112 protein-coding genes and 3 tRNA genes (2 of these 115 running past the window's edge) are annotated in these 112523 nt (G+C 59.4%); 57 read left to right on the forward strand and 58 right to left on the reverse strand.

Annotation, left to right across the window (positions count from 1 at the left end; all coding sequences use genetic code 11):
• From MRBLRC7O_RS06965 to MRBLRC7O_RS07000, 8 genes are all read left to right on the forward strand, one after another.
• Positions 1–3296 carry the 3' portion of a vitamin B12-dependent ribonucleotide reductase gene (locus tag MRBLRC7O_RS06965; RefSeq protein WP_111820724.1) on the forward strand. 523 nt of this gene lie to the left of the window's left edge, so 3296 of the gene's 3819 nt are visible here — the last part of the coding sequence; the start codon falls outside the window, past its left edge; it ends in the stop codon at positions 3294–3296.
• A gap of 219 nt (positions 3297–3515) precedes the next feature.
• Complete coding sequence (locus tag MRBLRC7O_RS06970) at positions 3516–5042, forward strand: nucleotidyl cyclase domain-containing protein (RefSeq protein ID WP_080866192.1); 1527 nt, start codon at positions 3516–3518, stop codon at positions 5040–5042.
• 8 nt (positions 5043–5050) lie between these two features.
• Entirely contained in the window at positions 5051–5836 is a 786-nt protein-coding gene (locus tag MRBLRC7O_RS06975) for an E2 domain-associated cysteine-rich protein (protein ID WP_143242733.1), read from the forward strand.
• A gap of 10 nt (positions 5837–5846) precedes the next feature.
• The gene (locus MRBLRC7O_RS06980; RefSeq protein WP_080866194.1) at positions 5847–6413 is read left to right on the forward strand and encodes a Pycsar system effector family protein; all 567 of its coding nucleotides are present in this window, start codon (positions 5847–5849) and stop codon (positions 6411–6413) included.
• Positions 6414–6424: 11 nt separating this feature from the next.
• Complete coding sequence (locus tag MRBLRC7O_RS06985) at positions 6425–7123, forward strand: adenylate/guanylate cyclase domain-containing protein (protein ID WP_080866195.1); 699 nt, start codon at positions 6425–6427, stop codon at positions 7121–7123.
• A 5-nt stretch (positions 7124–7128) separates the two neighbouring features.
• Complete coding sequence (locus MRBLRC7O_RS06990) at positions 7129–8049, forward strand: TIR domain-containing protein (protein WP_080866196.1); 921 nt, start codon at positions 7129–7131, stop codon at positions 8047–8049.
• A gap of 240 nt (positions 8050–8289) precedes the next feature.
• Positions 8290–9807, forward strand: a complete 1518-nt coding sequence (locus MRBLRC7O_RS06995; protein WP_111820730.1) for a DUF4236 domain-containing protein — start codon at positions 8290–8292, stop codon at positions 9805–9807.
• Positions 9804–11216, forward strand: coding sequence for a hypothetical protein (locus MRBLRC7O_RS07000; protein ID WP_367727403.1), 1413 nt, complete (start codon positions 9804–9806; stop codon positions 11214–11216). Before MRBLRC7O_RS06995 ends, MRBLRC7O_RS07000 begins: the two co-directional genes overlap by 4 nt.
• Before the next feature lie 738 nt (positions 11217–11954).
• On the opposite strand, the gene tnpC is transcribed toward MRBLRC7O_RS07000, so the two are convergent.
• The 6 genes from tnpC to MRBLRC7O_RS07030 form a co-directional block, all read right to left on the reverse strand.
• Positions 11955–13532, reverse strand: coding sequence for an IS66 family transposase (gene tnpC / locus MRBLRC7O_RS07005; protein WP_111797203.1), 1578 nt, complete (start codon positions 13530–13532; stop codon positions 11955–11957).
• A gap of 69 nt (positions 13533–13601) precedes the next feature.
• Positions 13602–13955, reverse strand: a complete 354-nt coding sequence (gene tnpB / locus MRBLRC7O_RS07010) for an IS66 family insertion sequence element accessory protein TnpB (RefSeq protein WP_135522033.1) — start codon at positions 13953–13955, stop codon at positions 13602–13604.
• Positions 13952–14338, reverse strand: a complete 387-nt coding sequence (gene tnpA, locus MRBLRC7O_RS07015) for an IS66-like element accessory protein TnpA (RefSeq protein WP_112295772.1) — start codon at positions 14336–14338, stop codon at positions 13952–13954. The genes tnpB and tnpA overlap by 4 nt, the downstream gene beginning before the upstream one ends.
• Before the next feature lie 355 nt (positions 14339–14693).
• Complete coding sequence (arsK, locus tag MRBLRC7O_RS07020) at positions 14694–15929, reverse strand: arsenite efflux MFS transporter ArsK (protein ID WP_174035330.1); 1236 nt, start codon at positions 15927–15929, stop codon at positions 14694–14696.
• Entirely contained in the window at positions 15895–16263 is a 369-nt protein-coding gene (locus tag MRBLRC7O_RS07025) for an ArsR/SmtB family transcription factor (RefSeq protein ID WP_020809330.1), read from the reverse strand. The genes arsK and MRBLRC7O_RS07025 overlap by 35 nt, the downstream gene beginning before the upstream one ends.
• Positions 16264–16391: 128 nt before the next feature.
• On the reverse strand, positions 16392–17717 hold the full coding sequence (locus MRBLRC7O_RS07030) for an Nramp family divalent metal transporter (RefSeq protein WP_003508089.1): 1326 nt from the start codon (positions 17715–17717) through the stop codon (positions 16392–16394).
• Between the two features lie 466 nt (positions 17718–18183).
• On the opposite strand from MRBLRC7O_RS07030, the gene MRBLRC7O_RS07035 reads away from it, so the two are divergent.
• On the forward strand, positions 18184–18411 hold the full coding sequence (locus MRBLRC7O_RS07035; protein WP_003508088.1) for a hypothetical protein: 228 nt from the start codon (positions 18184–18186) through the stop codon (positions 18409–18411).
• 23 nt (positions 18412–18434) lie between these two features.
• Here the strand turns inward: MRBLRC7O_RS07035 and MRBLRC7O_RS07040 are convergent, their stop codons facing one another.
• Positions 18435–20168 carry an ABC transporter ATP-binding protein gene (locus MRBLRC7O_RS07040; RefSeq protein WP_060724321.1) on the reverse strand — a complete coding sequence of 578 codons (1734 nt, stop codon included), beginning with the start codon at positions 20166–20168 and terminating at the stop codon, positions 18435–18437.
• A gap of 231 nt (positions 20169–20399) precedes the next feature.
• On the opposite strand from MRBLRC7O_RS07040, the gene MRBLRC7O_RS07045 reads away from it, so the two are divergent.
• Complete coding sequence (locus MRBLRC7O_RS07045) at positions 20400–21638, forward strand: AI-2E family transporter (RefSeq protein ID WP_080866210.1); 1239 nt, start codon at positions 20400–20402, stop codon at positions 21636–21638.
• A gap of 249 nt (positions 21639–21887) precedes the next feature.
• Here the strand turns inward: MRBLRC7O_RS07045 and MRBLRC7O_RS07050 are convergent, their stop codons facing one another.
• A complete protein-coding gene (locus MRBLRC7O_RS07050) occupies positions 21888–22343 on the reverse strand; it encodes a GNAT family N-acetyltransferase (protein WP_080866211.1) in 456 nt (151 codons plus the stop codon).
• A gap of 106 nt (positions 22344–22449) precedes the next feature.
• On the opposite strand from MRBLRC7O_RS07050, the gene MRBLRC7O_RS07055 reads away from it, so the two are divergent.
• On the forward strand, positions 22450–22869 hold the full coding sequence (locus MRBLRC7O_RS07055) for a hypothetical protein (RefSeq protein ID WP_080866212.1): 420 nt from the start codon (positions 22450–22452) through the stop codon (positions 22867–22869).
• A 223-nt stretch (positions 22870–23092) separates the two neighbouring features.
• On the opposite strand, the gene MRBLRC7O_RS07060 is transcribed toward MRBLRC7O_RS07055, so the two are convergent.
• The 3 genes from MRBLRC7O_RS07060 to MRBLRC7O_RS07070 all read right to left on the reverse strand — a co-directional run bounded on the left by MRBLRC7O_RS07060 (position 23093) and on the right by MRBLRC7O_RS07070 (position 25551).
• The gene (locus tag MRBLRC7O_RS07060; protein WP_080866214.1) at positions 23093–24247 is read right to left on the reverse strand and encodes a DUF2336 domain-containing protein; all 1155 of its coding nucleotides are present in this window, start codon (positions 24245–24247) and stop codon (positions 23093–23095) included.
• A 111-nt stretch (positions 24248–24358) separates the two neighbouring features.
• Positions 24359–24970 (reverse strand): flavin reductase family protein, encoded by a 612-nt coding sequence (locus tag MRBLRC7O_RS07065; protein ID WP_080866215.1) that lies wholly within the window; start codon positions 24968–24970, stop codon positions 24359–24361.
• Positions 24970–25551 (reverse strand): nitroreductase family protein, encoded by a 582-nt coding sequence (locus MRBLRC7O_RS07070; RefSeq protein WP_060724317.1) that lies wholly within the window; start codon positions 25549–25551, stop codon positions 24970–24972. Before MRBLRC7O_RS07070 ends, MRBLRC7O_RS07065 begins: the two co-directional genes overlap by 1 nt.
• 109 nt (positions 25552–25660) lie before the next feature.
• On the opposite strand from MRBLRC7O_RS07070, the gene MRBLRC7O_RS07075 reads away from it, so the two are divergent.
• Entirely contained in the window at positions 25661–26641 is a 981-nt protein-coding gene (locus MRBLRC7O_RS07075) for an RgsD C-terminal domain-containing protein (protein ID WP_080864241.1), read from the forward strand.
• A gap of 259 nt (positions 26642–26900) precedes the next feature.
• On the opposite strand, the gene thrS is transcribed toward MRBLRC7O_RS07075, so the two are convergent.
• The 4 genes from thrS to MRBLRC7O_RS07095 all read right to left on the reverse strand — a co-directional run bounded on the left by thrS (position 26901) and on the right by MRBLRC7O_RS07095 (position 30361).
• The gene (thrS, locus tag MRBLRC7O_RS07080; protein ID WP_080866216.1) at positions 26901–28904 is read right to left on the reverse strand and encodes a threonine--tRNA ligase; all 2004 of its coding nucleotides are present in this window, start codon (positions 28902–28904) and stop codon (positions 26901–26903) included.
• Positions 28905–29030: 126 nt separating this feature from the next.
• Complete coding sequence (locus tag MRBLRC7O_RS07085; RefSeq protein WP_080866217.1) at positions 29031–29555, reverse strand: DUF1697 domain-containing protein; 525 nt, start codon at positions 29553–29555, stop codon at positions 29031–29033.
• On the reverse strand, positions 29552–29911 hold the full coding sequence (yidD, locus tag MRBLRC7O_RS07090; protein ID WP_080866218.1) for a membrane protein insertion efficiency factor YidD: 360 nt from the start codon (positions 29909–29911) through the stop codon (positions 29552–29554). The genes MRBLRC7O_RS07085 and yidD overlap by 4 nt, the downstream gene beginning before the upstream one ends.
• A gap of 3 nt (positions 29912–29914) precedes the next feature.
• Complete coding sequence (locus MRBLRC7O_RS07095) at positions 29915–30361, reverse strand: iron-sulfur cluster assembly scaffold protein (RefSeq protein WP_026364143.1); 447 nt, start codon at positions 30359–30361, stop codon at positions 29915–29917.
• A 283-nt stretch (positions 30362–30644) separates the two neighbouring features.
• On the opposite strand from MRBLRC7O_RS07095, the gene folE reads away from it, so the two are divergent.
• The 4 genes from folE to MRBLRC7O_RS07115 all read left to right on the forward strand — a co-directional run bounded on the left by folE (position 30645) and on the right by MRBLRC7O_RS07115 (position 33280).
• Positions 30645–31271: a GTP cyclohydrolase I FolE gene (gene folE / locus MRBLRC7O_RS07100; RefSeq protein ID WP_003495569.1), complete on the forward strand. Its 627-nt coding sequence runs from the start codon at positions 30645–30647 to the stop codon at positions 31269–31271.
• 124 nt (positions 31272–31395) lie between these two features.
• Positions 31396–31848 (forward strand): phosphoribosyl-AMP cyclohydrolase, encoded by a 453-nt coding sequence (gene hisI / locus MRBLRC7O_RS07105; protein ID WP_020811294.1) that lies wholly within the window; start codon positions 31396–31398, stop codon positions 31846–31848.
• A gap of 95 nt (positions 31849–31943) precedes the next feature.
• Entirely contained in the window at positions 31944–32882 is a 939-nt protein-coding gene (locus tag MRBLRC7O_RS07110) for a patatin-like phospholipase family protein (RefSeq protein WP_003508061.1), read from the forward strand.
• Positions 32883–32950: 68 nt separating this feature from the next.
• Positions 32951–33280 carry a hypothetical protein gene (locus tag MRBLRC7O_RS07115; RefSeq protein ID WP_003508060.1) on the forward strand — a complete coding sequence of 110 codons (330 nt, stop codon included), beginning with the start codon at positions 32951–32953 and terminating at the stop codon, positions 33278–33280.
• A gap of 52 nt (positions 33281–33332) precedes the next feature.
• Here the strand turns inward: MRBLRC7O_RS07115 and MRBLRC7O_RS07120 are convergent, their stop codons facing one another.
• Together MRBLRC7O_RS07120 and MRBLRC7O_RS07125 are read right to left on the reverse strand one after the other, a co-directional pair.
• On the reverse strand, positions 33333–33767 hold the full coding sequence (locus MRBLRC7O_RS07120) for a CBS domain-containing protein (protein ID WP_003508059.1): 435 nt from the start codon (positions 33765–33767) through the stop codon (positions 33333–33335).
• A 154-nt stretch (positions 33768–33921) separates the two neighbouring features.
• Complete coding sequence (locus tag MRBLRC7O_RS07125) at positions 33922–34659, reverse strand: rhomboid family intramembrane serine protease (protein WP_020811297.1); 738 nt, start codon at positions 34657–34659, stop codon at positions 33922–33924.
• 354 nt (positions 34660–35013) lie between these two features.
• Between MRBLRC7O_RS07125 and MRBLRC7O_RS07130 the strand changes: the two genes are divergently transcribed.
• Complete coding sequence (locus tag MRBLRC7O_RS07130; RefSeq protein WP_162687195.1) at positions 35014–35556, forward strand: PAS domain-containing protein; 543 nt, start codon at positions 35014–35016, stop codon at positions 35554–35556.
• A 184-nt stretch (positions 35557–35740) separates the two neighbouring features.
• Complete coding sequence (locus tag MRBLRC7O_RS07135) at positions 35741–36358, forward strand: PilZ domain-containing protein (RefSeq protein WP_003508056.1); 618 nt, start codon at positions 35741–35743, stop codon at positions 36356–36358.
• Between the two features lie 247 nt (positions 36359–36605).
• On the opposite strand, the gene MRBLRC7O_RS07140 is transcribed toward MRBLRC7O_RS07135, so the two are convergent.
• On the reverse strand, positions 36606–36866 hold the full coding sequence (locus tag MRBLRC7O_RS07140; RefSeq protein WP_003508055.1) for a hypothetical protein: 261 nt from the start codon (positions 36864–36866) through the stop codon (positions 36606–36608).
• A 257-nt stretch (positions 36867–37123) separates the two neighbouring features.
• On the opposite strand from MRBLRC7O_RS07140, the gene MRBLRC7O_RS07145 reads away from it, so the two are divergent.
• The gene (locus MRBLRC7O_RS07145) at positions 37124–37732 is read left to right on the forward strand and encodes a transglutaminase-like cysteine peptidase (RefSeq protein ID WP_003508054.1); all 609 of its coding nucleotides are present in this window, start codon (positions 37124–37126) and stop codon (positions 37730–37732) included.
• A gap of 84 nt (positions 37733–37816) precedes the next feature.
• On the opposite strand, the gene MRBLRC7O_RS07150 is transcribed toward MRBLRC7O_RS07145, so the two are convergent.
• Together MRBLRC7O_RS07150 and MRBLRC7O_RS07155 are read right to left on the reverse strand one after the other, a co-directional pair.
• Positions 37817–38251, reverse strand: coding sequence for a DUF1489 family protein (locus MRBLRC7O_RS07150; RefSeq protein WP_020012781.1), 435 nt, complete (start codon positions 38249–38251; stop codon positions 37817–37819).
• Between the two features lie 65 nt (positions 38252–38316).
• Positions 38317–39720 (reverse strand): L-serine ammonia-lyase, encoded by a 1404-nt coding sequence (locus tag MRBLRC7O_RS07155; RefSeq protein WP_003508052.1) that lies wholly within the window; start codon positions 39718–39720, stop codon positions 38317–38319.
• Between MRBLRC7O_RS07155 and MRBLRC7O_RS07160 the strand changes: the two genes are divergently transcribed.
• Together MRBLRC7O_RS07160 and MRBLRC7O_RS07165 are read left to right on the forward strand one after the other, a co-directional pair.
• Complete coding sequence (locus MRBLRC7O_RS07160) at positions 39719–40108, forward strand: hypothetical protein (RefSeq protein ID WP_161974088.1); 390 nt, start codon at positions 39719–39721, stop codon at positions 40106–40108. The two genes, MRBLRC7O_RS07155 and MRBLRC7O_RS07160, sit on opposite strands and share 2 nt — an antisense overlap.
• 270 nt (positions 40109–40378) lie before the next feature.
• A complete protein-coding gene (locus tag MRBLRC7O_RS07165; protein WP_026364145.1) occupies positions 40379–40729 on the forward strand; it encodes a hypothetical protein in 351 nt (116 codons plus the stop codon).
• A gap of 9 nt (positions 40730–40738) precedes the next feature.
• Here the strand turns inward: MRBLRC7O_RS07165 and MRBLRC7O_RS07170 are convergent, their stop codons facing one another.
• Positions 40739–41503 carry a phosphodiester glycosidase family protein gene (locus tag MRBLRC7O_RS07170; RefSeq protein ID WP_080866220.1) on the reverse strand — a complete coding sequence of 255 codons (765 nt, stop codon included), beginning with the start codon at positions 41501–41503 and terminating at the stop codon, positions 40739–40741.
• Between the two features lie 107 nt (positions 41504–41610).
• Entirely contained in the window at positions 41611–41772 is a 162-nt protein-coding gene (locus tag MRBLRC7O_RS07175; protein ID WP_003495552.1) for an entericidin domain-containing protein, read from the reverse strand.
• 192 nt (positions 41773–41964) lie between these two features.
• Here MRBLRC7O_RS07175 and MRBLRC7O_RS07180 point away from each other — a divergent pair, with 192 nt between their 5' ends.
• Together MRBLRC7O_RS07180 and MRBLRC7O_RS07185 are read left to right on the forward strand one after the other, a co-directional pair.
• Complete coding sequence (locus tag MRBLRC7O_RS07180) at positions 41965–42741, forward strand: formyl transferase (RefSeq protein WP_080866221.1); 777 nt, start codon at positions 41965–41967, stop codon at positions 42739–42741.
• 91 nt (positions 42742–42832) lie between these two features.
• Positions 42833–43753, forward strand: coding sequence for a methylenetetrahydrofolate reductase (locus MRBLRC7O_RS07185; RefSeq protein WP_060726322.1), 921 nt, complete (start codon positions 42833–42835; stop codon positions 43751–43753).
• Positions 43754–43807: 54 nt separating this feature from the next.
• Here the strand turns inward: MRBLRC7O_RS07185 and MRBLRC7O_RS07190 are convergent, their stop codons facing one another.
• Positions 43808–44746, reverse strand: coding sequence for a LysR family transcriptional regulator (locus MRBLRC7O_RS07190; RefSeq protein WP_003508046.1), 939 nt, complete (start codon positions 44744–44746; stop codon positions 43808–43810).
• A 239-nt stretch (positions 44747–44985) separates the two neighbouring features.
• Here MRBLRC7O_RS07190 and MRBLRC7O_RS07195 point away from each other — a divergent pair, with 239 nt between their 5' ends.
• Complete coding sequence (locus MRBLRC7O_RS07195; protein WP_003508045.1) at positions 44986–45204, forward strand: DUF1127 domain-containing protein; 219 nt, start codon at positions 44986–44988, stop codon at positions 45202–45204.
• Positions 45205–45475: 271 nt separating this feature from the next.
• Positions 45476–46513 (forward strand): GlxA family transcriptional regulator, encoded by a 1038-nt coding sequence (locus MRBLRC7O_RS07200; RefSeq protein WP_003508044.1) that lies wholly within the window; start codon positions 45476–45478, stop codon positions 46511–46513.
• A 130-nt stretch (positions 46514–46643) separates the two neighbouring features.
• On the opposite strand, the gene MRBLRC7O_RS07205 is transcribed toward MRBLRC7O_RS07200, so the two are convergent.
• Positions 46644–48119 carry an NAD(P)H-hydrate dehydratase gene (locus tag MRBLRC7O_RS07205; RefSeq protein WP_080866222.1) on the reverse strand — a complete coding sequence of 492 codons (1476 nt, stop codon included), beginning with the start codon at positions 48117–48119 and terminating at the stop codon, positions 46644–46646.
• A complete protein-coding gene (locus tag MRBLRC7O_RS07210) occupies positions 48116–48388 on the reverse strand; it encodes a hypothetical protein (RefSeq protein ID WP_077998371.1) in 273 nt (90 codons plus the stop codon). The genes MRBLRC7O_RS07205 and MRBLRC7O_RS07210 overlap by 4 nt, the downstream gene beginning before the upstream one ends.
• An 89-nt stretch (positions 48389–48477) precedes the next feature.
• Between MRBLRC7O_RS07210 and MRBLRC7O_RS07215 the strand changes: the two genes are divergently transcribed.
• From MRBLRC7O_RS07215 to hspQ, 4 genes are all read left to right on the forward strand, one after another.
• Positions 48478–48816 (forward strand): P-II family nitrogen regulator, encoded by a 339-nt coding sequence (locus MRBLRC7O_RS07215; protein WP_003508042.1) that lies wholly within the window; start codon positions 48478–48480, stop codon positions 48814–48816.
• A 71-nt stretch (positions 48817–48887) separates the two neighbouring features.
• The gene (gene glnA / locus MRBLRC7O_RS07220) at positions 48888–50297 is read left to right on the forward strand and encodes a type I glutamate--ammonia ligase (protein WP_003508040.1); all 1410 of its coding nucleotides are present in this window, start codon (positions 48888–48890) and stop codon (positions 50295–50297) included.
• Positions 50298–50396: 99 nt separating this feature from the next.
• Positions 50397–51317 (forward strand): DMT family transporter, encoded by a 921-nt coding sequence (locus tag MRBLRC7O_RS07225; RefSeq protein ID WP_080866223.1) that lies wholly within the window; start codon positions 50397–50399, stop codon positions 51315–51317.
• A gap of 91 nt (positions 51318–51408) precedes the next feature.
• Positions 51409–51738 (forward strand): heat shock protein HspQ, encoded by a 330-nt coding sequence (gene hspQ / locus MRBLRC7O_RS07230; RefSeq protein ID WP_003508038.1) that lies wholly within the window; start codon positions 51409–51411, stop codon positions 51736–51738.
• Positions 51739–51829: 91 nt separating this feature from the next.
• On the opposite strand, the gene MRBLRC7O_RS07235 is transcribed toward hspQ, so the two are convergent.
• Positions 51830–52486 carry an invasion associated locus B family protein gene (locus tag MRBLRC7O_RS07235; RefSeq protein WP_003508037.1) on the reverse strand — a complete coding sequence of 219 codons (657 nt, stop codon included), beginning with the start codon at positions 52484–52486 and terminating at the stop codon, positions 51830–51832.
• Positions 52487–52792: 306 nt separating this feature from the next.
• On the opposite strand from MRBLRC7O_RS07235, the gene MRBLRC7O_RS07240 reads away from it, so the two are divergent.
• From MRBLRC7O_RS07240 to MRBLRC7O_RS07250, 3 genes are read left to right on the forward strand one after another with little or no spacing between them, the layout of a single operon-like run.
• Positions 52793–54640, forward strand: coding sequence for an extracellular solute-binding protein (locus MRBLRC7O_RS07240; RefSeq protein WP_020809529.1), 1848 nt, complete (start codon positions 52793–52795; stop codon positions 54638–54640).
• Between the two features lie 39 nt (positions 54641–54679).
• Positions 54680–55348 (forward strand): DsbA family oxidoreductase, encoded by a 669-nt coding sequence (locus MRBLRC7O_RS07245; protein WP_080866224.1) that lies wholly within the window; start codon positions 54680–54682, stop codon positions 55346–55348.
• A gap of 51 nt (positions 55349–55399) precedes the next feature.
• Entirely contained in the window at positions 55400–56332 is a 933-nt protein-coding gene (locus MRBLRC7O_RS07250; protein WP_003508034.1) for a DMT family transporter, read from the forward strand.
• A gap of 55 nt (positions 56333–56387) precedes the next feature.
• Here MRBLRC7O_RS07250 and MRBLRC7O_RS07255 read toward each other — a convergent pair whose 3' ends face one another.
• The 3 genes from MRBLRC7O_RS07255 to MRBLRC7O_RS07265 all read right to left on the reverse strand — a co-directional run bounded on the left by MRBLRC7O_RS07255 (position 56388) and on the right by MRBLRC7O_RS07265 (position 60691).
• Positions 56388–56729 (reverse strand): hypothetical protein, encoded by a 342-nt coding sequence (locus tag MRBLRC7O_RS07255; protein ID WP_003508033.1) that lies wholly within the window; start codon positions 56727–56729, stop codon positions 56388–56390.
• 149 nt (positions 56730–56878) lie between these two features.
• On the reverse strand, positions 56879–60376 hold the full coding sequence (gene mfd / locus MRBLRC7O_RS07260) for a transcription-repair coupling factor (protein ID WP_080866226.1): 3498 nt from the start codon (positions 60374–60376) through the stop codon (positions 56879–56881).
• A gap of 3 nt (positions 60377–60379) precedes the next feature.
• The gene (locus tag MRBLRC7O_RS07265) at positions 60380–60691 is read right to left on the reverse strand and encodes an FAD assembly factor SdhE (protein ID WP_003508031.1); all 312 of its coding nucleotides are present in this window, start codon (positions 60689–60691) and stop codon (positions 60380–60382) included.
• A gap of 188 nt (positions 60692–60879) precedes the next feature.
• On the opposite strand from MRBLRC7O_RS07265, the gene recG reads away from it, so the two are divergent.
• Genes recG through MRBLRC7O_RS07285 form a run of 4 tightly spaced genes read left to right on the forward strand, consistent with a single transcriptional unit; the run spans position 60880 to position 63962 of the window.
• The gene (recG, locus tag MRBLRC7O_RS07270) at positions 60880–62985 is read left to right on the forward strand and encodes an ATP-dependent DNA helicase RecG (protein WP_080866227.1); all 2106 of its coding nucleotides are present in this window, start codon (positions 60880–60882) and stop codon (positions 62983–62985) included.
• Positions 62986–62997: 12 nt separating this feature from the next.
• Positions 62998–63270 (forward strand): hypothetical protein, encoded by a 273-nt coding sequence (locus tag MRBLRC7O_RS07275; RefSeq protein WP_003508029.1) that lies wholly within the window; start codon positions 62998–63000, stop codon positions 63268–63270.
• A 54-nt stretch (positions 63271–63324) separates the two neighbouring features.
• Positions 63325–63582: a type II toxin-antitoxin system Phd/YefM family antitoxin gene (locus MRBLRC7O_RS07280; protein WP_003508026.1), complete on the forward strand. Its 258-nt coding sequence runs from the start codon at positions 63325–63327 to the stop codon at positions 63580–63582.
• Positions 63579–63962, forward strand: a complete 384-nt coding sequence (locus tag MRBLRC7O_RS07285) for a type II toxin-antitoxin system VapC family toxin (RefSeq protein ID WP_003508024.1) — start codon at positions 63579–63581, stop codon at positions 63960–63962. Before MRBLRC7O_RS07280 ends, MRBLRC7O_RS07285 begins: the two co-directional genes overlap by 4 nt.
• A gap of 3 nt (positions 63963–63965) precedes the next feature.
• Here MRBLRC7O_RS07285 and MRBLRC7O_RS07290 read toward each other — a convergent pair whose 3' ends face one another.
• From MRBLRC7O_RS07290 to pcsA, 10 genes are all read right to left on the reverse strand, one after another.
• A complete protein-coding gene (locus tag MRBLRC7O_RS07290; protein WP_003508022.1) occupies positions 63966–64634 on the reverse strand; it encodes a DUF502 domain-containing protein in 669 nt (222 codons plus the stop codon).
• A gap of 13 nt (positions 64635–64647) precedes the next feature.
• Positions 64648–65151 carry a GNAT family N-acetyltransferase gene (locus MRBLRC7O_RS07295; RefSeq protein ID WP_080866228.1) on the reverse strand — a complete coding sequence of 168 codons (504 nt, stop codon included), beginning with the start codon at positions 65149–65151 and terminating at the stop codon, positions 64648–64650.
• Positions 65148–66974, reverse strand: coding sequence for a glutamine--fructose-6-phosphate transaminase (isomerizing) (gene glmS, locus MRBLRC7O_RS07300; RefSeq protein ID WP_003508019.1), 1827 nt, complete (start codon positions 66972–66974; stop codon positions 65148–65150). Before glmS ends, MRBLRC7O_RS07295 begins: the two co-directional genes overlap by 4 nt.
• A 102-nt stretch (positions 66975–67076) precedes the next feature.
• On the reverse strand, positions 67077–68438 hold the full coding sequence (gene glmU, locus MRBLRC7O_RS07305; RefSeq protein ID WP_107675644.1) for a bifunctional UDP-N-acetylglucosamine diphosphorylase/glucosamine-1-phosphate N-acetyltransferase GlmU: 1362 nt from the start codon (positions 68436–68438) through the stop codon (positions 67077–67079).
• Between the two features lie 221 nt (positions 68439–68659).
• On the reverse strand, positions 68660–69397 hold the full coding sequence (locus MRBLRC7O_RS07310; RefSeq protein WP_003508015.1) for a FadR/GntR family transcriptional regulator: 738 nt from the start codon (positions 69395–69397) through the stop codon (positions 68660–68662).
• A 212-nt stretch (positions 69398–69609) separates the two neighbouring features.
• The gene (locus tag MRBLRC7O_RS07315; protein ID WP_003508013.1) at positions 69610–70683 is read right to left on the reverse strand and encodes a BMP family ABC transporter substrate-binding protein; all 1074 of its coding nucleotides are present in this window, start codon (positions 70681–70683) and stop codon (positions 69610–69612) included.
• A gap of 35 nt (positions 70684–70718) precedes the next feature.
• Positions 70719–71639, reverse strand: a complete 921-nt coding sequence (locus tag MRBLRC7O_RS07320) for an ABC transporter permease (protein WP_003508011.1) — start codon at positions 71637–71639, stop codon at positions 70719–70721.
• Complete coding sequence (locus MRBLRC7O_RS07325) at positions 71639–72730, reverse strand: ABC transporter permease (RefSeq protein WP_020809232.1); 1092 nt, start codon at positions 72728–72730, stop codon at positions 71639–71641. Before MRBLRC7O_RS07325 ends, MRBLRC7O_RS07320 begins: the two co-directional genes overlap by 1 nt.
• Complete coding sequence (locus MRBLRC7O_RS07330; protein ID WP_153315009.1) at positions 72720–74279, reverse strand: ABC transporter ATP-binding protein; 1560 nt, start codon at positions 74277–74279, stop codon at positions 72720–72722. The genes MRBLRC7O_RS07325 and MRBLRC7O_RS07330 overlap by 11 nt, the downstream gene beginning before the upstream one ends.
• Positions 74280–74491: 212 nt before the next feature.
• Positions 74492–75217: a phosphatidylcholine synthase gene (gene pcsA / locus MRBLRC7O_RS07335; RefSeq protein ID WP_003508003.1), complete on the reverse strand. Its 726-nt coding sequence runs from the start codon at positions 75215–75217 to the stop codon at positions 74492–74494.
• Between the two features lie 209 nt (positions 75218–75426).
• Here pcsA and MRBLRC7O_RS07340 point away from each other — a divergent pair, with 209 nt between their 5' ends.
• A complete protein-coding gene (locus tag MRBLRC7O_RS07340; RefSeq protein ID WP_080866230.1) occupies positions 75427–76635 on the forward strand; it encodes a UbiH/UbiF family hydroxylase in 1209 nt (402 codons plus the stop codon).
• On the opposite strand, the gene MRBLRC7O_RS07345 is transcribed toward MRBLRC7O_RS07340, so the two are convergent.
• Both MRBLRC7O_RS07345 and MRBLRC7O_RS07350 read right to left on the reverse strand, forming a co-directional pair.
• Positions 76619–77557 (reverse strand): AEC family transporter, encoded by a 939-nt coding sequence (locus tag MRBLRC7O_RS07345; RefSeq protein WP_003507998.1) that lies wholly within the window; start codon positions 77555–77557, stop codon positions 76619–76621. The genes MRBLRC7O_RS07340 and MRBLRC7O_RS07345 overlap by 17 nt on opposite strands.
• A 34-nt stretch (positions 77558–77591) precedes the next feature.
• Complete coding sequence (locus MRBLRC7O_RS07350; RefSeq protein ID WP_003507996.1) at positions 77592–78338, reverse strand: cytochrome c biogenesis CcdA family protein; 747 nt, start codon at positions 78336–78338, stop codon at positions 77592–77594.
• A 282-nt stretch (positions 78339–78620) separates the two neighbouring features.
• Here MRBLRC7O_RS07350 and MRBLRC7O_RS07355 point away from each other — a divergent pair.
• A tRNA-Lys gene (locus MRBLRC7O_RS07355) sits at positions 78621–78696 on the forward strand.
• Positions 78697–78969: 273 nt separating this feature from the next.
• Here MRBLRC7O_RS07355 and MRBLRC7O_RS07360 read toward each other — a convergent pair.
• Together MRBLRC7O_RS07360 and MRBLRC7O_RS07365 are read right to left on the reverse strand one after the other, a co-directional pair.
• On the reverse strand, positions 78970–80232 hold the full coding sequence (locus MRBLRC7O_RS07360; RefSeq protein WP_162690807.1) for a YcbK family protein: 1263 nt from the start codon (positions 80230–80232) through the stop codon (positions 78970–78972).
• Between the two features lie 156 nt (positions 80233–80388).
• On the reverse strand, positions 80389–80829 hold the full coding sequence (locus MRBLRC7O_RS07365; RefSeq protein WP_003507992.1) for a VOC family protein: 441 nt from the start codon (positions 80827–80829) through the stop codon (positions 80389–80391).
• Between the two features lie 192 nt (positions 80830–81021).
• Between MRBLRC7O_RS07365 and MRBLRC7O_RS07370 the strand changes: the two genes are divergently transcribed.
• Both MRBLRC7O_RS07370 and MRBLRC7O_RS07375 read left to right on the forward strand, forming a co-directional pair.
• The gene (locus tag MRBLRC7O_RS07370; RefSeq protein ID WP_035213171.1) at positions 81022–81600 is read left to right on the forward strand and encodes a cold-shock protein; all 579 of its coding nucleotides are present in this window, start codon (positions 81022–81024) and stop codon (positions 81598–81600) included.
• Positions 81600–82082 (forward strand): DUF192 domain-containing protein, encoded by a 483-nt coding sequence (locus MRBLRC7O_RS07375; RefSeq protein WP_003507989.1) that lies wholly within the window; start codon positions 81600–81602, stop codon positions 82080–82082. The genes MRBLRC7O_RS07370 and MRBLRC7O_RS07375 overlap by 1 nt, the downstream gene beginning before the upstream one ends.
• Positions 82083–82142: 60 nt before the next feature.
• Here the strand turns inward: MRBLRC7O_RS07375 and MRBLRC7O_RS07380 are convergent, their stop codons facing one another.
• Positions 82143–82391: a BON domain-containing protein gene (locus MRBLRC7O_RS07380; protein ID WP_003507987.1), complete on the reverse strand. Its 249-nt coding sequence runs from the start codon at positions 82389–82391 to the stop codon at positions 82143–82145.
• A 213-nt stretch (positions 82392–82604) separates the two neighbouring features.
• On the opposite strand from MRBLRC7O_RS07380, the gene MRBLRC7O_RS07385 reads away from it, so the two are divergent.
• Positions 82605–82874, forward strand: coding sequence for a DUF982 domain-containing protein (locus MRBLRC7O_RS07385; RefSeq protein ID WP_035213169.1), 270 nt, complete (start codon positions 82605–82607; stop codon positions 82872–82874).
• A 214-nt stretch (positions 82875–83088) separates the two neighbouring features.
• Positions 83089–84231: a ceramide glucosyltransferase gene (locus MRBLRC7O_RS07390; RefSeq protein ID WP_035213191.1), complete on the forward strand. Its 1143-nt coding sequence runs from the start codon at positions 83089–83091 to the stop codon at positions 84229–84231.
• A 53-nt stretch (positions 84232–84284) separates the two neighbouring features.
• On the opposite strand, the gene MRBLRC7O_RS07395 is transcribed toward MRBLRC7O_RS07390, so the two are convergent.
• Positions 84285–84361, reverse strand: a tRNA-Pro gene (locus MRBLRC7O_RS07395).
• Positions 84362–84627: 266 nt separating this feature from the next.
• Between MRBLRC7O_RS07395 and MRBLRC7O_RS07400 the strand changes: the two genes are divergently transcribed.
• Together MRBLRC7O_RS07400 and MRBLRC7O_RS07405 are read left to right on the forward strand one after the other, a co-directional pair.
• A complete protein-coding gene (locus MRBLRC7O_RS07400) occupies positions 84628–84933 on the forward strand; it encodes an ETC complex I subunit (RefSeq protein ID WP_003507982.1) in 306 nt (101 codons plus the stop codon).
• Between the two features lie 43 nt (positions 84934–84976).
• Positions 84977–85053 (forward strand) — tRNA-Arg (locus tag MRBLRC7O_RS07405).
• Between the two features lie 131 nt (positions 85054–85184).
• On the opposite strand, the gene MRBLRC7O_RS07410 is transcribed toward MRBLRC7O_RS07405, so the two are convergent.
• Positions 85185–85811, reverse strand: coding sequence for a hypothetical protein (locus MRBLRC7O_RS07410; RefSeq protein WP_003507981.1), 627 nt, complete (start codon positions 85809–85811; stop codon positions 85185–85187).
• Positions 85812–86016: 205 nt separating this feature from the next.
• On the reverse strand, positions 86017–86172 hold the full coding sequence (locus tag MRBLRC7O_RS07415; protein ID WP_003507979.1) for a hypothetical protein: 156 nt from the start codon (positions 86170–86172) through the stop codon (positions 86017–86019).
• A gap of 237 nt (positions 86173–86409) precedes the next feature.
• On the opposite strand from MRBLRC7O_RS07415, the gene MRBLRC7O_RS07420 reads away from it, so the two are divergent.
• Genes MRBLRC7O_RS07420 through MRBLRC7O_RS07430 form a run of 3 tightly spaced genes read left to right on the forward strand, consistent with a single transcriptional unit; the run spans position 86410 to position 89640 of the window.
• The gene (locus tag MRBLRC7O_RS07420; protein ID WP_003507975.1) at positions 86410–87708 is read left to right on the forward strand and encodes an efflux RND transporter periplasmic adaptor subunit; all 1299 of its coding nucleotides are present in this window, start codon (positions 86410–86412) and stop codon (positions 87706–87708) included.
• Between the two features lie 14 nt (positions 87709–87722).
• Positions 87723–88442: an ABC transporter ATP-binding protein gene (locus MRBLRC7O_RS07425; protein ID WP_003507973.1), complete on the forward strand. Its 720-nt coding sequence runs from the start codon at positions 87723–87725 to the stop codon at positions 88440–88442.
• Positions 88432–89640, forward strand: coding sequence for an ABC transporter permease (locus tag MRBLRC7O_RS07430; protein ID WP_003507972.1), 1209 nt, complete (start codon positions 88432–88434; stop codon positions 89638–89640). Before MRBLRC7O_RS07425 ends, MRBLRC7O_RS07430 begins: the two co-directional genes overlap by 11 nt.
• Before the next feature lie 92 nt (positions 89641–89732).
• Here the strand turns inward: MRBLRC7O_RS07430 and MRBLRC7O_RS07435 are convergent, their stop codons facing one another.
• On the reverse strand, positions 89733–90242 hold the full coding sequence (locus tag MRBLRC7O_RS07435) for a DUF6714 family protein (RefSeq protein WP_003507971.1): 510 nt from the start codon (positions 90240–90242) through the stop codon (positions 89733–89735).
• Complete coding sequence (locus MRBLRC7O_RS07440) at positions 90220–90459, reverse strand: hypothetical protein (protein WP_003507969.1); 240 nt, start codon at positions 90457–90459, stop codon at positions 90220–90222. Before MRBLRC7O_RS07440 ends, MRBLRC7O_RS07435 begins: the two co-directional genes overlap by 23 nt.
• A gap of 167 nt (positions 90460–90626) precedes the next feature.
• On the opposite strand from MRBLRC7O_RS07440, the gene MRBLRC7O_RS07445 reads away from it, so the two are divergent.
• Positions 90627–90902 carry a hypothetical protein gene (locus MRBLRC7O_RS07445; protein ID WP_003507967.1) on the forward strand — a complete coding sequence of 92 codons (276 nt, stop codon included), beginning with the start codon at positions 90627–90629 and terminating at the stop codon, positions 90900–90902.
• Between the two features lie 195 nt (positions 90903–91097).
• On the opposite strand, the gene sufA is transcribed toward MRBLRC7O_RS07445, so the two are convergent.
• The 7 genes from sufA to MRBLRC7O_RS07480 all read right to left on the reverse strand — a co-directional run bounded on the left by sufA (position 91098) and on the right by MRBLRC7O_RS07480 (position 98219).
• On the reverse strand, positions 91098–91487 hold the full coding sequence (sufA, locus tag MRBLRC7O_RS07450) for a Fe-S cluster assembly scaffold SufA (RefSeq protein ID WP_003507965.1): 390 nt from the start codon (positions 91485–91487) through the stop codon (positions 91098–91100).
• A gap of 105 nt (positions 91488–91592) precedes the next feature.
• Positions 91593–91976: an SUF system Fe-S cluster assembly protein gene (locus MRBLRC7O_RS07455; protein ID WP_003507963.1), complete on the reverse strand. Its 384-nt coding sequence runs from the start codon at positions 91974–91976 to the stop codon at positions 91593–91595.
• Positions 91977–92012: 36 nt separating this feature from the next.
• Positions 92013–93263 (reverse strand): cysteine desulfurase, encoded by a 1251-nt coding sequence (locus MRBLRC7O_RS07460; RefSeq protein WP_003507962.1) that lies wholly within the window; start codon positions 93261–93263, stop codon positions 92013–92015.
• The gene (gene sufD, locus MRBLRC7O_RS07465; protein WP_003507960.1) at positions 93256–94527 is read right to left on the reverse strand and encodes a Fe-S cluster assembly protein SufD; all 1272 of its coding nucleotides are present in this window, start codon (positions 94525–94527) and stop codon (positions 93256–93258) included. The genes MRBLRC7O_RS07460 and sufD overlap by 8 nt, the downstream gene beginning before the upstream one ends.
• Positions 94528–94551: 24 nt before the next feature.
• The gene (sufC, locus tag MRBLRC7O_RS07470; RefSeq protein ID WP_003507958.1) at positions 94552–95307 is read right to left on the reverse strand and encodes a Fe-S cluster assembly ATPase SufC; all 756 of its coding nucleotides are present in this window, start codon (positions 95305–95307) and stop codon (positions 94552–94554) included.
• Between the two features lie 72 nt (positions 95308–95379).
• Positions 95380–96849, reverse strand: a complete 1470-nt coding sequence (gene sufB, locus MRBLRC7O_RS07475; RefSeq protein ID WP_080866245.1) for a Fe-S cluster assembly protein SufB — start codon at positions 96847–96849, stop codon at positions 95380–95382.
• A gap of 200 nt (positions 96850–97049) precedes the next feature.
• On the reverse strand, positions 97050–98219 hold the full coding sequence (locus tag MRBLRC7O_RS07480; RefSeq protein ID WP_003507953.1) for a cysteine desulfurase family protein: 1170 nt from the start codon (positions 98217–98219) through the stop codon (positions 97050–97052).
• Between the two features lie 211 nt (positions 98220–98430).
• Between MRBLRC7O_RS07480 and MRBLRC7O_RS07485 the strand changes: the two genes are divergently transcribed.
• Entirely contained in the window at positions 98431–99108 is a 678-nt protein-coding gene (locus MRBLRC7O_RS07485) for an alpha/beta hydrolase (RefSeq protein ID WP_003507952.1), read from the forward strand.
• A gap of 225 nt (positions 99109–99333) precedes the next feature.
• On the opposite strand, the gene MRBLRC7O_RS07490 is transcribed toward MRBLRC7O_RS07485, so the two are convergent.
• Positions 99334–100455: an anhydro-N-acetylmuramic acid kinase gene (locus MRBLRC7O_RS07490; RefSeq protein ID WP_003507950.1), complete on the reverse strand. Its 1122-nt coding sequence runs from the start codon at positions 100453–100455 to the stop codon at positions 99334–99336.
• Between the two features lie 200 nt (positions 100456–100655).
• Here MRBLRC7O_RS07490 and tyrS point away from each other — a divergent pair, with 200 nt between their 5' ends.
• Positions 100656–101909 carry a tyrosine--tRNA ligase gene (gene tyrS, locus MRBLRC7O_RS07495; RefSeq protein ID WP_003507941.1) on the forward strand — a complete coding sequence of 418 codons (1254 nt, stop codon included), beginning with the start codon at positions 100656–100658 and terminating at the stop codon, positions 101907–101909.
• 45 nt (positions 101910–101954) lie between these two features.
• Here the strand turns inward: tyrS and MRBLRC7O_RS07500 are convergent, their stop codons facing one another.
• Positions 101955–105338, reverse strand: a complete 3384-nt coding sequence (locus MRBLRC7O_RS07500) for a YhdP family protein (RefSeq protein WP_080866246.1) — start codon at positions 105336–105338, stop codon at positions 101955–101957.
• 234 nt (positions 105339–105572) lie between these two features.
• Between MRBLRC7O_RS07500 and bcp the strand changes: the two genes are divergently transcribed.
• The 7 genes from bcp to rpe all read left to right on the forward strand — a co-directional run.
• Positions 105573–106040, forward strand: a complete 468-nt coding sequence (gene bcp / locus MRBLRC7O_RS07505) for a thioredoxin-dependent thiol peroxidase (RefSeq protein WP_003507937.1) — start codon at positions 105573–105575, stop codon at positions 106038–106040.
• Between the two features lie 14 nt (positions 106041–106054).
• The gene (locus MRBLRC7O_RS07510; protein WP_080866247.1) at positions 106055–106882 is read left to right on the forward strand and encodes a ferritin-like domain-containing protein; all 828 of its coding nucleotides are present in this window, start codon (positions 106055–106057) and stop codon (positions 106880–106882) included.
• An 86-nt stretch (positions 106883–106968) separates the two neighbouring features.
• A complete protein-coding gene (locus MRBLRC7O_RS07515; RefSeq protein WP_003507935.1) occupies positions 106969–108267 on the forward strand; it encodes a M23 family metallopeptidase in 1299 nt (432 codons plus the stop codon).
• A 219-nt stretch (positions 108268–108486) separates the two neighbouring features.
• On the forward strand, positions 108487–109992 hold the full coding sequence (locus tag MRBLRC7O_RS07520) for a DEAD/DEAH box helicase (RefSeq protein WP_003507934.1): 1506 nt from the start codon (positions 108487–108489) through the stop codon (positions 109990–109992).
• An 8-nt stretch (positions 109993–110000) separates the two neighbouring features.
• A complete protein-coding gene (locus tag MRBLRC7O_RS07525) occupies positions 110001–110426 on the forward strand; it encodes an NUDIX domain-containing protein (protein WP_003507933.1) in 426 nt (141 codons plus the stop codon).
• A 773-nt stretch (positions 110427–111199) separates the two neighbouring features.
• Positions 111200–112381 carry an ABC transporter substrate-binding protein gene (locus MRBLRC7O_RS07530; protein WP_003507932.1) on the forward strand — a complete coding sequence of 394 codons (1182 nt, stop codon included), beginning with the start codon at positions 111200–111202 and terminating at the stop codon, positions 112379–112381.
• Between the two features lie 131 nt (positions 112382–112512).
• A protein-coding gene (gene rpe / locus MRBLRC7O_RS07535; protein WP_003507931.1) for a ribulose-phosphate 3-epimerase crosses the window boundary here: on the forward strand, positions 112513–112523 show its 5' portion. The gene runs 667 nt beyond the window's last position; 11 of the gene's 678 nt are visible here — the first part of the coding sequence; its start codon is at positions 112513–112515; its stop codon lies beyond the right edge, outside the window.

A 112523-nucleotide genomic window follows, 5' to 3' on the forward strand; every position in this document is an offset into this window, starting at 1 on the left:
TCTATGTCGATCCCTTCACCGGCAAGCTGACCAAGTCCAAATCCGCTTACGAACATCCGCAGCCGCATGCCTGCTTCATCCAGTCCGTCGAAGACGACCTCGTCAACGAAGGCGGCATCATGGACCTGTGGGTACGTGAAGCGCGCCTGTTCAAATATGGTTCCGGCACCGGCTCCAACTTCTCCTATCTGCGCGGCGAAGGCGAAAAGCTCTCCGGCGGCGGCCGCTCCTCCGGCCTGATGAGCTTCCTCAAGATCGGCGATCGCGCAGCCGGCGCCATCAAGTCCGGCGGCACCACCCGCCGCGCCGCCAAGATGGTGGTTGTTGATGCCGACCATCCCGATATCGAAGCCTATATCGACTGGAAGGTGAACGAGGAGCAGAAGGTTGCTGCTCTCGTGACCGGCTCCAAGATCGTCGCCAAGCACCTGAAGGCGATCATGAAGGCCTGCGTCAATTGCGAAGCTGACAATGGTGACTGCTTCGACCCGGCCAAGAACCCTGCCCTGAAGCGCGAAATCCGCGCCGCCAAAAAGGACATGGTGCCGGAAAACTACGTCAAGCGCGTCATCCAGTTCGCCGAACAGGGTTACAAGGACATTCAGTTCAAGACCTATGACACGGATTGGGATTCGGAAGCCTACCTCACGGTTTCAGGCCAGAACTCCAATAACTCCGTCTCGCTGAAGGACGACTTCCTGCGCGCTGTCGAAAATGACGGTGACTGGAACCTCACCGCCCGCAAGGACGGCAAGGTGATGAAGACGCTGAAGGCCCGCGACCTCTGGGAAAAGATTTCCCACGCCGCCTGGGCGTCGGCCGATCCGGGCCTGCACTTCAACACCACCATGAACGACTGGCACACCTCGCCGGCCGAAGGCCCGATCCGCGCTTCGAACCCGTGCTCGGAATACATGTTCCTCGACGACACGGCCTGCAACCTTGCCTCGCTGAACCTCTTGCAGTTCAAGGATCAGGCGACGAAGCGCATCGACATCGCCGACTATGAACATGCCGTCCGCCTGTGGACCGTTGTGCTCGAAGTTTCCGTGATGATGGCGCAGTTCCCGTCGCGCCAGATTGCCGAACGCTCCTATGAATACCGCACGCTTGGTCTCGGTTACGCCAATATCGGCGGCCTGCTGATGTCGTCGGGCATTCCCTATGACAGCGATGAGGGCCGCGCCATTGCCGGTGCACTGACCGCGATCATGACCGGTGTCTCCTACGCAACTTCGGCTGAAATGGCCGGCGAGCTTGGCCCCTTCCCGAGCTTTGCGCCGAACCGCGACAACATGCTGCGCGTCATTCGCAACCACCGCCGCGCCGCCCATGGCCTGTCGGATGGTTATGAGGGCCTTTCGGTCAACCCGGTTGCACTCATCCACGCCGATTGCACGGATCAGGACCTCATCGCCCATGCGACAGCCGCCTGGGACAAGGCGCTGGAACTTGGCGAAAAGAACGGCTACCGCAACGCCCAGACGACAGTTATCGCGCCGACCGGCACGATCGGCCTCGTGATGGATTGCGACACGACCGGCATCGAGCCCGACTTCGCGCTGGTGAAGTTCAAGAAGCTCGCCGGCGGCGGTTACTTCAAGATCATCAACCGCGCGGTTCCGGATGCCCTGCGTTCGCTCGGTTACTCCGAAAGCCAGATCGCCGAGATCGAGGCCTATGCCGTCGGCCATGGCAATCTCAACCAGGCGCCGGCAATCAACCCCTCGACGCTGAAGGCCAAGGGCTTCACCGATGAGAAGATCGAAGCCGTCAACGCTGCGCTGAAGAGCGCCTTCGACATCAAGTTCGTCTTCAACCAGTGGACGCTCGGCGCTGACTTCCTCAAGGAGACGCTCAAGGTTTCCGACGAGCAGCTCTCCGACATGAGCTTCAACCTGCTCGAGCATCTCGGCTTTGCCAAGAAGGACATCGAAGCGGCGAACGTTCACGTCTGCGGCGCGATGACGCTGGAAGGCGCACCGTTCCTGAAGAACGAGCACCTGCCGGTATTCGATTGCGCTAACCCCTGCGGCAAGATCGGCAAGCGTTACCTCTCGGTCGAATCGCACATCCGCATGATGGCGGCGGCACAGCCCTTCATCTCGGGTGCAATCTCCAAGACGATCAACATGCCGAATGACGCGACGGTGGAAGATTGCGGCGCAGCCTACATGCTGTCGTGGAAGCTGGCGCTGAAAGCCAACGCCCTTTACCGCGATGGTTCCAAGCTTTCCCAGCCGCTCAACGCCTCGCTGGTGGAAGACGAGGGCGACGAAGATTTCGTCGAGGAACTGGTCCAGCAGCCGCTCGCACAGCAGGCCGTGACGATCACCGAAAAGATCGTCGAACGCGTCATCGAGCGTGTCTCGCGCGAGCGTGAAAAGCTGCCGAACCGCCGTCAGGGTTACACCCAGAAGGCAACGGTCGGCGGTCACAAGGTGTATCTGCGCACCGGTGAATTCGGTGACGGCCGCATCGGCGAAATCTTCATCGACATGCACAAGGAAGGCGCCGCTTTCCGTGCGATGATGAACAACTTCGCCATCGCCATCTCGCTCGGCCTGCAATATGGCGTGCCGCTGGAGGAATATGTGGAGGCCTTCACCTTCACCAAGTTCGAACCGGCCGGCATGGTGCAGGGCAACGACGCGATCAAGAATGCCACGTCGATCCTCGACTACGTGTTCCGCGAACTCGCCGTCTCCTATCTCGGCCGCCACGATCTCGCCCATGTCGATACGTCTGACTTCTCCAATACCGCACTCGGCAAGGGTATCCAGGAAGGCAAGACCAATCTGCTCTCCACCGGCTGGACACGCGGTTACAAGCCGACGCTGGTTTCCAGCAACGAAGGCGAACGCGCCGGTTCCGAACCCAAGGGCTCGGCAACGGCAGCCCCTGCCCGCGCGTCGGCCAACGTGACCTCGTTTGCAGGCTCCGCCGCCCGCAAGCTGGAACCGACAGTCGCGATTTCCACCTCGGAAATCGTCTCCTTCAAGCGCGATTATGAAGAGCGCGCCAAGGAACTGGCGGAAGAGATTGCCGAAGAGGTAATCGACGACGTGGTCCAGGAAACCAAGCAGACCGCCACCGCCCTCTTCTCCGACAAGGCCGCCGCAGACGCTGCATCGGCCAAGGCGGAAGCCAAGAAGAAGGAAAACGAACGCCGCATGCGCTCGATTGCACAGGGCTATACCGGCAACATGTGCTCGGAATGCCAGAACTTCACGATGGTGCGGAATGGCACTTGCGAGAAGTGCGATACCTGCGGTGCGACGAGCGGCTGCAGCTAAGTAAGGGCAACAAGGTTTCTCAGAATTGAGAAACCAATCCTAGTACTGGCCAAATTGTCCTAGTACTGGCCATTTTGGAAACTGAAACTGGCCAACACCTCAAATGATTATTTCCGGGCACTTTCAGTGCCCGGAAAATGCCTAACAGAACAAACAGTGAAACAATCGCGTAAGTTGGACACCGTCCAAAGCACACGGAAATCCTGGAGTTGAGTAGCAATGGCAAATAGCTGGAAGCACGACCGCGCCAAAACTGCAATCGACGCGCGCATCAAGGATGTCGAAAACGTAACGGTGGTCGACTACACGCGAACCACCTCACTTCAGTCGATTCCAACGAACAAGGCCTATCGCCTGGACGGCGTTCATCTCTATATCGACATCGTCAACTTCGAAGAGATGCTCTGGTCGACGGATACCGAAGGAGAGACCTCCCACAAGCGCGCGCTCCGTTTCCTGAATCTCCATTACCGAGCAGTGCACCGCATCTTAGCCGACGCAGATGCTATCCGGGTGGACTTCCATAACCAGCGTCTGCACGCCGTCATCGCCAAGCCTTACGGAACGGATGCGGCGGGTGACCGCGTGGACCGCGCGGTGGCGATAGCCAAGCTGATCGTGGATGTTCTTGCCGAAACCGGCGACGATGACGAGAATATCCCTAATGCGAAAGCGCGCGTCGGCATCGACACTGGAAAGGCGCTGGCCGTAAACAACGGGCGCAATGGCTACCGCGAGCCGCTTTTTCTCGGTCGCCCGGCAAACATCGCCGCAAAGCTCGCGTCGAACAATAAGGCGATCGGAATCTATATGAGCAACGACGCCCGCGATGCGATCGATCTCGACACCGTAGATGTGCCTGCAAAGACGAAGCTCACGGACGATGAAATCGCACACTGCGAAGACAATGCCCAGCTCGGCCTGAGCAAGGAATCGATCGTAAGGGAGTGGAGAAAGGACAACGAGAACAACCCCATCGGAGCCTTCTCCTTCTCTCGAGCGACACCCCCCTTGAAGAACCTGGATATCACCGTTCTTACGCCGGGTAACTCTCGCCGTATGGACATGGTCTCGGTCTACGCCGATGTGGATAATTTCACCGCTTATGTCGACTCCCACATCGACGATGACGCGGAAGATGTCGTCCGCTGCCTTCATGTGATCCGCGCAGAACTTGATCGTGTTCTCACCTCGGATTTCTCCGGACGCCGGATTCGCTTCATCGGCGACTGCGTCCATGGTCACATTCTTGAGGGCACCGCCTACACCACCGATACCGATGCCACCATCTCCACTGCAGTACTTTGTGCTGGCGGACTTCGCAGCAGTTTCGATCTTGCTCTCGAACGCCTTCAGGATAACGGCGTGGACACAGACGATCTGGGCCTAGCCATCGGCTTTGACTTTGGCCCGGGTTCGATCACGCGCCTTGGAATGCAGGGGAGCCGCGTTCGGTGCTCCGCCGGGCGCTCGGTGCTGCTGTCCGAGGCCGAACAGAAGCGGTGCGATGGAACGCAAACGGCAATCGGCCAGCCGGCCTACGATGAGGGACCGTCTTCGGTACGGAAGCTCTTCGGGTCGTCCCGCCGGGTCGCGAACCTGACCTACGATGTCGCACTCGAAGCACTTGCCGCCGAGGATGATTCCACAGCAAAGGCGGCGCGGGCCGTGCTCTATGCGGCGGCGAGTCCTGCCATCGCTCGAGCGGCAGAGACACCTTTCCGCCCGCATGCGAAGATCGATTGAGGCCAGCGTTGTCGCCTATCGAACATCTTCACAGCGTGGCCCATAAGAACCACGCCCGGCTCATCTCTGGCAATGACGAACGAGCGATATACGGCGTCCGTCCGCCCAGCGCATCCGGCGCCCCCTCATCCGAGTTCATCCTAGAAATCTCACGGGAGGGAGAGACGGTGTCGGTAAGAGAGGCGGAGGCGACCCTCCTGCCGTCTTTCTGTGCAGAGCGGCACATCAATCCAGGCGGTACGTTCTGCCTCTACTGGGGTGAAGTTGAACCAACGCAGATCAAGGACCACGAGGATGCGGAGGCTTGGTGGGGTAAGCTTCTAACCTTTCTGCTCCGCCAACGTTCAGCAGCCGTGCTACGGCGCTGGCCGGGCAAGGCTGACGCTCGCGCGCATGGTTCGGAGGCTGCGCGTTTCCAGGCGATGGCGGAGGAGAATGCCGAGGCACTTGGTCCCAGGTTCGTGGCCTTACTGAGAGACGATCGCCTTCGTTTGGGGCGCGGGCGCCGCCGGGAGCGTATCGCACTTCTCCAGGACGGCCGACGCGTGGTCACCGTCGTGCCCACCGTGCGACGTGTGATGACTCTGCGTCAAAGATGCAAATGCGAACATGCTGATATTCGTCGTCTCCCGCTGGCCTCCTGTGGTGATCACGCGCGCCTGCTTGCCGAACTCGTCCTTAACATGGACGGCTGGCGAAAAGCAGAAGCCGACTTCTACACGTATTTACGCGCCGCCAGTCAGGTCTGCTGCGGCACAATGGACGATTGCCCGCTTGCACGGATTTCCGGCTGAGGAAAAGAGGATGGCCAAGAACGACCAACAGGAAGCATATGAGAAGCTGCTCTCGGCCAACCACGGCAGGATGATCGACTTCGCCAAATTTGCCGAGGCCAAGAATGCTGCCCTCCTCACCTTCTGCTCCGTCTGGATGGGAGCAATCATCACGCTCCTACGGGCTCCGCAAGAACTGCCTCTCGGCTACAACCACGCCTTTAGAGCGGCCCTGCCCCTTCTCTTCATCGCCGCCATGATCAGCCTGAAATCCCTGATGCCCAAGTTTCTCGACCAGATGCATAAGCGCGAGGACGATTACAAGAACCTTCTTTATTTCGGTGACATCGCCAAGGGAGGAACGAAGGACTATCCAGATATGGCAGCCGATCTCTACATGCCAACCGGTAACGACTCAGCGACCGCTACCTACCTCCGTGATCTGTCGGTACAGACCGCGATCCATGCGAAGATCGCCCATCGGAAGTTCCGAATGTTCAACTGGGCCGGATCCCTGGTTCTGACCGCTTTCGCAATCATGACGATTCCTCCGCTGATCTTCTGTATCCGCTGGGCAATCAGCCAATTGCATTGCTGAGGGGTATCACGATGACGATAGCCGACGATATCAGAGGCAATGCCAGCACGACCTTTCGTACTAACTGGAACGTGCGTGAAGGAACGACCGTACCGGAGCCAGCGGACCTCAAACTTTCGAATGACGCCGTACATCTGAAAACCGCCACGATACTGTACGCGGATCTGGACGGCTCCACGAATCTCGTTGAAAAGAAAACTTGGCAGTTCGCAGGCGAAGTCTACAAGACCTTCCTCTATGCGACCTCACGCCTAATCCGCAAGCATGGCGGGACCATCGTTTCCTATGATGGCGACCGCGTGATGGGCATCTTCATTTCAAACAGGCAACGCAATGTTGCGGTCTCCTGCGCGCTTGAAATCAACTATGCGATCAAAAACATCGTGCAGCCGGAGTTGAGCAAGCAATACAAGACCGACTTCAAAATCCGGCACATCGTCGGCGTGGATACTTCCGAAATCAAAGCTGCAAGGACCGGTGTCCGCGGCGACAATGATATTGTCTGGATCGGGAATGCGGCCAATCTTGCCGCCAAGCTTACGGCGCTCAACGCGGATCAGCCGACATGGATTACCAAACGGGTATACGACTACCTTGAGGACGGCCAGAAGAATGGTCCTCAGGGAGAAAACATATGGAAGTCGTGGAACTGGTCACAGCACAATAACGATGCGATTTGGTCAACGACCTACTGGAGGAGCTTCTCTTGAGCAGGATGCTTGAACGTTTTCAAGGCGACGAAGGTAGGGATCTGAGAATCGAGGCATTCCTATCTCAGACGATCGTCGGCCGTGATACCTCGTTGGCCGAAGAACTAGCAGATCTCGCAGAGTTGCTGGAATACGATACTGGGCAGACACTGATCGAGCAGAATGCCGAGGACAATGATATCTTCCTGATCGTATCCGGATCTTTCGGCATCCACGTAAACGGCCGCCGCATCGGCGCGCGGGGACGTGGGGATCACGTCGGTGAGATGGCAGCAGTGGAACCGACGCAACGCCGATCCGCAACCGTGGTCGCAGACGAGCCGTCGATCGTCGGCAAACTGACCTCTCAGCAGTTCGCATCACTTGGCAAAAAGTACCCTGATATCTACAAGCAGATCGCCCGCGCACTTTCACGTAGGCTTCTGGAACGGAACAAGCATGTCGGTGCTTTCAGAGAGAAAACACGCGTTTTCATCATCTCCTCCGCCGAGGCACGGCATGTAGCCCGTCTTGTCCGCAACGCATTCGAACACGATACCGAAACGATCCTAGCCACCCTGTGGACAGATGACGTCTTCAAGGTCGCAAACTACACCCTTCAAGATCTCGAAGCTCAGATCGACGACTCGGATTTCGCAGTTGCGATAGCCCACGCAGACGATCTCACCGAGAGCCGTGGAAAGCCATGGCCGAGTCCTCGAGACAACGTCGTGTTCGAACTCGGACTGTTCATGGGAAGGCTGGGCAGGCAGCGCGCAATCCTCATGGAACCGCGCGATGAGAAAGTGAAACTCCCCAGCGATATGAGTGGCATTACGACGATCCCCTACAGGTACGAGGGCGGCCAGGATACAGCCGCGCTCATGGCTCCAGCTTGCGACAGGCTCCGCGCCCACATTCTCAAGCTAGGACCGTTCAATGGATAGCTCTCGAAACAAGCCTAACGCCCCTTCTGATTGTGCCGGACTGCCGGAACAGACTTGTGCTTGCTCTTTTCTTGCCCGATATTCCGAACCAGCTAACCTATGAGTGTTGCGTAGATTCCATGTTTTCGGAGCGAGCCTCTCAACGGAGGAGAACCTCGATTAGTTGTTGAACCGATTAAAGCTGACGAATGCCGGGGAAAGCCAGATTTAACTGCGGAGGCCTTGGTCGGGGGGCGGCAATTGCCATTTTACATTCGAAAATCGGTTTCAGCGGGACCGTTTCGCTTCAACTTTTCCAAGGGCGGGGTCGGCGTTTCCGTTGGCATCAAGGGCCTTCGGATTGGAACAGGTCCACGCGGGCATTACATCCACGCAGGCCGCGGTGGTCTCTATTATCGCGCCACGCTGGGCAACGCTGGACGGAGTCGATCATCGGGAGTCGCTCCCTATAAGCCTTCCCCTGATGTGACCTTCGACAACAGCGACGTCACGATGACCGAGATCGAGTCCGGCGACGTCATGTACATGCAGGACGAGTCGTTCTCGGAACTCCTCAATGAGATAAACTCGAAGGCTGGGCAAACGCGGATGTCCGCCGCTTTGATGTGGACGGCTGCGGGCATCGGTGCATTTGCAGGCCTAGCGTCCGGAGGCCCAGGATTGTTGCTTTGCGCACTGGCACTTCCAGGCTGGGCGATCGGCAAGTGGTTAGACTCGTACCGAAGAACCACCGTTCTCTATTACGATCTCGAAGGCGATGCGGAGTCAGCGTACAATCATCTTGTGCAAGGATTTGACGGCCTCAACGGATGCGCTGCGAAATGGCACATCGAGGCCGGGGGCGCAGTTCAAAACCTCACCGCTTGGAAGCGCAACGCGGGAGCGTCCCACCTCGTCAACAGGAAAGCAACCACCCTCGCCTACAGCCTTCCTTCGGTTATCAAGAGCAACGTGACACCTCCTGCCCTTCATGTGGGCAAGCAGATCATGTTCTTCATGCCCGACATCGTCCTTGTCCAGGACGGCGGCCGGGTCGGTGCCGTGAACTACGTCAATCTAAACATCAAGTGGCAGGATTCCAGATTCATCGAAACCGAGCGCGTACCGAGCGACGCGAAGATCGTAGATTACACCTGGAAGCATCCAAACAAGAGCGGCGGTCCCGACCGCCGTTTCAAGGACAACCGGCAGATCCCCGTTTGTCTTTACGAGGCAATCCATTTCACGAGCAACAGCGGCGTGAACGAACTCGTCGAATTTTCCCGGATAGGAGTTGCAGACTCTTTTGCAGATGGCTGCCGGAAGCTGGCGACACTACCGCGAGAACGTACCATCGAACGGCCCTCGGCACCTGCAAACGATGTGGTAGAAGCAGCACCTATCGTTGAACCAGTGCGGAAGCGCAATCGTCTCAGGACCGCAGCCTTCACGATACTGGGGCTTACTCTTGGGCTTCCCGCGCTCGCCCTCGTTATCGGGTCGGGGAAACAGAAATCTGACACAGGCCTGCAGCCGAACCTGGTGCTGGAGACTTCCGGAACCTTATCTGCAGATACGGCGGCCTCCTCTGCCCAAGGCGCAAATCCTCCACTGCTTCAATCGACAGATGCTCTCGCGACGCCGGTATCGACCTCTCCTGCCCCTACTGCGTCGGCGATGACGAGCGAGGCCAGGCGGGAAGATCTGGCCATCGCGCCTATGGCCGGGTCGAATGGCTCGTCAACGCGGTCCGGACCTGCACGGCCCACAACGTTATGATCGTCACATCCGACAACGTGCCGCCACCGACGTTTCTGCACGACTTCGCTGCCAACCTGGCAAACGAGAGGACAGGCGAAGCTGGTATCGTGATCCCCCAGCCGATGGAACCCGACAGTCTTCAAAGACACGTCGAGGTCCGCCTTCGCTCTGCGACGACCACGTCGCGGTGGCTGGACTCCATGCCACTGCATGTCGCCATCCGATTGTGCGAGACAGTCGGCGCCTCTGAAAGAAACGGCCTCCGGTTCCGCAGCGACAAGCTCGATTCCGCGGAATGGTCGGCCTGCGCCGGCACCGGGCACGACCTTCTCTGCGGCGGCGAGGCGGATTTCCGTAATTGGCTGGAAAAACTCCTGTCAAATTTCGCGCTTGGACGAAGCGACATGGGCGGCCGCGTGTTGTTCGGCCGTCTCTACGAGCGGCTTGCGCACGAGACCGACGATCCAGCGTTCGACCCAATCCGGGACATCATGCGAGACGTCGCCCTGTGCAGCCTCCCGCTTGGCCCCGGCGACGACTTCTTCGGACCCCTCACAGACAGACGACTGCACTCGGTACAGTCCGCGTCACGGCAATTTGGGATCCATCCCAAACGGCTTCGCAAGCTGCTCGTGAACTCGGGGACGATCCCGGCGGAAGACGTGGCGAAGACGTTCGAACGGATCCTGCTGCCTGCGCCCGACATGGAGAAGTTCGTGGCAGAAGCACAAGCGGGCCTGGACGTTCCCGAGGCGAAGATCAGGCTCGGTGTCAGCAGGGTCCAGTTCGACATCCTCATCGAACATCGCCTGATCGTTCCCGTGGCCGGAGATCGGTCCGCCAGCGAGTGCATCAGTGTGGACCGTAGCTTCGCTCCGGACGATCTCGATGACCTTCTTGGAAGGCTTCGGGCAAGCGTGACTATGGAGCCGAGGTCTGAGATGGTCGAAATCGCGGCGGCATGCCGGCGAACGAACTGCCAGTTCATGGAGATCATGGAGATGCTCCTGAACCGCTCGCTCAAGAACGTCGCCATTGAACCTGGTCACCAGGGCATTGCAGGGTTCAGACTTGACGTCGACGAAGTCCGGCAGATGACGGCGGGCGAAGATCATGGTTGCCACGCGGTATCGGAGCTGCAAAGTCTGATCCCAGCGTCTTTCCGGATCGTGTCCGGGCTGCTCTCGGGCGGATGGATCGCGACCGTCGAGCGCAGACACCCGACGAAGCGGTATATTCAAAAAGTCGTGGAGCCGGAAACACTTGCCAAGTTCAAGGAAGAGTTCGTCTCGTTAGGCAATCTGGCCAGCAGCAGGAGGACACGAACCTGGAGCCTGAAGAGGCAACTCGAGCAACGGTCCATCGAACCGAAATTCATCGTTGCCGAGATGCCTTTCTACAGCCGCGCAGATCTGACTGATCTGTAATATTTTTCATCTTTGATGCATTCCAAGCCGGGCGTTCCGCCCGGCTTTTTGTTTGATCGGTTATTTGGCCAAATCTGTAAGCGGCGTTCTGAGACCACGGTGTTTTTTATGAAGTACCGACATCTCACCTCATGAAGGTGTTAACGGTTTCATTGATAACCTATGTTCATGTCATACAAGCACTGCTAACTAAACGTACTGGTTATGCTTAGACGAAACGGCCTCGCATGCAGTTTTTTTTCATCAGATTCTTGATATTTGCCTCTTTAATTTCACTGACGGCTGTCTGGGCTCACGGCTTGGAGGGCGTTAAAACGAATCCTGATGGGGTTATATTCAATGTTTTATTCTACAGTATTTCGGGGTCAATCGCCTATTTCATCGTTCTTTTTCTGGCGTCATTTCTAGCCACAATAATCACTTCGAAGAACAATTTTCCTTTGAACTTCCACACTGTAATGCTGGCTGATACAGTTTTCTCGTACGCATTTATATTGAGCTCTTCGTGGCTTTTTTTGATGCAGAGCGCGAGTAGTGTTTCTGTAGGGGGAAGCCAAGGGGAACAGGTCGTAAACGGCTTGTACACAGTTGTCGGATGGAAAAATGCTTCCTACAACGCCTGGGGCGCGATATGCTTCGCAATTGTGCTGCATTTCGCGTTTTTCATTCATAACTATATTTCAACAAGAAATCAGTCGACAGCAGAATGATAAATGTAGGCTGTCTCGGCGAGATGGCCTATTTATCAGCATAGTTCCACGGCAGCAGCTCATCGATCCGGTTCTGCTTATGGCCGTTGACGATGGCGGCGAGCGTTGCGGTCAGATAAGCCTGCGGATCGACGGCATTGAGTTTGCAGGTCTCGATGAGCGAGGCGATGGTCGCCCAGTTCTCTGCTCCAGCGTCATGGCCTGCGAAGAGCGCGTTCTTCCGGCTCAGGGCAATTGGCCGAATGGTCCGCTCGACGCTATTGTTGTCGATCTCGATGCGCCCGTCGGTCAGGAATAGTTGGAGACCATCCCAGTATTTGGCGATGTAGGCCAAGGCTTCGCCGAGCGGGGATTTTGCAGCGACACGGGCTCTGTTATGCGTGAGCCAAACCTGCATGTCGGCGACGAGCGGTGCAGACCGTTCCTTCCGTCCGGTCACGCGAGCCTCCGGATCAAAACCGCGCAATTCGGTCTCTATCCGATACAGCTCGCCGATCCGTTTGACGCCGTCCTCGGCAATCGGTCCTGAACCGTTGCGAGTTATCTCCACCAGCTTGCGACGAGCATGTGCCCAACAATAGGCAAGCCGAATGTCCGGGCCGACACGGTCAGGAGCGATCAGCCTGTTGTATCCGGCATATCCATCGACCTGCAGGATGCCGGAGAAGCCCTGCAATATCCGTTCGGCATGAATACCCCCGCGACCAGGCGTATAGGTGAAGGCGACGCCGGGCGGAGCACCGCCGCCCCACGGTCGGTCATCCCGCGCCAGCGCCCAGAAGTATCCAGTTTTGGTCTTGCGCGAGCCGGGATCGAGGACCGGAGCACGGGTCTCGTCCATGAACAGCTTGGTTGAGCGCTTCAGGTCGGCGATCAACGCATCGAAGACGGGACGCAGCTCATAGGCTGCTCGACCGACCCAGTCGGCGAGCGTGGACCGGTCGAGATCGACGCCCTGGCGACTCATGATCTGAGCCTGCCGATACAGCGGAAGGTGATCGGCATATTTAGAGACCAGAACATGGGCGACGGTCGCCTCCGTCGGCAATCCAGCCTGGATTAATCGCGCTGGAGCAGGAGCCTGAACGACGCCGTCGGTGCAGGAACGGCAGGCATATTTGGGACGGCGGGTGACCAAGACTCGGAACTGCGCCGGGACCACGTCCAACCGTTCGGAGACATCCTCCCCAATGCAATGCAGGCAACCGCCGCAGGCGCAGATCAGGCTTGCTGGCTCGATCACCTCTTCCACTCGGGGAAGATGTTTTGGAAGAGAACCACGATTGGTCGTGCGTGGCTTGGTCGTCCTAGTTCCAGCAGGAGTGTCCGCCTCATCCTCGGCATGGATGGCGGCCATGGCCGTTTCCAGGTCCTCCAATGCCAGATCGAACTGGTCGGGATCGGTCTTCTCGGATTTGCGCCCAAATGCTGCCTGCTTGAAGGCTGCGACCAGCTTCTCAAGCCGTTCGATCCGCTCGTCCTTGCGAGCGATATGCTCGTCCTTACTGGCTATCGCGACGTCCTTGGCCGTCTCGCGTGCCTGGGCTGCGATCAGCATCGCCTTCAGGGCAGCAACATCATCGGGAAGATTAGCAACGTCCAACATGGCCAGAGCCTACCAAAACCAAATCCGTTTTGCTTCCGGAATCTATCGTGCTGAGTCATCGTGTCGCAGCTATTCGATGGCGACCGGCGCTCTCGTTTCGACAGCCCGAACCCGCCTCCAATCAAGCCCGGCGAACAGTGCCTCGAACTGAGCGTGGCTCAATGTCATCAGGCCGTCCTTGATGCCAGGCCAGGTGAAGCTATGCTCTTCCAGCCTCTTGTACGCCAGCACGATGCCGGAACCATCCCAGTAGATCAGCTTCAGCCGATCTGCCTTGCGAGATCGAAACACGAAGACTGCTCCGGTAAACGGGTCCTTGTGCAGCTCGTTCTTCACCAGCGCCGCCAAGCCGTCATGACCCTTGCGGAAATCCACGGGTTTGGTTGCCACCATGATCCGCACGCGGTTCGAGGGGAAGATCATGTCGCCGCCACCAAGGCACGCGCGATGGCGGCGATCCGGGCAGCAGACGCACCTTCCTCAAGACGGATCGTGACAGGGCCCACGACAATCTCGGCGTGACCAACCGCTTTAGACGGAGGGTCCGAAACAGGTGGATCGACGATCACCGCCGCGAACTCTACCGCATCCTCTGGTGCTGGCAGGATCAACTTGCCCTGCCGCGCCATCGTCCGCCAGGTGGAAAGACTGTTCGCCCGCAATCCATAGCGCTGCGCAACTTCATTGACCGTCGTGCCAGGCCTCAGGCTTTCCGAAACGATCTTCGCTTTGATCTCGTCAGGCCATTGACGATGAACCTCACGCACAGGCTTCTTGGTTGTGAGAAACTCCAATGTACTCTCCATGGAGAAACTCCCGTTCTTCATCCATGGAATGTCGATCACAGATCAGGCGGAAGCGAGCAATGTGGGGATAGAACATCGGTTACCCAAATCTAGCTTTCAACATGGCCAGTCCTGCTTGGGTCCACGGGTTCGTGCCACCATAAATCAATAACTTGCGCGCAAGTTGGCCAATACTTAGGTGGTTTTCTCACAGAACCTGAAATTGGCCAATTGCGCAAATGATGGAAATCCGGACACTGAAAAGTGCCCGGATTTTTCTTTTAGAATGACCATGACCTGCCACCTGCGACCCGCTACACCGGAGCGGCCAAGAAGCAACGGGCCTTGAAGCGCCATTAGTCTGACATCGATTGGATCAAATAGTTGGCGTTCCAGATGCCTTCGCATAAACCGCAACCGCAACGAATGCGGCGATACTGACCAGCCCGAGACACGCGTTAAGCGTCAGTGCGAAGCTCAAGCCAAGATTCTCCGTAAGCGCCGCAAAGACGAACGGCGCGCCGGCACCCACCGCAAGCCGAGCGGCTGCCATCTTTCCTGTAATTGCCCCATAGCCTTCGGATCCGAATAGATAGAGCGGCAGGTTTCCCTGTGCGATGCTGTTGATGCCTGAGCCCAGACCAAGGCAGATGGCGAAGGCAACCGCCCCCGGTAGCCAGCTGGCTGTCACCAGCAGGATCAATATGCCCAGCACGATTAAAACAGCGGAAAGCACCGCAAGTGCTGGCGGCGGGAGGCTCTTGCCGAAGATCATGTTGATCAAGCGACTGAGAACCTGAGCCGGACCGAAAAGAGAGCCGATCACGACAGCAGCCGCTCCCAGCCCCACGGTTCCAAGCATCGGCACCATATGGGCGAGGATGGCGGAGAGAGTAAAACCCAGTATCGCGAAAGCGAAGGAGACCAAGATCATCCCACGGCGTCTCGTATGCGAAGGGAGAGCACCCACGACGGTCTCGCGCGCGCGGCTCGTCGTGTCGGCACTCGGTCCCGTCTTTCCTGCGCGCATAATCCAGAAGTGAAGCGGCATACAAAGAAAAAGATTAAGTCCCGCGAAGACGAGATAGATCTCCCGCCAATCGAGGTGGACGGCTAACGCAGCCGAGATCGGCCAGAAAATGGTCGATGCGAAACCACCGATGAGAGTGAGATAGGTGATGTTTCGGGACGCCGAACGAGGATTGTTTTCCACCAGAGCCGCAAACGCCGCCTGATATTGCACCATACCGGAGGATATTTCGAGCAGGATGACCGCAGCGGCAAAGATCGCAACCGAGGGCGATAAAGCGCAGAGCGCCAGTGTCAATGCCGCAAGAAACGAACCGATTGTCATCATGGTTGCGGCGCCGATCCGGTCCATCTGCCTACCGATATAGGTTGCCGAAAGACCGCCGATAAAAAGGGACACCGAAAAAACCGCAAACACCTGAGAAAGCGTCAGGCCCAGATCTTTCGCCATGCCGGGCGCAAGGATGCTGAAACTATAATAGAGGGTGCCATAACCCACGATCTGTGTAAGGCCGAGCGCAGAAACGGTGGCCGCAGACGCCCTGAAATCACGCAACGATGTTGCCCTCTTCAGCACGGCCATCGGCAGGGTGGCAGCTGTTGCCACGCTCGACATCCTCCCGGACGGCCGGATGCCCGGCGCAGCAGTCTTCCATCAGGAATTTCACGAGGGACGCCAGAGTATCGTAGCTCGCGCTATAGAGGATCGATCGCGACAGGCGTCGCTGTGAGATCAAACCAGACCGTTCCAGCTCTTTGAGATGGAACGACACATTCGTTGCCGAGACGCCCATGCGCTCGGCGATCACGCCCGCGGCTAATCCTTCAGGTCCCGCGATAACAAGTGCTCGCACGATGGACAGACGGGTCTCCTGCGAGAGAGCCGAAAATGACAGCAGGGCCTGACGCTCATCCATATTTCAACAATCCTTGAATTATTGTATCGATGGATAACGCAGATTATCGAGGCCGACAAGACGATTATGTCGACGTCGTACGGGATGCGGCAGCCGCGCCTCGAAAAGGCGCGGCCCGCCCCCCTCTATCATCCCATAAAATCCACCAGCAGCTTCACATTCAGCGCCGCAATCACCACCGCGATCAGCCAGGCGAAGGCCGAAAGCCAGAGCGGCGAGCGCAGCTCGCCCATCTTCGTCCGGTCGGCGGTGAACATGACGAGCGGGAAGACGGCGAAGGAGAGTTGCAGGCTGAGCACCACCTGCGTCAGGATCAAGAGTTCGGCCGTGCCGCTGTCGCCATAGAAGATGGTGACGCCGGCGGCGGGGACGATGGCGATGGCGCGGGTGATGAGGCGGCGCAGCCAGGGGGCGAGCCGCATCTTGAGGAAACCCTCCATCACGATCTGGCCGGCGAGTGTTGCCGTGACGGTGGAATTGATGCCGCAGCATAAGAGCGCCACGCCGAACAACGTCGGCGCAATGGCAAGGCCGAGCAGCGGCGCGAGCAGATTATGCGCCTCACCGAGTTCGGCGACATTCGTCTGCCCGGTCTTGTTGAAGGTCGCCGCTGCGAGGATGAGGATCGAGGCGTTGATGAGCAGGGCGAACATCAGCGCGATGGTGGAATCGAGGGTGGCGAATTTCAGCGCCTCGCGTTTTTCGGCAACTGTCTCGCCGATTTCGCGGGTCTGCACGATGCCCGAATGCAGATAGAGATTATGCGGCATGACGGTGGCGCCGAGAATACCGAGCGCCAGATAGAGCATATCAGGATTGGTGACGATCTCAGTCGTCGGCGCAAAACCGAGGATCACCTGCCCCCAGTCGGGATCAGCCAGCGCCACCTGAATGGCGAAACACACGGCGATGACGCCAAGCAGCGTGATGACCAGCGCCTCCACCCAGCGGAAGCCGAGCTTCTGCAGATAGAGGATCAGAAACACATCGAGCGCGGTGATGAGGACGCCGAGTTCGAGCGGAATGCCGAAGATGAGGTTGAGGCCGATGGCCGTGCCGATGACCTCGGCAATATCGGTGGCGATAATGGCGATTTCCGCGAGCAGCCAGAGCACCATTGCCACCGGTTTCGGATAGGCGTCACGGCAGGCCTGTGCAAGATCACGGCCGGATGCGATCGCAAGACGCGCGCAAAGCGATTGCAGCACAATCGCCATGATGTTCGAGACCAGCGCAACCGTCAGCAGCGTGTAACCGAATTTGGATCCGCCGGCGAGCGACGTCGCCCAGTTCCCGGGATCCATATAACCGACGGCAACGAGATATCCGGGGCCGAAAAACGCCATCGCCCGGCGAAACGTGCCGGCATTCGGATTGATCCTGATCGAACTGTGAACGTCGGATAACGAGAGGTCGTCGCCGTTTCGTCGCCATCCAAAGACTGGCTTGTCCATTTTATGCGCTTTCAAAGGGAAGGTTGAATTGGTGCAGTTGCAAATCATTCGCATAAGCAATAGCGGCTGACAAGGGGAGTTTTTGCAGCCATGCAGACGGTGCCGGGGGAACCTGTACGGTTTGAACGCAATCCGGCGCACCTCCACGTTCCCGTTGGGGGGCCGACACCCCTCCTTCCCGTCCTTCCGACCCTTGCCAGTGCCCAGCCCAGATCCTGCCGCTGAAAAGACTCGTCTCGCCGCGCAGACGCGCCTCTGCTGAATTTCGGCTCAGGGCCGGAATGACGGAGGTCGGATGAGAAAGGGTAGTAGCAAATACGGAAACCGCCGTGCCGACAGGTGTAGACGACGGAGCTACAGCCAGCCGGGCTCACGGCCTTGTCATCGCCCCTGCTCCGCCCTTGCGGAACAGCGCCGCACTTGTCTGCGTTTATATTTCAGGAACACTCTAATACCGGGGAAGTTCATGCGACATGGCCATAAATTCAGCCTGGTGAACCATCCGAGCCGATGGCCGAAATATATCATGGCGTATCGAAGGCCGCGCGACTGGCTGATGACGATCAGCGGCATCGTGCTGCTGTTCATCGTCGCCGCCGCGGTTGCCATGGGTTATCTCGTCACCAGCCATCCCGGCAAGCCGGAGCCAAACCCCGGCATCGTGGAAGAACAGGCAGCGGAGAACGGCGGGTAAGCTGCGGCGCAAACGCGCCGCTCTCAGCTCAACCCCGCAAGATGGCCGCTGAACTGCGCCTCATGCAGGCGGCTGTAATGGCCCTTGGCGGCCAGAAGCTCGGCATGGGCGCCGGTTTCGGCAATGCCGGTCTGGTCCACCACCACGATGCGCGAGGCATCGCGGATCGTCGCCAGCCGGTGGGCGATAACGAGCGTGGTGCGCCCCTTGGCAAGCTCGGTCAGCGATTGCTGGATGGCGCGCTCGGTTTCCGTGTCGAGCGCGGAGGTCGCCTCGTCGAGAATGAGGATCGGCGGGTTCTTGAGGAACATGCGGGCAATAGCGAGACGCTGTTTCTGGCCGCCGGACAATTTAACGCCGCGTTCACCGATGACGGTGTCGAGCCCGAGCGGCATGGCCTCGATGACGCCATCGAGACGGGCGCGCCGCGCCGCCTCCATGATGTCCGCATCCGATGCGCCAAGCCGTCCATATTCGATGTTCTCGCGGATCGTGCCGCCGAACAGGAAGACATCCTGCTGCACGATGCCGATCTGGTTGCGCAGCGAAGCGAGTTTCATTTGTCGGATATCGATGCCGTCAATGGTGATCGCGCCGCTGGTAACGTCATAAAATCGCGGCAGAAGCGAGCAGAGCGTGGTCTTGCCCGCGCCCGAAGGACCAACGAAGGCCACCGTCTCGCCGGCGCTGATCTTCAGGTCGATATTGGTGAGAACCTGCTTGCCCTCGGCATAACCGAAACCGACATGACGATATTCGATATCGCCGCGCAGCAGCGGCGCGTCCACCGCATCCGGCGCATCGACAATGTCAGGCGCTGTGTCGAGAAGCTCGGTGAAGCGGCGGAAACCGGCAATGCCCTTCGGATAGGTCTCGATGACCGAATTGATCTTTTCCACCGGGCGGAAAAACACGCCGACCAGCAGCAGGAAGCCAACGAAGCCGCCTTCCGTGAGACCGCCCGTCAGCACGAACCATGCGCCGCAGATCATCACGATCATCTGCGTCAGCCGCATGCTCATGTAGCTGAGCGAGGTGCTGGCCGCCATGATCTTGTAGGCGTCGAGCTTCGTGCGGCGGTATTTCTGGTTGTCCTTCTCGAACAGCGCCCGCTCGTGGTCCTCGTTGGCAAAGGCCTGCACCACCCGCATGCCGCCGACATTTTCCTCGATACGGGCGTTGAAATCCCCCACGCGGCCATAAAGCGCGCGGAAATTCTGCGTCATGCGGCCGCCGTAACGGCTGGTCACCCAGGCGGTGACGGGCACGACGGCGGCGGTGATGAGCGCCAGCGGCACATTCACCGACAGCATCAGCAGGAAGGCGCCGATGAAGGTCATGATGGCGATGAACAGGTCTTCGGGGCCATGATGGGCCACCTCGCCGATCTCTTCCAGATCCTTCGTCAGCCGCCCGACCAGATGGCCTGTTTTCTGGTTGTCGAAATAACGGAAGGACAGCTTCTGCAGATGGTCAAAGGCCAGACGCCGCATGTCGGTCTCGATATTGATGCCGAGCATGTGTCCCCAATAGGTGACGGTCGCCATCAGCCCGGTATTCAGCACATAGATGACGAGCAGCCCGACCGAAGCGGCGAGAATGATGGCCCATTCACCGCCCGGCAGCAGCACGTCAACAAAGGTCTTCACGGCCATCGGAAAGCCAAGTTCGAGTACGCCCGACAAAACCGCGCAGGAAAAATCGAGAATGAACAGACCGCGATAGGGACGGTAATAGGCGAAGAAACGGCGCAGCATGGCATGACCTGGAGATCGGGCGCGGCAACCTTACGCCGCAATAAAAACGGAGTTTAATTGTCATATTTCAATGCGCGCGCCAAGACCGATGTTCTATTTTTACCAAAATCGTTCAATAGGTTCAGCAATAAACACACAACGGTAATGTGATCGGGTTATATTGCACTTATATGTATCGGTGTGACAGAGTGAATGCACCCCTTGCGGGGAGAATGCGAGAAAGAGCCTGCCGTGAGTAACATTGACAGCCGTAAGCCCAGTGGCGAACCGAGATGGCTTGGTCCCGCCAGCCCGACGCGGATCGCCCTGATCCCGCCTATTTCGGCTGCGCGCTGGCTGCTCCTTCTGGTCGTCCTTGCGGGCATCTATTTCTTCAACGGCTTTCTGGTTCCGGTTCTCGCCGCGCTCGTCATCGGTTTCGCCAGCTGGCCGGTCTATACGCGGCTTCTGCGGCAGGTGGGCGGCAACACGACGCTCGGTGCCACCATCGCCATCATCCTCATCATTGCCTTCCTCGTGGTGCCGATCTTCATCGCCGCCTCCTATACGGCAACCGAAATCCGCGAATGGTTCGGCTGGGCGGTGCACGTCAACAAGACGGGTGCGCCCGTGCCGGACTGGATCGCCGCCCTTCCCGCCGTCGGCCCCTGGCTCGGCGAACAATGGGTGAAATATATCGGCACGCCGGGCGCCATCGGCGAGCTCATCCAGCTCGTCAGCGGCGCCAATATCGGTAATATCTACCGGGCGATCCTCGCCGCCGGCAACGGCGCGTTCCATCTCGTGCTGACCCTGCTGTTCATGCTGATCGCGCTGTTCTTCGTTTACCGCAATGGCGCAGGCTTCACCCGTCAGGTCGATCTGGTGGGCGAACGCATCCTGCCGACACGATGGGAACGCATTTCGAGGGTCGTGCCCGCCACCATCAGCTCGACCGTAACCGGCATGACGCTGATCGCCATCGGCGAAGGCATCATCCTCGGCATCGCCTACTGGATCGCCGGCGTGCCCTCGCCCGTCACGCTCGGCGTGCTGACCGGCGTCATGGCGCTCATTCCCGGCGGCGCGCCGCTCTCGTTTACGCTGGTGTCGATCTATCTGGTCGCCAGTGGCTCGCCCGCCCACGGGCTGGCGCTGTTCGTCTGGGGCTCGGTCGAACTCTTCATCGTCGACAAGACCATCCGCCCGAAACTCGTCGGCGGACCGATCAAGCTGCCGTTCCTGCCCACCTTTTTCGGCCTTGTCGGCGGCGTCAAGACCATGGGTTTCCTCGGCCTCTTCATCGGCCCGGTGCTGATGGCGCTGCTGGTGGCAATCTGGCGCGAATGGGTGCGCGAGGTGGAACTGTCCGCCGCCACCACCACCGAGGCTCCGCCCCCGCCGCCGACAGAGGACGATCCCGTTGATGAGGTTGCTGCGCTCGAAGAGGATAGCGAGGAAACGACGGCATTTCGGAAAGCTGCTTTTTGATTGGTGAAGCCTGCGGTGAGCGGCGATGACGTGCAGCGCCACAGGCCAAGGCCGCTTCCCTCTCTTTCGTCATGCCGGGCTTGGATACCGGCATCAGCCATGGCTCATCTGCGCAGTGAAAGAGTCTTCCGCGATCAAAGACTTGATCGCGCTGGACCCGCATCTAGTCCGGGGTGACGTGGGCGGATGCTGCGGCTATACCTCAAACAGTCACATCGCCAGCCCATCCGACCGATCGGTGCCTTCGCCTTAAAGCGCCTTTTCCATGAACAGGCTGAGCGGGTCAGGCTTATAAGGCGCAAAGGCCTCGATCTCCACAAACCCAGCCTTGCGGTAAAGGCCGATCGCCTCCGGCTGGCTGATCCCGGTTTCCAGCCGGATGGCGGAAAGGCCGAGTTCGGTACCGCGCGCGACAAGCGTATCCATGATCAGCTTGCCGATCCGCAATCCCCTCGCCTCGGGATCAACGAACATGCGCTTGACCTCCGCCGTGCCATCACCCGCCTCCACCAGCGCGCCGCAGCCGACCACGCGGCCATCGTGTCGCACCACGAAAAAGGAGACATTGTCCTTTTCCAGCTGGCCGATATCGACCAGATGATTGCTCTCGGCGGGATAAAGCGACGCCATATAGGTATTGGAGAGATCGATGAGGCGCAGAACCGCGTCCTGCCGTGGTGTTTCAAGCTTGATTTCGGTGGCCAATGCGATGCCTGCCTTCTCTATAAAAATGCGTATTTCGTCGTAATGTCACTGCAATCGGGATAGATGAGTTTCTAGAGCATTATTCCCGACAGAGGCAACACACCCCATGAAAACAGCCCTCGTTCTCATGACCTTCCTTGGCTGTGACGACAGCGCCACCGATTGCCATTACATCGCCACCTCGCAGCAGCGCTGGACGAGCATCGAGCTATGTGACGCCGTGTCGGAAAAGGAGCTGGAGCGTTACGCCAATGCGCCCTACCCGGTCGTGGTGGCCGTGTGCCAGACACCGGGCGAGCAGGCTCCGCAGACGGCGAGCAATACGCCCGGCGCGGCGGCACCTGCCGGAACGCAGCAGGCGACCGCAGAGGTAACGCCGAAGGAAGAAGAGAGCCTCACCAAACAGGCGATCGGCCGCGTCAGCCGCATTCTGCCGTCCACAGAAGGCATAAAGCACCTCCTGGGAACGCCGGTCAGGATGGTCGAAAACAGCTATTCGTGGATCGCCAAGCGGTTCGATAAGTGATTGCGGGAAATGCCACGCCAGCTTTCTTTGCCGCTGCAATGCAGAGGTTTCCTCTGACAGGAAAGCGCCCACGGCCCTCATTCCTGTGCTTGTCACAGGAATCCAGTCGACGCGCGTCTGCGCGGCGCAAGGAGTTTTTTCAGCCCAAGGACTTGGGCTGGCTGGATTCCTGTGACCAGCACAGGAATGAGGGTGAGAAGATGCACCCGCGGAACCCCCAACCTTACGCCGCCTCGAACGTCAGCGCTTCAGCATAATACCGCGCCTTCTGCCGTTCTTCGGCGATGGCGAGCTTGCGCACGGCATGCAGCAGTTCGAACAACGTCTCGGAACCGTTGACGTCGCGGAAATGCGCCAGCAACTCGGCTGAGACGGAGGCTGCCGCCTCAGAAAGCTGCGAGCGGGCGGCGCGGCGCCACATCAGCGTCGCCTCGATGAAGACGTCGACGACATCGCCAAATAGCCCGACGGACTGGAACAGGGCCTTCAGCGCATGCGGCCGCCCCGTGGCCAGAATGGCGCGCACCTTGCGGTCATCGAGACCAGAGAGATTGACCATCGCCGCCGTGAAGAATTCCAGCCGGCCCGAGCAGACGGCGTGGATGAGCAGCGCCGGCGTCAGTTCCAGCCGCTGGCGCAGATGCTCCACCAGCGCCGGCAGTTCCGGTGAGGAAACGCTTGATGCGATGAGGATGGTAGCAGAATCTTCCGCCTCGCGAAAAAGACTGTCGGCGCGGTTGCGCGCGATCATCGCGTGAACCAGCGCCGAGCCGGCGAGCGCCTCGCTGATGCGACCCATCAACAGGTGGCGCGCATCAGCCGGCAGCGCCTCGCGGCGCAGCAGGAGATCGCGAATATCGGCGTCGCAGCCATGGCGCTCGGCAATGCGCCGCAGCGAGAATGGCGTGATGAAGGCATCGTCGTTTTCAAGCAGGATGATGGTCTCAGGCAGATCGCCGACTTCGGCGAGGGCGGCGCAGACCCCGCGCGGCAGGCCGGGCCTTGCCGCGATGAGCGCGCGCGTCAGGCTTTCGCCGCGCCCGGCCAGATCAACCAGGTCGGCCTCGCCGAGAACCGGCGAACGGGCAATGACGGTGCAGGCGATTTCCGGCTGGTCTTCGGCAAGCGAAACGAGAATGGCGCGCGGTGCGTCTTGGGCATCCGCCAGCGCTTCGGCGAGCGCCAGCCGCACACGCGGTGAAGGGTCATCGAGAAGATAGGTCATCGCCATATAGGCGGCATCGCGGTTTTCCCGCGCCATGTCGGACTGCAGATAGGCACGGCCGAGCGCATTGGCAGCTTTCGCCCGCTCGGTCGATCCAGCCTTTTCAGACCAGCGAAGAAATGCCTGTACGATCACCTGAGCCTCGAAACACATTCATACAATGGATGGCGGCATCATCGCCGCCACCATGTATAAAACTCTAGGCGCAAATGGTTTACGTTTGGTTCACCATAAAAATTAACCGCATCCGAAGAAGGACTATATTTACGGCGCAGTAGAGGGGCGCTGCAGCTGGAATACATCGCTGCCGCCATCGCAGTAATCCATATAGCCCATTCGCGCCACGGGGCGCGACAGGCCCATGTCGATGCGGCCATCGCGGATGATCGTTTCATCGATATGGATCGCCATGACCTGCCCGATCACCATCCACGAATCCGTCGGCTTACCGTCGACATCCCCGAGTTGCTGTATCTGCGTCACCCGGCATTCCAGAACAGCCAGGGCTTCGCCAACGAAAGGCGCGTCCACCACCCGCCCATTGACGGCGGTAAGGCCGGCAAGGGCGAACTCGTCGACATCATAAGCAACAGGTGCAGAAGACGCATTCATCCGGTCCACCAGGTGGCGGCTGACGAGATTGGCGGTGAAGACACCGGTTTCCTCGACATTGCGCAGGCTGTCCTTCCTGCCGCTCGAGGAAAACATGACGAGCTTCGGCCGGTCCGAAATCGCGTTGAAGAAGGAATAGGGCGAGAGGTTCATGGAACCGTCCCTGCCCTTGGAGCCGATCCAGCCGATCGGCCGCGGCGCGACGATGGCCTTGAACGGATCATGCGGCAGGCCGTGCTGGTTGGTGTCCGTGGTGTAGAACATCAGACGTCCCCGACCCAGGTGACGACATCGGCAAGCTCCGGCCGCGGCCGCTCCACCGGCGGGAATGTCGTTGAGCCGATGTGGATATAGCCCGCGACCTTCTCTTCCCCGCCGACGCCGGTCTCAGCAAGGAATGCCGGGTCGAAAGCAAGCCATTCCGTCAGCCAGTTCGCGGCAAAACCGCTGGCATTGGCCGCGAAGATGACGTTGAGGCACACCGCGCCGGCGGACATGACCTGCTCCCATTCCGGAATCTTGAAATGCGGCTTGGCGGTGCTGATGACGGCGATAACGACGGGCGCGCGGGTGAAGCGCGTGCGCTCCGCTTCCTGCTGCTGCAGGTCCAGTTCCGGGTTCTTTTCAAGCGCGATCCTCAGCGCCGTTTCACCGAGACGCACACGCTCCTCGCCGCGATAAACCACGAAACGCCACGGCGCGAGCTTGCCATGATCAGGCACGCGCACGGCAAGGCGCAGGATTTCCTCGATTTGCCCCTTCGAAGGTCCCGGCTCGGCAAGTTGCAGAGCCGGCGTAGAGCGGCGAGCCTTGAGATAATCGAGGAGCTTGATATCACTTGTCATGATCAAAAATCTTCCATTCTGCTGTCATCGCGAAACATGGGCCTTGAAATAGCCATGGCATTGGTTTTGAAGTGATGCGGGAAAATCAAGAAGTCAATCGGTATCGAAAATGTCGGCAATCAAAATCGCGGCACGTCTGGCCATTGCATGTGCTGCGCTTGGCCTTTTATCACAGGCCGCTTTTTCGCAGGATGCCTTTAAAGACTTCAAGCAACTCGGCGGCACGCCGAAAATGCCGAAACTCAACGCTTTCACCGCCCCTTCCGCACCCAATGCCCCCGCAAGCACCGCCCGCGATATCGCCATGGAAGCTAAGCTGACGAGCGAAGGCGAGGCGGTGAAAGAAGGCCTGTCCTGGCGCGTTTTCAGCCCCATTCCCGGCGCTGACGGCAAATTGCCGATGCTGGCAAGCTCCGAGGGCGGCTCGGCCCATTTCAATCTGGTACCCGGCGAATATTTCGTCAACGTCGCCTTCGGCCGCGCCGGCGTCACCAAGAAACTCAATATCCCAACGTCTGGCAACGTTCAGAAACAGGTGCTGATTCTCGATGCCGGCGGCTTCGTGCTGAACGCGGTCGCAGGGTCCGACAAGCAGATTTCCAGCACCCAGCTCAAATTTTCCGTCTATTCGTCGGACGCCCGGCCGGATGGCGAACGCGGCCTCGTCATGGCCGATATCAAGCCCAACACCATCGTGCGGCTGAATGCCGGCACCTATCACGTGGTTTCCGAATACGGCAACGTCAATGCGGTGGTGCGCGCCGACATTCAGGTGGAAGCCGGCAAGCTGACCGAAGCGACGCTGCAGCACCAGGCCGCGCAGATCACCCTCAAGCTCGTGTCCGAAGAGGGCGGCGAAGCCATTGCCGATACGGCCTGGTCCGTGCTGAACGGCGGCGGCGATGTGGTGAACGAAAGCGTCAGCGCGTTTTCGACCATGGTTCTCGCGGAAGGCGAATATACCGCCATCGCCCGTAACAAGGAAAAGGTCTACCAGCGTAACTTCAAGGTCACGTCGGGCCGGGATTCGGATGTGGAAGTGCTGATGAAAGATCAGGCGCCGGAAGATATGACCGGGGATTTCGAGTAAGTCTGATTGAGCCGGCCGCGACGCCAGCGATAACGTCCGAAACTTCTCTTCCGTCATGCCGGACTAAATCCGGCATCCAGCCACGGCGCGTCTGCGCCGTGAGGGACGAGTCTTTCGCGATCAAGGACTTGATCGCACTGGCCCCCGGATCTAGTCCGGGGTGACGGAGTGCGGATGCCCCGCCCTCTGCCAATCATAGCGCTGCTACAGCACATCGTTCACAAACAAAAACGGCCCCCGAAGGGGCCGTTGTCATTTCTCACGCAACCTGCTTTTTCGCCGCAAGCTTGCGCTTCACATCGGGCGGCGTCGCCTCGTCCACGAGGCTTGTAATGGCCTCATCGAGCGACATCGACGTCTGGTTCTGCGAACCGAGACGGCGGATGTTTACGGTGCGCTCTTCCGCTTCCTTGCGGCCGCAGACGATGATGACCGGAACCTTGGTCACCGAATGCTCGCGGACCTTGTAATTGATCTTCTCGTTGCGGAAGTCGGTCTCAACCGCCATGCCCGCCTCGCGCAGCGCTTCGGCGACCTCGCGGCCGTAATCGTCCGCATCCGAGGTGATCGTGGCGACGACGACCTGAAGCGGCGCAAACCACAGCGGCATGTGGCCGGCGAAGTTCTCGATGAGAATACCGAGGAAGCGCTCCATCGAGCCGCAGATGGCGCGATGGATCATCACCGGCTGCGTCTTTTCGGAGTTCTGGTCGATATAGAAGGCGCCAAAGCGTTCCGGCAGGTTGAAGTCCACCTGTGTCGTGCCGCATTGCCATTCACGGCCGATGGCGTCCTTCAGCGTATATTCGAACTTCGGCCCGTAGAACGCACCCTCGCCCGGCATAATGCCGGTCTTGATGCGGCCGCCGGACTGTTCCTCGATGGTCTTCAGAACCTCCAGCATCACGCTTTCGGCGCGGTCCCAGAGATCGTCGGAACCGACGCGCTTGTCCGGACGGGTGGACAGCTTGACGACGATCTCGCTGAAACCGAAATCCTCATAGACGGAGAGGATCAGGTCGTTGATGCGCAGGCATTCCGCCGCCATCTGCTCTTCCGTGCAGAAGACATGCGCATCGTCCTGCGTGAAGCCGCGAACGCGCATCAGGCCGTGCAGAGCACCGGATGCTTCGTAGCGATGGACATTGCCGAATTCCGCAAGACGCACGGGCATTTCGCGGTAAGACTTCAAGCCATGCTTGAAGATCTGGACGTGGCCGGGGCAGTTCATCGGCTTCAGTGCGAAGACGCGCTGATCGGCTTCCTCGTCATCGGGATGGGTAAAGGCATGGGCGGATTTCACCGCAAACATGTTTTCCTGATACCAGCCCCAGTGACCGGAGGTTTCCCACAGCGACTTGTCCAGCACCTGCGGCGCGTTGACTTCCTGATAGGTGTTGGCGAGCCGACGACGCATATAGGCCGTCAGCGTCTGGAACATGCGCCAGCCCTTGCCGTGCCAGAAGACGACGCCCGGGCCCTCTTCCTGGAAATGGAACAGGTCCATTTCGCGGCCGAGACGGCGATGATCCCGCTTTTCGGCTTCGGCCAGAACATGCAGATAATTGTCCAGCTCTTCCTGCGTCGCCCAGGCGGTGCCATAGATGCGTGACAGCATCGCATTGTTGCTGTCACCGCGCCAGTAAGCACCCGCCACCTTCATCAGCTTGAAGGCGGTGCCGACCTGCCCCGTGGAGGCCATATGCGGGCCACGGCAAAGATCGAACCAGTCGCCCTGGTAATAGATCTTCAGGTCCTGACCTTCGGGGATCGCATCAACCAGCTCGACCTTGTAATTCTCGCCCTTGGCGGCGAAGACTTCCTTGGCCTTTTCGCGCGACCAGATTTCGCGGGTAAACGCCTTGTTGCGCTGAATGATTTCCTTCATGCGCTTTTCGATCTTCGGCAGATCTTCGGGCGTGAAGGGCTCGTTCTTGGCGAAGTCGTAATAGAAGCCGTTCTCGATGACAGGGCCGATCGTCACCTGCGTGCCGGGCCAAAGCTCCTGCACGGCCTCGGCCATGACGTGGGCGGCATCGTGGCGGATGAGTTCCAGCGCACGCTTGTCTTCACGCGTGACGATCTCGATCTTGCCATCGGTGATGGTATCGGACAAATCGCGCACGGTGCCGTCAAGCGCAATGGCGACGGCCTTCTTGGCAAGCGATTTGGAGATGGATTCGGCAACCTCGCGGCCGGTCGTGCCGGGGGCGTAGCTGCGGACGGATCCATCGGGAAATGTAAGGGAAATGGCTTCAGACATCGTCTAGTGCTCCTGTCCAGTCCCGCCAACGAATGCGGGTGGTGTTGGAATAATGATCTGCCCGCTGAAAACGGACAGGCAGCCTGATAAAGACTTTTGCCATTCCAGTCAAAGGTGAAGGGTCGTTCAGCGAAGCATTTCCGCGAGACCATTGACGGTATTGGCGTTGCGGGTCGTGCCTATGCCGAGCCTCCTGGTGGTTAGGACCGGGAGAAGCCGGCTCTCGCTCGGCTTTCCCAGAAAATCGATCCATAAATCACCGCCAATAACGGCGATCTTCTCCTGCCGCCGATATTTTTCGAGAAACCCGAGAACGTCCTCGCCGAGCGGCTCCCGCATCACCCGAACGCAGACATCGGATGGATTGCCATCCGGAAACGGATTCTCAGCCGCCAGTTTCAGCCAGTCGCGAGCCGGGCGAACCATGACATCGACATGTTTGTCGAAACGCTTTTCGAAGGCGCGTTCAAGCCTGTCCTCAATCTCGCGAACGGGAGCATCCTCCGCACGAAAGACCAGGTTTCCGGTGGCTACAAGCGTCCGGCACTCGGCAAATCCCAGTTCTTCAGCCATTGCGCGCAGATCGGCCATGATGAGCCGCTTGCCCGCGCCAAGGACGATGCTGTGCAGCAGCGCCACATGATCCTTCATCGATGCAGGCTCCAGTATCGCCAGGGCGCCCACCAGCGCCTCGTGCTGCCGAGCGCTTCCGGCACCGGGTCCAGTCCGCTCGTGCCGCCAGGGCCGCAGCGCGCAACGCGAAACAGGGTCATCCATCCGCCCGCCCACAGCCCGTGGCGGGCGATGGCCTCATAGCCATATTCGGAACAGGTGGGGATGTGACGGCAGGAATTTCCGATGAAGCCGGAAAGCGTCAATTGATAAAGCCGGATGAAACCAACGCCCAGAAGCCGCCCCGGCGTTTTGGCAAAGCTGCCCGCCCAGTTGCGGGATCGGCCCGCTTTTTCCGCCGTCTGCTGATGCCGGCAGCCCGGTTCGCCGCACATGGCCTAACCTGCGGCGTTCAAAGCCGGCCGGCCTTCGATCTGGTCGAGAGCATCGACCACCGCTTCAAAGGTCAGCATGGTGGAGGCATGGCGCGCCTTGAAATCGCGCACGGGCTGAAGCACCCGCATATCTTCGAAACGGCCCGCCGGCCCTTCGCCGCCCTGTTTCAGCATGGCGAGCATGTCTTCCCGCGCCTGCCGGATTTCACCGCTGGAAGCGCCGATGATGTGATGCGCCATGATGGAGGCGGAGGCCTGGCCGAGCGCGCAGGCACGCACCTCGTGGGAAAACGCCGTCACGATGCCGCCTTCGACCTTCAGATAAACCTTGAGCTTAGAGCCGCACAGGCGCGAGTGTTTTTCGGCGCTGGCGTCGGCATCTTCAAGAACACCCGTCAGCGGAATATTCCCGGCAAAGTCCAGAATGCGATTATTGTAGATGTCGTCCATCGTCAGGTGCCCGGCGCGCTCAAGATTGCCCAAAAACAGGACAGGTCAAATTTTTCAAACACAGCGTTTGTCGCAGTGAAGCTTTCCTGCCCTTCATTCTCATTATATGCTAACGAGCTTTCTGGACATCAAGCCGTGATGAAATTAACGGCTCCGATACCGAAATAACAGCATCGGTCTTGCCAAAATGCTGTAAAACAACCAGATAGCAGCAACTGCGAACAAGAGTTCGCGATGAAAAACGAATTCAGGTGCGGCCTTTACCCGCATCGGGAGAGACGGAATGGATGCGATCGTGAAGAATTTCCCCGGCGCTGGCGCAAAACCCGACGTGGCAGAAGCTCGCCCAAGCCAGGCCGAAGCGGAAGAAGCAGTGCGCGTTCTTCTGCGCTGGGCAGGAGAAAATCCCGCCCGCGAAGGACTTCTGGATACGCCGAAGCGCGTCGCCAAGGCCTATCGCGAGCTTTTTGCCGGTTATGAGCTGAACGTTCAGGACGTGCTCGGCACGACCTTCGAGGAAGTCGGCGGTTATGACGATGTGGTGCTGGTGCGCGACATCCCCTTCTTCTCCCATTGCGAGCACCACATGGTGCCGATCGTCGGCAAGGCGCATGTCGCCTATCTTCCGGCCGGGCGCGTGCTCGGCCTGTCGAAGATCGCCCGCGTCGTTGAAATCTTCGGCCGCCGCCTGCAGACGCAGGAAAACATGACAGCGCAGATCGCAAGATCGATCGAAGAAACCCTGAAACCGCGCGGCGTGGCCGTCATGATCGACGCCGAACATATGTGCATGTCCATGCGCGGCGTAAACAAGCAGGGGTCGACGACGCTGACCACCAGCTTCACCGGCACGTTCAAGAACGATCCGGCCGAACAGGTGCGCTTCATGACCATGGTGCGCAACCGCTAGGCATCGGACCGAAAAGTGTAGCGCGGGTTTTTGAAAACTCGATGCTCAGACAAATTTTGGAGTGGCGGAGTGATCTCATTTTCCCCGCCGCTCTGAAACCTTCCGCTTTTCTCCCGGGGTAGCCATGTCCATTTCGTTTCCGTCCGCGCCTGCGGACAAGGAAGTGCTCGAAAACGCAGGTCTCTTTTCGCCGAAATTCGATGCCCACGGCCTTGTCACCGCCGTGGTTACCGATGCACGCGACGGCGAATTGCTGATGGTCGCACATATGAATGCGCAAGCCCTGTCGCTGACGCTCGAGACCGGTATCGCCCACTATTACAGCCGTTCACGCGACAAGATCTGGAAGAAGGGCGAAACATCGGGCAACCTGCAGACGGTGAAGGAATTCCGCACTGATTGCGATCAGGACGCGGTGTGGCTGAAGGTCTCCGTCGCCGGCCATGATGCGACCTGCCATACCGGTCGCCGCTCCTGCTTTTATCGCACCGTCGAGCTCTCCAATGGCGATGCTGTGACGAAGATCACCGACGACACCCGCCATTTCGATCCGGCCACCACCTATTCGGACAAATAAACGGCCACCTTCCATCGGCCGCACCAATTTGCTACCAATATAGCGGGCTCCGGGGATAAGGGCGGAGCTTCACAGAATTGGCAGGGAGTGCGGTCATGTTGGGATGGGGAAATCGTCACAATCATCTTGCGGCTGGAAATCCCGAAGCCACCGGCAATGAGCCGCCCGTCACCCAGATCGTCGACAAACACCGCATAGCGCTCGCCCTTGGCGGCGGCGCGGCCCGCGGCTGGGCCCATATCGGCGTCCTGCGGGCGCTGGACGAGGCCGGCGTGAAGATCGGCATGATCGCCGGCACGTCGATCGGAGCGCTAGTGGGCGGTTGTTATCTCGCCGGCAAGCTCGATGAGCTGGAGGAATTCGCCCGTTCGCTGACGATGCGCCGCATTGCCGGCCTGCTCGATTTGACGATCGGCGGCGGCGGCCTTTTTGGCGGCATGCGGCTGACCAAGCGCATGCAGGAGCATCTCGAAGGCCTGCGCGTCGAAAACCTCGATCATCCCTTCATCGCCGTCGCCACGGAGCTGCGCACCGGCCACGAAGTGTGGATCCATCAGGGCGACCTCGTCACCGCGCTGCGTTCATCCTATGCCCTGCCCGGCATTTTCGAACCCGTGCAATGCAACGGCCGCACGCTGATTGACGGCGCGCTCGTCAATCCCGTGCCGGTTTCCGTCTGCCGCGCCTATGAGCAGGCGCTGGTCGTCGCCGTCAACCTCAACTACGATCTCTTCGGCCGTTCCGCCGTGGTCAAGCACGCAGCCTCACCGCATGGCGGCGGCACACCGCCGGTGGAAACGGCGCCGCGTCCCGGCCTGCCGGGCGTCATGGTGCAGGCCTTCAACATCATTCAGGACCGGATTTCGCGCTCGCGTCTAGCGGGCGACCCGCCCGATCTGATGCTTCATCCCCGCATCAACCATATCGGCCTCTCGGAATTCCATCGCGCCAGCGAAGCTATCGATCGCGGATATGAGGAGACGCGCTCCCGTATTCCGGAGCTTGAGCGCATGCAGCAGGCGTTCCGGCGCTAATACGCTACTTTCAAAAACGTCTCCAAAGCCCAGAATGAATAGATGAAACGCCCGGAGATGGTGAGACCATGTATTGGTATATCTCAGTCCTGCCCCCGACCGACAAAAACATATTGTGCGACACGAATCGATTGATCGGGTTTCTGGAGGGACAGCCTGAGCTCAAACGGACAAGCGACGTCACCTTTACGTCGGCGGACGGTCAGCCCTGGATCGACATCGTCATCGTGAAAGAAGCGGCCGATGGCAACTGGTCCAGCAGCGGCAAATTCATTTCACAGTTCAATCGGGTTGAAATCGTCTGCTCTGATTATGAGACGCAAAACTTCTACGTGGAAATATCGGCGAAAATAGCCGACTTTCTTCAATGGCGACTTGTTACCAAGGGCGATGCGTGAGTCCCGGCCCGAGATTGAACCTTTTCCAGCCATCTGACGCCGGGACGCAAAATCATCCGGCAATATAAGCCTTGATGTGCTCCGCTTCTGCTTCGATCTCGCCGATCCGCGCCTTCACCACGTCACCGATGGAGATGATGCCGGCAAGGCGGCCGTTTTCTTCAACAGGAACATGCCTGAAACGTCCGCCCGTCATGATTTCCATCAGCTCATCGGTGGTGGAATTGTGATGACAGCGAATGACATTCTTGGTCATGGCCACCGAAACGGATTGCTGGAGGGAAGCAGCACCCTGGCCCGCCACGATCTTCACCAGATCGCGTTCCGTGAAGATGCCGAGAACGACACCGTCGGCGTCGGTCACGACGACGGAACCGATCTTATGCGCATTAAGCGTTGCCGCCGCTTCACCGATGCTGACCTCCGGACCGACAGTCACGACGTCCCGGCCCTTGCGGTCGAGAAGATCCTTTACGAATGTAGGCATGCCTTCCTCCTCTTTTCAGCGATCCGCAGTGCCGCAGTCTCCCCCGGCGGTTGCAAATCATGAGATATGGTGCGCTGAGGCCCGCATGAATGCAATCCCGCATGGGGCGTGCGAAAGCAAATTTGCGCCACGGCCGACAAGGAGCGTGATCGGCCTAGCGTAACGGACGATCGAAAAGGCCGAAGAACAGAAAGCCGAGCAGAAAACCGAAAACATGGGCGTCCCAGGCAATTTCACCGCCGACATCGCCGAACAGCGGCACGCCCACCGCAATCAGCACATTGCCGAACAGCCACATCAGCGTGAAGATCAGCACCGTGCGGTTGGAAAGCGCCGCAAGAATGCTCTGCCTCGGCATCAGATGGCCGAAGGAGGCGCTATATCCGCCACGCGCGGGGAATGCGAAGCGGCAGGCCGCCCCCATCAGCGCCGAAACGACACCGGATGCGCCGATCAGTACCGTCACATCACCCCAGTTCAACGCGGCATGACCAAAGGCCGAAACAGCGGCGGAAATGCACCATAACAGCACGAAGCGCACTGTTCCGATCCGGCGCAGAACCGGCGCGCCGAAGGCCATCAGCCACAAGCCATTAAAGAGAATGTGCTCGATACCGCCATGCAGGAAAGAATAGGTCACCGGCGTCCAGAGCCATTCCAGCCCCTGCTGCGAAAAAGGCACCGCATAACGCAGCGGAATGAAGCCAAAAGTGAAGATGAACCAGCCATTGCCTTCCTCCGACAGAAGATAGGCGGGAACCACATAAGCGATGATCAGCGCGGCCAGTATGCCGACCAGCAGCGATGGCAGGTTGAAGACGGGATTACTCGTATCGTCTTTCGGCTCCGGTGTTTCCGAAACCGGCGGCTGTTCGCCGTCCCCGTAGGACATGATCCCATCCCTGTCTTGGTCGAATTTTGCGTTCCCCGAGCAATATAGGAAGCCCGAACGAAAAAAAAGCCGTCCCGCCTTTGAAGCGCGCGACGCCCAAACCGCAATCGGTCAAGACGCCGGGCCAGGGACGGTCCGGCTTGCGGGCCCGCCGTAAAATAACGGGCGGCGCCATCGAATTGTGCTGACGGAGCTTTCCCCGACATGGCCGCACCGATGCCACGGCCATTGCCGCCATTCAACATCAACCCTTTGTTAACCTTAACAAATCCAGTTGGCACGAAAATCGCTACACCTCAGAATACAGACGTTCGGATGGACATGATGTCCCAAAAACGAACATGGAGAGATGCTATGAAGAGCATGGCCGGACTGGACATATATGCCTATTGGGATGAATTGCGCGGCAAGCGATCGGCCCCTCGACGCGAGGACATCGATCCCGCAAAGCTGAAACATCACCTCGGCGATCTTTTCATCCTCACCGACAAGGGAGAGAACACCCCGTTCTTCCGCCTTGCCGGCACACGTCTCTGCGACCTCTTCGGCCGCGAGCTGCGGGATCGCCCGTTTTCGGAACTGTGGCATCAGGCAAATGCCACCTTCCCCTGCCGCGTTGCCCGCGGCATCCTTCATCATCAGTTGCCCGTGGTCTTCGATCTCGAGGCGGAGGACAGCCATGGCGCCGCACCGCTGGCATATGAAATGCTGCTCCTGCCGCTGCGCACGGATCCGGACGCCGCTCCAAGGTTGCTCGGGGCACTGCTTGCGGAGCGGCCGCGACACGAATTCGCCGCGCCCATCCAGCATCTGTCAATGAAAAGCAGCCGCCTGCTGCGCCTGGACATCGCGCCCGTAGAATATCCGATGGATACGTTGCGCGCCGAAAGCTGCTGACCGGCCTGTTTCACCGCCCCCAAACCCGTCTGGAAAAGGTGCGGCGGCGTCGAAATGTCAACAAAATAGGTCAGAACTGTAACGATATTGCCGATCAGAAAAATTGTAGAGATTAAACAATACAGTCTGTTAACTCGTGCAAGGTAGAAACTTAGCGTCATCATTCATTACAATTGCGCTGCTCATGTTTTCGTCCCGTTCGGTCAACACCGCCCAAATCCTGCGTCCGGTTGAGGAAGCTCATCTTGACGACGCCGTCCGTGTGTCCTTCACCGGCCGCCTCATGTTGCCCGACCATGAAGAATATGATTGCACCGCGACCGAGATGACCGCCGAAAGAGCGCAGTTCACCTGCTCGGGTATTGCCCGCCACGGGGACCGCGTCATCGCTTATCTCCAGCATATCGGCCGGATCGAAGGCACGGTGACATCGCTCACCGCATCGGGTTTTCTCATCGCCATCAACGCGCCGGAGCGCAAGCGGGAAAAACTTGCCGCCCAGCTGGCATGGATCGCCAAGCGTCAATTGCTCGGCCTGCCGGAAGACCGCCGCCACGACCGCCTGACGCCGCGCAACGCGAGAGCCCAGCTTGTTCTGGAAGACGGCGTGCTTGTCGCCTGCCGACTGATTGACCTTTCCCTGTCGGGTGCGGCAATCGAGATCGAAAACCGGCCGCCGCTCGGAAGCCGGGTCCAGCTCGGCAAAAACATGAGCGGCAAGATCGTGCGCCATTTCATGGAAGGCGTCGCCGTCGAATTCGACCGCGTCCAGTCGCCCGACGCACTGATTGAATTTCTCTAGGACGTTCCACCAAACGCGGCAGGTTCTGCGCCCGTACGAATACGTGCGGCATTTGACGTGCTTTGCGCTCGCCCTAGTCGCATGATTGAGACGATTCCCGGACCACGGTTTGGCAGTCTATGCTTTGTCCTTCGCGGCTGTATCGGGTTCACGAGCCGCTGATAGCTTCCGGCGCTCCATTCTCTGCTTTCTCGCTGCCGAACCTTTCCATTTCATGCCCCGACCGCGCACGACATCCTGCGCATGCTCAGCGTGCCGGACGGAAAACGTAACTACCAGGGACAGCTGTGCGGCAGATCGGTCCACCATATTCGGCGAAAAGGATAAACGCGGCGGAACATGTCACGCCCTTGATCAGATCATCCACGGCACGAAAATCGACCCGCAAAACTTTTTTCCAGAAAAAATGCAGTTTTTTTGAAGTTTTTTTGCCGCTTTTTCCGGCCTGTCCCAGCCTGAGACAGCCATCCCAAAACGAGAAATCCACGCCTTTGGTACCGTTCGCCAACTGGCTGTACAGCGCTCCGGAAATATCTCCGTGCCGAAAATTGCTTTCAATACAGGGGCCTAAATGGCTACCAAAAGCCTAAGGGTGCGATGCGTAAAATTGTAATAAAATTTGCTTCAAACACGCATAAAAACTAATTCGAATACAGTTCAAAACAACGGCTAATTTGCTGAAATTTAAGCTCAAATTGCGCTTCGCAAATTTCCGCCGGGTCAAAATATACCTGCGAATGTCTCCTCAACACGGGGAGACAAGCAATGAACAAGAACAACCGTTTCGTTTTCACTCTGATCGCATTCATCGTCAGCGCCTTCGCGCATCAGGCAAGCGCGTCGCCGGCCGCCGTCATGCGCGTCATCAGCAAGGCCAATCCGCCGATCGGCCACTATGAATTCTGCCAGACCTATCAGAGCGAATGCCAGCCGACATCGCTGGACAACGGCCCGATGAAACTGACTGAAGAGCGCTGGAAGACGATGCTCGACGTCAACTACACCGTCAACACCACCATCACGCCGATGACCGACATGGAAATCTATGGCGTCGAAGAGCGCTGGGCCTATCCGACCACGGTGGGCGATTGCGAAGACTTCGTGCTTCTGAAGCGCAAGATGCTGATGAACAAGGGCTTCTCCGCCTCCAACCTCTTGATCACCGTTGTTCTGCAGCCGAATGGCGAAGGCCATGCCGTTCTGACCGTCCGCACCGATCGTGGCGATTTCGTTCTCGACAACATGCGCAACAAGGTCATGAACTGGTCGGAAACCGAATACACCTACCTGAAGCGCCAGGACACCGCCAATCCCGGCCGCTGGGTCAAAATTCAGGATGGTCGCGCCACCACCGCGGTCGGCGGCATCAACTGAAGCCAGAAAACAACCCGTCTCCCCAAACGAAAAAAGCCGGCTCCCTAAAAGGGGCCGGCTTTTTTCATTTTCATCCGTCAGGCGTCAGAGCAGACCAAGCTCCGCCAGTTCACGCCTGAGATCGGAAGGCATGTCCTCGCCGCCTGCACCGCCGCCGAGATCGCGTGGAGCTTCATCGTCCTTCAGGTAACGCCAGCCCTGAAACGGGCGCTTTGGCGCAGGTGAGGTTTCGATGACTTCGGGGCCGAGAATGAGGTCACAGCGGGAAATACCGTCTTCGCCCTTGAAGGAGCGGATATCGAGAAGTTTCTGCCGCGCCTGTACCTGTCCCTTGATAACCCAGTAGAGCGAACCGCCCTCGAGCAATTCCTCGACCCGTTTCGGGATCATCCGGGTGGTGTGAACGCTGTGCGGCTCAAGGCCTGCGGCAATTGCGGTCAGCGCGCGATGCGCGACCCAGTCTCTCAAGTCCTGGATTGAATCCGCGCCGACGCAAAGTTTGATGAGATGTAAAGGCATGGTTCTATCAATGCCTTTTTGCAGCGGGCGTCAAGCATGGCAACCATGCCGGACGCCCTGCCCGTTCAGCACTCCACAACGTTCACGGCAAGGCCGCCGGTGGAGGTTTCCTTGTATTTCTCGCTCATGTCATTGCCGGTCTGGCGCATCGTCTCGATACAGGCGTCGAGCGGCACGAAATGCTGGCCGTCGCCCTTCAGCGCCAGCGAGGCCGCCGTCACCGCTTTCACCGCGCCCATGGCATTACGTTCGATGCACGGCACCTGCACAAGCCCGGCAATCGGATCGCAGGTCATGCCGAGATGATGTTCGAGCGCGATCTCGGCGGCATTTTCCACCTGCTCCGGCGATCCGCCCATGACCGCGGCAAGACCCGCCGCCGCCATGGCGGAAGCCGAACCCACCTCGCCCTGACAGCCCACTTCCGCGCCTGAAATCGAGGCATTGTGCTTGATGATGCCGCCGATGGCGGCCGCCGTCAGCAAAAAGTCGCGCACGTCGTCGACGCTCGCATCCTCGTGGAAATGCCGGAAATATCTGACGGTCGCCGGAACGACACCTGCCGCACCATTGGTCGGCGCGGTCACCACGCGGCCGCCGGCGGCGTTTTCCTCGTTCACGGCCATGGCGTAAACGCTCAGCCAGTCATTGGCCATCACAGGGTTCAGCCGGTTGCTGCGCCATTCCGCATTCAGCTTCTCGTAAATGGAGCGGGCGCGGCGGCGCACCTTCAGGCCACCAGGCATGATGCCGTCCACTTTCAGACCGCGCTCAATGCAGCCGTTCATGGCTTCCCAGATCTGGTCGAGGCGCTCGTTCAGTTCCTCGCGGGAAACCACCGTCTCCTCATTGGCGCGCTTCATCTGGGCAATGGTGCGGCCGGAACGGGCCGCCATCTCAAGCATTTCCCGCGCCGTCCCGAAGGGATAAGGCACGCGCGGACCATTATCGATGGTCTTGCCGCGCTGCTTGATCGCCTCCAGTTCCGTATCGGTCACGACGAAACCGCCGCCGACGGAATAATAGATGCGCTTGATGAGCAGCCTGCCCTGATTGTCGAAGGCGGAGAAGATCATGCCGTTGGCATGGCCGGGCAGCGGGTTCTTCTTGTCGAAGATCAGATCTTCTGCGGGCCGAAACTCATAGGACGGATGGCCGGGCGGCGTTACCGTGCCGGCCTTCTCCACCGCATCGATAATGGCGTCCATCGCATCGGGGTCGACAAGGTCCGGCCGCTCGCCGGTGAGGCCCAGAATGACGGCACGCCCTGTGCCGTGGCCAATGCCGGTAAAGGCGAGAGAGCCATGCAGGCTGACCTTCAGCTGCGCAACGGCTGCACCCGCCGGTCGCGGCCACTCATCGCTGAGGATCAGCGCCAGGAAGCGGTTTGCAGCCGTCATCGGCCCCATCGTGTGGGAGCTCGAAGGACCGATACCGATCTTGAAGACGTCAAAGACCGAAAGAAACATGAAGTTCGCCCTGAATAAGAATGGATTCCTGCATCATCATATCCAAAGCCGAAACGGATCGCCACAAAAGAGCGTCAGCGGTTTGCGCAGCTGCGACATGAGCGTCCCAGAAACGAAAACAGCACGGTTTCCAGAGGAAAACCGCGCCGTTTCAAAACCCGTCATTCAGGAGAGATGCTTATGGGCTGCCAAAAATGTACGTCAATGCGAGAAAAGCGGCAAAGCCTGCAAGTGCGCGCAAGGTGACGCCCCAGCAGGATTTCTGAGCGGTTTCTTCCATGATTACTCCAGCTATTCACTCTCCGGGGGATCTTCAAGACCCGGCCCGTTGAGGCAAGCATTTATTAAAATCCGGCGGCGAACGCAAATGCAAAAAGCGGCTAAATGAAGGCGTTTTCGATGGGCTGCCATTCGCCCCGTGCATAGGTATGTGAAAAAACAAGGTGTTAGCCCGGCGCGCAAAAAGACGTCATTTCGGGCTTCGCCGCAATTTAGGCTAAAGTGTAACCGTTATTTAAAGCTTTCCTACAAACGCCTGTTGAAAACCCCCGCGACCGAACACGTTGCAGTCGAATTTCTTCCACTGAAGCGTCGCGCCTTGAAAGGCCGCCAGTGCTGCTTTATCGACGATGGCAACGGCAACGATGCGAGTCACCCCATGCAGCAGGCATCCTCTTTTCCCGACCGTGAAACGGTCGCGTCGAAACTCACTTCGCTGACAAGCGAAGATAAAGCGTGGGTGCTGCTGTTGATGGAAAACGCCCTGCAGGACGAAAACCTGCTGGCCGGCCTCAATCTTTATCTCGACCAGCAGACCAATGCCCGTTTCCTGAACAGCCTGAAGCTGGAAACGACCGGCGAATGGCTTGGCGGCAATGCCCCTTCCCGGTTGCAGATCCGCATCACGGAAACCGCAAGAGCGAGCCAGCACCCCGCCTATATCGCCTTCCGCAAAGGGCTGACGGCATCGGCCGGTCTCGAAAAAGCCTATCCCAAGGCGCCGATCTGATCTTTTCGGCTAATCCGGCACCCGATCGACAACGGCGATGATCGGCCCCATGGGAAACAGCGAATCCCGGCGGTTCATCGCAGGAATATCGACGCTGGATATGGTGCCGTCGAGATAGAGCGCATTCGGCGCATCCAGCACGTCCCTGAACAGCGTGGCGAAATCATAAAAGCGCACGGTATTTTCCGAAATGGCGAAATGCACCATACCGTCGCGGGAGACGCCGACGCCGTTGCGCCGCTTCAGGCTGTCGCTCTCGGGCAGGAAGCGCGGATGCAGCTTGCCGTCGATTACCAGCATCGGCCCGGACTGGGTGGCGAAATCGGCTTTCGGATTAGCCGCCAGATAGGCTGCGGTTTCCAGCACGCCAGCCTTTGCACCCTTCAGATAAAACACGCCGTTCGGCAAAAGGTGAAAATTGCCCCAGCCGCCCCGGGTGCTGAGCGGCGAACGCTCCACCCCATTTTCAATGTAGAGGCCGACGGGCGAATAGTCGGAATGATACATGCCGCCATTCATGGCGAAGATGCTGAACATGTGCTGTCGCCACAAGGCCGACGACAGGTCGGCGAAACTGCGGTATCCCTGCCCGGAGACATGGTCGCGGTCATAAATGCGGATGGCGTTCCTTGCCGGATCGAAACTGCAGACGGTGTAGCGCCCGCCCGCATGATCGATGGCCTTGCAGAAATCCGGCTGCCCACCGGCCTGCGCGGAAAATGGCAACAACAACGGCAGCAGCGCCTGCGCCAGTTTCTTCATCGATGAAATCATGCCCGCCCCTTTGATTCTCGTCAGGCGAACATTCGCAGGGAAATTCGGTCAAAGAAAAGGCGTCACCCGGGTTTTCGGGTAACGCCTTTCCGGGAGGGGAGCCTTGATTAACGACGCGCTGCGCGGTCCACGTTGCGGCCGGCATCCTGCGTCGCGTCAACGGCGTTTGCCGTATCCCGGCCCATGCCGCGAATGGTATTACCGCAGGAGCTGAGGGTGACGACAGTCAGCAAAGCCACGAAAACGGTCGAAAGAATACGTGTGATCATGTGAAACTACTCCCCTATGACTTGCCGTCCAAAGGCAAGCGCCAATGTGATATGCGTCACAATAACGTGAGTCCCAAAAAACGGTTCCAGCGGCATTTCAAAAAATCCTGTCGATGAAAATTAACATGGTTTTGAAGTTCACGAGTGACACTCGGCAACTGCATCATGGCTTAGGAAAATCCCGTGGGTGATATGACTGACATCAACAATCGGCTTCTGGTGATGACGGCGGGCGGCGTGAACCCGAACGTCATGATCAATGCTCTGGCTGCCCGATTTCCCGATATCCACGTCTTCATGGAGCAGCCGGAAAGCAAGTCGGTCATTCTCAGGCGACGCGCGAGACGGCTTGGCTGGATTGTCGCTGCGGGCCAGATAGCGACGATGATCGCCTCGCGGCTCGGCAAACGCTTCACGGTTCGCAGAAGCAACGAGATCATCGCCGAACACGGTCTTTCTCCCGATCTCCACCACAGCCTTCCCGTTACGCAATTCGCCTCGCTCAACGATGAGGAATGCCGCAAGGTCGCCAATCTGCTGCAACCGGCTGCAATCTTCACCATTTCCTGCCGTCTGCTGAGACCTGCCACGCTGCAGGCCCTGCAATGCCCGGTCATCAATTTCCACGCCGGCATCAACCCCGCCTATCGCGGGCAGATGGGCGGCTACTGGGCGCTGGTGGAAAAGGACCGAGGCAATTTCGGCGCGACCGTGCATCTGGTCGACAAGGGTGTGGATACCGGCGCAACACTCTACGAGAAGCGGCTGAAACCATCGCCTTCCGACACGATCGCCACCTATCCGCTGCTTTTGACCGCCGCTTCGGTGGATATCGCTGTCAGCGCCATCGAGGACGCCCTTTCCGGCAGCCTTGCGCCGCAGCCGCCCTCACCCGGCAAATCGGTGCTGCGTTTTCCGCCGACCATCTGGACCTGGCTGTGGAACGGCCTGACGAAACGGATCTGGTGAAACCGAAACTCTCCGAACCGGGGTTGAGCTTCGTCGCAGATGCAAGCCTGTCTTGCCGCAACAGGCACAGACTTCGCCGAAAAATCGGTGCATGATAATAAAAAGGATCATGCACAAATTGCCCGATATTTCCGCCGCTTCCATCATTCCCGCCTCCATCGAAGCCTCGCCCGCGCAGGTACTTGGCGCGAGCGACCTTGCCGGTCTCTTTCCGCAGGGTGTCCGCGTCTATCTCACCGACACCGGAGCTGCCTCGCAGGAAAGGCTCGTTGATGCCGCAGGACATTTGCGCGACCTCGGTTACGAGCCAGTGCCGCATCTTGCAGCGCGGCGCATAGCTTCCCGCACGGGGTTTGAGGAACAGGTGAGACGGCTTGCCGGAGAAGCGGGTGTCACGGATGTTCTGGTTGTCGGCGGTGGTGTCGACCGGCCGGCCGGTCCCTTCGCATCCAGCATGGACATGCTGTCGTCAGGCATTTTCGACCGTTGCGGGATAAGGCAGATCGCCATCGCCGGCCACCCGGAAGGCAGCCCGGATTTCAACGACGACACGGCGATGGCCGCACTCAGGCTGAAACGCGATTTTGCAGAAAGAAGCGATGCCGCAATGCGCATCGTCACGCAGTTCGGTTTTGATCCCGCACGTTTCATCGCCTGGGCGGAAGGACTAAAGGCGTCAGGCATCGATTTGCCGGTGCATATCGGCGTTTCCGGCCCGGCCAAGATCACGACGCTCTTGAAATATGCCGCACTCTGCGGCGTCGGCAATTCCATTGCCTATCTCAAGAAAAACGCGCTTTCCCTGACGACGCTGGCGAAGGGCCATTCGCCGGAAAGCATCGTCGGGCCGATCGAGCGGCACTGGCAGGCCAATCCGCAGGGGCCTATACGGCAGATTCACGTCTTTCCCTTTGGCGGATTGCAGAATTCAGCCGACTGGCTGGTCAAGCGTGGAAGCTGGCAAACCGGCGGCGCGGACCGTTCGGCATCACAGGATTCGATAGCAGGCTAAAAGCCGCCATCCTGACAGCGCGACGGGCCACGGCCGCCGCGCATTATCAGGACCTCAGGCCGCCTTGGCGACCTCGACAAAAGCGTTTCGAATGCTTTCAGCCACGGCAAGAACAGGGCGCGACGCCTTGTCGCCCATGATCAGGCGGATATCGAAAGAACCGAGTTCCGGCAGGCCTTCCTTGTCGCCCAGAATGACCATGTCGTTCAGCACATAGGATCGCGGCAACGGCGCAATGGCGAGATCGGCGGCAATCGCCGCGCGCTGCGCCATGGTATGGCCGCTGAGATAGGCCACGCGGAAATTGCGCCCGCGCCGTTCCAGCGAATTGATCGCTTCCGAGCGCCAGATGCAGCCCTCTTCCCAGATGGAAATGGGCAGCGGATCGCGCAGATAGGCCGTGCCACATTTCGCGCCCGCCCAGACCAGACGTTCGCGCATCAGCACCTCGCCGGTGTCGCGCAGCGGATGCGAGGCACAGTTGACGAGGGCGAGATCGAGCCGCTGCTCGTCCATGCGCTTGTAGAGATTGGAACTGGAATCGATGGTGACGTCGATCATGATGCCGGGGAAAGCCTCGGCAAAACGCTTGAGAATACCCGGCAGCAGGCCACGCTCGCCAATATCCTCCGGCGCGCCGAGCCGGACGACACCTGAGAGTTCCGGCATGACGAAACGCGACACGGCCTCGTTGGAGAGCGCAATCATGCGCCGCGCATAGGTCAGCAGCGTCTCCCCATGCGCCGTCAATGTGACTGAGCGGGCATCGCGCAGGAACAGCGTCGTCTTCAACTGCTCCTCGAGTTTCTTGATCTGCATGGAAACGGCGGAAGGCGTTCTGAACACCACTTCAGCGGCGGTGGAGAAATTTCCCGTTTCCGCAATGGCGACGAAGGTTCTCAATATGTCGTTATCCAGCAACGGCAGCGGTTGGCGGAAAGTCACGGTCATGGCACGCACCTTCAAATATTTTGATTTATAGATGGATATCATTTCGTTTGATTGAATGTCAACAAGCGCGCACCATCCGGGACATCGATTGACGGGGCGAATTGAGCCTCGTCGGAATGAAGCACTGACGATCTCGCGGATTGGAATTTTCCCCGCAGGCGTCGCCGGCAATTCATTCCAAAAACTGATGAATGACATAAGATTCATTATCTTGCTTGATGAAACAGGCAAGCGCATATCGAAGTCGCAAACAGGATCGTGGTTCACGAAAGGATCAAGACATGACCATGATACATTATCTCCCGGTGACGAACCGTTCTACGCACCGTCCTTCACCCATTGGCTGGCTCCATCGCCTGTCGGACCAGGTTTCCGCCCGTTACGCAGAATGGCGCCGCGCCAGGATGCTCCGCGCACTGGAGGCATTGCCGCCTGAAACATTGAAGGATATCGGATGGCCGACCACCGACACCACCCGCATACACACCATCCGCAAATGATGTCCAACCGATGGCTCGCAACCATTGCGCGTCTTGCGAGCCATCCCTGCCCGCGCCCAAACGGCAGGATGGGGGCGCAAAACAGCCTGCCTGTTTTGCATGCGACACATCGCCTTTTTTAAAGGCTTGTCGCGAAATTTGCATATTTCAAAAGCTATTTTTTGACAGCTCCGATTCCGAGGCGTATTTTTCGTTAAAGATGTCGTAATCAGGACATCCAGAAGACCAATTCCAAGGGAGGAATTGCGTATTCGCAACGGAGCACGGGCAAATGAGCAGAAACTCCCAGAAGAAACGCTCAATCGTCTTTTTTCTCATTCCGCAATTTACCATGCTGCCATTCGCCGCAGCGGTTGAAACGCTTCGCATCGCCAACCGAATGTTGGGCTATCAGGCCTATGAATGGCGCCTTGCCTCCCTAGACGGCCAGAAGGTCATGTCGTCAAGCGGCATCTGTCTTGAGGCCGATACCTGTCTTGCCGACGAGCGGCGTTATGTCAGCGGCGAGAACCGCCCGGAAATGGCGATCATCTGTTCCGGCATCGATGTGGATCAACACATCAACAAGTCCGTCAATGCCTGGCTGCGCGAAGCCTATAATCGCGGCATCGCCATCGGCAGCCTCTGTACCGCCGCCCATATCCTCGCACAGGCTGGCCTCCTGAACGGCAAGCGCTGCGCGATCCACTGGGAAAACCTGCCCGGCTTTTCCGAAGCCTTCCCGCAGGTGGAAGTCTATGCCGACCTCTTTGAAGTCGACAGCAACATCTACACCTGCGCCGGCGGCACGGCCTCGCTGGACATGATGCTGAGCCTGATTGGCCAGGATTTCGGCGAAAACCTCGTCAACCGTGTCTGCGAACAGCAATTGACCGACCGGGTGCGCAGCCCGAACGACCGCCAGCGCCTGCCGCTGCGCGCCCGCCTCGGCGTCCAGAACAGCAAGGTCCTGTCGATCATCGAATTGATGGAAGGCAATCTCGCCGAACCGCTGTCGCTGCTTGATATCGCCGACGCCGCCGATCTGTCCCGCCGGCAGGTGGAGCGCCTCTTCCGCCAGGAAATGGGCCGTTCGCCCGCCCGCTATTACCTTGAAATCCGTCTCGACCGCGCCCGCCACCTGCTGGTGCAGTCTGCCATGCCGGTTGTCGAGGTCGCCGTCGCCTGCGGTTTCGTCTCGGCTTCGCATTTTTCCAAGTGTTATCGCGAAATCTACAATCGCACCCCGCAGCAGGAGCGTGCCGAACGCAAACTCTTGATCAGCGCCTCGCGAATGGCAATGGCGGGCCAGGGCAAAGCCGCGCATTGAGTGCTGGCATTAGCGCCTGAAATACGACCTCCGTCATGCCGACTTGTGTGGACGGAGTGGGGATGGTGGAACTGTGCCAAACCACCGGATCTATCAGCGGCCAGCAAACAGCGAACATAATCAGACCAATTCACCCAAACGGCCGAACCGCATGGGCAAGGTCTTCCGCCGTCATGCCGTCACCCGCCCTGTGGCCCGCCTGCCCATGCAGCCAGACACCGGCCGCAGCCGCTTCGAAGGCGGGGGCTCCCTGCGCCAGCAGCGCACCGATGATACCGGCCAGCACATCACCTGATCCGGCCGTCGCAAGGCTCGCCGGCGCATTGGTGTTGACCAGCGCCCGGCCATCAGGTGCGGCAATCACCGTGTCTGCGCCTTTATAGATCAGCACAGCGCCGCTGCGCGCCGAGGCGGCCTGCGCCTTCTCGATCTTGCTCAGCGTCCCGTCGGCGGCAAGATCGGGAAACAAACGCGCAAACTCGCCCTCATGCGGCGTCAGCACGAATTTTCCCGCGCCTGAAGTGACGCGCTCGAACAAGGTCTCCGCATAATCCTTGAAAGCCGTGATCGCATCGGCATCCAGCACAGCCGCCCTGTCTCCAAGCAGGGACACGAATTGCCGCGCCTTTTCCAGATCGCCGAAACCGGGACCGAGAACGAAGGCTCCATGACGCCGGTCGTCCAGCCAGAGCCGCAGATCATCGGCATCGTCCATCGGCGCATTCATCACGGCCGTCAGCGTCACGGACAGCACGTCGAGCGCCCGCCTCGGAGCGGCGACAGTGACGATACCCGCCCCTGCCTTCAGCGCCGCAAGCGCCGTCATGCGGCTTGCACCCGTCGCATGGGCCGGGCCGGAAAAGACGGTCAGATGGCCGCGGCGGAATTTATGCGTCTCGATATCGCTCGCGGGCAAGGCATCACGCCAGACCAGCGGATGGTTTTCCGCAACCGGGCCTGCGTGATCGGTGAGGATGCGGGAGGGAATACCGATATCGAACACCTCGAGCGCCCCGCAAAGCGCCCGCCCCGGCATCAGCAGATGGCCGGGCTTGCGCGCCATGAAGGTCACCGTCCGTTCGGCCGTGAACGAGGCACCAAGCGGCACGCCCCGCCGGCCGCAGAGACCGGAGGGCAGATCGACGGCGAGAACCGACGCCTTCGCATTGGTCACCGCCTCTATTATCCGTGCAAGCTCCTGAGGAATATCGCGGGACAGTCCTGCCCCGAAGACCGCGTCGATCACCACGTCGCCGGCAAGAGGCGCGTAGTCGCCAAGCGGCAACGGCGCCACCCCGCTGCGCTCGAAAGCCATCCGCGCATCGCCCCTGAGCGTACCGGCGTCACCGAGATGATGAACCACAACGACCGCGCCACTTTCCACAAGCGCCCGCGCCGCCACGTAACCATCACCGCCATTGTTGCCGCCGCCGCAAAGCACGACGAAACGTTGCGCCTGCGGATAGTGGCGAAGCGCTGAGGCGGCAACCGCCTGCCCCGCCCGCTCCATCAGATCATAAAGCGGAATGCCGGATTGACCGGCCGCCGCATCGATGCTGGCCATAACAGCCGGGTCAAAAAGGGAGAGGTCAGAGAGGGATGTCATGCCTCGATCATCCCTTCAAAACGCCGGAAAGGCAATCGATACAAAAATAAGCAGATAGCCAAGTCCAAATAATAATCAAATGCATAAAATATAAACAAACCAACTTCATCACACCCGCGCATTCTCAAATATTCAAACCATCTAAAATAATAAGAATTGGCAGAAATGCTGATGGATTTTTCAGGTTCCCGAGAGAAATTGGCTGGAAAACCGCCAAAACCGAATGCATTTTGTGTCGGAAGGCCGGGGGATCGAAGTTTTTTCTTCAAGCCCGCTTCCGATCTGGCACAATACGTGCATTCTTGTGGCAGAGCGGGAATAACCTGCTTTAACGGGAGAAGCGGAGAGATATTTTCTCATGAAAAAGATCGAAGCGATCATTAAGCCTTTCAAGCTCGATGAAGTGAAGGAAGCCCTTCAGGAAGTCGGACTTCAGGGCATCACGGTCACGGAAGCAAAAGGCTTTGGTCGTCAGAAGGGCCACACGGAACTCTACCGCGGTGCAGAGTACGTCGTGGACTTTTTGCCGAAAGTGAAAGTCGAAGTCGTACTGGCGGACGAAAACGCGGAAGCCGTCATCGAGGCGATCCGCAATGCGGCGCAGACCGGACGTATCGGCGACGGAAAGATTTTCGTTTCCAATATCGAGGAAGTCATCCGCATCCGTACCGGTGAAACAGGCGTGGACGCCATATAATCAAGAACGTCCCGAGCCGGGGAGGCTTGGGTTTTCACCTCGTCATCATCACACTCAAGGAAAACGTTTAAATGACGACCGCAAACGATATCTTGAAGCAGATCAAGGATAACGACATCAAGTTCGTGGACCTGCGCTTTACCGACCCCAAGGGCAAGCTGCAGCACGTCACCATGGATGTTGTCTGTGTGGACGAAGACATGTTCGCCGACGGCGTCATGTTCGACGGCTCCTCGATCGCCGGCTGGAAGGCCATCAACGAGTCCGACATGGTGCTGATGCCCGATCCGGCAACCGCCCATATCGACCCGTTCTTCGCCCAGTCCACCCTGGTCGTCCTTTGCGACATTCTCGACCCGGTCTCGGGCGAAGCCTATAACCGCGACCCGCGCGGCACCGCCAAGAAGGCCGAAGCCTACCTCAAGGCGTCCGGCATCGGCGACACCGTCTTCGTTGGCCCCGAGCCCGAATTCTTCGTCTTCGACGACGTGAAGTACAAGGCAGACCCCTACAATACCGGCTTCAAGCTTGACTCGTCCGAGCTGCCGTCCAACGACGACACCGACTATGAAACCGGCAACCTCGGCCACCGTCCGCGCGTCAAGGGCGGCTATTTCCCGGTTCCGCCGATCGACAGCCTGCAGGACATGCGCTCCGAAATGCTGACGGTTCTGGCCGAAATGGGCGTCGTCGTTGAAAAGCACCACCACGAAGTGGCTGCCGCGCAGCACGAGCTGGGCGTGAAGTTCGACACGCTGGTTTCCAGCGCCGACAAGATGCAGATTTACAAGTACGTCGTGCATCAGGTCGCCAATGCCTATGGCAAGACGGCAACCTTCATGCCGAAGCCGATCTTCGGCGACAACGGCTCGGGCATGCACGTTCACCAGTCGATCTGGAAGGGCGGCAAGCCGACCTTCGCAGGCGACGAATATGCCGGCCTTTCTGAAAACTGCCTCTATTACATCGGCGGCATCATCAAGCACGCCAAGGCCATCAACGCCTTCACCAACCCCACCACCAACTCTTACAAGCGTCTGGTGCCGGGTTATGAAGCGCCGGTTCTGCTCGCCTATTCGGCCCGCAACCGTTCCGCATCCTGCCGTATTCCCTTCGGCTCCAACCCGAAGGCAAAGCGCGTCGAAGTCCGCTTCCCGGACCCGACCCAGAACCCCTATCTCGGTTTTGCGGCCATGCTGATGGCCGGCCTCGACGGCATCAAGAACAAGATCCACCCCGGCAAGCCGATGGACAAGGACCTTTACGACCTTCCTGCAAAGGAACTGAAGAAGATCCCGACCGTCTGCGGCTCGCTGCGCGAAGCTCTCGAAAGCCTCGACAAGGATCGCAAGTTCCTGACCGCCGGCGGCGTGTTCGACGACGACCAGATCGACTCGTTCATCGAGCTGAAGATGCAGGAAGTCATGCGTTTCGAAATGACCCCGCATCCGGTCGAATTCGACATGTACTACTCGGCCTGATCGGCCTTTCGAGCGCTCCCTCTGGGGCGCTCGATCCATTTCGGCGGTTTTCCCCGGAAAGCCGCCGTTTTCTTTTGAAGCCCAGCCATGTCGCGAAGAATGTCGAACAAGCCAGCCACTCAGCAAACGCGCCTTACGGACTGGCTCATCTTTCTGGCGGTGCCGTTCTTTTTCTCCAGCAACGTCATTTTCGGTCGCGGCGTCGTCGGTGAGGTATCGCCCTTCATCGCCGCCTTCATCCGCTGGATCGGATCGACCCTCATCATCGCGCCCTTCATGATCGCCGACTGGCGCAACTGCCTTGCCTTCCTGAGGCGCAAAACGCTTCTCTGGCTCGTTCTCGGCATTCTCGGCATGGGCATCTGCGGCGGCGTGGTCTATTGGGGCCTCACCATGACCACGGCCGCCAACGGCACGCTGATCTACACGACATCGTCGCTGTTCATCATCCTGTTCCAGCGCATCTTTCAGGGCCGCCCCATCAGAAAGCTTGAGGTGGCGGGCATGATCATCGCCTTTGCCGGCGTGGCGGCCATCGTGCTCAAGGGCGATATCGCAGCTCTCCGGCACATGAGCTTCAACATCGGCGATTTCGCCATACTGACGGCGGCCATCGCCTTTGCCGTCTATTCGCTGCTGCTGCGCGAGCCGGCGGCGCGGCAGATGGCGTCCTTCAGCCTTTTTGGTCTGATCGCGCTTTCCGGCGCGCTGGTGCTTCTGCCGCCGGCGGCGCTGGAACTGGCGCAGGGCGGCATGCTGCCCGCGACGCCAATGGCATGGGCGAAGATCGGCGGCATCATCCTGTTCGCTTCGCTGCTTGCCTTTTACTGCTTCACCCATACGGTGCGCGTCTTCGGCCCCGCCACGGCCGGCATCACGCTTTACATGATGCCGCCCGTCTCGATCCTGATGGCCACGCTGTTCCTCGGGGAGACGTTCGAGACCTACCACGCGATCGGCATCGTGCTGGTCACCGGCGGTGTCATCATCGCCACCGCGCCGCTCGGCCGCCGAGCCTGAGCCCATATAGAGAGAAAGGGCCGGGATACCCCCTAGCCCTTGATATTTTGCGTTCCGCACCCAACTATTAGTGGGAAAGGAAGTTCATGCCATGAAACAAAGAGACGCAAAATTCACGCTTGGCGAGATCGTCCGCCACAAGGTGTTTCCGTTCCGCGGCGTGGTCATCGACGTCGACCCGGAATATGCCAATACCGAGGAATGGTGGAACGCCATTCCCGCGGAAATCAGGCCGGATCGCGACCAGCCCTTCTATCATCTTCTGGCCGAAAACGAGGAGACGGAATATGTCGCCTATGTTTCCGAGCAGAACCTCGTCCACGACGAAAACGAGACGCCGCTCCGAAACCCCAATATCGGCCGCATCTTCGACAAGGCGCCGAACGGCGAATGGCGCCCGAAAATGTCAACGGCGCATTGACGCCCGCCAACCATCTCCCCACCCTCCCAGGGACATAAAAAAACCGGTCTGTCACCAGACCGGTTTTCTGTTTTTAGCGCTTACGCTGCAATCAGGGCTTCGGAGCGCCCTTGGCGGCATCCTGAGCGGCTTCCAGCTTCTTGCGAGCCTCTTCAGCCTTCTTCTGCATGCCTTCCTGCAGGCTGCGCTGGCTTTCGGCCAGCTGCGACTGGGTGATCGCCGGGCCGTCAAAGGCGCCGGTGAAGCCGGAGAGCGCGATCTTGATGGGGTTCGGCGCGCGGCGGAAGTTGATGGAGGTGAAGACCACCTCGCTACCCTTCTTCAGGGAAGCGATCATGGCGTCCGTCAGCGGAACTTCGGCCGTGCACTTGTCGGGAAGGCAAACGGCGTAGTCGAGCTTCTGGCCCTTGCCGCCGTCGATCTGCATCATCACACCCGGAGGAATGAGACGCGCGGTCGGAACGGAAACCTGCAGCAGCTTGCGGTTAACCTTGCCTTCAACGGTGATGAGGCCGACAGCGGTGATCATCTGGCCGTTCTGGGCGAGAACCACGTTCTGCACGACGCAGACATCGTTGTCTTCCTGCTTGGAGCAGGTCTTGAACCAGCCGAGCGGCGGAGCGCCGGCGCCCTGAGCGGCGGGAGCAGCATCCTGTGCCTGCGAGATGGCCGGAGCGGAAACCGCGCCCAGAGAGAGGACCAGAGCGGACAGAGCCGTCCGGGTGAATGTGTTTGCCTTTTGCATCATAAGAGTTCCGTCTCCTGAATGTCTGCCAGAACAGAACCGTTAAGGCCCTGTTCGTCGATGGCGGTATCCTTCTGCCCGTTCAACTGTCGTTTAAATGAGGCAAATGCGTGACCCGTCTCTTCCGGCCACCCTGTTACATGCCGATCGCGGCGATATCCAGCACTTCTTTAACTTTTTCTTGAGCTGACCCAAGATTTCCCGCGCTTGGATGGGTCGCACCATGTCCGTGTGCTACATATCTGCCAGAATCATGATGATAAACGGTCGTGACGCACATCGGACGGACAGTTGAGACAGGACAGTGACATGCGCAACCTTGCGGCCCTCATCCCCGCATTGTTCCTTTTGGGATCATCCCTGCTTCCCGCCGGGAACGCCCTGGCGCAGCCGCTGCATGGCATTTCCATGCACGGCACGCCGGAGCTCCCCGCAGACTTCAGGCACCTTCCTTATGTCAATCCGGATGTGAAGAAAGGCGGCCGCATCTCCTATGGCGTCGTCGGCACCTTCGACAGCCTCAATCCCTTCGTTCTCAAGGGAATGCGCACCACGGCGCGCGGCGTCTGGGACCCGGAATTCGGCAATCTTCTCTACGAACCCCTGATGCTGCGCTCCAGCGATGAGCCTTTCAGCCTTTACGGCCTGCTGGCCGAAACAGTGGAGTGGGATGAGGAGCGAAGCTTCGTCCAGTTCAACATCAACCCGAAGGCAAAATGGTCCGACGGCGAGCCGGTGACCGCAGATGACGTGATCTTCACCTTCAATCTTCTGAAGGAAAAAGGCCGCCCGCCCTTCAACAGCCGTCTGGACGGTGTGGCGAAGCTGGAAAAGATCGGTGATCGCAGCGTGCGTTTCACCTTCAACGACAAGGCCAACCGCGAAACGCCGCTCATTCTCGCCTCCTCCACCCCGATCCTGCCAAAACATGCGATCGATCCGGAAAAATTCGAACAGGCGGGCCTCGGCGCAGTCGTCGGCTCGGGTCCATACCGAATCAAGACCCTGCGGCCGGGCGAACGAATCATCTGGGAGCGCAATCCGGATTATTGGGGCAAGGACATTCCGGGCAAGGTCGGCTTCGACAATTACGACGAGATCAGCGTGACCTATTTCCTGCAGGTCACCACCATGTTCGAGGCCTTCAAGAAGGGCGATATCGACATCTATCCCGAAGGCGACGCCATCAACGGCACCTCCGACACCTCCCATTGGGGACAGGCTTACAATTTCCCCGCCGTCCATCGCGGCGACATCGTCAAGGACGTCTTCCAGCCGCGCCTGCCGACAGGCATGTTCGGTCTCGTCTTCAACACCCGCCGCGCCGTCTTCGCCGACGAGAAGGTGCGCGAAGGCCTTACCTACGCGTTCGATTTCGAGTGGATGAACAGAAACATTCTCGGCGGCTCCTTCAAGCGCACACAGAGTTACTGGCAGAATTCGCCGCTCGGCGCCTATGGCAATGCCGCGGACGAACGCGAGCTGGCGCTGCTCGGCGACGCGGCTAAGACCATGCCTCCGCAGCTACTGGCCGGCACCTATGCCTTGCCGACCACCGACGCCACCGGTGCGGACCGCAAGGTCCTTAAAATGGCCGTCGACAAGCTGAAAGAGGCCGGATACAGCATCAGGAACGGCAGGATGTCCGACGCCAACGGCCGCCAGCTCGCCTTCGAGATCATGACACAGAACCCCGCTCAGGAGCGCATCGCGCTTGCCTATCAGCGTTCTCTCAATCTGATCGGCGTCGCCATGGGCATCCGCTCGGTCGATGACGGGCAATATCAGGCCCGCTCGAACAGCTTCGATTACGACATGATCATCCGCTCCCTGCCGTCGTCGCTTTCGCCGGGCATGGAGCAGCTCAACCGCTGGAATTCGCTCTCACGCGATGCGCAGGGCAGCTTCAACTATGCGGGTGCCGCCAATCCCGATATTGACCGGATGATCGAAGCGCTGCTGCAGGCGCGCTCGACGGAAGATTTCCAGGCCGCCGTACGCGCCTATGACCGCCTTCTGGTGGCCGGCCACTACATCATTCCGCTCTATTATATCGGTGCGCAATGGGTTGCGCGCTGGAAATATATCGACCGCCCGGATATGACCCCGATATCAGGCAATCAGAAACAGACCTGGTGGGATGCGCGGGCGCAGTAACCCGCCCCTGCCCGGTCCAGGACAAGGGAAGATAAAGCCATGGAACGCATCGTTATCGACGTCGTATCGGATATGGTCTGCCCCTGGTGTTATCTCGGCAAGGCAAGGCTCGATCTTGCCATAGCCGAGGTGCAGGATGAAATCAGCGTCGACGTGAACTGGCGTCCCTATCGCCTCAACCCCGACTATCCGCCTGAAGGCGTCGACCAGAAAGCAGCTCTCGAGGAAAAACTCGGCAAGGAGCGTCTGGAACAGGCCCATGCCACGCTGGTGCAGCTCGGCAAGGACGTCGGCATCCATTACGATTTTGATGCGATCAAGATCGGCCCGAACACACTCGACGCGCACCGCCTGTCGCTCTGGGCGCATTCCGAAGGCCGAGATATCCAGGAGAAGGTGGTGACCGGGCTGTTCAAGGCCAATTTCGAAGAAGGCCGCAATATCGGCGACCACGCCGTGTTGATCGATGTAGCCGAAAAGGCGGGCATGGACGCGCAGGTGGTGGCACGGCTTCTCGCCTCGGACGCGGACAAGGACACGGTCATCGCTGAAATTGATGCGGCGCAGCAGATGGGCGTGGCCGGCGTACCCTTCTTCATCATCGACCAGAAATACGCCATAAGCGGTGCACAAACGCCAGATGTCCTGATTGCTGCATTGCGGGATATTGCAAAAATCAAGGCGGACGAGCATAGATCGATGAACTGACGGCCAAACCACCGGCGGTTTTCTGCAACTCGATTTCCCCCCGGTGTTTCCGTGTCCGACCAGACCCTGAAAGGCATTCTGCTCGCCTTTGCCGCCTTCGCTGCCTACGCTTGGAGCGATGCCAGCGTTAAACTCATAGAAGGCCAGATTTCGCCGATCGAATCGGCCTTCTTCGGCGCCCTGTTCGGGCTCGTCGCCCTGCCCTTCATCCGCAAGCGCAATGATCGCTGGGTGGATGTGGTAAAGACGACGAACCGTCCTTTGTGGATCATCCGCTTTTTTGCCGCCGGCACCGGTGCTGTCGGCAGCGTGACCGCCTTTACCCATCTTTCCATGGCCGAAGCCTTCGCGCTGATCTTCCTTCTGCCCTCCTTCGTCACCATGATGTCGGTGGTGTTTCTGAAGGAACAGGTGGGCATCCGTCGCTGGTCCGCAGTCATCATCGGTTTCCTCGGCGTACTGGTCATCCTACGGCCGGGCTTCCGTGAACTGGGCATCGGCCATCTCGGCGCCATCATCGGCGGCTTCAGCGGCGCGCTCAGCATCGTCATCTTCCGGGCCATGGGCCCGTCGGAAAAAAATGTCTCGCTTTATGGCGCTGGCGTGCTGGGCTGTCTCACCATCAGCGGCATCGCCATGGTCCCCACCTTCATCATGCCGGGCGGTGAGCAATGGCTGCTGCTGGCGGGATATGGCCTGCTCGGCGCGCTTGGCAACGTGCTGGTCATGTATGCCGCCCAATATGCGCCCGCCGCCATGATTGGCCCGACGCAATATAGCCAGATGCTCTGGGCCATCCTTTTCGGTTATCTGATTTTCGGCGACCGTATCGATGGCTGGATGCTCTTCGGCATCGCCCTCATCGTCGGCTCCGGCCTATTGACGCTGATCCGCGAGAAGCAGAGAAAAGTGCCGCTGCCCGCCTCGATCGCCGCAACCGATCAGAACGTGGCCGTCGGCATCACACCGGAAGACGCGACTTAGGTCACAAGAATACGGAACTACCGGCGACTGTTCCTGCCGCCGGCGCTCTCAGCTGTCAGTCGCAAACCCTGACCCGATACATGTCGCCCCAGGCATTCTGTCGCCAGGCAAGGTGGCAGCGCGGATAGACGGGTTCGTACGCGACCGGCGGGCCATAAACAGGCGCAGCGTAGACGGGAGGACCGTAAGCCGGACCATAGGCCGGAGCGTAGGCGTAACCCGGGTGTCTTGCACCCGCAATCAGCGCTCCGCCAATGATCGTGCCGGCAATGCCGGCCGCAAGGCCGCGGCCGAAATTATTGCGCGCTTCCGCCTGGCTGGTGGTGGCAATTGTGGTGCCCGCAATTGTCAAAGCAACCAGACCAGCGGTGGCAAACCTGTTGATGTTGGTCCACATCGTCCTGCTCCTTCATGACCCGGCGGCATCTACAGATCCGCCGCACCGGGTATGAAATGGAGATTACGCCCGCGAAAACTACCGGCACATGTCCGTTTAGTTACATCGCTGTAATATGGACGACAGCCCGCACTCTGCCGGTGCCATGGTCAGGAGCGCGCCAGTTCCGCAAGCTGCGTCATGACCATCGCCGCACCCGTCAACCGCTTTTCAGGCGTGGGCAGATCGCGGGTGAGGAACAGGCTGTGATCCGGCCGGATCTTCGCCATCGTGCCCTGTTTGCCGATATAGCCAACAAGCGCTGCCGGATTGGGGAATTCCTTGTTGCGGAACTGCACCACGACGCCCTTCGGCCCGGCGTCCAACTTTTCGACATTGGCGATACGGCAGAGCGACTTGATGTAGACGATCTTGAGCAGGTGCTGAACCTCTTTCGGCAAGGGGCCGAAACGATCGATCATTTCCGCGCCAAAACCGTCGATCTCGCTGATATCCGCAAGCTCGCCGAGACGGCGGTAAAGGCCCATGCGCAGATGCAGATCGGGAACATAATCCTCCGGGATCATAACGGAGGTGCCGACCGAGATTTGCGGCGACCAGCCGCTATCCTGCACCTGTTCGTCGCCCTTCACTTCGGCAACCGCCTCTTCCAGCATCTGCTGGTAAAGCTCGAAACCGACTTCCTTGATATGGCCGGACTGTTCTTCGCCGAGCAGATTGCCTGCGCCGCGAATATCGAGGTCGTGGCTCGCCAGCTGGAAACCGGCGCCGAGCGTGTCGAGCGATTGCAGCACCTTCAGCCGCCGCTCCGCCATCGTTGTCAGCACCTTGTTGACCGGCAGGGTGAAGAGCGCGAAGGCGCGCACCTTGGAGCGCCCGACCCGGCCGCGCAGCTGGTAAAGCTGGGCAAGACCGAACATGTCGGCGCGGTGCACGATCAGCGTATTGGCGGTCGGCACGTCGAGGCCGGATTCGACGATGGTGGTCGAAAGCAGCACATCATATTTGCCGTCGTAAAAGGCGTTCATGATGTCTTCGAGTTCGCCTGCCGGCATCTGCCCATGCGCCACCGCCACCTTCAACTCCGGTACATCCGATTGCAGGAAGGCATGGATATCGGCGAGGTCGGCAAGCCGCGGGCAAACATAGAAACTCTGGCCGCCACGATAATGCTCACGCATCAGCGTTTCGCGGATGACAAGCGGATCAAAGGGCGAAATGAAGGTGCGCACCGCCATGCGGTCCACCGGCGGCGTGGTGATGAGCGACAGTTCGCGCACGCCCGTCATGGCCAGCTGCAGGGTGCGCGGAATGGGCGTCGCAGAGAGCGTCAGCACATGCACATCGCTCTTCAGTTCCTTCAGCCGCTCCTTGTGCTTCACCCCGAAATGCTGCTCTTCGTCGATGATGAGCAGGCCGAGATTGGCGAAGTTGATACCTGCGCCCAGCAGCGCATGGGTGCCGACGACGATATCGGTCTTGCCATCAGCCACTTCCTTTTTCGTCAGCGTCAATTCCTTGGAGCCGACAAGGCGCGACGCCTGCTGCACCCGGATCGGCAGGCCGCGGAAACGTTCGGAGAAAGTGCGGAAATGCTGGCGAGAGAGCAAAGTGGTCGGCACCACCACCGCCACCTGAACGCCGTTCATGGCGGCGAGGAAGGCGGCGCGCAGCGCCACTTCGGTCTTGCCGAAACCGACATCGCCGCAGATAAGGCGATCCATCGGCCGGCCTGCACCCAGATCCTCGCGGACCGCCTCGATGGCGTTCAGCTGGTCCTCAGTCTCGTCATAGGGGAAACGGGCGGCAAACTCGTCGTAAAGCCCATCGGGTGCCGCCAGAACCGGCGCGTGCCGCACCAGACGCGCGGCCGCGATGCGGATAAGCTCGTCGGCCATGTCGAGCAGGCGCTTCTTGAGCTTGGCCTTGCGCATCTGCCATGCGCCGCCACCCAGCTTGTCAAGCGTGGCTTCCGCCGCATCGGAGCCGTAACGGGAAAGAAGATCGATGTTTTCAACCGGCAGGAACAGCTTTGCATCGTCGGCATAATGCAGTTCCAGGCAGGCGCGCGGCGCGCCCGCTGCCTCGATTGTCCGCAGGCCGACAAAGCGACCGATACCATGTTCGGCATGGACGACCAGCGAGCCTTCGTCCAGCCCCGCCACTTCCGAGATGAAATCCGCACCGCGCTTGCGGCGTTTCGAGCGCCGCACCATGCGGTCGCCGAGAATATCCTGCTCGCCGATGACCGCGAGCGTCCCGGTTTCGAAACCCGCCTCAAGGCTCAGCACCGCCGAGGCCGCCTCGCCCTTGCCGAGCTTCTCCACCTCTTTCAACGAGGCGACCGGCTTGATCTTCTCAAGCCCGTGCTCGTTCAGCACCTGCAGCAGCCGGTCGAGCGAACCTTCCGACCAGCCTGTTATCAGCACCTTCCAGCCCTTGGCGCGGCGCTCGGCAATATGCTTCACCGCCAGATCGAAAACATTGACCCGTTCTTCGCTCTCGCCTTCGGTTGGCGGACGCGCCCAGCGCGGCCCGACATGGGCGTCGAGCGTGGCAACCGGGCGGCCTTCGCTATCCTGCTCGTTGAAGGGTGTCAGACGCACCGCATTGACGGCGGCCAGTGCGGCATCGAAACTCTTGCCGTCGAGATAGAGCTGGCCGGGCGAAACCGGCTTGTAGGGCGCGCCCTGCGTCGATCCCTTGGTTTCACCGGAGCTGCGGCGCGCATCGTAATAATCGAGCACCAGCTTGGAGCGCTCTTTTGCCGCCTCCCGCGCCGTGTGATCGGTGACGATGCGGAAACCCTCGAGATAATCGAAGGCGGTTTCCAGCTTCTCGTAAAACAACGGCAGCCAGTGCTCCATGCCGGCATAACGGCGGCCTTCGGAGACGGCCTGATAAAGCGCGTCGTCGCGCGTCGCGGCACCGAACAGCGACAGGTAATTCTTGCGGAAACGGCTGATCGTATCGGGCGTCAGCGTCACTTCGCTCATCGGATTCAGATCGAGCGAGCGCGCCTGGCCGATGGTGCGCTGGCTGGCCGGATCGAAGGTGCGGATGCTTTCCAGCGTGTCGCCGAAGAAATCGAGCCGCACCGGCTCTTCCGTGCCCGGCACGAAGACATCGAGAATGCCGCCGCGCACGGCGAATTCACCGACTTCGCGCACCGTCGCCACCCGGTCGAAACCGTTGCGCTCCAGCCGTGCGGCGATGTCGTCCATGCGGATCTGATTGCCGGGCTTGGCCGAAAAGCCGAGGCTCTCGATAATGTCGCGCGGCGCCATCTTCTGCAGCATCGCGTTGACGGTGACCAGCACGATGGCCGGATGCGGTTTCCTGGCGTGGCTGATGAGACCGGAAAGCGCCGCCAGCCGGCGCGCCGAGGTGTCGGCGCTCGGTGACACGCGGTCATAGGGAAGGCAGTCCCAGGCCGGCAGCGTCATGACCGGAATGTCAGGCGCGACGAAACCGAGGATCTGTTCGAGATCTGCGACCCGCTGGCCATCCGACATGACATAGGCGACCGATGTCCCCGCCCGCGCCATATCGGCCAGAAGCAGGGCTTCCATGCCGGAGGGCACATTTCCGATGGTCAGCGGCGTATCGGCCGACGCCACCAGCTTTGCATCGAATCCGGCTATCATGTTTCAGGCTTTCAGGGTTTCGGCGGTGACGAGATCAAAATCGGGACGGTAGGAGGCGATCTTTTCAAACAGCGGGGTCTGGAATTTTTCCGGTATGGCAAGGGCACCCGTCACCATCTTGACGAGGTCGTTATCCTCTTCCGCCATGATGATCTCAAGCTCATCGAGCTGATCATCGGAAAGCCCGGCAATATTGTCTTCCGCAAATTGCCCGAGCACCAGATCCATCTCGCGAATGCCCCGGTGCCAGCAGCGGTAAAGAATCCGCCGGCGTCTCGGATCGAGGTCGGCACTCGTGCGCACCAGTCCAGTCATCGCATTCACCTTTCGGTTGGCTATTCAACAGGATGTTGACTGCGACCTCCTATAGAACAGGAGGCGAACGCTTGGGAACCGGTTTTTATCGAAATAATGCCACGGCCGCTAAAAACTGCCGGTGATAACCCGCCTTTGTGACCAGCGAAGTCTTGCATAAGCCGTGCCCTTCCCCGATTTTGCTGACCATGCGCCCGGCCATTCTCGATCCGCTGTTTGCTTCCGTCTCCACCCTTGCAGGTGTGGGGCCGAAGCTTGCCGATCTTCTGGCCAAGCTCTTGAGCCGGGAAAACGCCGACGACACCCGCGTGATCGATCTCCTGTTCCACGCGCCATCGAACGTTATCGACCGCCGAAACCGCCCCGGCATCGCGCTGGCCGCGCCCGGCGCCATTGTCACCATTCAGGGACGCGTGGACCGCCACCAGCCGCCACCGCCGGGAAACCGCTCCGCGCCCTATCGCATCTTCCTGCATGACGAGACCGGCGAACTGGCCCTGACCTTCTTCCGCGCCAAGGGCGACTGGCTGTCCAAGGCACTGCCCGTCGATGAGGAGGTTCTCGTCAGCGGCAAGGTGGACTGGTTCAATGGCCGCGCCTCCATGGTGCATCCGGATTTCATGGTGAAACTTTCCGAGGCCGAAAACCTGCCACTTGTGGAAGCCGTTTATCCCATGACCGCCGGACTGTCCCCCAAGGTGCTGCGGCGGGCGATCGAAGGCGGGCTATCGAAGCTGCCGGTCTTTCCGGAGTGGATCGATGAAACGCTGAAGACCCGGCAAGGCTTCGGCGATGTCGCTTCGAGCTTCCGTGGGTTGCACGACCCGCGTGACAGCGCCGATATCGAGCCGCAGGCTCCAGCGCGCAGGCGGCTTGCCTATGACGAATTCCTCGCCGGGCAGCTGTCACTCGCATTGGTGCGTCAGCGGCTGCGCAAAGTGGCGGGCCAGCCGATCCGCGCCAAGGGTGATGTCGCCGCAAAAATCCTGTCGCAACTGCCCTTCTCGCTGACACCGAGCCAGAGCGCTGCGGTGAAGGATATTCTGACTGACATGGCCGGCGAAGACCGCATGCTTCGCCTGCTGCAGGGCGATGTCGGCGCAGGCAAGACGCTGGTGGCGCTGATGGCGATGGCAACGGCCGTGGAGGCCGGCGGACAGGCGGTGCTGATGGCCCCGACCGAAATCCTCGCCCGGCAGCACTACGCCACCATTTCCAAGCTCGCTCAGGCCGCGGGCATTACCGTCGAAGTGCTGACCGGCCGCACCAAGGGCAAGGAGCGGCGCGAGATCGAGGAGCGCGTCGCATCAGGTGAGGCACAGATCGTCATCGGCACCCATGCGTTGTTTCAGGACAGCGTGAGTTACAAGAACCTCGTGCTGGCCGTGGTGGACGAACAGCACCGTTTCGGCGTTCATCAACGCCTGCGCCTCACCGCCAAGGGCATCACCCCGCATATGCTGGTCATGACTGCCACGCCCATTCCGCGCACACTGGTTCTGGCCGCCTTCGGCGACATGGATGTTTCGAAGCTCACCGAAAAGCCGGCCGGCCGCAAACCTATCCAAACGGTGACGATCCCCACCGAACGGATCGGCGACATTGTCGAGCGGCTGCGTTCCGCGCTGAAGGATGGCAAGAAGGCCTACTGGATCTGCCCGCTGGTGGAAGAAACGGAAGAATCCGACCTTATGTCGGCGGAGGAGCGGCACGCAGTTCTCTCGCAGATGCTGGGCGCCAATATCGGCCTCATCCATGGCCGCATGAGCGGCCCGGAGAAGGACGCCGCCATGCTCGCCTTCAAGAGCGGCGAAACCCGGCTTCTGGTAGCGACGACCGTGGTGGAAGTTGGCGTCGACGTGCCTGACGCGACGATCATGGTCATCGAACATGCCGAACGTTTCGGCCTTGCCCAGCTTCACCAGCTGCGCGGACGCGTGGGGCGCGGTGACGAGGCCTCCACCTGCATCCTGCTCTACAAAGGCCCGCTCAGCGAAAACGGCCGCGCCCGGCTTTCCATCCTGCGTGACAGCGAGGATGGCTTCCTGATCGCGGAAGAGGATTTGAAGCTGCGCGGCGAAGGCGAGTTGCTCGGCACCCGCCAGTCCGGCACGCCGGGATTCCGCATCGCCAGCCTGGAAGCCCACGCCGACCTTCTGGAAATCGCCCGCAAGGACGCGGCCTACGTCATCGAGCGCGACCCCGAACTGACGGGCCCGCGCGGCAATGCGCTGCGCACCCTGCTCTACCTGCACCGCCGCGACGAAGCGATCCGCTTCCTGCACGCCGGCTGAAAGTGACCTGTCATGAACATGATCGACCCCCGCCGCCCACCACCCGCCTTCCGCAAGGGTTATGCGCTGTGCTCGCCGCAGAATATCCTGCAACCCGAGACATTTGCGAAGAGTGAGAAAAAGGCGATCGGCAAGGCGTTCAAGAAGCCAGGCCGCAAGAAGGCCTGGAGTGAGGCGCTGGAGGCAGGCTGGAGCGTGCGCCTGGTCTATATGCGACTTTTCGTTCCCGTTTTCCACGCGACCAATGCGGGGACGGAAGTGGATGATCTGGATGACGAGGATTGATATGGTCCATTGAATGGACTAGTCTGCGGAGTGCCTTAATTCCTGGAGCAAGCCATGCAGATCTCTGTCACTGACGCAAAGGGCCAACTGACCGAATTGGTGCGCCGCGCCGAGGCGGGAGATGAAATCATTCTCACCCGGCATGGTCATGCAGCAGTGCTGCTTGTTCCGGTCGCTGCCGTAGCGGACAAGAAATCCCGCAGTGCCACGCTGGAAAAGGTGCGCAAGGCAGTCGCAAACAAAACCAATGATGGCCCCGATGCCGCGCATAGTCAGGATTTCCTCTATGACGAAAACGGCCTGCCTGAATGATCGTCATCGATACTTCAGCACTGATGGCGATCCTGCTAAACGAACCCAAAGCGGATGCTTGCGCGGCGGCGCTCGAAACGGACGAACCTCTCCTCATTTCCGCAGGCACCCTTGCAGAAGCGATGATCGTGGCGCAGCGCCGTGGACGCGGTCAGGAACTGGACATGCTGATCGAAGGACTCGTAGTTGAAATCAGGAATGTCACCCCGAAATCAGCACAAGGCATTTCCGAAGCCTATCGTATCTGGGGCAAAGGCATTCATCCCGCAGGGCTGAATTTCGGTGACTGTTTTGCCTACGAGTTGGCGAAAACCGAGGGCTGCCCTTTGCTTTATGTCGGCAACGACTTTTCGCAGACGGACATCCTCGGCGCTCTCTAACCGTCAAACCGGCGCGATCATCTTGGGCGGCGTGAAATCAGGCGCCACCAGACCGCCGGAAATCAGCAGTTTCGCCGCATCCTCCGGTGTCATGTCCAGCATCACGATCTTGTTTTTGGGCACGAAGAGCAGAAAACCTGCCGTCGGCACCGGTGTGGGCGGCAGGAAGACGGCGACCATCTGCTGGCCCATTTCGTTGAAACGGTGAGCAAGTTCGCCCTTGGCCTCGGAGGCGACGAAAACCATGGCCCAGGTCCCTGACGATGGAAACTCGATCAGGCCGACCTTTTTGAAGGAGTTCGAATGCTCTTTCAGGACGGATTCGAACAGCTGCTTGATGCTTTTGTAGATCGGCCGCACCAGCGGCATGCGATTAAGGATGGATTCGCCGACGCCGAAAATCCATTTGCCGATGAGGTTATTACCGAGAAAGCCGATGAGCGTGATGCCAATGACGGCGATCAGCAGGCCGAAACCGGGGATTGCCACATCGAAATATTGCTCGGGATCGTAACGGGCCGGAATATAGGGCTTCACCCAGCTATCCGCCCATTGCAGGAAACTCCACACCAGCCACATGGTGATGGTGACGGGCGCGAGGATCAGAACGCCCGTGAGGAAACTATTGCGCAGGCGGGCTGCGAATGAAATTTTGACTGGAATATCGGTCATTTACCGTTCGGAATTAAGCGTTGTCGCCATCGAAACCCGGATGAAAACCGACAATGCCGGATGGAGTTCCACCATGCAAGCGAAGAACTGTGAAATATTCGTTAGGAATCCCTTCCGCACTCACCCCTTCGACATGGCGAAAACCGAAGCGACCGTAATAGGCGGGATCACCGACAACGACGCAGCCGGCAGCGCTCAGCCGCTCCAGTGCGGCAAGCCCTTCACGCGCCAGCCGCGAACCGACACCTTCTCCCTGCCTTTCCGGTGTCACGGAGAGCGGCGCGAGGCAGAACCAGCCGGTCTCGCCGCCCGACAGCGTCACCGGCGAGAAGCCGACATGGCCGATGACGCCTTCGCTGTCTTCCGCCACCAGTGAAACCGTCAGTGCGCCGGCATTCCGCAGCCGCGCGACGATCAGCTGTTCTGTCCCGCTGCTGTGCTCGGCGTCACGGAAAGCATCTTCCGTAACGCGAGCGATCGCTTCCTCGTCGCCCTGCTGTTCCGGTCGGACAATCATTCCACCGTTACCGATTTCGCCAGATTGCGCGGCTGGTCCACATCCGTGCCCATGAAGACGGCGGTGTGATAGGCCAGCAGCTGGATCGGCAGCGAGAAAACCATCGGAGCAATAAGCTCGTCGACATTGGGCAACGTGATCGTCGCCATGGTGTCGAGCTTGGAGGCGGCGGCCCCCTTCTCGTCGGTGATGAAGATGATGCGGCCGCCGCGTGCAGCGACTTCCTGCATGTTCGAAACGGTCTTTTCGAAGAAGCGGTCATGCGGCGCGATGACGATGACGGGCATATTTTCGTCGATCAGCGCGATCGGCCCATGCTTCAGCTCGCCGGCGGCATAACCTTCGGCGTGGATATAGGAGATTTCCTTGAGCTTCAGCGCCCCTTCTAGCGCCAGCGGGAAGCTGGTGCCGCGGCCGAGATAAAGCACGTCCTTGAAACGCGACAGATCGCGTGACAGCGCTTCGATCTGCGGCTGGATGCTGTTGAGAACCTTGCTCATGATGCGCGGCATCTCGGTAAGATGGCGAACCAGCTCGGTTTCCTGCTGAGGCGTGATGGTGCCTCGCGCTTTTCCGGCGGCAACGGCAAGCGAAGCGAGCACGGCAAGCTGGCAGGTGAAGGCCTTGGTGGAGGCCACGCCGATTTCAGGACCGGCGAGGATCGGGAAGATCGCATCGGATTCACGCGCCATGGTCGATTCACGCGTATTGACCACCGCGCCGATCTTCAGGCCCTCCTGCTGGCAATAACGCAAGGCCGCCAGCGTATCGGCAGTTTCCCCCGATTGCGAAATGAACAGCGCGGCCTGCGTGGGAACAAGCGGGATTTCGCGATAGCGGAATTCCGAGGCGACATCGATTTCCACCGGCAGACGCGCGTAACGTTCGAACCAGTATTTGCCGATCAGGCCGGACAGATAGGCTGTGCCGCAGGCGGAAATCGCAAGGCCGGAAAGCTTGGCGAAGTCGATTGCCGTGTCGGCCTGCTTCACGGTCTTGGAGGCGAAATCCACGTAATGGCTGAGCGCGTGGGAAATGACTTCCGGCTGCTCGTAGATTTCCTTTTCCATGAAGTGGCGATGGTTGCCCTTGTCGACCACGAAGGCCGTCGCCTGTGAAATCTGACGCTCGCGCTTCACCGGCTTGCCCGAGAAATCGATGATCTCAGCACCCTGGCGGGTCAAGATGGCACAATCGCCATCCACCAGATAGGTGATTTCGTTGGTGAAGGGCGACAGCGCGATGGCGTCGGAGCCGAGGAACATTTCGCCCCTACCGTAACCGACGGCAAGCGGCGGGCCGGAGCGCGCCGAAAGCAGCGTGTCGGGATCATCCTTGAACATCACCACCAGCGCATAGGCGCCTGTCACGCGGTTCAGCATCTTCAGCATCGCCTCGCGATGGCCAAGTCCTTCGCGAGTGTATTTCGCCAGAAGCTGCGCCACCACTTCGGTGTCGGTCTGGGTGGTGAAGGTTGCACCCTCGGCGCTCAGTTCGTCGCGCAATTCGGAGAAGTTTTCAATGATGCCGTTATGGACGACGGCAACGCCATCGACGAAATGCGGGTGGGCGTTGGTTTCGTTCGGAACGCCGTGGGTCGCCCAGCGGGTGTGTGCGATGCCAACGACACCAGGCAGCGGCTCTTCAGAGAGCCTTTTCTCCAGATTGAACAGCTTGCCTTCCGCACGGCGGCGGTCCATCGCGCCATTGTCGATGGTGGCGACACCCGCCGAATCGTAACCGCGATATTCGAGACGCTTCAGCGCATCGACAAGCCGTTCAGCAACGGGCTGGGTTCCGACAATTCCGACAATTCCGCACATATATTTCTCCAGACGGCGATCTCTTCGCCGAAACTACTAATCGTTTCCCTGAAATCGGCAATTACGCCGCCGGTCACTTTCGGTATCGCTTGGTAACGTCTTTCAAGAGGACTTTTTCTTCGCTTCCTTCAGCGCTTTTGCCCGCTCGCGCACGACGGTTGCCCGGCCCGGTTTCACTTCCTGACGCGCGCGTCCAAAAGCCAGCGCATCATCAGGCACGTCATCGGTAATCACGCTGCCGGAGGCGATATAGGCCCCCTCTCCAATGGTGACAGGAGCGACCAGCGACGAGTTCGAACCAATGAAACTGTTCGCACCAATGCGCGTTTCGGCCTTGTTGTAGCCATCGTAATTGCAGGTGATGGTGCCCGCGCCGATATTGCTGCCTGCGCCGATAAAGGCGTCACCGATATAGGTCAGATGGTTGACCTTGGCGCCCTCGCCGATCTCGGCCTTCTTGACCTCGCAGAAATTGCCCACCTTGGAATTGGCATGCAGGTTCGCACCCGGGCGCAACCGCGCATAGGGACCAACGGCCGCACCTTCCGCGACATGGGCCCCTTCCAGATGCGAGAAGGCGTGGATGACGGCGCCCGGCTCGATCGTGACGCCGGGACCGATGACGACATTCGGCTCGATCAGAACGTCCTGACCGATCTTCGTGTCGAAGGAGAGGAAGACGGTTTCGGGGGCAACCATCGAAACGCCGTCCACCATCAATTCGTGGCGGCGGCGCTCCTGCCAGAGCTTCTCGATAAAGGCCAGTTCGGCGCGGTTGTTGCAGCCGACCAGCTCGGCTTCCGGCGCATCGATGGCGACGGCGCGGCGTCCGAGAGAGCGGGCGATCTCGACGACGTCAGTCAGATAATATTCGCCCTTCACATTGCTGTTGCCGATCCGGTCGAGCAGGTCCAGCGCGTTGCGGCCGTTGATGGCCATCAGGCCGCTATTGCACCAGGTGACCTTGCGCTCCGCATCGGTGGCATCCTTTTCCTCGCGGATCGCGACAAGCTCACCATTCTCGACCAGAAGCCGGCCGTAACCGGTCGGGCGATCGGTATGGAAACCGATGACAGCGACATCGGCGCCGGCGGCAATCGCCTCACGCGCCCGGTCGAGCGTTGCGGAGGTGATAAGCGGCACATCGCCATAGGCAATGATGAGATCATCGAAACCGCGTTCGAGGGCGGCGCGTGCGGCAAGAACCGCGTGGCCAGTGCCCTTGCGTTCCGTCTGCAGGAAAGCTTCGACCTGAATGCCCTTCATGCTTGCGGCCGCAGTGACATTGTCGGCATCGCGCCCGACCACCAGCGCCACCGTGCCGACGCCAGATCCAGCCACCGCCTCCACCACATGCGCGATCATCGGACGCCCGGCGACCGGATGCAGCACCTTGGACTTCGACGATTTCATGCGCGTGCTGTCGCCCGCTGCGAGAATAATGGCTAGAGAGCTGCGCTCCATAAGACCTCCAACACCTGTCACCGGCCGCATGGCGGCCAGGACGGCGGCATATGTTTGACTTCACGCCGTCCGGCAAACAAACGGGCGCATCGGTAATTTCATTCCGGAATTGCTATAACGGCGGCCCACTTAAGAAACCATGCAAATCTGCACCAAATTTCCGCACCGATTTTCATCAAACGTGATTGGAAGAGGGTCGCATCCCGCTCCCGCAGTTTGAGTTATCGCGGGGTATTGCGGGCAGTGAATTCCAGCACCTGCTGGCGGCCGTTCTCAATCAGCCTTTCCATTTCGCGGCGCGCCGCGGCCTCATCGCGCAGGCGAAACGCCTCGACGAGCCTCAGGTGGGAGGCGGAAACGTCGGAAATCTCATTGGGATCGGTATCCGGGTTGCTCATCCGGAAAATACCAACCAGAGCCGCCTTTATCAGCGAACCGACGGTGCGCATGAACGGGTTGCCCGACATTTCGGTGATGAGCACATGGAAGTTCATATCCGCAAGAGCGCGCTTTTCCTTGGAATAGGCCGTGTTGCCCATCTCGTTGGCATAGGCGGCGAGCTTGGTGATATCGGTGTCCTTTGCCCTGATAGCGGCAAGGCCCGCGCCATAGGGTTCGAAAGCCTGACGGATATCATAAAGATGCAGCAGAAACTCATCGCTGACACCAGCCTCGAAATGCCAGAGCAGCACTTCGCTGTCGAACATGTTCCAGCTCTCGCGCTCCGTCACCCGGGTGCCGATACGCGCCTTGGGTGAAATCATGCCCTTGGCGGTGAGCGTCTTCATCGCTTCGCGCAGCACTGTGCGCGACACTTTCAGCCGCTCCATCAGCTCGGCATCACCGGGAAGGATGTCACCCGTCTTGAAGGTGCCGGAGACGATATCGAGACCGAGCTTGTGAACGACCTGTGCATGATTTGTCCGCAGCTTTCGAAAACCGATCGCCGCATCGAGCATTCCGCGCTGCAAGTGCCATATCCTTCCGTTCGGCTGGCGATCTCGAAAAAATCGCGCCAGACGTGTGTATCTCAAGTCAGATTATAGTGAAAAACATCAAGTCGCGTGAAAAGCAAAGGTAAACTTCATCCATGCAGTAAAACGCATGAAAATAAGCAAGGCCGCACATGACACATGTGCGGCCTTGCCTCAATAAGGATAGATGATCCGCATTATTGCGGCAGCTTGTCGTCCACGCCGGCAACGTAGAAGTTGAGGCCGAGCAGAACCTTGTCTTCAGCCTTCTCGCCAGCCTTCAGCCATTCCGAACCGTCCTGCTTCTTCACCGGACCGGTGAAAGGATGCAACTCGCCCGACTTGATCTTGGCTTCGGTTTCCTCGGCCATCTTCTTCACGTCATCAGGCATGTTGGTGTAGGGCGCCATGGTCAGGATGCCGTCTTTCAGGCCGTCCCAGATGGATTCGGACTTCCAGGTGCCATCCAGAAGAGCCTGCGTGCGCTTGATGTAATATGCGCCCCAGGTGTCCTTGATCGCGGTCAGCTGCGTCTCCGGACCGGCCTTGATCATGTCCGAAGCCTGACCGAAGGCCTTGATGCCACGTTCCGCTGCAACCTGCATCGGCGCTGTCGTGTCGGTGTGCTGCGTCAGGATATCGACACCCTGGTCGATCAGCGCCTTGGCGGCATCGGCTTCCTTGCCGGGGTCGAACCAGGTGTTGGCCCAGACGACCTTGACCTTGAACTCGGGATTGACGGACTGCGCGCCGAGAACGAAGGCGTCGATTCCCATCACCACTTCCGGGATCGGGAAGGACGCGATGTAGCCGGCAACACCCTTCTTCGACATCTTCGCGGCGATCTGGCCCTGAATGTAACGGCCTTCATAAAAACGCGAATTGTAGGTCGCGACGTTTTCAGCGGTCTTGAAGCCGGTGGCGTGTTCGAACTTCACCTTGGGGAACTTCTGGGCAACCTTCACGGTCGCATCCATGAAGCCGAAGGAGGTGGTGAACACCAGTTCGCAGCCGGAACGGGCCATGCGCTCGATGGCGCGTTCGGCATCCGGGCCTTCCGGAACGCTTTCGAGGAACGGCGTTTCGATCTTGTCGCCGAAGTGCTTCTGCAGCTCTTCGCGGCCGATTTCATGCGCCTGCGTCCAGCCGCCATCGGTGCGGCTGCCGACATAGATGAAGCAGACCTTCTTGGCGTCGGCGGCTTCAGCGGAGGAAACAACGCCTCCAAGTGCCGCGATGGAAGCGGCAAGTGCGATGACCAGTTTTTTCATTTTTACCCCTGTTGGTTTGGAGACGTGAGAATGCTTCACCTGTCCGGCACGAAGGATTTGCCCAGCGATGCCGGTGTATTGATCAAGGTCGTGCGGCGATTATGCGAGATGATGACCAGCACGACAATAGTTGCAAGGTAAGGTAGCGCCGAAAGCAGTTGCGACGGCACCCCGATGCCGAATGCCTGCGCATGCAATTGCCCGATGGAGACGGCGCCGAACAGATAACCGCCCGCCAGAACCCGCCATGGACGCCATGACGCGAAAACGACGAGCGCCAGCGCAATCCAGCCGCGCCCGGCCGACATGTTTTCCACCCATTGCGGCGTATAGACGAGCGACAGCTGCGCCCCGGCAAGACCGGCACAGGCGCCGCCGAACATCACAGCCAGATAACGCGTGCGGATGACATTGATGCCAAGCGCATGGGCGGAAGCGTGACTGTCGCCGATAGCGCGGATTTTGAGGCCCGCGCGGCTTTTGAACAGAAACCAGCCAGTGCCAAAGACCAGCGCGATGGACATGTAGAAGATCAGATCCTGCCGGAATAGCAGCGGACCAAAGAAGGGAATCTCCGACAGCAGCGGAAAGACGATAGGCTGCAGCTTGACACCCGGCAGGCCAACGAAACTTTCGCCCAGCATGCCGGAAACGCCGAGGCCGAGAATGGTAAGCGCAAGGCCTGTCGCTACCTGATTGGTGACCAGCGTCAGTGTCAGGAAACCGAATAGCAGCGAAAAAACCGCGCCGGAGGCGATGCCGGCGAGAATGCCGAGATAGGGAGACCCCGTCATATGGGCGGTCGCAAAAGCGCAGACCGCACCCATGATCATCATGCCCTCGACACCAAGATTGAGGACGCCGGAACGCTCCGTCACCAGCTCGCCGGAGGCGGCGATGACCAGCGGTGTGGCGGCAGTAATGACGGTGAGGAGGATGGCCTGAAGCATATCCATCATGCCGCTCCTTGGCTGTTATGCGCCTTGCCGGTGAAGACGACCCTGATGCGGTAGAAAATCAGCGTATCGCAGGACAGCACGAAGAACAGCATCAGCCCCTGGAACACACGCGTCACCTTGTCCGACACACCAATCGAAAGCTGCGCCGCCTCGCCGCCGAGATAGGTCAGCGCCAGCACCAGCCCTGACAGAATGATGCCAAGCGGATTGAGACGGCCGAGAAAGGCGACGATGATGGCGGTGAAACCATAGCCCGGCGAAATGCTGGGCTGTAGATGGCCGATGGAGCCGGAGGCCTCAGATATGCCCGCAAGCCCTGCCAGTGCACCTGACAGCAACAGCGAAAACCACACCATGCGGCTTGACGAGAAACCGGCAAAACGCCCGGCCCGCGCCGATTGCCCAAGCACGGTGACCTCGAAGCCTTTCAGCATGTAGCGCATCATGAACCACAGCGCGATTGCCGCGACGATGGCGAAAACGAAACCCCAATGCGCACGGCCCGAGGCCAGCATTTCCGGCAAGACGGCGCTTTCGTTGAAGGGCTTGGTCTGCGGGAAGTTGTAGCCGCCCGGATCGCGCCAGATGCCGCGCGTCAGCCAGTCGAGAAAAAGCTGCGCGACATAGACCAGCATCAGGCTGACGAGGATTTCGTTGGTGTTGAACTTCGTCTTCAACAGCGCCGGAATACCGGCATAAAGCGCGCCGCCGATGGCGCCCATCACCATCATCAACGGCAGGATGAGCGGCGAATGCCAGTCGGGATAAAGAACCGGCAGTATGGAACCGGTGATCGCGCCGATGGTGAATTGCCCCTCCGCGCCGATGTTCCAGTTATTGGAGCGATAACAGATCGACAGGCCAACGCCGATCAGGATCAGCGGTGCGGCCTTGATCGCCAGCTCGTGCAGCGACCAGACTTCGAGCAGCGGTTCAACGAAAAAGGCATAAAGCGCATGAGCCGGATTTTTGCCGAGCATGGCGAACATGACGGCGCCGACCAGCAGCGTCAGCACAAGCGCCAGAAGCGGCGAAATAAGGGTGAAAAGCTTCGAGACCCCTGCCCGTTTTTCAAGCTCAATGCGCATGCTGGGCGGCTCCCGAATGTGACGCGTTAATGCCGCCCATCAGCAGGCCGATCTTTTCAAGCGTCATGTCTTCCACCGGATAGGCCTCGGAAAGCTTGCCGTCGGAAATAACCGCGATATTGGTGGCGACCTCGAAGATTTCATCGAGATCCTGACTGATGACGATGACGGCCGAGCCCGCCTTGGCAAGATCGACAAGCGCCTGACGAATGCGGCTTGCGGCACCGGCATCCACACCCCAGGTTGGTTGGTTGACCACAAGTACGGTCGGCTGACGATCAAGCTCGCGACCGACGATGAATTTCTGCAGGTTGCCGCCGGAAAGCGATCCGGCCAGCGGATCGGCCCCGCTTTTGCGCACATCCATTGTTTCCGAAATGCGCCGCGCCGCCGCCCTGATCGCCGAGCCCCTGACGATGCGCAGGAAACCGCCGGTCAGAAACGCCTTGCGGTCGGAGCGCGCCCGCGCCAGCAGCAGGTTGTCGGAAAGGCTCATGCCGGGAACAGCGGCGTGGCCGTGGCGTTCTTCCGGCACAAAACCCGCGCCCATCAGGCGACGACCATTGATACCGATGCGACCGACCGGCTTGCCGCGCAGGTGAATGGCATCGTTGTTATAGACCGGATATTCGCCCGAAAGCGCATCGAATAGCTCACCTTGGCCGTTGCCGGCCACGCCGGCAATCGCCAGCACTTCCCCGGCGCGCACCTGCATAGAAATCGATTTCAGCGCCACGGCAAAAGGCGTGCGTGGCGCAACGGAAAGCCCCATGACCTCGATATGCGGTTGGCCGAGCGCCTCGCCCGTCGGCCGCGAAACGCTTGCGACATCGCTGCCGACCATCATGCGCGCCAGCGATGCCGGCGTTTCCTTGCGCGGATCGCAGGCGCCGGTCACCTTGCCGTGGCGCAGGACGGTGGCGCGGTCGCAGATGCGCTGCACCTCTTCCAGACGGTGGCTGATATAAAGCACCGAGCGGCCTTCGGCCTTCAGCTTCTCCAGCGTTTCGAACAGCTTGTCAGCCTCCTGCGGCGTCAGCACCGAGGTCGGTTCGTCGAGAATGATGAGGCGCGGGTTCTGCAGCAGGGCGCGGACGATCTCGATCCGCTGGCGCTCGCCCACCGAAAGATCGGCCACATGCGCATAGGGATCGAGCGGCAGGCCATAGGCCCGCGACAGCGTTTCCGCTTCCCTGGCGATTTCCTTCAATGAAATTTTAGGGTCGAGCGACAGGGCGATGTTTTCAGCGACCGTCAGCGCCTCGAACAGGGAAAAATGCTGGAAGACCATGCCAATGCCGAGTTGGCGGGCCTCGCTTGGCGAACCGACGGAAACCGGCTGGCCCTGCCAGATAATATCACCCTCGGTGGGTGCGAGAACGCCGAACAGCATCTTGACGAGCGTGGATTTGCCCGCGCCGTTTTCACCCAGAAGCGCATGAATTTCGCCCGGCGCAATATCGAGATCGATGCCGTTGCAGGCGGCGAAATTGCCGAACAGCTTGGTCAGCTTGCGAACGGACAGGAGAGGCACGGCCTCCGGCGCCAAAGTTCCAGTCACGAGTTCCCTCTCTCACCGACCATCCATGCCTTCTTCGAGGCGTTTCTAACGATCGCGGTCATTGTTCCCAATCGGACGCCAATGCGTATGCAATTTCATCCAATCAAGACTTATTGATAACGGTTTTGCTGCTGCGCACAACTGAAAAAGAAGCTGCTTAAATGCGATTTGCACAAGCAATAAACGGCTTTACCTTTTTCTTATTTCGCACCGAGCGAGGGGAAAAACTGCAATATTCCACCGATGCAATAAAGATAGATGCCACTGACCACGAAGCCGATCACGGCCCAGCTCGGGGTTTCGAAGTGCGTCAGCAGCGCATAACCGCCAAGCGCGCACCAGATGAAGACAACGGCCAGATTGAGCGGCCGCAATCGTTTCACCCGCACCGGATGCAGGAAATTGATCGGCAGGAATGTCAGGAACACCGAGACGGTAACGACGATCATGGCCGTCGTTGCGCTGGCATCCATGACGAACAGGGTGAACACCACCATGTTCCACACCACCGGAAAGCCGGAGAAGAAATATTCGTCCGTCTTCATGCCCATATCGGCATAATAGATGGCGCTGGACACCACGATCATGCCGGCCGCCACGAAGGACAGCGGCTCGCCGATCATGCCGCTCTGGTAAAGCGCAAAGGCGGGCAAGAGCACATATGTGACGTAGTCGATGATATTGTCGAGCGTATCGCCGGACCAGTTGGGCAGAACTTCCTTCACCCGCACCTTGCGGGCGATGGGTCCGTCGATACCATCGACCAGAAGCGCAAGCCCCAGCCACCAGAACATGTCGACGAAACGGTGTTCAGCCGCGGCAACGACGCCGAGAAAGGCCAGAAACGAACCGGAAGCCGTGAGCATATGAACGGAAAAGGCGCGGATTTCCGCGTAGGGAACACGCTTGTAGTTGAAAATTTTCATGGTCAGCGTCTGCGCCCCGTTTTTCATCCGCCCTGCTTATTCCGGTATGCGGCCATTCACCACGCTTTGCAACCGGCTCAATCCGCTTATCCTAGGACTAATATAACAGGGCAACCAACGAATCTTCGCAACCGGATGTTCCGGAGCCGAAGTGGATTTACCCGCGCAAAGCCATTATGATGCTTTGGAAATAACAACGGATCAGGACCATGAGACACTTCGATATCGCCATAACAGGTGCGGGACTTGCGGGCCAGATCGCGGCCATCGCGCTGGCGCGGGCGGGCCGCCACGTGGCGCTCATCGCACCTTCAAGCGACAGGAAGGACCAGCGCACCACGGCGCTGATGGACCAGTCCATCCGCTTCATGGACCGTCTCGGCCTCTGGTCACGCATCGCGCCATCAGCCGCACGTCTTTCCACCATGCAGATCATTGACGGCACCGAGCGCCTGCTACGCGCGCCAACCGTGCAGTTCCGCTCCTCCGAAATCGGGCTCGATGCCTTCGGCTGGAACATTCCCAACGAGGCGCTGCTTGGCGTTCTCAGCGAAGCGGTTGAGCAGGAACACAATATTACCCGCCTCGACGCCACGGCCGAGACGATCGACATCGGCAACGACCGCGTATCGGTGACACTTGCAGACGGCGAAACACTCTCGGCCGATTTCCTCATCGGCGCTGATGGCAAGAAGTCGATGGTGCGGGATACGGCCGGCATCGGCGTCAAATCCTGGTCCTATCCGCAGACGGCCATTGTTTTGAACTTCGGCCACAGCCGGTCGCATGGCAATGTCTCGACGGAATTCCACACGCCAACCGGTCCTTTCACCCAGGTTCCCCTGCCCGGCAACCGCTCCAGCCTCGTCTGGGTCGTTACCCCGCAACAGGCGGAGGAATTGACGGCGCTGCCGCTGGAAACACTCAGCCTCCGGATCGAGGAGCGCATGCAGTCCATGCTGGGCGCGGTAACAGTAGAGGACAGCGTGCAGGCCTGGCCGCTCTCTTCCATGACGGCACACCGCTTCGGCAAGGGCCGCGTGGCCCTGATCGGCGAGGCCGCGCATGGTTTTCCACCCATCGGCGCGCAGGGGCTGAACCTCAGCCTGCGCGACATCATCGCGCTGACGGAACTGCTGGGCGCGGTCTCCGACCGCCCGATTGCGGCCGATGCCGGCAGCAGCTTCGACCGCAGGCGGCGTGCGGATGTCTATAGCCGCACGCTCAGCGTCGATCTCCTCAACCGTTCGCTGCTTTCCGACCTGCTGCCGGTGCAGATGGCGCGCGCGGCGGGCCTGCACGTCCTCTCGGGAATCGGCACGCTCCGAAGCATGGTCATGCGCGAAGGCATCGAGCCGGGACGCGGGCTGAAGGCCCTGCCCTCGCTTTTATTCGGCAGCTTCAAAAAGGCTGGATGAAATACACCACGCCGGTCAGCGTGAAGACCGACAGCACCGTCGAAATCAGGATCGTCGCAGACGCCCTCTCCTGCCAGACGTGATATTGCTGGCCGATGACGAAGACGTTCGTCGCGGTCGGCAGCGCTGCCAGCAGCACGGCCGAATAGATCCACACCGGCTCAAATCGCCCGAGCGACGAGAGCACGAGCCAGACGGCGAGCGGATGCAGGATCAGTTTTGCCGGCACGATATAGCTGATTTCCACCGGCACCCGTTTCATTGGCCGAAGCGCCAGCGTCACACCCATGGCAAATAGCGCGCAGGGTGCTGCTGATTGCGCCAGATAATCCACCAGCCGCTGCACCGCCTCCGGCGGCTGCCATGACAGCGATGCGGCCAGAAAACCGGCGATGACGGATACGATGAAGGGATGGGTGATGACCTTGCGCGCCACATCCAGCGCAAGCCTTGCCGGAGAGCGTTTGTCGCCGCCCGCCACCGCCATCATCGCCGGGGCGACGATGAAATGGGCGGCGTTTTCAAGGCAGACGATCAGCGCCACCGGCACTGCCGCCTTTTCGCCGAGCGCCAGAAGCGCAAGGCCCGGCCCCATATAGCCGATATTGCCGTAGCTGGCCGCAAAACTCTGGATAGTGGTTTCGGCAAGGCTGTTTTTCCGCACGAACCGGCCGATCAGAAATACCAGCAGGAAAATGCCATAGGTGCAGGCAAGGCTGGCAGCGACGAAATCCATGCGTGCCAGCTCTTCCACCGGCGTTTTCGACACCAGTTTGAAAAACAGCGCCGGCAGCGCCGCATAGATGATGAAGGTGTTCAGCCAGCCCATCGCCTCGACCGGCTGTTTCGTTATGCGCGCCGCACCATAACCGATGAAGATCAGGCCGAAAAACGGCAAAAGCAATCCGACGATATCGGTCACTATGTTTCCCCCGCAAGCAACTCCGGCGGGAGGCTTAACCGATTTTCATGAGGATCGGAAAGGTCTCCTGGAACCAGATCGCCACATTGGTGATAAAACCGGACATGAAAGCGAGACCGGTCAGCACCAGCAATACGCCCAGCAGCTTTTCCACGAGGCCGAGATGGCGGCGGAAGCGGACGAGGAAACGCATGAAGGAACCGGAGAACGCAGCCGCGATCCAGAACGGCACGGCAAGGCCGAGCGAATAGACCGCAAGCAGCGCCGCACCATCACCAACCGTATCACGCGCGGCGGCGACACCAAGGATCGCACCCAGAACCGGACCAATGCAGGGCGTCCAGCCGAAAGCGAAGGCAAGGCCCATCACATAGGCCCCTGAAAGCGTGGCCGGCTTGCCCGCCCCCTGAAACCGCGCCTCGCGCGAAAACAGGCCGATGCGGAAGACACCGAGGAAATTCAGGCCCATAAGGATGATGATGAAACCGCCGATCTTGGCGAGAATATCCAGATTCTGACGAAGGAGCGTACCGATCGTCGAGGCCCCTGCTCCAAGCGCCACGAAAACAGTGGCGAAACCAAGCGTGAAGAAAAAGGCCGAAAACAGCACGGCCCTGCGAATCTCCGGTCGGGGTGCTGTATCTTCCGTCCTGAACTGCTCGACCGAAACACCCGCCATATAACAGAGATAAGGCGGCACCAGCGGCAGGACGCAGGGCGACAGAAAGGAAAGAGCGCCGGCCAGAAGCGCGCTGAACAGGGAAATATCGGCAATCGACAAGAAAGAACTCCGCATCCCGCAAAGCCGCCGCGATTCCTAGGATTCGCCGCCGCCTCACGCTTCATTTTCATGCATGTCATTGCTGCAAAAGGATTTCACCCGTCTGGCCGACATGTCTGCAGCCGGTTTTATCCCCAGCCGCCCCCTCTCTCCAATCACCTTTTCGGGGGTGCGACAAAAAAAACCGGATTGATTGTAGAAAGCGCTTTTTTTGGGTTGACCGAACGGATCGCTCTACATATGTTCCGCGCACTTCCGAAGGGCAACCAAGCCCCGACACGGGAGAGCGTAGCTCAGCCGGTAGAGCAACTGACTTTTAATCAGTAGGTCCAGGGTTCGAATCCCTGCGCTCTCACCACCTCAAATCTACATTTTCTGATATTTTGCAAAGAGTTATCACCACGAGTGACAGGACTCTGATGTGAGCGGAAAAGATGCGCCCGTAGTCTTAGACTGTATCCATTGCAAGCCTGGTTTCAGAACACCCGCTGCGATAAAGGGCCATAGGCTCAAGCGCCAGCTCACCGGCACGACCGGACGGTCGCTCCAAAAGGTTCAGTACAGTCTTCAGGTATAAAGTTTCAGGCTCGGAAAGCATAGGGTTTGATATTCCTACAAACCCGGCCAGAGATCATTTGCGCGCAGCGGTACGGCGGCAGCGCCAGTTCCAGTCTCTTGGCTCACCCGTGTCCATATGGACCGATTCGGTATGGCAATAGGTGCCCACGCCGCCGCGCTCCGGCAGGGAACGCAGATAGGTCGCAAGCTCCCATTTGGAGACGCCCTTGATCTGGATGTCGGCGGCATCGCAAGTATAGTGTTTGGAGCCCTGCCTTATGCCCTTTGGCGGGCGATAGCCCGAAGTGACGATCGCCGGGCTGTTATAGTGGCGCTCCACATCCTTGATCATCCGCACCAGTTCCGGCTTGAAGCAGCCAACTTCGACGCGATCCGTCTGCAGGAAAAGCCCGTTCGGGGCGACGCGGCTCAGGCCGGAGAGCGAGGCGAGTTTCATCAGGCCTGTCGGCTGGTCATCCTCTTCATCGAGATGGGCATCGTCAAACTCGTCGGACATGACAGAGCGGCCGGAAAGCGCAATGCCCATCGTCCCGTCCGCGGCTCCGGGCAATGATGCGACCTGCGTATTGTCCGCCGTGCCGCTTTCAATCATCTTGGGCAGGCGCTTCTTGGCCGCGCCGGCAAAAAATGCCGCAAGCGTCACGCCCTTACCGTCACCTCCCTGCGCCTCGCCCACCATCTTGGCAGCGTCCACGGCCGGCTGCGCCGCAACAGCCGCGAGCTGTTCCGAGGCGGACTGCGGCGCGGGCACAGGAACCGGCTGACGGTTTTCGCTATGCTGTTCCGCCGGCACCTGTCCGGCTGGCGGGACCTGAACCGGCGCTGATACCGGCTGAGGCTGAGGTTGCGCCGCCTGCATGGGCGCCGAATAGACGCTGCTGACCGCGGGAATGATTTTGTGAGAGGGAGCGCCCGTGGCGGCGGCCGTGCCGGGTGCACCTGCAGCACCGGCGGGCGCCACAGTGGAATAAATGCTTGTCGTCCCGGCGGAAATCGCCGTGGGCTGCGTCGTCAATCCGCCAATATCGGCGGCGGCGCCATAAGCCTGCGCCGGGCCGCCCGGCGTCTGGGCAGGCGCAGCCGCGCCGGCCGCCGATGCCACGGCGGGATCCACATAGTGTCCCGGTTGCGCGCCGGCGGCGGCGGAAGCGGCGGTTTGCGGCTTCTGTTGTGCGGCAATTTCCGGCTTCTTGGTAGCGGCGGCCATCTCGTCGTCGGTCACCGCCGAAACACAGCCGGAAAGCCCAAGCAGCGAAACCGCGACGACAAGACGCGGACGGACAAGGCGTCCTTTCGCGCTTTCGACAGTTTTCATGGCTGGCCTCCGTATCTTGCATTTCCAACAGCAGCACGGGAACGGAATCGTGTGCTTCCCCAAAACGGGACTGGCCGTTTCGATTCGCGGACTATGCCTCATCCCCTCAGGACAAGGCAAGAGCACCCGAAAACACCGCTACTCACCGGAAAATCCCTACCAGGAACCGGTATTCTGCATAGATATCCACGGTTCGGCTGGTGCGAGGCTTTCGCCCTTCTGCAGAATTTCGAAGGAAATACCGTCAGGCGAACGCACGAAGGCCATATGTCCGTCGCGCGGCGGCCGGTTGATGACGATGCCGTTCTGCTGCAGCCGGGCGCAGAAATCGTAGATATTGTCGACCTCGTATGCCAGATGGCCGAAATTGCGGCCGCCGGTATAATCCTCGGTGTCCCAGTTATAGGTGAGCTCCAGGCACGGCGCCTTGTTTTCCTTCGCCGCAGCAATGTCGTCGCGCGCCGCAAGAAACACGAGAGTGAAGCGGCCTTTTTCGTTCTCGATTCGGCGTATTTCCGTAAGACCGAGCAGGTCGACATAGAATTTAAGTGATTCGCCAAGGTCTTTGACGCGAACCATCGTGTGCAGATACCGCATTTTATTCCTCTCCATTACACGGGTCCGAAGCCGTTAAACGCATGATGGCAAGCCCCGGACAAGGACGGCGACATAAAAGCAGCTGCGTAAATCAAAAACTAGGGCTTGCGTGAAACCGTTACCAAGATGTTAATCTGGCGCACAGGAATCAGTTGACCGGTGTATGGCGCGTAATCGAGGGGTTGGCAGGATATGGCTGATAGGATGTCATCGAAAACGATAGTCGATGTCGAGGACCTTTCGGGCGATGCCGTGGACCTGACCGAGATCACCGGCGTCGTGAAGTGGTTCGATGTCGCCAAGGGTTTCGGCTTCATCGTGCCTGATAACGGCACGCAGGATGTGTTGCTGCACGTCTCCTGCCTGCGCCGCGACGGTTACCAGACTATCCTCGAAGGCACGCGCATCGTCGCCCTCATCCAGCGGCGCGATCGCGGTTTCCAGGCTTTCCGCATTCTCTCCATGGATCAGTCGACCGCCGTTCACCCCTCGCAGCTGCCCCCGGTGCGCACCCATGTGCAGGTGACGCCGTCGAGCGGGCTTGAGCGCGCCATCGTCAAGTGGTTCAACCGCACCAAGGGTTTCGGCTTCCTGACGCGTGGCGAAGGAACAGAAGATATTTTCGTGCATATGGAAACGCTGCGCCGTTTCGGCCTGACGGAGCTTCGTCCCGGTCAGGTGGTTCTGGTGCGCTTCGGCGATGGCGACAAGGGCCTGATGGCGGCGGAAATCCATCCCGACAACCCGGTTGCCATCGGGATGTCGCATTGATGTCCGCCCTGCGCCATATGGTGAAAAGCGCCGTTATGGCGCTTCTTTTTTTCACGCTGGCCGGTGCCGCGCAGGCTCAGGAACGCCAGGCCTTCACGTCAGAGCCGCTCACCATTGAAACCGCTTCCGGGAAAACGCACGACTTCGTTGCCGAACTGGCGCTGGACGATGCCCAGCGCGCGCAGGGTCTGATGTTCCGTAAATCCATGCCGTCTGAAAACGGCATGTTGTTCGATTTCGGTGAGGCGCGCGCCGTCGCCATGTGGATGCGCAACACCCTCATCCCGCTCGATATGCTGTTCATCGGCAGCGATGGCCGAATCACCCATATTCACGAAAACGCCGTTCCGCATTCGGAAGCGATCATCAGCTCCCGCGGACCCGTAAAATTTGTGCTTGAGCTGAATGGCGGCGCCGCGAAACGTTCTGGCATCAAGCCCGGCGATATGGTCCGCAGCGCGCAAATCGGCAACCGGAAATGACATTGCCGCGTTATTGCGTCTGAATGAGCCGGACGAGGTTTCGCCCGGCTGGCACAATATTCAGTAAACCGGCTCGATATGGCTCAGAATCCGGCAATTGGAAATGGAAGCGGCAAGATTGATGGCGATATCGATCGCCTCGACCGAATCGGCCGTACCTTCCAGATAAATCACATCATTTTCGACACTTGCGGAAATGCGCGACTTTTCGAGCCCTGATTCGAAGGCCAGAGCCGAGGTGATCGCCTCGCATACGCCAGCCATGCGGTCTCCGAAGAAGCTTTCCTGAATGCCTGACAAATTAAACATATGTGTTCTCCTTCTTATGAACATACCAACGCCGTAGCGGTGGTTTTGTTCATCTCCGGTTCATCTATTTGTTCATCTTCCATTCATCTTGGAAAATTGGAACCCCCTGATCGATCACATTTTAGGTGATCGGGAACCATTTCGTGAGGCGGGCATTTCGCGCATGGGAGTGTGAGAGGCTTTCAAGCCAGGTAAAACAGGGAGGAAAATGACATGCTGATTCACAGAACAGAGCCGTGTCACCACGCCGCGTGGATGAAACCGGTGGCGATCCATCTGCCGCTTTCGGCGGCCGTGGAAATCTACAGCCCGCTGGTGGCGCTTGATATGCTGATGTACCGCTGGCCCGAGGAACATGGGCCGGAATATGAGGAAGCGCGCAGGAACTGCCTCGATGCCATCGCCGGCAGATGCGACATCGAGAAAGCACGGGAATCGTTTCTCGTCGCAAGCAGTCATGCCCATATCCTGAACGTCCACTAAAATTCATCGACCATCATGACGATTGGGCCCTTCTATGCGGAGGGCTTTTCTTTTGAGCGCAGCCGTCGTGACGCCTCTCATGCGCCGCTCGATCTCCCTGCCTGTCCGATCATGACATGTAACTGTCACGCAAACGTTATAATCGGCAGAGACGAATTCCATGGAATCGATTGGCGGGTGGACCGCCGAAAGCTTGGGAGTGGAACTGGCCAGCATGGAAACCGTTTTTGCCCTTTGCGCAATCCTGCTCCTCGCCTTCAATCTTCTCGGCATCGTTCTCGCCGGCTGGCGACTGACAAGACGGGATGCGGAAAACGATCTTGTCCGGAAAAAACCGCCTGTCTCGCTTGTGGTGCCGTTGCGTGGCGTGGAAAACTTCACGACGCTGACACTATCGCGCGCCTTTCAGCTCAACTGGCCCGACTACGAGCTGCTGTTCTGCGTCGCTGATGAATTCGATCCCGTGATCGAGGAAGTCCGCAAAGCTGAAGCCGCCTTTCCATCGGTTTCCACACAATTGCTCATCGGTGACGACCGCATCAGCGCCAATCCGAAGCTGAACAATTGCGTGAAGGGCTGGCGCGCCGCCCGGCATGAATGGGTGATTCTCGCCGATTCGAACGTGTTGATGCCGAAATCCTATATTGCCACCATGATGTCGGCCTGGCGGAAGGACAGCGGGCTCGTCTGCTCGCCGCCGCTCGGTTCACGGCCTGCGGGTTTCTGGGCGCATGTGGAATGCGCCTTCCTCAACGGATCGCAGGGCCGCTGGCAATATGCGGCGGAAGCCATAGGCATGGGTTTCGCGCAAGGCAAGTCGATGTTGTGGAACAAGCCGTTCCTGGAGGACAATGGCGGCATTCGTGCACTCGCCGCCGAAATCGCCGAAGACGCCGCCTCGACGAAGCTGGTCAGAAGCGCCGGCCGCAGGGTGCATCTGGTCTCCGCCCCGTTCGAGCAACCGCTCGGCCAGCGCCATGCCGGTGAAATCTGGTCGCGCCAGACCCGCTGGGCGCGGCTGCGACGCGTGACCTTCCCGCAATATTTCGCACCGGAAATCCTGACCGGCACGCTTCCCCCGCTTCTCTTCGCGCTCGCCGCCGCTGCGATGATGGACGTGAACCTTACCGCAACCGCCTTTGCCGTCCTCGCCCTCATGTACGTGCCGGAACTCGCGCTTGCCGCCCTCAACCGCTGGCCGGTTTCGCTCTACACGCTGCCGGCCATGATCAGCAGGGATATGATCATGCCCCTCGTCTGGGCCCGCAGCTGGATCGGCAGCGCGGTGGCTTGGCGTGGCAATGTCATGACGATCGGCACGGCCGAGAGCACACTGGCCGGTCCGTCAGCAGAATAAATTGTCATCTTTAGGATAAGGTTACGCCGGAAAGCTGATGTTTTGCTTTAAAATGGTCGGAGTGGAGAGATTCGAACTCCCGACCCTCTGGTCCCAAACCAGATGCGCTACCAGACTGCGCTACACTCCGCCGAGGCGATGGCTGGGGAATACACGGTTCACCCGCAGTCCGCAACAGGGAAATTCATCTTTGTTCAACCGCGGCCCCGATGGGCAAAACATGACGCCGAAACGGCGGAGTGCGATCGGACTGCGAGGGGATAATCGTCTTGACTCTCACCCGAAGTCAGTCCATTTCAAATTCAACGTTCCTGACACGATTTGGTTATTCTATTCAGGTACGTGATGAATAATTCGGGGTGTTGTGCCCCACTGTCCAACCGGAGCAGTTTCGACATGTCTGCGAAGATTTACCGCCCTGCAAAAACCGCCATGCAATCCGGCAAGGCGAAGACCAATGTCTGGGTTCTGGAATTCGACGCCGAAGTTCCGCGTAAGATCGATCCGATCATGGGCTACACCTCCAGTTCCGACATGAAGCAGCAGCTCAAGCTGACATTCGAGACGCAGGAACAGGCCGAAGCCTATGCCCAGCGCAAGGGCATCGAATACCGCGTCATCCAGCCGAAGGAAGCGACCCGCAAGGTGGTTTCCTACACCGACAATTTCCGTTTCAACCGCACCCAGCCCTGGACGCACTGAAACACGACGACTTCAGGCCGGCGCAATCCCTGCCCGGCATGACGGCCCCTTAGCTCAACTGGATAGAGCAACTGCCTTCTAAGCAGTAGGTCGCAGGTTCGAGTCCTGCAGGGGTCGCCATTTTTTCTGCAACGTCAGATACGTCCGGATTGTCTCAAGAGCTCCGAAACTCAGAGTCTGGCACCTCTACACTCATTCGGTTTGCAATCAGTCCCTCATGAGGGGTGGTGGCACTGTCGCGAGGTTGCGGATCAGCTACGCTTCGCTAACAGATTTGGTGCAGCTGCCGCAACCAGTCCCAATGCGGCGGAAATGAAGCCGATAAAGTCGGATATCTTTTTCAGCTCGCCTTCGAAGCCCATACCCTGCAGTAATAGGCTCGTTCCGTAAAATAGGGGCAAGACGAACCCAAAGACAGTTATCAGGAATAGCGCAACTCTCTGCACAGCTAGCGTGGTCGGACGTGTTGGTTCCCACCGAAGAAGCAGGATGATGACGGCCAGTGCCGAAACGCTCAAGAAAACGTCGATCACCAACTGGGCGTTCACATTTATCAGGTTATCATTGGTCCAGAAATTTATTCCCGAGACTGATACGAGAAGAAAAAACACGATCGAAACCGCGATCGCCTCCGTCTTGCTGGACATGCCTGGGTCAAACACGAGAGCTCCGCAGACGATGCCTACGGTCATGGACAACGGCAAGAGGAGCATTCTACCCCAGTCGCCCGTGTTCGTGTTTTTGGTTACCCCGGATACGGTTGGGGTGATTGTGTCTAAGAACCACCAGCCGACTCCGACGCCCAACAGGCTAAGCACCATAAACGCGCCAAGACTTACCAAAACTCCCACTGCGATTGCCCAAACCGCCCGCCCCATTTTCTCCCCCCGACCATGGCGCTACTGCTATGCTGAACAATACCGTGGAATCGATCAATATTAAATCACCCTGCTGCGCCGCTTTATTCTCTCCAATGACGGAAGATAATTGGTGGCATCGATTGTCGCAAAGCGCCCAGATGCAAGAAGCGACTGCGCTTCCGGGCCTGCAGGTTTGCAGCCCATGTACTCTCGAAAGACGCGCCTACCCCTGCCCAAACAGTGTGAAATACCCCCACACCGCCACAAAAAACGCGATGACAGCCGCAATCGTCAAAGCCTTCCTAGCTTTCGGCCCCAGCGGTTCGCGTGGCTTCTTCGGCGGCACCGGTTTGCGGAACTTCACCACATTGTCGTTCATTTCATCATCGTCCTGAATGTCGCCGCTGAAAGCTCAGCCGCGTTTATGGCATCAATATTTCCGGATTTATCTCTAGCAGACCAGAACTATCATAAATATTACCAAGTTTTCACTTCACCCTCAGGGCAAGCTATGTCACTTCCCACAATCAGAGGAATACAACGGCGACAGATGGACGGACAAACCGGAGAGCGGAAACAACCCTCTGTGGTATTTTGAATTTTGCGGGTGATGAGAATGAATGACGCCAATACTAGTGGCAGCGATACAAAAAACAGCCAGCCCGATCTGCGCGAGATTCTGGGAACGAACAGAAACGGCCGCAAGAAAAAGTCGCGTCGGTTTCTCTATGCCGCAGCAGCCATTGTGCTGATTGGCGGGGGCCTTGGTTATTATTACCAGTCACGCGCAGCCGGCGTCGCCTATAGCTACACCACGGAGGCCGCGCGTCAGGGCGATCTCTCGGTCATCGTCACCTCCACGGGCTCGGTTCAGCCGACGGATCAGGTCGATATATCGAGCGAACTGTCCGGCACGGTGCGCAAGGTCAACGTCACCTATAATACGCCGGTCAAGGCCGGAGACGTGTTGGCGGAACTGGATACCAACAAGCTGGAGGCCGACGTGCAGAGCGCCCGCGCCAAGCTTGCCTCCGCCAAGGCCAACGTGCTGAAGGCGCGCGCCGATCTCGGCTCGGCAAAAACCTCGATGGAGCGCCTGAGATCGCTGGTGCAGAACCGGGTGTCCAGCCAGCAGGATCTGGATGCGGCGCAGTTCACCCATGATGCCGCCGCCGCCACGCTGCAGGTCAACGAGGCAACGGTGCTGTCAGCGGAGGCGGATCTGAGGCTCGCCGAGGTCAATCTCGGCAAGGCAAAGATCGTCTCGCCCATCGATGGCGTCATCCTCACCCGCAGCGTCGATCCCGGCGCCACCGTCGCCTCCTCGCTCAACGCCCCTGTTCTCTTCACCATCGCCGGTGATTTGCGCCACATGGAATTGCAGGTCTCAGTGGATGAGGCCGATGTCGGCAAGGTCGAAACCGGCCAGAAGGCCAATTTTAATGTCGATGCCTATCCCGACCGCAGTTTCCCGGCCGAGATCGAGACCGTGCGCTTCGCGTCCGAAACCGTGTCTAACGTGGTGACCTACAAGGGCATATTGACTGTCGACAATGAGGAACTGCTGCTGCGCCCCGGCATGACGGCGACCGCCAATATCATCGTCGAGGAAATCAAGGACACGCTGCTGGTGCCGAATTCCGCGCTTCGTTATACGCCGCCGCGCGAATCCGCCTCCCGTGGCGGCGGGCTGATGAGCCTGTTCCGCCCGCCCCGCATGGGCCGCTCGCAGAACCGCGACGCCGGCCAGGCTGCGACAGGCAAAAGAACGGTCTGGGTGCTGCGCAACAACAATCCGGTCTCCGTTTCCATTGAAACCGGTTCCACCGACGGCCAGCATACCGTGGTAAAATCGGGCGAGTTGAAGGCCGATGACCAGGTGATCACCGACGCAACGGCCCGCAACGCCGGCTGACGGAGGACAAGCGCATGCAACAGCCGCCGCTCATCGAATTCCGCGATGTCGTCAAGCAATATGGCCGCGGCGAAGCGACGATCCGCGCGCTCGATGGCGTCAGCCTCTCCATTCGCGAGAAGGAGTTCGTTGCCATCATGGGGCCGTCAGGATCGGGCAAATCCACCTCGATGAACATCATCGGCTGTCTGGATGTGCCGACATCAGGCGAATATCTGTTCCAGGGTGTGCCGACCAGCAGTTTCGACAATGAACATTTGACGCTGCTGCGCCGGCACATGCTGGGTTTCGTGTTTCAGGGTTTCAATCTTCTCTCGCGCACCTCGGCCATGGAAAATGTCGAGCTGCCGCTGATCTATCGTGGCATGAAAGCCTCGGAACGGCGCGAGCGCGCCATGGAGGCGCTGGCGCAGGTAGGTTTGAAGGGCCGCGAGGACCACACCACGCAGGAGCTTTCCGGCGGCCAGCAGCAGCGTGTGGCCATTGCCCGCGCCATCGTCACCCGCCCTGCCCTGCTTCTGGCCGACGAGCCGACCGGCAATCTCGATACGAAAACCAGTGTCGAGATCATGGAACTGATCACCGCACTCAATCGTGACAGGGGTATCACCGTCGTCATGGTCACGCATGAAGAGGATATCGCCGCCCACGCCGGACGCCTCCTGCGCTTTGTCGACGGCCATCTCGCCTCCGATAGCGCCGCGGACAAAAAGGAGACATCAGATGTTCTTTGAAACGTCGCGTCTTGCGCTGCGCGCCATCAGCCGCAACCTGCTGCGCTCCTTCCTCACCGTGCTTGGTGTCGTCATCGGCGTGGCCGCCGTCATCGCCATGGTCACCATCGGCAATGGCACGACGGAACAGGTGAAATCGGAACTGTCACGGCTCGGCACCAACATGCTGTTCGTCCGTCCCGGCCAGTTCGGCCCCGGAAGGGCGAGCACCGAAGCCAAACGCTTTGACGACCGCGATATCGAGGCCATCCGCAACCAGATATCAGGCATCCGTGCCGTTGCGCCGCAGAACCGCAGTTCCGCCGCAACCGTCATTTTCGGCGGCAAGAACCACCAGACAAGTGTCATCGGCACCACCAACGATTATCTGATCGCGCAGGACTGGACCATTGCGCTCGGCCGCGACTTCCAGCCCGCCGAAGATCGCGGCGGTCAGATCGGCTGCATCATCGGCGAAACGGTGCGTCAGGAACTCTTTGGGGCAGAAAACCCTGTGGGACAGACGATCCGCGTCAGCAACATCTCCTGCCCCGTCATCGGTGTGCTGGCCAGAAAAGGCCAGTCCGGCCTCGGTGACGACCAGGACGACACGATCATCATGCCGCTTAAAATCCACCAGCGGCGCATCGGCGGCACTACCACCATTTCCTCGATCATGGTTTCAGCGCAGGATGGCGTTTCTACCGCCAAGGTGCAGAGCGACCTGCAGAACCTGCTGCGCGAGCGCCGCCGCATCGGCATCGGCCGTGAGGATGATTTCACCGTCAACGACATGACGCAGATTGCCTCCGCCATGACCGGCACGACGACGCTGCTGACCGGGCTTCTGGGCGCGGTCGCCGCCGTCAGCCTTCTGGTCGGCGGCATCGGCATCATGAACATCATGCTGGTTTCGGTGACGGAACGCACCCGCGAGATCGGCATTCGACTTGCCATCGGCGCGCTGGAAAAACAGGTGCTGACGCAGTTTCTGGTGGAAGCCGTCATGCTGTCGGCCTTCGGTGGCCTCGTCGGCATCCTTACCGGCCTCGGCCTCGCTTATGCCGTCGTCAGCTATCTCACCGTGCCCTTTGTCACCAGCCCCTCGATCATCTTCCTCGCTTTCGCCTTTTCGGCGGCCATCGGGGTGATTTTCGGGTATTTCCCGGCACGGCGGGCGGCAAGCCTGAGCCCGATAGAAGCGTTGCGGCATGAGTGAAAGTCGGCGTTCAAACCGCAACCGGCTTTGTGTGAGAAGAAACGGCAAGCTGCAACTCCTCCTTGGGGATTGACCCGATCCGCTCTAATCGCTCACCGTGGAGCACGCATATCCACCCATTCTTCGAGCGCGCGCTCTATATCGTCCTGATAGGGCGGCAGGTTTTCCGTCTCACTGATAGCGCGGAGATACGCTTCCACGGCATTCCGTTGCAGCAGAGTCAGTAAGGAAAATTTCTCCTGGCACCCGCACGAATAGGGTGCGAATTCGTGCCTGTAGTCGCCATCGAGATCAGCAGTCATATAGGCGGGCAGATGAAATCGCATTCCTTCAGCATCAAGGAAGGCGGGGCTGCCGGAATGTCTGTTGAGGTCCTCCACGGGGATAGCGGCCCAGTCATTCTTCTCGTCGCCAGCACGACACGCGGCGCGAACCTCATTATTCGCATAATCGTCAAGCGCCTGCGCCTCGGAAAGGCCGACGCCACCACCCAGGGTGACACCCGCGAATGCTTCTCTCACCGCCGCTTTCGCGTTTGCGATAATATCTGGCTCCGGTCGCATCAAATAATCCGCCTGTTCAATGATGCGTTCCCCCGTCACCGTGCACCGTCGGCCATTCTCCACCCTCGGTCCGCTCGAACTGAAGGCCATTCTGCGTGTCACCCTTGGATGTCGCAGACCGCGCTCGCAGGCGCGCCTTCTCCTCCCAGTAAAATGTAAGATAAATAATGCCGACGATCAGCGTCAGACCAGCCACGACGCCGGCGACGATCAGACCTATGGTCCAGATATCAATCGAGGCGCTATTGATTTCCATCCCGGTTTCCTCCCCACGATCAGTCCTGTCAGCTGTCCGAAATACCTTTTCAGTATGGGTGGCAGGTGGTCACGCACCTCCTGCCAAACCTCGCGGAATATCCGATAACCTTGCTTCAGGGCGTCAATCGGATAGGCTCACCCTCAAGTTTATCGGATGGAGTCTGGATGTTCAAATCGGTATCGGACAGCGCCGCTGCCGCGGACGGCGGTTCGCTCGCTCTCTTCGTGGAACGAACTGACGGGCAGACGGAAGTGTTTGTGATCAATCGTTCCCTCGCGTCACGCGGCAAGCCCGACTATAACAAGGTCACTTCAAGCCTTCGGCCACTTTCCGCGGGGGATTGCGGGATGATCGCGGCGGCTCTCGAACCTCTATTGACGACGACGCCATCAATTCATCCGCTGGCGGATTTTATCGAAACCCTCAAACAGCAGTCATGATCCTTCGAAAGCTGATTTTTACGCCGGGCGCAGTTTGCGGAAAAAGAACCTCAAACCTCTCATCCATCATCCTCGGGCTTGACCCGAGGATCTACAAACGTCTCAAGCGATTTGACGGGGATGACGTCGCGTTTGTGGGAGCGCTGCGTGCATAAGAAAGGTCTGCCTCTCCATCGCAGAGATAGCCGTAACCAATCAGACGCTGGCCTCTGCCTCGCGCTGCTTTGCCAGCGCTGCCAGATCGGCAGGCTTCAGCTCAACCGATTCACCACAGCCGCAGGCGGATGTCTGGTTCGGATTGTTGAAGGTGAAGCCAGAGCGCATCTTGGTCACTTCGAAATCCATCTGCGTGCCGAGCAGATAAAGCACGGCAGAAGGCTGAACCCAGACCCTGGCGCCTTCGAATTCGACCAGATCGTCCTTCGCATCCGCTTCGGTCACGAGGTCGATGGTATATTCCATGCCCGCGCAGCCGCCCTTCTTGATGCCGACGCGCACGCCCTTGGCATCAGGGCCGGAATTTTCGACGATTGCTTTAACACGCGAGGCGGCAGCCCCGGTCATGGTCATGATCGCAAAGCCCATCGGCCCATTCTCCTTCGACAATCGAGTTCAAGGCTCGATGCTTATGGAATTCAACTTAATAGCGCCTGAGAGTGTCATCAAGGGATGACACCTGTCAAAATCACGTCAGTACCAGCCGACGGCGACCTGCGCTTCTTCCGACATGCGGTCCGGCGTCCACGGCGGATCGAAGGTCATTTCAACGGTAACACCGGAAACACCCTCGACGGCACCCACGGCATTTTCCACCCAGCCCGGCATTTCACCTGCAACCGGGCAACCCGGGGCCGTCAGCGTCATGACGATCTTGACCATCCGGTCGTCCTCGATATCGATCTTGTAGACGAGACCGAGTTCGAAGATGTCGGCTGGAATTTCCGGGTCGTAGACGGTTTTCAGCGCCGCAATCACGTCGTCGCTGAGGCGCGCCAGCTCATCCGGCGGAATGGTGGATACCTTTTCCTGAGCTTCGGTCGCATCCTGGGTCTTTGCAGTGGCTTCGGCAGTCATGGTCTTAAACCTCAATCCTGATCTCTTATTCCGATATCAGGCGAAAAATTTGCGCGCATATTCCAGCGCCTCAACAAGAGAGTCTACTTCGGCGCGGGTATTGTAAAGGCCGAACGATGCCCGGCATGTGGAGGTGACGCCGAACCGTTTCAAGAGCGGCATGGCGCAATGGGTGCCGGCCCGCACGGCAACGCCGCGCCGGTCGATCACCATCGAGACGTCATGGGCATGGATGCCCTCGAGCTCGAAGGAGAAGATGCCGCCCTTGTCAGGCGCATTGCCGATGATGCGCAGCGAATTGATCTCGCGCAGCCGCTCAGCGGCGTAAGCCGCAAGATCTGCCTCATGCGCGGCAATCGCGGCACGGCCGAGATTGTCCATATAATCAAGCGCGTAACCGAGACCGATGGCCTGCACGATCGGCGGCGTACCCGCTTCAAAGCGATGCGGCGGCTCGTTATAGGTCACGTTGTCTTCGGAAACGTCGAGGATCATCTCGCCGCCGCCCTGGAACGGCCGCATCTCGCGCAAGCGGTCAGCCTTGCCATAGAGCACGCCGATGCCCGAGGGACCGTAAAGCTTGTGGCCGGTCATCACATACCAGTCGCAATCGATATCGCGCACATCGACCGGCATGTGAACCGCGCCCTGTGAACCATCGATCAGCACCGGAATGCCGCGCTCATGGGCAATGCGGCAGATTTCCTTGACCGGAACGATGGTGCCGAGCGCATTCGACATATGGGTGATGGCGACGAGCTTGGTGCGCTCCGTCAGGCTCTTTTCGAAAGCCTCGATATGGAACGCGCCGTCATCATCCACCGGCACCCAGACGAGCTTGGCGCCCTGCCGTTCGCGGATGAAATGCCACGGCACGATGTTGGAGTGATGCTCCATGATCGAGATGACGATCTCGTCGCCCTCGCCAATAACAGGCATGCCGTAACCGTAAGCGACCGTATTGATCGCCTCGGTCGAGGATTTGGTGAAGACGATTTCATCCACCGAACCGGCGTTCAGAAAACGGCGCACCTTTTCGCGCGATGCCTCATAGGCATCCGTTGCGGCATTGGAGAGGAAATGCAGGCCGCGATGCACATTCGCGTATTCATTGGAATAAGCATGCGAAATGGCGTCGATCACCACTTGCGGTTTTTGAGCGGACGCGCCGTTGTCGAGATAGACCAGCGGCTTGCCATAGACCTCGCGCGAAAGGATCGGAAAATCCTTCCGCACTGCTTCGACGTCATAGGGGGCCGCCAGTGCGGCGCGTTCGCTCTCAGGCATGATGTTCCAGCCAGCCGGAGATGATCGTCTCCAGCGCCTCTACCAGATTTTCTTCTTCCAGTTCCTCGGCGATCTCAGCGACGAAGGCATTGACGAGCATCGCCCGCGCCTTTGCCCGCGGCACGCCGCGCGCCATCAGATAATAGAGATGGTTGTCGTCAATATCGGCAACCGTCGCACCGTGACCGCACTGAACGTCGTCGGCGAAGATTTCAAGCTCCGGCTTTGCCGAGAACTCGCCATCGTCAGACATCAGCAGCGTATTACACGCCATCTTCGCATCGGTCTTCTGGGCATCGGGGGCAACCCGGATCATGCCCTGGAAAATGCCCTTTGCACGGTCGAAGACCACGTTGCGGAACACTTCCGTCGAGGTCGTGTTCGGCACGTTGTGGCCAAGAACCATCGTCACGTCGGTATGGGTTTCGCCGCCCAACAGGTTGACGCCGCGAACGATGAGGTCAGTACCCTCGCCATCCACGTCGATGCGCAGTTCCTGCCGCACCAGCTTGCCGCCGGCATTGATCACGAACAGGCGAATCTTGGCATCCGCGCCGATTTTCATGCGCAGCTGGCCGAGATGGATATCGGCGGCACCCTGCTGCTGCAGGATGATCCAGGTCACTTCCGCGCCGTCTTCAACGACAATGTCGGTGACGGAGGAAACAAAGGCCGCATCGGAAGTCACCGAAAGGTGACGCTCGATAACGGTTGCCTTGGAACCCTTGCCGAAGCGTACCGGAAAGCGGCTGTGAACCTGACCGGCACCATGGATGGCCTGCAATTCGATCGGCTTCTCGATATCGGCATCAGCCGGGATGTCGAGCGTCAGACCGTCGCGCACGAAGCTGCCATTGATACGGCCGATCACGTCGTCCTTGCTGGCTTCGGCAAGACCTGCGGCGGCGGAACCGTCGAGCAGACTTTCAGCGAAGCTCGAAACGCTGATATCCTCGACCTTGCCAACATTAGCCGTGCCATGCAGCACATAGGCGACCGGCGAACCAGCGATGACGGACGCGGCCTTCTCGATGACTGGAGCGGGCTGGTCTTCCGGAATGGCACGCAACAGGCTCTTGAGATCGGTATAGTGCCACGCCTCGATGCGGCGGGTCGGAAGACCGCCGGTCTTCAGATCGTCGAACAGCACGTCACGGGCGGCGACAACCGCACCATTGCCCGGCAATTCGCTGAACTTGGCGGTATAGGCGTCGATCAGCGCGGTTTCCGCTGGCGTCAGCCGATTGGTCGTTTGAATGTTCATGGACATCACCTCCTGGCCTCTTGCTTAGGCCGCTTCACCGATGATGTCGGCGTAACCATTGTTTTCCAGCTCCAGCGCCAGGGCCTTGTCGCCCGAACGGATGATCTTGCCCTTGTAAAGAACGTGAACGCTATCAGGCACGATGTAATCGAGCAGGCGCTGGTAGTGGGTGATGACGACAGTGGCGCGATCCGGCGACTTCAGCGCGTTGACGCCATCAGCCACGATCTTCAGCGCGTCGATGTCGAGGCCGCTATCGGTTTCGTCGAGAACGCAGAGCTTCGGCTCCAGCAGCGCCATCTGCAGGATTTCGGCGCGCTTCTTCTCACCGCCGGAGAACCCAACGTTCAGCGGACGCTTCAGCATGTCCATGTCGATCTTCAGATCGCCGGCAGCTTCCTTGACGCGACGGATGAAGTCCGGCGTCGTCAGCTCGGCCTCGCCGCGCGCTTTGCGCTGCTCGTTCATAGCAACCTTGAGGAACTGCATGGTGGCAACACCCGGAATTTCGACGGGATACTGGAAGGCCAGGAAAATACCCTTGGCAGCGCGCTCGGCGGCATCCAGTTCCAGAATGCTTTCGCCGTTGTAGAGGATGTCACCGGAGGTGACTTCATAGTCTTCGCGGCCCGACAGGATGTAGGACAGCGTCGACTTGCCGGAACCGTTCGGGCCCATGATGGCCGCAACTTCACCGGCAGCAACCTTAAGGTTGAGGCCCTTGATGATCTCGGTTTCGGTATCGGCGATCTTTGCGTGCAGGTCGATGATTTCAAGCATGGTTTTATCCTAAGAATAGTGTGAGCGAAGGTGCGCGAAACCGCGCACTCAAAGTGCGTATTCGTATGACGATCAGCCGACCGAACCTTCCAGCGAAATGCCGATCAGCTTCTGCGCTTCAACCGCAAACTCCATCGGCAGCTGCTGGATGACATCCTTCACGAAGCCGTTGACGATCAGTGCGATGGCCGACTCCTCGGGAATGCCGCGCTGCAGGCAATAGAACAGCTGGTCTTCGGAAATCTTCGACGTGGTCGCCTCATGCTCGAAATGAGCAGACGAGTTCTTCGCCTCGATATAGGGCACGGTATGCGCGCCGCACTTGTCGCCGATCAGAAGCGAGTCGCACTGCGTGAAGTTGCGCGTGTTGGTCGCCTTGCGGTGAGCCGAGACCTGTCCGCGATAGACGTTTTCCGAGAAACCGGCGGCAATGCCCTTGGCGATGATGCGGCTCGACGTGTTCTTGCCGAGATGGATCATCTTGGTGCCACTGTCGATCTGCTGATGGCCGTTGGAAACCGCGATCGAATAGAATTCGCCACGGCTGTCGTCGCCGCGCAAAATGCAGGACGGGTATTTCCAGGTGATGGCAGAACCGGTTTCAACCTGCGTCCACGAAATCTTCGAACGGTTGCCACGGCAATCGCCGCGCTTGGTCACGAAGTTGTAGATGCCGCCCTTGCCGTCCTTGTCGCCCGGATACCAGTTCTGGACGGTGGAATATTTGATTTCGGCATCGTCGAGTGCCACGAGTTCCACCACGGCGGCGTGAAGCTGGTTCTCGTCGCGCTGAGGTGCCGTGCAGCCTTCCAGATAGGAGACGTAGGCGCCTTCTTCGGCGATGATCAGCGTGCGCTCGAACTGGCCGGTGTTCTTTTCGTTGATGCGGAAATAGGTGGAAAGCTCCATCGGGCACCGCACGCCCTTCGGCACGAACACGAAGGAACCGTCGGTGAAGACGGCCGAGTTCAGCGTCGCGTAGAAATTGTCAGTCGTCGGAACGACCGAGCCGAGATATTTCTTCACCAGATCCGGGTGCTCGCGAACGGCTTCGGAAATCGACATGAAGATCACGCCGGCCTTGGCCAGTTCCGCCTTGAAGGTGGTGACGACGGACACGCTGTCGAACACCGCATCCACGGCCACGCGGCGGTTTTCCACGCCGGCCAGGAGTTCCTGTTCCTTCAGCGGAATGCCGAGCTTCTCGTAAACCTTCAACAGTTCCGGATCGACCTCGTCCAGCGACTTCGGGCCGGGGGTGCTTTTCGGTGCGGCATAATAATAGAGATCGTTGAAGTCGATCTTGGGATAGCTGACGCGCGCCCATGTCGGCTCTTCCATCGTCAGCCAGCGCTTGTAAGCCTCAAGACGCCATTCCAGCATCCATTCCGGCTCCTGCTTCTTGGCCGAGATGAAGCGGATAACCTCTTCCGAAAGGCCCTTCGGGGCCTTGTCGACTTCGATCTGTGTCTCGAAGCCGTATTTATACTGGTCCACATCGATCTGGCGGACCTGATCGATCGTTTCCTGAACCGCTGCCATGTCGTTCTCCAATCTCGCCGGAGCCAAGGTCCGGTGGCTTGTCAACGTATCAAGGCGGATAGCCGCCTTCATCCATCTTCGGGCAAATAATCCGGGCCCGTATAAACGGGGCGGAGCTTATACCCATGTAAGTGCGGGATGGCGCTTTTCACACATCCCGGCAAGCGGAAAATTGCTATTCCGCAATTCTTTGCCGCATTTTAAGCGGCCTGACCGGTTAGCCTGCGCCGCCCGGCAATTTTCGTAAAGGCTGCGAGCGCGTGCTCGATATCCGCCTCATCAGTCGCATGACCAAGGGAAATCCTGAGTGCGCCAAGCTTGGGATCGCGTCCCATCGCCGTCAGCACATGGCTTTCACCCACCTTGCCGGACGAGCAGGCCGAACCGGCCGAGAGCGCAATGCCTTCGATATCGAATGCAATCTGGCCCGTTTCCGCCTTCAAACCGGGCAAGGTGAAAAACGTGGTATTGCCGACACGGCCGACATCCTCACCGTAGATGATCACGTCAGGCGCGACTGCCCGCATGCCGTCTTCCAGCCTTGCGCGCAGCGCTGCAAGACGCGTCGCTTCGGTCTCGAGGTTTTGCGCAGCAATAGCGGCGGCGGCACCGAAACCGATGACCGACAGGGTATTTTCAGTACCGGAACGATGTCCCTTTTCCTGACCGCCACCATGGATCAGCGGCTTCGGCATCATCACCTCGCCGCGGGACACCAGCGCCCCAGCACCCTTCGGGCCACCAAGCTTGTGGGACGAGATCACAAGGAAATCGGCCTCCAATGCATTGATATCGAGCGGAACGCGGCCGGCAGCCTGCACGGCATCGACGACCATCAATCCCCCAGCTGCATGCGCAAGCCGCGCCGCTTCAGCCACCGGCTGAAGAATGCCGGTCTCATTATTGACCAGCATGCAGGCGACCATCGGCAGACCAGTGGACTTGTCGTGCGCTGACAGCAGCGCCTCAAGGGCCGCAAGATCGATGACACCCGCTGACGTAACGGGAATTTCCGTAACGTCAGCCTTGTCGAACCGGCCACCTTCGCGAAAAGCAGGGTGTTCGATCGCCGAAACGTAAAGACGACCATAGCGTACGGGAGCGCGCCCCATCTTGAACTCAGGCGAAAGCACCAGATTGGCCGCTTCGGTCGCACCGCTCGTAAAGGTCACATGCGACGCCTGGGCGCCGCAGACCACAGCAACGTCACGACGCGCGGCCTCGACGGCCGCACGGGCTGCGCGCCCTTCCCGGTGTACGGAGGACGGATTACCCGTGATATCGAGAGCGCGGACAAGAGCATCCCGCACCGCAGGCAAAAGCGGCGCCGTGGCGTTCCAGTCCATATATGTGCGCGTCAAAACCGTCATCGCGGAAAAGCTTCGCTCAATCTTCCATGCGCCAAAACGCATTTTTCTTGAAATTACAGTTGCGCTTGCCTTATGACACGGTCCGAGTGCTTAAGCACACGCAAAGTTTCGAATTATTCTAAACTGCGTTCTAGAAAAGATGACACAGTTCGTCAAGTCTTCTCGTCGGAAGAATGCGGTTGGAGAATGAAAAAACACGACCGGAGTACCAATGCCCGAAGTCATTTTTAACGGCCCTGCGGGTCGCCTCGAAGGCCGTTATCAACCCTCCAAGGAAAAGAGCGCGCCGATAGCGATCATCCTTCATCCGCACCCGCAGTTCGGCGGCACGATGAACAACCAGATCGTTTATCAGCTCTTCTATCTTTTCCAGAAGCGCGGTTTCACGACGCTCCGGTTCAACTTCCGCTCCATCGGCCGCAGCCAGGGCGAGTTTGACCATGGCGCCGGCGAGCTTTCCGACGCCGCATCCGCTCTCGACTGGGTGCAGAGCCTGCATCCCGATTCGAAAAGCTGCTGGGTCGCCGGTTATTCTTTCGGCGCCTGGATCGGCATGCAGCTTCTGATGCGTCGCCCGGAAATCGAAGGTTTCATGTCGATTGCGCCGCAGCCCAACACCTACGACTTCTCTTTCCTCGCCCCCTGCCCGTCTTCCGGCCTCATCATCAATGGCGACGCCGACAAGGTCGCGCCTGAGAAGGACGTCAACGGTCTGGTCGAAAAGCTGAAGACCCAGAAGGGCATCCTCATCACCCACCGCACCCTTCCCGGCGCCAACCACTTCTTCAACGGCAAGGTTGATGAGCTGATGAGCGAATGCGAGGACTACCTCGACCGCCGCCTGAATGGTGAACTGGTGCCGGAACCGGCAGCGAAGCGTATTCGGTGATTTGGGGCGTATAGTTTGGGCAGGCCATAGTTATCGACGGCGGGTGTGGCTCACCCCCCTCTGCCCTGCCGGGCATCTCCCCCACAAGGAGGGAGATCAGCTAGACGCTTGCTCCTCGCCTACGCTGCTTAAAGATGGCCGGAAGGTCACCACGATTCGATCTCCCCCCTTGAGGGGGAGATGCCCGGCAGGGCAGAGGGGGTAAGCCAAGCCCGCCGTCGTCTATTACGCCCTCACCAAAACCCCACCCGTCACCGGCTCATTCACGCCCGTCGTGCCGGGATAGGTCAGCGGCAGGCCTTTAAGCGAACGCACGGCCAGATAGGCCCAGGCCTCCGCTTCCATTGCCCCGCCATCGAAACCCGCCTCTTCCGCCGCAATCACCCGCGCCCCCACCTTTGCGGCAAGGTTTGCAAACTCTTCCATGATCACCGGGTTGAGACGTCCGCCACCGCAGACCACATAGGTTTTTGCTTCTTCCGGCAGGTAGCTCGCCGATTTGAGGATTGCAGCGCCCGTCAGATGCGACAGCGTACGTGCGCCGTCGGCAAACGAGGCCTCGCCCTTTTGCGGTGGCACAAAATCGCTGCGATCAAGGGAGCGGCGGATATTGGCCGAGAAGAACGGGCTTTCCATATAACGCGTGACGAGGGAAGCAACGACACTGCCGCCTGCCGCCGTCCTGCCACCCTTGTCGAAGGCTTTGCCCGTATGCGCCTCGATCCACTGGTCGATCAACATGTTGCCGGGGCCGCTGTCGAAAGCGGCAAGCCGCCCGCCATCGCCGATATAGGTCAGGTTGGATATGCCGCCGATGTTGACGAAAACGGCTGGCGTTTCGAAGCCATCAGGCAGATTGGCGGAGAGCGCCATATGATAAGCAGGGATCAGCGGCGCACCCTGCCCGCCATGCACCATGTCGTTGGCGCGCATATCGTAAACCACATCGATACCGGTTTCCTCCGCCAGCAGAGGCCCGTCGCCGATCTGCACGGTCAGCGCCTCATCCGGGCGGTGCAGCACCGTCTGGCCATGAAAACCGATCACATCGATATCGCCGGCTTCAAGCCGGTGACGGTGGAGGAAGGATTTGACCGCCGCGGCATGGGCAAGCGTCAGCTTGCGCTCTGCCTCACCAAGATCGCCGGGACGCTCGCGCCGTTCGCGAATGGATTTGGCTGTCACAAGCGCCTTCTGCCAGATGGCCCGCAGGCCCGGATCATAGGGGAAATAACCGCTCGGCCCGTGCCGCACCACGCTTTCGCCATCCGTGCGCAACAGGGCGATATCGATGCCGTCCATCGATGTCCCGCTCATCAGCCCGATCGCCGTTTTGACCTCGCCCATGCGCCGCTCCCCTTCAATATCGAATCATGATGACGTGAATCGCCGTTATTCATGGCCGAAACGGGTGCACATTTCAAAAAACAATGATAAAGCCGCGTCGTTCATTGGCTGCTTACGGCATTGTGGAGCGTCCTTTGCGCGTCCGAAAGGACGTGCGGCGCTCCAGCGACGGCAAAGATCAAACCAGAAAGTAAAAGGTTATGTCCAGGTTCAAGTCCGATTTCCTCCGCACGCTCGATGAGCGCGGCTTCATTCACCAGATCTCCGATGAGGCAGGTCTCGACGAACTGTTCGCCAAGGAAACCGTGACCGCCTATATCGGCTATGACCCGACGGCTTCGAGTTTGCATGTCGGCCACCTCACCCAGATCATGATGCTGCACTGGATGCAGAAGACCGGCCATCAGCCGATTTCCCTGATGGGCGGCGGCACCGGCATGGTCGGCGACCCCTCCTTCAAGGAAGAGGCCCGCAAGCTGATGACGATCGACATGATCGAGGACAACATCACCTCGCTCAAGCACGTCTTTGCCAACTACCTCGATTATGACCGCGCTGAGAACCCGGCACTGATGATCAACAATGCCGACTGGCTGCGCGGACTGAACTACCTCGAATTCCTGCGCGACGTCGGCCGCCACTTCTCGGTCAACCGCATGCTGTCCTTCGACAGCGTGAAGACGCGCCTCGACCGCGAGCAGTCGCTGTCCTTCCTCGAATTCAATTACATGATCCTCCAGGCCTACGATTTCGTGGAGCTGAACCAGCGTACCGGCTGCCGCCTGCAGATGGGCGGCTCTGACCAGTGGGGCAACATCATCAACGGCATCGACCTCGGTCACCGAATGGGGACACCGCAGCTTTACGCGCTGACCTCGCCGCTGCTCACCACCTCCTCCGGTGCGAAAATGGGCAAGTCGGCATCGGGCGCCGTGTGGCTGAACAAGGACCTGCTGCCGGTCTATGATTTCTGGCAGTACTGGCGCAACACGGAAGATGCGGATGTCGTTCGCTTCGCGAAGCTCTTCACGACGCTTCCGATGGATGAGATCGCCCGTCTGGCAGCACTCGGCGGATCGGAGATCAACGAGGCGAAGAAAATCCTCGCGACCGAAGTAACGGCGATCCTGCATGGCCGCGCCGCTGCGGAAGAAGCTGCCGAAACCGCGCGCAAGACCTTTGAGGAAGGCGCGCTCGCCGAAAACCTGCCCTCCATCGAGGTTCCGGCATCCGAACTCGAAGCCGGCGTCGGCGTTCTCTCGCTCATCGTGCGCGCCGGTCTCGCCGGTTCGAATGGTGAGGCCCGCCGCCATGTTCAGGGCGGTGCGGTGAAGATCAACGACATCGGCGTTTCCGATGAGCGTCAGAGCGTTGGTTCCGGCGAAGTGACCGGTGACGGCGTCATCAAGCTCTCGGTCGGCAAGAAGAAGCACGTTCTGGTTCGCCCGGCGTAACACCCGCACCAAAGCTGTTATTGAGGGCCGCGAAAGCGGCCCTTTTTATTGGAACTCGAAGATCTGCCGGAAGACGCCGGGCGCGATGAGCGACAGCGGATTAATCGTCAGCTTCGGCTGGTCCGTCTGGCCTGACAGCTTGAAGGTAATGCCGAGCAGACCCCGGTCGCGGCCATTGCCAAGGAAGATGCCGATGAAAGGCAGTTCCCCGAACAGCCGGTTCAGACCATAGGCAGGCATGAAGGTGCCGGTCATGTCCATGCGGCCGCTCTGGTCCTTCAAGAGCCCCTGGAATGTCGCGCCGATCTGTTCACCGCGCACGACGCCGTTTTCCACCGCCACCGAACCGTTGACATAAACGAGGCGGGCAAAACCGCGCTGGAATTTTTCCGAACTGACATCGATATTGCGGCGCACCGCATTGTTGAGGCTCCTGCCGTCCTCACCCGTCGGTGTGGCGACGATGTCCTGCAGCTTGGCTTCGTTGACGACGGCAAAATTGCGCAGGTCGAGCGAGCCACTCCAGTCGCTGCCATTGGACGTCGTCAGCGCAAGATTGAGCAGGCCGCCGCGGATGCGGCTGTAGATATTGGCAAAACGGGCGAGCGAACCCGCATCGCTGCTGGTCAGCGTTACGGTTCCCGTCGCCCCGCGATTGGTGGTCTGGGCGACGACCGCCTGGCCGTTGCCGGTGACACCGCGGAAATCAACCGAGCGTACCTTGCCGTCCCGCACGCTGACATCGGCGCTGACATTGCCGAGGATTTCGTCGTTGAAACCGTAAACCTTGTCGAACTGCGCCTTGACGGAAAGTGTGGGCTGCGAACGGGACGCGCCGTCGCTGCCGCTGGAGGGGCTGCGCAGCTTCGAAATGAAGGGCCTGAGATCGGCGGATTTGCCCGATGCATTGATGATATAGCCGTTCTTCGACGCGGCGACCGAAACGGCGTAATTGTCAGAGGGCGAGAGTTGCACGCGGCTGAGATCGGCGGAAATCAGCCCGTTCTTGCTGAAGGCGATATCGCCGGCAGCGCCGAAACCGTCACCATCGAGTGAGAAGTCGCTGATCGTCGTGCGCCCATCAGCCACTTCCATGGTCAAGGTGGCATTGGCGGGAATGCCGATACCCTTGCTCCAGCCGAGCCCGGGCAGAATGATCGACGCCTTGGTCAGATCAAGCCGGATGTCCTGGCGTTTGGGGTCAGCGCCGTCGATTTCGATCGCCGTCGTGCCGCCGAGGACCGTGGACAGTTCAGGGGCGAGCTTGGCGACCTGCGTCTCATTGAGGGTTGCCTTCAGCGACAGTGTCGGCGCGATATCGCTCTTCTTGCGCACCGGCTCCGTCATCACGATGTCCATCGGCACGTCGTCCACGCGGCCCTTGCCCTCCAGTTTGAGCTGGCGGTCGTCCAACGTCATGAAGCCGTCGACAGCGGTCACCTTGTGGCCGGCGAAGGGCTTCGTCAGCGACAGGTTTTTCAGGTCGAGATCGGCCGTCCAGACCGGCGGCGGCGGGTTGTGGCTGGAAAGCAGGCCAACGGTGAGATTCGCGTGGGCTTTGACATCGCCGGTGAAATCTTCCGGTTTGAACTGCGTGTCCTTGAGCGCATTGATGGGTTTGAGTGTCGCAAGCTCGGCCACGGCATCGGCCGAACCTGAAACGTTCAACTCGAGATTTCCGAGCAGCGGCTTGTCGTAAACAGCGGAAATGAGAAAGCGGCTGTTCTCCAGCGCGAGCGAGCGGTTCGACGGGAAATAGGTGGTGCCCTGCTTGATATCGACGGCCATCTTGCCGCCGACAAGGTCAAAATGCGCATCGACATCGCGCAACGGTGGAATGTCGCCGGTGGTATTGAGACGCGTATCATCGATATCGAAGCGGATCTGCATTTCGCTTTCGCCCAGCACCAGAGGGCAGCCGGGGCCGCACATCCGTCCCTGCGGGATGAAGATCGCGATTGAACCATTGGTTACGGTGCCGCCGTAAAGATTGGATACCACCCAGTCGCGTGGTTTGTGCGCCATCCAGAACGGCCAGAGCTGCTTGACCGCCGTGGCCTCCATCTTCGGAATCTGTCCGCCGAAACTGATTTCCGGCGACCCCTGGCCGAACCGGATTTTCAGCGATCCCGCCATGTCTCCGAGCGGGCCCGTGACATAAAGCGCGGGAACATCGAGCTGTTTCGTCGCCGCCGTAAAATGCCCGTCCGCCTTCAGGCTGAAAGGAACAGGGGCCTCCCCCGAAGCTTCGGACGAAGCAACGCCATTGTCGATCCGCAACGAAAGACCGAAGCCGTCTTCCGTATCGCTGATTTCACCGGCGACCGGAATAATAGTCCGGCCGAGCTCCAGCCGCGAATTGTCGATGACGAGGGTGCTTTTTGCAAAGTCATAATGCGCATTGACGGTGCCTGCCGTGAAGGTCTGGGCTTCGCCGCCAATCCGAAGCGTGCCGTTGCCCATGCCGAGGGAAACGTCCAGGCGCGGCTCCTGCCCCTGCGTGGCCCGCCGAGCGACAATGTTGACGCCTGTCTTGACGTTCAGACCTTCATGAAGATTGCCGTCGGGATCGTATTTTTCCAGGAACGGGCCGATATCGAAACCGTCGATGCGGGCCTCGAAGCCGTTGATCACGCCGCCCGCGCCGGAGGTTTTGAGCGACACGCTGGCAATTTCACCGTTAAACAGCGTTTCGCCATCAAGCGAATAGCCGCCCTGCTGATCCGGCGTCAGCGACAATTCGCGCACTTCGATTGTACGCGACTTGCCGAGTTCGCCGGGCGGCAGGTGAACCGAAACGCTGGAGATATCGATCTCCTCGGTTCCGCTGCTCAGGAAAGCCTGGGCGAGCTTGTCGAGCTGTCCGAAGGCATCCTGCAATTGCTGCGGCACGGCGTCGAGCTTGACGCTGGTGAGATCGAACCCGTTACCCTTGGGCAAAAGCGCGGTATCGAGCTCCATCCCGTCAGCTTCGAGGCTTTGCACCGAGACACGGCCGGTCAGAAGCGCAAGCGGATCGAGCGCCATGCCGATCGCCCGCGCCCGGCTCAGATGCTGGCCGGATTCCTTCTCAACGATATCCACGTCCTCAGCCACCAGCGCAAGGCGCAGCCCGGTGGAAAACCTGATCGCCGAAGAACCGATCCGCGCGCTGTAGTGTGGACCGAGCGCCTTTTCCAGTGCCTGCTGCGCCTGGCTGGAAAGCGTCGCATCGATCGATCCGGTCTCGACGGAAAGAATGATGCCGCCGATGGAGAGGAAGGCCAGCACGAAAAGCGCCGCGAAAATCTTGACGAAGGCTCGCACCATGGAGCGCGGCGCGGGGCAATGAACGATGATGGGATCTTCGGCCTGCGCCGAAGGAAGATCATGCAGCGCAATGATATCACGCCTGCCGAACTTGACCTTTTCACCCCTGACTTCAGCCATACGCCCTTGTTTGCCCTTGAATAGCTTTTGTTTCGCCGCAACACCGGAGCGGATGGCGAAAAGTATAAGCGGTTTCCGTCTGGAATCCCGCTCTAATTCTTTAGCCCAGATCACGATTGAGATTTAAGATCGTTTCGACCTCAAATCTCAATCGTGATCTGGACGACGCGCGGTTTCGCTATATATCGAATGTGGCGACTTTCACTCAACATCCCGGCGAAAGAAAGGTAGATTATGACAGACTTGACGATTGGCGGCACCGCTCCCGATTTTACTTTGCCCCGTAACGGTGAAGGGACGGTGACATTGTCCAAACTGCAAGGCAAGGCCGTCATCCTCTATTTCTACCCGAAGGACGACACATCAGGCTGCACCGCCGAAGCCATCGACTTCAGCGCGCTGGGCGGCGAATTCGAGGCCGCCAACGCCGTCGTCATCGGCATTTCGCCCGACAGCGTCAAAAGCCACGACAAATTCGCGGCAAAACACGCGCTCTCCGTCATGCTGGCCGCCGATGAGGAGAAGAAGGTGGTGGAAGCCTACGGCGTCTGGAAGGAAAAAAGCATGTATGGCAAAAAATACATGGGTGTCGAACGCACCACCTTCCTCATCGCGCCGGATGGAAAAATCGCGGAAGTCTGGAACAAGGTGAAGGTCGCGGGTCACGCGCAGGCCGTTCTTGAGGCCGTGAAGAAGCTCTGAGGGACCAATCCGTCGTGACGCCCCCGTTCAAGATCATTTCGCTCCGAGGCGGCGCGACGGATGCCATCGTGAGCGCCGATCTCGACAGAAAAACCGCGCTTGCGCAGGAAACGGCGACGCGCTGGTTTGCGCGCCGCCTGTCGCTGCGCTCCCCGCTCGACCCGCCGCTGCCCGAACGTCCGGGCAGGCCCGAGAAGCCGGAACTCGTGTCGCCAACCGCCGTGGAACGCCGCTCGCTCCATAGCGTCAAGGGACGGATCGCGCTGCTGCATGCCATCGCCCATATCGAACTCAACGCCGTCGATCTCGCACTCGACATCGTCGCCCGATATGCCAGCGAGCCCGTGCCGCATTCCTTTTTCGATGGCTGGATGCAGGTCGCCTTCGAAGAGGCAAAACATTTCCGGCTGGTGCGCGACCGCCTGAGAAGCCTCGGCGCCGACTACGGCGATCTGCCCGCCCATGACGGGCTCTGGCAGGCAGCTCATTCCACCCGCAACGATCTCACCGCACGGCTGGCGGTCGTCCCGCTCATCCTGGAAGCGCGTGGACTGGACGTCACCCCTTCCCTGCAGGCAAGGATGCGCGAGACCGGCGACCTCGAAAGCTCCGCCGTTCTCGACGTCATCTATAATGATGAAAAGGGCCATGTCGCCATCGGCGCGAAATGGTTCCGGTTCCTGTGCGCGCGTGAGAAGAAGGATCCGGCCGCAACTTTCAGGCAGCTGGTGCGCGCCAATTTCCGCGGCCCGCTGAAACCGCCCTTCAACGACCTTGCCCGAGCCGAGGCGGGTCTTACGCCTTCGTTTTACCGCTCGCTGACCGCCGTCAGCAATAGCTGACACCCGCAACTCACCTCCGGCAAAACTTCGTTAACCTTAACGAATTATGATTTCCCTTAAGAAATCGGCCAGTCCGGAGAGAGATTGTGACTGATACGGCGGAAAACCGGGTATTCGGCAAAAAGCGTGAGCCGCACGTGCTCATTCTCGCGCGCGGCGACAGGGTGCGGCACATGACCATCCGGCCGTGGATGGCGGCGCTTGCCGGCTGCACGATCGGCCTGTTTTCACTCGGCTATCTTGGCGCCACAAGCTATCTCATCTTGCGTGACGACCTGATCGGCGCGACCATGGCGCGCCAGACCCGCATGCAGAACGACTATGAAGACCGCATCGCGGCGCTGAGGGCACAGGTGGACCGTGTCACTTCCCGGCAGCTGCTCGATCAGCAGGTTGTTGAAAAGAAAGTGGAAAAGCTGCTGGAACAGCAGGCGGCGCTAACCTCGCGGCACGGCCGCATGAGTGAATTGCTGGAGCGCGCCGAAAATTCCGGCATCGCCGCCTCCCCGGCCGCGCCCTCGTCTCTTTCGAACGCCATGGCGCCGGAAAAACGCGCTGACCTCTCCGGCGGCCTTTCGGCCATTGAAAAGCTGATGGCGCCACGCAGGCCACAGGCGGAAAAGCCCGCCACATCAGACAGACGCGCCGCGTATGTACCCGAAGCCGGCGAAACGCCATCCGATCGGGCCGATCGGGTGTTCTCTAAGGTGACACTGTCGCTGAAGGATATCGAACGCCAGCAGATATCGCGCATAGCCAGACTGACCAGCGACGCCGAAGACAAGGCGAACGCGATGCAGGACATCATCCGGCAGGCGGGCCTGAAAATCGAGGAAAGCGGCACGAACGACATAGGCGGCCCCTATGCCGATCCCGAGCGCGGTGAAGGCGATCCCTTCAACCTGTCGCTTACCAATCTCGACAATGCCCTGAACAGGCTCGACATCGTCAAGGAAACCGCAACCGCCCTGCCCTTCGGCAACCCTGCTCCCGGCCGGGCGATCACAAGCCGATTCGGCAACCGGATGGATCCGTTTCTCGGCCGCCCGGCCCTGCATACCGGCATCGATTTTCGCGCCGAGACCGGTGCTGACGTCAAATCCACCGGCGCGGGCAAGGTGACGGTGGCGGAAAACTCAGGCGGCTACGGCAATATGGTTGAGATCGATCACGGTCAGGGGGTTTCGACGCGATTCGGCCATCTCTCCGCCATTCTGGTGAAAGCCGGCGACAAGGTCGAAGCAGGCGACGTCATTGGCCGTGCCGGCAGCACCGGTCGCTCCACCGGTCCGCATGTGCATTATGAGGTGCGCCGCAACGATACGCCTGTTGATCCCATGCGGTTCCTGATCGCTGGAACGGAACTCAAAACCTATTTAAAATAGCAGCACGATTTTAATGCTTTTTTTGCGCTTTTCACGATAAATCGCTGAAATCTGCACCAAAGGCCCAGAAGCCCCGCCCGAACCCCGCTGTTTCGCGCGCTTTCCCCGTTGTTTCCTTGACTTTCCGGCAATTTGGGCATATCCCCGCGCCAAGTCTTTGCAAGTGCCGCAGCGGCACGCAGGTGTTCTTACCGAACCAGAACGGAAAAAGTTCTTCCTTTGACAACATTCTCTGATCTTGGCCTGAGCCAAAAAGTTCTTTCCGCTATTGCAGATGCCGGCTACACGACGCCGACACCCATTCAGGCTGGCGCCATTCCGCCGGCGCTGGAAAAGCGTGATATCTGCGGTATCGCACAGACCGGCACGGGCAAAACCGCGTCCTTCGTTCTGCCGATGCTGACGTTGCTCGAAAAGGGCCGTGCGCGCGCCAGAATGCCGCGCACCCTGATCCTCGAGCCGACCCGTGAGCTTGCAGCGCAGGTGGCGGAGAACTTCGAGAAATATGGCAAGAATCACAAGCTGAACGTCGCCCTCCTCATCGGCGGTGTTTCCTTCGAAGACCAGGACCGCAAGCTGGAGCGCGGCGCCGATGTGCTGATCTGCACGCCCGGCCGCCTTCTCGACCATTGCGAGCGCGGCAAGCTCCTGATGACCGGCGTGGAAATCCTCGTCATCGACGAAGCCGACCGCATGCTCGACATGGGCTTCATTCCCGATATCGAGCGTATCGCCAAGATGATCCCCTTCACCCGGCAGACGCTGTTCTTCTCGGCCACCATGCCGCCGGAAATCCAGAAGCTGGCTGACCGGTTCCTTCAGAACCCGACCCGTATCGAAGTCGCCAAGCCTTCTTCCACGGCAAAGACCGTGACGCAGCGCATCGTCGCCGCGCACAACAAGGACTATGAGAAGCGCGCCGTGCTGCGCGATCTCGTCCGTGCCGAGGAAGCCGAACTCAAGAACGCGATCATCTTCTGCAACCGCAAGAAGGATGTGGCCGATCTGTTCCGCTCGCTCGACCGCCACGGCTTTTCCGTCGGCGCGCTGCATGGCGACATGGACCAGCGTTCGCGCACCACGATGCTGCAGAACTTCCGCGACGGAAACCTGTCGCTGCTGGTCGCCTCCGACGTCGCTGCACGCGGACTGGATATTCCCGATGTCAGCCACGTCTTCAACTTCGACGTTCCCATTCATGCCGAAGACTATGTCCACCGCATCGGCCGTACCGGTCGTGCGGGCCGTTCGGGCAAGGCCTTCACCCTCGTCACCAAGAGCGATGCGAAATATCTCGACGCGATCGAAAAGCTGATCGCCGAGAAGATCGAGTGGCTGAGCGGTGACCTGTCCTCACTCCCCGCGCCCATGGAAAGCTTCGAGAGCAATTCCAGCCGCCGAGGGCCCAAGGAACGTGGCGGTAGAGGTCGCGACAGGAACCGTCGCGATGCACCCGCATCGCCGGTCGAAAACATCAATCAGGATGCACAGTCCGCTGTGGATACGGACATTGCGGCTCACGGAGAAGACAAGGTGAAGGCAGAACGCAGACCGGAAAAGACCCCGCGCAATTCCGAGCGCAACAGCCGCAACCAGCCGCACGCCAATGACGACAACCGCGACCGCCGCCGCCATTATCGCGACCATGACGATGGCCCGACACCGGTTGGTTTCGGCGACGACATTCCCGCCTTCATGCTGATCGTGGCCAACGCTAAGGCTTGACCAGCGCAATGGACAATATGACATCAACCATCAAGCCCGGCCTCGATTTTCCGGGCGTTGGTGTCGGCCTTGTCATATTGCGTGACGAGCGCGTACTTTTGTGCCGGCGCTTAAAGGCGCCGGAACCCGGATACTGGAGTATTCCGGGCGGCAAGGTCGATCACCTTGAAACTTCCCTCGCCGCAGCACGCCGCGAGGCCGAAGAAGAAACCGGCCTTGAGATCGGCGACGTCGAGTTTCTCTGCCATAGCGAATTTATCGATACGCAAGACCGCCACCACTGGGTTTCGCTGATCTTCGTTACCCGCGATGCGCAGGGTGAGCCGGCATTGACCGAACCGGACAAGCTTTCCGCTATCGGCTGGTTCGATCCGGGTGAACTTCCCGAACCCATCTCCGCCTTTGCCAGGGACGCCCTGGCCGCCCTGAAATAAGGCCGCACAAGCGGCCAACCGGACCCGCCTGCAGGCAACAAGGGCGTTCGACGGGCAATTTCACACAGTCATACGATCTATACGCCGGAGTTGGATTTACCCTCTCCGCGCTATATCTTTTCCAGAAATACAAAAATGAAAGAACGTCTTTGCGCCAGGCTTTCAGAATTCAATTTAAAATTGCTTAAATTAGCTTCATGTAAAAAACCGCCCCAGTTGCCTGAAGCGGTTTATACGTAATGAAAAAAATAGAATATAGAATGTAATATAGTCTGGCAGTGCTTATAATCGGAACACTTTCCGAGGCCTGTTACAGCCAATTTCAGTCGTCCCCTGAAACAGTTACATCTAAGCTAATCATTTACTTTCCGTCAAGCAAATCTTCTCGCAAATGCGAAAAAAACATGGCGTAAAAGCGGTGAATAATTGGAAGGATTATATATTCGTCATATATATCAATAAATTATGCAATTGATAATAAAATGTGCATGTTTTTGTGCTGCACTCTGAAAAGCATAAACCTAGCTCAGTCTTTTCTAAACTGTGCTTATACGCGGCACATGTAATAGATTTATGAAGTAACGCAACTCACGGCAGGAACACGAAATACCTCCTCGTCCAGTCGGCGCAAAGGAGGAACAACTTCACCGCAAGAACAGCCGCGCCGTGAGACCGGTCGCGCGCAATTGCACCGAACGAAAACAATCAAAAGTTGTCTCACTGCTACGAGCCCTCGAATCGGGTAACTTCCGATCAAAACCGCCGCCCTGCGGATGGCGATATGCGATTATGATGAAACCGCAGCGATTTTTCCTTTGGAAAACCGGTTGTTGCCGATAAACATCAAGCCGGGACAACAGGATTTCTATCACGTCATGCTTTCACTTCGCCTGCTAACGATCATCGCCGGTTTTGCCTTCGCGGGCTCAGCAAGCGCGGCATCGATTGGCATTGTTGCCCCTCAGAACGGTCCTTACGAGCTTCTGGGCCAGCAGGTGCGGCAGGGGGCGAAGGCGGCGGCAGCCAAGCTCGGGCTTGATGTCGTCGAAATCCATGAGAGCTGCGAAGACGGCAGCGGCGGCGCGATTGCCGATGGACTCGTGGCCGCCAAGGTCAGCGCCGCGATCGGGTTTTTATGCACGGAGACGCTTCAGGGCGTTCTGCCGCCATTGAAAGCGGCCGCCATTCCCGCGATCACGCTTTCCAGCCGCGCGCCGATCCTGATGGAAGATGCGCTGAAATACGGCTGGCCGCTCTTCCGCCTCGCCCCATCTGACCGGGCCGAATCGGACAGGATCGCCGAAATCATCCTGCGCGACTGGAAGGGACACTCCATCGGACTTGTGGATGACGGCACGATCTATAGCCGCGAGCTGGTGGACCGCATCCGCTCGGCGCTCGAGGAAAACGGCCTCAAGCCCACCTTCACCGATACGATGCGGCCCAACCAGGAACAGCAGGTGGCGCTTGTGCGCCGGCTGGCGCGCACCGGCATCTCCCATGTCTTCGTGGGCGCAGAGCGCAACGACGTCGCGATCATCGCCCGGGATGCCGCATCCGAAAACCTTCCCTTGACCATCATGGGCGGCGACGCCATGAATGCCGCCAACAACCCGGTGCCCCTGGTCGCGAATGTGCTGGCCGTCACGCGCCCGGCCTATGACGCCCTACCCTCCGCCCAAGCCATCGCCGGCGAATTGCGGGGCGCAGGCATCGAACCTGAGGGTTATATCCTGCCCGCTTATGCCGCGGCCGAACTCACAGCCGCCCTTGCAGAGGCAGTGCAGGCGCAGTCGAAACCCGGGCCGGAAATATTGGCTGGCGGAACCGTCTTCAAAACGGTCATCGGCGATCTCGGCTTCAACCCGTCACACGACCTTTCCGACAATCCCTATCGCCTGCAGCGCTGGAACGGCCAGCGTTTCGAACCGGCGGACAAGGCGGAAAGACAATAGGCAACGCGGCAGCAACGGAAATTCGATGAAACGCGGCTGAAAACCGCCGGCAACCGCGCGGCCAGCCGTTTCAAACCCGGATACTTGATGTTAAAGGCAGCTTACGCAACGCGTCGAGAGGAGTTTGCCCCATGTCCCTGCC

The sequence above is a fragment of the Agrobacterium radiobacter genome (assembly GCF_040801995.1).
GTDB classification, from domain to species: Bacteria; Pseudomonadota; Alphaproteobacteria; order Rhizobiales; family Rhizobiaceae; genus Agrobacterium; species Agrobacterium radiobacter.

Coding starts and splice junctions, on each gene's coding strand:
- MRBLRC7O_RS07025 (WP_020809330.1), bottom strand. CDS start 16,263: ATGGATGAGCGTCAGGCCCTGCTGTCATTTTCGGCTCTCTCGCAGGAG.
- MRBLRC7O_RS07530 (WP_003507932.1), top strand. CDS start 111,200: ATGGCGATATGCGATTATGATGAAACCGCAGCGATTTTTCCTTTGGAA.
- sufA (WP_003507965.1), bottom strand. CDS start 91,487: ATGGGCTTTGCGATCATGACCATGACCGGGGCTGCCGCCTCGCGTGTT.
- MRBLRC7O_RS07390 (WP_035213191.1), top strand. CDS start 83,089: ATGGAAACCGTTTTTGCCCTTTGCGCAATCCTGCTCCTCGCCTTCAAT.
- MRBLRC7O_RS07325 (WP_020809232.1), bottom strand. CDS start 72,730: ATGCGCATTGAGCTTGAAAAACGGGCAGGGGTCTCGAAGCTTTTCACC.
- recG (WP_080866227.1), top strand. CDS start 60,880: ATGCGCCCGGCCATTCTCGATCCGCTGTTTGCTTCCGTCTCCACCCTT.
- MRBLRC7O_RS07315 (WP_003508013.1), bottom strand. CDS start 70,683: ATGAAAAAACTGGTCATCGCACTTGCCGCTTCCATCGCGGCACTTGGA.
- glmU (WP_107675644.1), bottom strand. CDS start 68,438: ATGGAGCGCAGCTCTCTAGCCATTATTCTCGCAGCGGGCGACAGCACG.
- MRBLRC7O_RS07200 (WP_003508044.1), top strand. CDS start 45,476: ATGAGCAGAAACTCCCAGAAGAAACGCTCAATCGTCTTTTTTCTCATT.
- sufC (WP_003507958.1), bottom strand. CDS start 95,307: ATGCTTGAAATCATCGACCTGCACGCAAAGATCGCCGATACCGAAACC.
- MRBLRC7O_RS07125 (WP_020811297.1), bottom strand. CDS start 34,659: ATGTCCTACGGGGACGGCGAACAGCCGCCGGTTTCGGAAACACCGGAG.
- tnpA (WP_112295772.1), bottom strand. CDS start 14,338: ATGGAGAGTACATTGGAGTTTCTCACAACCAAGAAGCCTGTGCGTGAG.
- MRBLRC7O_RS07445 (WP_003507967.1), top strand. CDS start 90,627: ATGTTCAAATCGGTATCGGACAGCGCCGCTGCCGCGGACGGCGGTTCG.
- MRBLRC7O_RS07000 (WP_367727403.1), top strand. CDS start 9,804: ATGATCGTCACATCCGACAACGTGCCGCCACCGACGTTTCTGCACGAC.
- MRBLRC7O_RS07380 (WP_003507987.1), bottom strand. CDS start 82,391: ATGTTTAATTTGTCAGGCATTCAGGAAAGCTTCTTCGGAGACCGCATG.
- MRBLRC7O_RS07065 (WP_080866215.1), bottom strand. CDS start 24,970: ATGTTCTACACCACGGACACCAACCAGCACGGCCTGCCGCATGATCCG.
- MRBLRC7O_RS07120 (WP_003508059.1), bottom strand. CDS start 33,767: ATGCCTACATTCGTAAAGGATCTTCTCGACCGCAAGGGCCGGGACGTC.
- MRBLRC7O_RS07235 (WP_003508037.1), bottom strand. CDS start 52,486: ATGATGCAAAAGGCAAACACATTCACCCGGACGGCTCTGTCCGCTCTG.
- tnpB (WP_135522033.1), bottom strand. CDS start 13,955: ATGATCTTCCCCTCGAACCGCGTGCGGATCATGGTGGCAACCAAACCC.
- arsK (WP_174035330.1), bottom strand. CDS start 15,929: ATGGCCGTGCTGAAGAGGGCAACATCGTTGCGTGATTTCAGGGCGTCT.
- MRBLRC7O_RS07240 (WP_020809529.1), top strand. CDS start 52,793: ATGCGCAACCTTGCGGCCCTCATCCCCGCATTGTTCCTTTTGGGATCA.
- MRBLRC7O_RS07135 (WP_003508056.1), top strand. CDS start 35,741: ATGTTTTCGTCCCGTTCGGTCAACACCGCCCAAATCCTGCGTCCGGTT.
- tyrS (WP_003507941.1), top strand. CDS start 100,656: ATGTCCAGGTTCAAGTCCGATTTCCTCCGCACGCTCGATGAGCGCGGC.
- MRBLRC7O_RS06985 (WP_080866195.1), top strand. CDS start 6,425: ATGACGATAGCCGACGATATCAGAGGCAATGCCAGCACGACCTTTCGT.
- glmS (WP_003508019.1), bottom strand. CDS start 66,974: ATGTGCGGAATTGTCGGAATTGTCGGAACCCAGCCCGTTGCTGAACGG.
- MRBLRC7O_RS07370 (WP_035213171.1), top strand. CDS start 81,022: ATGGCTGATAGGATGTCATCGAAAACGATAGTCGATGTCGAGGACCTT.
- MRBLRC7O_RS07175 (WP_003495552.1), bottom strand. CDS start 41,772: ATGATCACACGTATTCTTTCGACCGTTTTCGTGGCTTTGCTGACTGTC.
- MRBLRC7O_RS07525 (WP_003507933.1), top strand. CDS start 110,001: ATGGACAATATGACATCAACCATCAAGCCCGGCCTCGATTTTCCGGGC.
- MRBLRC7O_RS07320 (WP_003508011.1), bottom strand. CDS start 71,639: ATGGATATGCTTCAGGCCATCCTCCTCACCGTCATTACTGCCGCCACA.
- MRBLRC7O_RS07500 (WP_080866246.1), bottom strand. CDS start 105,338: ATGGCTGAAGTCAGGGGTGAAAAGGTCAAGTTCGGCAGGCGTGATATC.
- MRBLRC7O_RS07340 (WP_080866230.1), top strand. CDS start 75,427: ATGAGACACTTCGATATCGCCATAACAGGTGCGGGACTTGCGGGCCAG.
- MRBLRC7O_RS07430 (WP_003507972.1), top strand. CDS start 88,432: ATGTTCTTTGAAACGTCGCGTCTTGCGCTGCGCGCCATCAGCCGCAAC.
- MRBLRC7O_RS07075 (WP_080864241.1), top strand. CDS start 25,661: ATGTCGGCAATCAAAATCGCGGCACGTCTGGCCATTGCATGTGCTGCG.
- MRBLRC7O_RS07130 (WP_162687195.1), top strand. CDS start 35,014: ATGAAGAGCATGGCCGGACTGGACATATATGCCTATTGGGATGAATTG.
- MRBLRC7O_RS07205 (WP_080866222.1), bottom strand. CDS start 48,119: ATGACATCCCTCTCTGACCTCTCCCTTTTTGACCCGGCTGTTATGGCC.
- MRBLRC7O_RS07215 (WP_003508042.1), top strand. CDS start 48,478: ATGAAAAAGATCGAAGCGATCATTAAGCCTTTCAAGCTCGATGAAGTG.
- MRBLRC7O_RS07155 (WP_003508052.1), bottom strand. CDS start 39,720: ATGTTTCTTTCGGTCTTTGACGTCTTCAAGATCGGTATCGGTCCTTCG.
- MRBLRC7O_RS07035 (WP_003508088.1), top strand. CDS start 18,184: ATGCGACATGGCCATAAATTCAGCCTGGTGAACCATCCGAGCCGATGG.
- MRBLRC7O_RS07115 (WP_003508060.1), top strand. CDS start 32,951: ATGTATTGGTATATCTCAGTCCTGCCCCCGACCGACAAAAACATATTG.
- MRBLRC7O_RS07150 (WP_020012781.1), bottom strand. CDS start 38,251: ATGCCTTTACATCTCATCAAACTTTGCGTCGGCGCGGATTCAATCCAG.
- bcp (WP_003507937.1), top strand. CDS start 105,573: ATGACAGACTTGACGATTGGCGGCACCGCTCCCGATTTTACTTTGCCC.
- MRBLRC7O_RS07360 (WP_162690807.1), bottom strand. CDS start 80,232: ATGAAAACTGTCGAAAGCGCGAAAGGACGCCTTGTCCGTCCGCGTCTT.
- mfd (WP_080866226.1), bottom strand. CDS start 60,376: ATGATAGCCGGATTCGATGCAAAGCTGGTGGCGTCGGCCGATACGCCG.
- MRBLRC7O_RS07490 (WP_003507950.1), bottom strand. CDS start 100,455: ATGGGCGAGGTCAAAACGGCGATCGGGCTGATGAGCGGGACATCGATG.
- MRBLRC7O_RS07085 (WP_080866217.1), bottom strand. CDS start 29,555: ATGAAGGATCATGTGGCGCTGCTGCACAGCATCGTCCTTGGCGCGGGC.
- tnpC (WP_111797203.1), bottom strand. CDS start 13,532: ATGTTGGACGTTGCTAATCTTCCCGATGATGTTGCTGCCCTGAAGGCG.
- MRBLRC7O_RS07420 (WP_003507975.1), top strand. CDS start 86,410: ATGAATGACGCCAATACTAGTGGCAGCGATACAAAAAACAGCCAGCCC.
- hisI (WP_020811294.1), top strand. CDS start 31,396: ATGTCCATTTCGTTTCCGTCCGCGCCTGCGGACAAGGAAGTGCTCGAA.
- thrS (WP_080866216.1), bottom strand. CDS start 28,904: ATGTCTGAAGCCATTTCCCTTACATTTCCCGATGGATCCGTCCGCAGC.
- MRBLRC7O_RS07055 (WP_080866212.1), top strand. CDS start 22,450: ATGAAAACAGCCCTCGTTCTCATGACCTTCCTTGGCTGTGACGACAGC.
- MRBLRC7O_RS07195 (WP_003508045.1), top strand. CDS start 44,986: ATGACCATGATACATTATCTCCCGGTGACGAACCGTTCTACGCACCGT.
- MRBLRC7O_RS07060 (WP_080866214.1), bottom strand. CDS start 24,247: ATGTGTTTCGAGGCTCAGGTGATCGTACAGGCATTTCTTCGCTGGTCT.
- MRBLRC7O_RS07160 (WP_161974088.1), top strand. CDS start 39,719: ATGAAGTTCGCCCTGAATAAGAATGGATTCCTGCATCATCATATCCAA.
- MRBLRC7O_RS07455 (WP_003507963.1), bottom strand. CDS start 91,976: ATGACTGCCGAAGCCACTGCAAAGACCCAGGATGCGACCGAAGCTCAG.
- MRBLRC7O_RS07425 (WP_003507973.1), top strand. CDS start 87,723: ATGCAACAGCCGCCGCTCATCGAATTCCGCGATGTCGTCAAGCAATAT.
- glnA (WP_003508040.1), top strand. CDS start 48,888: ATGACGACCGCAAACGATATCTTGAAGCAGATCAAGGATAACGACATC.
- MRBLRC7O_RS07070 (WP_060724317.1), bottom strand. CDS start 25,551: ATGACAAGTGATATCAAGCTCCTCGATTATCTCAAGGCTCGCCGCTCT.
- MRBLRC7O_RS07385 (WP_035213169.1), top strand. CDS start 82,605: ATGCTGATTCACAGAACAGAGCCGTGTCACCACGCCGCGTGGATGAAA.
- MRBLRC7O_RS07110 (WP_003508061.1), top strand. CDS start 31,944: ATGTTGGGATGGGGAAATCGTCACAATCATCTTGCGGCTGGAAATCCC.
- hspQ (WP_003508038.1), top strand. CDS start 51,409: ATGAAACAAAGAGACGCAAAATTCACGCTTGGCGAGATCGTCCGCCAC.
- MRBLRC7O_RS07485 (WP_003507952.1), top strand. CDS start 98,431: ATGCCCGAAGTCATTTTTAACGGCCCTGCGGGTCGCCTCGAAGGCCGT.
- yidD (WP_080866218.1), bottom strand. CDS start 29,911: ATGTGCGGCGAACCGGGCTGCCGGCATCAGCAGACGGCGGAAAAAGCG.
- MRBLRC7O_RS07275 (WP_003508029.1), top strand. CDS start 62,998: ATGAACATGATCGACCCCCGCCGCCCACCACCCGCCTTCCGCAAGGGT.
- MRBLRC7O_RS07365 (WP_003507992.1), bottom strand. CDS start 80,829: ATGCGGTATCTGCACACGATGGTTCGCGTCAAAGACCTTGGCGAATCA.
- pcsA (WP_003508003.1), bottom strand. CDS start 75,217: ATGAAAATTTTCAACTACAAGCGTGTTCCCTACGCGGAAATCCGCGCC.
- MRBLRC7O_RS07225 (WP_080866223.1), top strand. CDS start 50,397: ATGTCGAACAAGCCAGCCACTCAGCAAACGCGCCTTACGGACTGGCTC.
- sufB (WP_080866245.1), bottom strand. CDS start 96,849: ATGGCAGCGGTTCAGGAAACGATCGATCAGGTCCGCCAGATCGATGTG.
- folE (WP_003495569.1), top strand. CDS start 30,645: ATGGATGCGATCGTGAAGAATTTCCCCGGCGCTGGCGCAAAACCCGAC.
- sufD (WP_003507960.1), bottom strand. CDS start 94,527: ATGAACATTCAAACGACCAATCGGCTGACGCCAGCGGAAACCGCGCTG.
- MRBLRC7O_RS07190 (WP_003508046.1), bottom strand. CDS start 44,746: ATGATATCCATCTATAAATCAAAATATTTGAAGGTGCGTGCCATGACC.
- MRBLRC7O_RS06990 (WP_080866196.1), top strand. CDS start 7,129: ATGCTTGAACGTTTTCAAGGCGACGAAGGTAGGGATCTGAGAATCGAG.
- MRBLRC7O_RS07165 (WP_026364145.1), top strand. CDS start 40,379: ATGCAGCAGGCATCCTCTTTTCCCGACCGTGAAACGGTCGCGTCGAAA.
- MRBLRC7O_RS07040 (WP_060724321.1), bottom strand. CDS start 20,168: ATGCTGCGCCGTTTCTTCGCCTATTACCGTCCCTATCGCGGTCTGTTC.
- MRBLRC7O_RS07290 (WP_003508022.1), bottom strand. CDS start 64,634: ATGACCGATATTCCAGTCAAAATTTCATTCGCAGCCCGCCTGCGCAAT.
- MRBLRC7O_RS07180 (WP_080866221.1), top strand. CDS start 41,965: ATGACTGACATCAACAATCGGCTTCTGGTGATGACGGCGGGCGGCGTG.
- MRBLRC7O_RS07460 (WP_003507962.1), bottom strand. CDS start 93,263: ATGCCTGAGAGCGAACGCGCCGCACTGGCGGCCCCCTATGACGTCGAA.
- MRBLRC7O_RS07480 (WP_003507953.1), bottom strand. CDS start 98,219: ATGACGGTTTTGACGCGCACATATATGGACTGGAACGCCACGGCGCCG.
- MRBLRC7O_RS07410 (WP_003507981.1), bottom strand. CDS start 85,811: ATGGGGCGGGCGGTTTGGGCAATCGCAGTGGGAGTTTTGGTAAGTCTT.
- MRBLRC7O_RS07400 (WP_003507982.1), top strand. CDS start 84,628: ATGTCTGCGAAGATTTACCGCCCTGCAAAAACCGCCATGCAATCCGGC.
- MRBLRC7O_RS06980 (WP_080866194.1), top strand. CDS start 5,847: ATGGCCAAGAACGACCAACAGGAAGCATATGAGAAGCTGCTCTCGGCC.
- MRBLRC7O_RS07095 (WP_026364143.1), bottom strand. CDS start 30,361: ATGGACGACATCTACAATAATCGCATTCTGGACTTTGCCGGGAATATT.
- MRBLRC7O_RS07415 (WP_003507979.1), bottom strand. CDS start 86,172: ATGAACGACAATGTGGTGAAGTTCCGCAAACCGGTGCCGCCGAAGAAG.
- MRBLRC7O_RS07245 (WP_080866224.1), top strand. CDS start 54,680: ATGGAACGCATCGTTATCGACGTCGTATCGGATATGGTCTGCCCCTGG.
- MRBLRC7O_RS07310 (WP_003508015.1), bottom strand. CDS start 69,397: ATGCTCGATGCGGCGATCGGTTTTCGAAAGCTGCGGACAAATCATGCA.
- MRBLRC7O_RS07030 (WP_003508089.1), bottom strand. CDS start 17,717: ATGGACAAGCCAGTCTTTGGATGGCGACGAAACGGCGACGACCTCTCG.
- MRBLRC7O_RS07280 (WP_003508026.1), top strand. CDS start 63,325: ATGCAGATCTCTGTCACTGACGCAAAGGGCCAACTGACCGAATTGGTG.
- MRBLRC7O_RS07255 (WP_003508033.1), bottom strand. CDS start 56,729: ATGTGGACCAACATCAACAGGTTTGCCACCGCTGGTCTGGTTGCTTTG.
- MRBLRC7O_RS07440 (WP_003507969.1), bottom strand. CDS start 90,459: ATGGAAATCAATAGCGCCTCGATTGATATCTGGACCATAGGTCTGATC.
- MRBLRC7O_RS07295 (WP_080866228.1), bottom strand. CDS start 65,151: ATGATTGTCCGACCGGAACAGCAGGGCGACGAGGAAGCGATCGCTCGC.
- MRBLRC7O_RS06970 (WP_080866192.1), top strand. CDS start 3,516: ATGGCAAATAGCTGGAAGCACGACCGCGCCAAAACTGCAATCGACGCG.
- MRBLRC7O_RS07375 (WP_003507989.1), top strand. CDS start 81,600: ATGTCCGCCCTGCGCCATATGGTGAAAAGCGCCGTTATGGCGCTTCTT.
- MRBLRC7O_RS07265 (WP_003508031.1), bottom strand. CDS start 60,691: ATGACTGGACTGGTGCGCACGAGTGCCGACCTCGATCCGAGACGCCGG.
- MRBLRC7O_RS07170 (WP_080866220.1), bottom strand. CDS start 41,503: ATGATTTCATCGATGAAGAAACTGGCGCAGGCGCTGCTGCCGTTGTTG.
- MRBLRC7O_RS07285 (WP_003508024.1), top strand. CDS start 63,579: ATGATCGTCATCGATACTTCAGCACTGATGGCGATCCTGCTAAACGAA.
- MRBLRC7O_RS07185 (WP_060726322.1), top strand. CDS start 42,833: ATGATAATAAAAAGGATCATGCACAAATTGCCCGATATTTCCGCCGCT.
- MRBLRC7O_RS07145 (WP_003508054.1), top strand. CDS start 37,124: ATGAACAAGAACAACCGTTTCGTTTTCACTCTGATCGCATTCATCGTC.